At 62.7% G+C, this 110916-nt stretch carries 111 protein-coding genes, 1 tRNA gene and 3 pseudogenes (1 of these 115 running past the window's edge); 48 read left to right on the top strand and 67 right to left on the bottom strand.

Features of this window, described 5'->3' with window-relative positions; translation table 11 throughout:
• Nucleotides 1-240: 240 nt before the first annotated feature.
• Nucleotides 241-600 carry a hypothetical protein gene (locus tag NKI67_RS08500; protein ID WP_031212708.1) on the top strand — a complete coding sequence of 120 codons (360 nt, stop codon included), beginning with the start codon at nt 241-243 and terminating at the stop codon, nt 598-600.
• On the opposite strand, the gene NKI67_RS08495 is transcribed toward NKI67_RS08500, so the two are convergent.
• Nucleotides 584-1804: a GGDEF domain-containing protein gene (locus NKI67_RS08495; RefSeq protein WP_023679771.1), complete on the bottom strand. Its 1221-nt coding sequence runs from the start codon at nt 1802-1804 to the stop codon at nt 584-586. The genes NKI67_RS08500 and NKI67_RS08495 overlap by 17 nt on opposite strands.
• Nucleotides 1805-1881: 77 nt before the next feature.
• The gene (locus NKI67_RS08490) at nt 1882-3078 is read right to left on the bottom strand and encodes a GGDEF domain-containing protein (protein ID WP_023679772.1); all 1197 of its coding nucleotides are present in this window, start codon (nt 3076-3078) and stop codon (nt 1882-1884) included.
• 161 nt (nt 3079-3239) lie between these two features.
• Here NKI67_RS08490 and NKI67_RS08485 point away from each other — a divergent pair, with 161 nt between their 5' ends.
• Nucleotides 3240-3551, top strand: a complete 312-nt coding sequence (locus tag NKI67_RS08485; protein WP_023679773.1) for a hypothetical protein — start codon at nt 3240-3242, stop codon at nt 3549-3551.
• Between the two features lie 58 nt (nt 3552-3609).
• Here NKI67_RS08485 and leuC read toward each other — a convergent pair whose 3' ends face one another.
• The 6 genes from leuC to rplS form a co-directional block, all read right to left on the bottom strand.
• On the bottom strand, nt 3610-5019 hold the full coding sequence (gene leuC / locus NKI67_RS08480; protein ID WP_023679774.1) for a 3-isopropylmalate dehydratase large subunit: 1410 nt from the start codon (nt 5017-5019) through the stop codon (nt 3610-3612).
• 73 nt (nt 5020-5092) lie between these two features.
• Nucleotides 5093-5245: a hypothetical protein gene (locus tag NKI67_RS08475; protein ID WP_198023639.1), complete on the bottom strand. Its 153-nt coding sequence runs from the start codon at nt 5243-5245 to the stop codon at nt 5093-5095.
• A gap of 23 nt (nt 5246-5268) precedes the next feature.
• Nucleotides 5269-5904 (bottom strand): class I SAM-dependent DNA methyltransferase, encoded by a 636-nt coding sequence (locus NKI67_RS08470; RefSeq protein WP_023679776.1) that lies wholly within the window; start codon nt 5902-5904, stop codon nt 5269-5271.
• A 52-nt stretch (nt 5905-5956) separates the two neighbouring features.
• Nucleotides 5957-6772, bottom strand: coding sequence for an amino acid ABC transporter permease (locus tag NKI67_RS08465; protein ID WP_023679777.1), 816 nt, complete (start codon nt 6770-6772; stop codon nt 5957-5959).
• A 266-nt stretch (nt 6773-7038) separates the two neighbouring features.
• Nucleotides 7039-7836: a transporter substrate-binding domain-containing protein gene (locus NKI67_RS08460; protein ID WP_031212709.1), complete on the bottom strand. Its 798-nt coding sequence runs from the start codon at nt 7834-7836 to the stop codon at nt 7039-7041.
• 256 nt (nt 7837-8092) lie between these two features.
• Nucleotides 8093-8632, bottom strand: a complete 540-nt coding sequence (gene rplS, locus NKI67_RS08455) for a 50S ribosomal protein L19 (protein ID WP_023679779.1) — start codon at nt 8630-8632, stop codon at nt 8093-8095.
• Between the two features lie 368 nt (nt 8633-9000).
• On the opposite strand from rplS, the gene NKI67_RS08450 reads away from it, so the two are divergent.
• On the top strand, nt 9001-9753 hold the full coding sequence (locus NKI67_RS08450; RefSeq protein WP_023679781.1) for a sulfite exporter TauE/SafE family protein: 753 nt from the start codon (nt 9001-9003) through the stop codon (nt 9751-9753).
• Here NKI67_RS08450 and trmD read toward each other — a convergent pair.
• Together trmD and rimM are read right to left on the bottom strand one after the other, a co-directional pair.
• Entirely contained in the window at nt 9735-10433 is a 699-nt protein-coding gene (gene trmD, locus NKI67_RS08445) for a tRNA (guanosine(37)-N1)-methyltransferase TrmD (protein WP_031212711.1), read from the bottom strand. The genes NKI67_RS08450 and trmD overlap by 19 nt on opposite strands.
• Nucleotides 10430-11029, bottom strand: coding sequence for a ribosome maturation factor RimM (gene rimM, locus NKI67_RS08440; RefSeq protein WP_023679783.1), 600 nt, complete (start codon nt 11027-11029; stop codon nt 10430-10432). The genes trmD and rimM overlap by 4 nt, the downstream gene beginning before the upstream one ends.
• A 115-nt stretch (nt 11030-11144) precedes the next feature.
• Here rimM and NKI67_RS08435 point away from each other — a divergent pair, with 115 nt between their 5' ends.
• Together NKI67_RS08435 and NKI67_RS08430 are read left to right on the top strand one after the other, a co-directional pair.
• The gene (locus NKI67_RS08435) at nt 11145-12083 is read left to right on the top strand and encodes a tyrosine recombinase XerC (RefSeq protein WP_023679784.1); all 939 of its coding nucleotides are present in this window, start codon (nt 11145-11147) and stop codon (nt 12081-12083) included.
• Between the two features lie 85 nt (nt 12084-12168).
• Nucleotides 12169-13236, top strand: coding sequence for a TraB/GumN family protein (locus tag NKI67_RS08430; RefSeq protein ID WP_023679785.1), 1068 nt, complete (start codon nt 12169-12171; stop codon nt 13234-13236).
• A gap of 374 nt (nt 13237-13610) precedes the next feature.
• Here NKI67_RS08430 and NKI67_RS08425 read toward each other — a convergent pair whose 3' ends face one another.
• The 11 genes from NKI67_RS08425 to mdh form a co-directional block, all read right to left on the bottom strand.
• On the bottom strand, nt 13611-13853 hold the full coding sequence (locus NKI67_RS08425) for a hypothetical protein (RefSeq protein ID WP_352644962.1): 243 nt from the start codon (nt 13851-13853) through the stop codon (nt 13611-13613).
• A 325-nt stretch (nt 13854-14178) separates the two neighbouring features.
• Nucleotides 14179-15585, bottom strand: coding sequence for a dihydrolipoyl dehydrogenase (lpdA, locus tag NKI67_RS08420; RefSeq protein WP_023679787.1), 1407 nt, complete (start codon nt 15583-15585; stop codon nt 14179-14181).
• An 18-nt stretch (nt 15586-15603) separates the two neighbouring features.
• Nucleotides 15604-16359, bottom strand: a complete 756-nt coding sequence (locus tag NKI67_RS08415; protein WP_023679788.1) for an SDR family oxidoreductase — start codon at nt 16357-16359, stop codon at nt 15604-15606.
• Nucleotides 16356-16883: a hypothetical protein gene (locus NKI67_RS08410; RefSeq protein WP_245274823.1), complete on the bottom strand. Its 528-nt coding sequence runs from the start codon at nt 16881-16883 to the stop codon at nt 16356-16358. The genes NKI67_RS08415 and NKI67_RS08410 overlap by 4 nt, the downstream gene beginning before the upstream one ends.
• Before the next feature lie 23 nt (nt 16884-16906).
• Nucleotides 16907-18205, bottom strand: a complete 1299-nt coding sequence (odhB, locus tag NKI67_RS08405) for a 2-oxoglutarate dehydrogenase complex dihydrolipoyllysine-residue succinyltransferase (protein WP_352593782.1) — start codon at nt 18203-18205, stop codon at nt 16907-16909.
• 29 nt (nt 18206-18234) lie between these two features.
• Nucleotides 18235-21222 carry a 2-oxoglutarate dehydrogenase E1 component gene (locus tag NKI67_RS08400; RefSeq protein WP_023679791.1) on the bottom strand — a complete coding sequence of 996 codons (2988 nt, stop codon included), beginning with the start codon at nt 21220-21222 and terminating at the stop codon, nt 18235-18237.
• Nucleotides 21223-21340: 118 nt separating this feature from the next.
• A complete protein-coding gene (gene sucD, locus NKI67_RS08395) occupies nt 21341-22252 on the bottom strand; it encodes a succinate--CoA ligase subunit alpha (protein WP_023679792.1) in 912 nt (303 codons plus the stop codon).
• A 49-nt stretch (nt 22253-22301) separates the two neighbouring features.
• Nucleotides 22302-22673 carry a cupin domain-containing protein gene (locus NKI67_RS08390; RefSeq protein ID WP_023679793.1) on the bottom strand — a complete coding sequence of 124 codons (372 nt, stop codon included), beginning with the start codon at nt 22671-22673 and terminating at the stop codon, nt 22302-22304.
• A 32-nt stretch (nt 22674-22705) separates the two neighbouring features.
• Entirely contained in the window at nt 22706-23197 is a 492-nt protein-coding gene (locus NKI67_RS08385; protein ID WP_023679794.1) for a hypothetical protein, read from the bottom strand.
• Nucleotides 23197-24393 carry an ADP-forming succinate--CoA ligase subunit beta gene (sucC, locus tag NKI67_RS08380; RefSeq protein ID WP_023679795.1) on the bottom strand — a complete coding sequence of 399 codons (1197 nt, stop codon included), beginning with the start codon at nt 24391-24393 and terminating at the stop codon, nt 23197-23199. Before sucC ends, NKI67_RS08385 begins: the two co-directional genes overlap by 1 nt.
• Before the next feature lie 41 nt (nt 24394-24434).
• Nucleotides 24435-25403 carry a malate dehydrogenase gene (gene mdh, locus NKI67_RS08375; protein WP_023679796.1) on the bottom strand — a complete coding sequence of 323 codons (969 nt, stop codon included), beginning with the start codon at nt 25401-25403 and terminating at the stop codon, nt 24435-24437.
• A gap of 232 nt (nt 25404-25635) precedes the next feature.
• On the opposite strand from mdh, the gene NKI67_RS08370 reads away from it, so the two are divergent.
• On the top strand, nt 25636-26064 hold the full coding sequence (locus NKI67_RS08370) for a GNAT family N-acetyltransferase (protein WP_023679798.1): 429 nt from the start codon (nt 25636-25638) through the stop codon (nt 26062-26064).
• A 34-nt stretch (nt 26065-26098) separates the two neighbouring features.
• Here NKI67_RS08370 and zapE read toward each other — a convergent pair whose 3' ends face one another.
• Nucleotides 26099-27301: a cell division protein ZapE gene (gene zapE, locus NKI67_RS08365; RefSeq protein WP_023679799.1), complete on the bottom strand. Its 1203-nt coding sequence runs from the start codon at nt 27299-27301 to the stop codon at nt 26099-26101.
• An 84-nt stretch (nt 27302-27385) separates the two neighbouring features.
• A complete protein-coding gene (locus tag NKI67_RS08360) occupies nt 27386-27925 on the bottom strand; it encodes a protease inhibitor Inh/omp19 family protein (RefSeq protein ID WP_023679800.1) in 540 nt (179 codons plus the stop codon).
• 305 nt (nt 27926-28230) lie between these two features.
• Between NKI67_RS08360 and NKI67_RS08355 the strand changes: the two genes are divergently transcribed.
• The 8 genes from NKI67_RS08355 (at nt 28231) to NKI67_RS08320 (ending at nt 35345) form a co-directional block, all read left to right on the top strand.
• Nucleotides 28231-29241, top strand: coding sequence for an MBL fold metallo-hydrolase (locus NKI67_RS08355; RefSeq protein ID WP_031212715.1), 1011 nt, complete (start codon nt 28231-28233; stop codon nt 29239-29241).
• Nucleotides 29242-29311: 70 nt separating this feature from the next.
• Nucleotides 29312-29473, top strand: a complete 162-nt coding sequence (locus NKI67_RS08350) for a DUF1328 family protein (protein WP_031195454.1) — start codon at nt 29312-29314, stop codon at nt 29471-29473.
• Nucleotides 29474-29547: 74 nt separating this feature from the next.
• Nucleotides 29548-30432, top strand: coding sequence for a diaminopimelate epimerase (dapF, locus tag NKI67_RS08345; protein ID WP_023679803.1), 885 nt, complete (start codon nt 29548-29550; stop codon nt 30430-30432).
• A complete protein-coding gene (gene mtaB / locus NKI67_RS08340) occupies nt 30432-31733 on the top strand; it encodes a tRNA (N(6)-L-threonylcarbamoyladenosine(37)-C(2))-methylthiotransferase MtaB (RefSeq protein WP_031212717.1) in 1302 nt (433 codons plus the stop codon). The genes dapF and mtaB overlap by 1 nt, the downstream gene beginning before the upstream one ends.
• Before the next feature lie 11 nt (nt 31734-31744).
• Complete coding sequence (gene ftsY, locus NKI67_RS08335; protein WP_023679805.1) at nt 31745-33334, top strand: signal recognition particle-docking protein FtsY; 1590 nt, start codon at nt 31745-31747, stop codon at nt 33332-33334.
• Nucleotides 33335-33394: 60 nt separating this feature from the next.
• Nucleotides 33395-34060 carry a septation protein A gene (locus NKI67_RS08330; RefSeq protein WP_023679806.1) on the top strand — a complete coding sequence of 222 codons (666 nt, stop codon included), beginning with the start codon at nt 33395-33397 and terminating at the stop codon, nt 34058-34060.
• 90 nt (nt 34061-34150) lie between these two features.
• Nucleotides 34151-34771 (top strand): pyridoxamine 5'-phosphate oxidase family protein, encoded by a 621-nt coding sequence (locus tag NKI67_RS08325; protein WP_023679807.1) that lies wholly within the window; start codon nt 34151-34153, stop codon nt 34769-34771.
• 40 nt (nt 34772-34811) lie between these two features.
• Complete coding sequence (locus tag NKI67_RS08320; protein WP_031212720.1) at nt 34812-35345, top strand: NADPH-dependent FMN reductase; 534 nt, start codon at nt 34812-34814, stop codon at nt 35343-35345.
• Between the two features lie 106 nt (nt 35346-35451).
• On the opposite strand, the gene NKI67_RS08315 is transcribed toward NKI67_RS08320, so the two are convergent.
• Both NKI67_RS08315 and NKI67_RS08310 read right to left on the bottom strand, forming a co-directional pair.
• The gene (locus NKI67_RS08315) at nt 35452-35661 is read right to left on the bottom strand and encodes a tautomerase family protein (RefSeq protein ID WP_023679809.1); all 210 of its coding nucleotides are present in this window, start codon (nt 35659-35661) and stop codon (nt 35452-35454) included.
• Between the two features lie 32 nt (nt 35662-35693).
• Nucleotides 35694-36611, bottom strand: coding sequence for an SMP-30/gluconolactonase/LRE family protein (locus NKI67_RS08310; RefSeq protein WP_023679810.1), 918 nt, complete (start codon nt 36609-36611; stop codon nt 35694-35696).
• A gap of 264 nt (nt 36612-36875) precedes the next feature.
• Between NKI67_RS08310 and NKI67_RS08305 the strand changes: the two genes are divergently transcribed.
• Nucleotides 36876-37043: a hypothetical protein gene (locus NKI67_RS08305; RefSeq protein WP_023679811.1), complete on the top strand. Its 168-nt coding sequence runs from the start codon at nt 36876-36878 to the stop codon at nt 37041-37043.
• A gap of 104 nt (nt 37044-37147) precedes the next feature.
• On the opposite strand, the gene NKI67_RS08300 is transcribed toward NKI67_RS08305, so the two are convergent.
• The 4 genes from NKI67_RS08300 to ccmA form a co-directional block, all read right to left on the bottom strand.
• On the bottom strand, nt 37148-37723 hold the full coding sequence (locus NKI67_RS08300) for a DsbE family thiol:disulfide interchange protein (RefSeq protein ID WP_023679812.1): 576 nt from the start codon (nt 37721-37723) through the stop codon (nt 37148-37150).
• Complete coding sequence (gene ccmD, locus NKI67_RS08295) at nt 37720-37887, bottom strand: heme exporter protein CcmD (RefSeq protein WP_023679813.1); 168 nt, start codon at nt 37885-37887, stop codon at nt 37720-37722. The genes NKI67_RS08300 and ccmD overlap by 4 nt, the downstream gene beginning before the upstream one ends.
• A gap of 126 nt (nt 37888-38013) precedes the next feature.
• Nucleotides 38014-38679 carry a heme exporter protein CcmB gene (ccmB, locus tag NKI67_RS08290; RefSeq protein WP_023679814.1) on the bottom strand — a complete coding sequence of 222 codons (666 nt, stop codon included), beginning with the start codon at nt 38677-38679 and terminating at the stop codon, nt 38014-38016.
• Nucleotides 38680-38788: 109 nt separating this feature from the next.
• Complete coding sequence (gene ccmA / locus NKI67_RS08285; RefSeq protein WP_023679815.1) at nt 38789-39388, bottom strand: heme ABC exporter ATP-binding protein CcmA; 600 nt, start codon at nt 39386-39388, stop codon at nt 38789-38791.
• A 282-nt stretch (nt 39389-39670) separates the two neighbouring features.
• Between ccmA and acnA the strand changes: the two genes are divergently transcribed.
• Nucleotides 39671-42361, top strand: a complete 2691-nt coding sequence (gene acnA / locus NKI67_RS08280) for an aconitate hydratase AcnA (protein ID WP_023679816.1) — start codon at nt 39671-39673, stop codon at nt 42359-42361.
• A 61-nt stretch (nt 42362-42422) separates the two neighbouring features.
• On the opposite strand, the gene NKI67_RS08275 is transcribed toward acnA, so the two are convergent.
• The gene (locus tag NKI67_RS08275; RefSeq protein ID WP_023679817.1) at nt 42423-43103 is read right to left on the bottom strand and encodes a ceramidase domain-containing protein; all 681 of its coding nucleotides are present in this window, start codon (nt 43101-43103) and stop codon (nt 42423-42425) included.
• Between the two features lie 175 nt (nt 43104-43278).
• On the opposite strand from NKI67_RS08275, the gene NKI67_RS08270 reads away from it, so the two are divergent.
• Nucleotides 43279-44028, top strand: a complete 750-nt coding sequence (locus NKI67_RS08270) for a DUF1223 domain-containing protein (protein WP_031212721.1) — start codon at nt 43279-43281, stop codon at nt 44026-44028.
• Between the two features lie 613 nt (nt 44029-44641).
• Nucleotides 44642-45028 (top strand): DUF2794 domain-containing protein, encoded by a 387-nt coding sequence (locus tag NKI67_RS08265; protein ID WP_031212724.1) that lies wholly within the window; start codon nt 44642-44644, stop codon nt 45026-45028.
• Between the two features lie 12 nt (nt 45029-45040).
• Here the strand turns inward: NKI67_RS08265 and NKI67_RS08260 are convergent.
• The 4 genes and pseudogenes from NKI67_RS08260 to NKI67_RS08245 all read right to left on the bottom strand — a co-directional run.
• Nucleotides 45041-45601, bottom strand: a pseudogene (locus NKI67_RS08260) (GNAT family N-acetyltransferase); the annotation flags it as partial.
• Between the two features lie 110 nt (nt 45602-45711).
• A complete protein-coding gene (locus NKI67_RS08255) occupies nt 45712-46491 on the bottom strand; it encodes a Bax inhibitor-1/YccA family protein (protein WP_023679821.1) in 780 nt (259 codons plus the stop codon).
• 218 nt (nt 46492-46709) lie between these two features.
• Nucleotides 46710-49259 (bottom strand): ABC transporter permease, encoded by a 2550-nt coding sequence (locus NKI67_RS08250; protein WP_023679822.1) that lies wholly within the window; start codon nt 49257-49259, stop codon nt 46710-46712.
• Nucleotides 49259-49969 carry an ABC transporter ATP-binding protein gene (locus NKI67_RS08245; RefSeq protein WP_031212726.1) on the bottom strand — a complete coding sequence of 237 codons (711 nt, stop codon included), beginning with the start codon at nt 49967-49969 and terminating at the stop codon, nt 49259-49261. The genes NKI67_RS08250 and NKI67_RS08245 overlap by 1 nt, the downstream gene beginning before the upstream one ends.
• A gap of 107 nt (nt 49970-50076) precedes the next feature.
• Here NKI67_RS08245 and NKI67_RS08240 point away from each other — a divergent pair, with 107 nt between their 5' ends.
• From NKI67_RS08240 to NKI67_RS08225, 4 genes are all read left to right on the top strand, one after another.
• On the top strand, nt 50077-50721 hold the full coding sequence (locus NKI67_RS08240) for an arylesterase (protein ID WP_023679824.1): 645 nt from the start codon (nt 50077-50079) through the stop codon (nt 50719-50721).
• Between the two features lie 137 nt (nt 50722-50858).
• Nucleotides 50859-51455 carry an RNA 2',3'-cyclic phosphodiesterase gene (gene thpR / locus NKI67_RS08235; RefSeq protein ID WP_023679825.1) on the top strand — a complete coding sequence of 199 codons (597 nt, stop codon included), beginning with the start codon at nt 50859-50861 and terminating at the stop codon, nt 51453-51455.
• 6 nt (nt 51456-51461) lie between these two features.
• Nucleotides 51462-51758, top strand: a complete 297-nt coding sequence (locus NKI67_RS08230) for a 4a-hydroxytetrahydrobiopterin dehydratase (protein ID WP_023679826.1) — start codon at nt 51462-51464, stop codon at nt 51756-51758.
• 92 nt (nt 51759-51850) lie between these two features.
• The gene (locus NKI67_RS08225; protein ID WP_031212728.1) at nt 51851-52213 is read left to right on the top strand and encodes a YkvA family protein; all 363 of its coding nucleotides are present in this window, start codon (nt 51851-51853) and stop codon (nt 52211-52213) included.
• Between the two features lie 45 nt (nt 52214-52258).
• On the opposite strand, the gene NKI67_RS08220 is transcribed toward NKI67_RS08225, so the two are convergent.
• The gene (locus NKI67_RS08220; RefSeq protein ID WP_352570032.1) at nt 52259-52867 is read right to left on the bottom strand and encodes a methyltransferase family protein; all 609 of its coding nucleotides are present in this window, start codon (nt 52865-52867) and stop codon (nt 52259-52261) included.
• 360 nt (nt 52868-53227) lie between these two features.
• On the opposite strand from NKI67_RS08220, the gene NKI67_RS08215 reads away from it, so the two are divergent.
• The 3 genes from NKI67_RS08215 to NKI67_RS08205 all read left to right on the top strand — a co-directional run bounded on the left by NKI67_RS08215 (nt 53228) and on the right by NKI67_RS08205 (nt 55709).
• Nucleotides 53228-53734, top strand: a complete 507-nt coding sequence (locus NKI67_RS08215; RefSeq protein ID WP_023721899.1) for an invasion associated locus B family protein — start codon at nt 53228-53230, stop codon at nt 53732-53734.
• 266 nt (nt 53735-54000) lie between these two features.
• Nucleotides 54001-55233, top strand: coding sequence for a dual-specificity RNA methyltransferase RlmN (gene rlmN / locus NKI67_RS08210; RefSeq protein WP_023679831.1), 1233 nt, complete (start codon nt 54001-54003; stop codon nt 55231-55233).
• Entirely contained in the window at nt 55230-55709 is a 480-nt protein-coding gene (locus tag NKI67_RS08205) for a hypothetical protein (RefSeq protein ID WP_023679832.1), read from the top strand. Before rlmN ends, NKI67_RS08205 begins: the two co-directional genes overlap by 4 nt.
• On the opposite strand, the gene NKI67_RS08200 is transcribed toward NKI67_RS08205, so the two are convergent.
• A complete protein-coding gene (locus tag NKI67_RS08200; RefSeq protein WP_023679833.1) occupies nt 55681-56322 on the bottom strand; it encodes a LysE family translocator in 642 nt (213 codons plus the stop codon). The two genes, NKI67_RS08205 and NKI67_RS08200, sit on opposite strands and share 29 nt — an antisense overlap.
• Nucleotides 56323-56490: 168 nt before the next feature.
• Between NKI67_RS08200 and NKI67_RS08195 the strand changes: the two genes are divergently transcribed.
• On the top strand, nt 56491-57714 hold the full coding sequence (locus NKI67_RS08195) for an argininosuccinate synthase (RefSeq protein ID WP_023679834.1): 1224 nt from the start codon (nt 56491-56493) through the stop codon (nt 57712-57714).
• 85 nt (nt 57715-57799) lie between these two features.
• On the opposite strand, the pseudogene NKI67_RS08190 reads toward NKI67_RS08195, so the two are convergent.
• The 3 genes and pseudogenes from NKI67_RS08190 to NKI67_RS08180 all read right to left on the bottom strand — a co-directional run.
• A pseudogene (locus tag NKI67_RS08190) lies at nt 57800-58063 on the bottom strand (IS5 family transposase); the annotation flags it as partial.
• 76 nt (nt 58064-58139) lie between these two features.
• The gene (locus NKI67_RS08185) at nt 58140-58562 is read right to left on the bottom strand and encodes a DUF4279 domain-containing protein (protein ID WP_023680725.1); all 423 of its coding nucleotides are present in this window, start codon (nt 58560-58562) and stop codon (nt 58140-58142) included.
• Between the two features lie 113 nt (nt 58563-58675).
• Complete coding sequence (locus NKI67_RS08180; protein ID WP_023680726.1) at nt 58676-59476, bottom strand: lytic murein transglycosylase; 801 nt, start codon at nt 59474-59476, stop codon at nt 58676-58678.
• Nucleotides 59477-59661: 185 nt separating this feature from the next.
• Between NKI67_RS08180 and NKI67_RS08175 the strand changes: the two genes are divergently transcribed.
• The 7 genes from NKI67_RS08175 (at nt 59662) to rpsP (ending at nt 66587) form a co-directional block, all read left to right on the top strand.
• Nucleotides 59662-60909: a flavin monoamine oxidase family protein gene (locus NKI67_RS08175; protein WP_023680727.1), complete on the top strand. Its 1248-nt coding sequence runs from the start codon at nt 59662-59664 to the stop codon at nt 60907-60909.
• 90 nt (nt 60910-60999) lie between these two features.
• Nucleotides 61000-62094: a zinc-binding metallopeptidase family protein gene (locus tag NKI67_RS08170; protein ID WP_023680728.1), complete on the top strand. Its 1095-nt coding sequence runs from the start codon at nt 61000-61002 to the stop codon at nt 62092-62094.
• A gap of 63 nt (nt 62095-62157) precedes the next feature.
• Nucleotides 62158-62760: a DUF1236 domain-containing protein gene (locus NKI67_RS08165; protein WP_023680729.1), complete on the top strand. Its 603-nt coding sequence runs from the start codon at nt 62158-62160 to the stop codon at nt 62758-62760.
• 151 nt (nt 62761-62911) lie between these two features.
• Nucleotides 62912-63880 (top strand): CPBP family intramembrane glutamic endopeptidase, encoded by a 969-nt coding sequence (locus tag NKI67_RS08160; RefSeq protein ID WP_023680730.1) that lies wholly within the window; start codon nt 62912-62914, stop codon nt 63878-63880.
• 309 nt (nt 63881-64189) lie between these two features.
• A complete protein-coding gene (gene ffh / locus NKI67_RS08155; RefSeq protein ID WP_023680731.1) occupies nt 64190-65806 on the top strand; it encodes a signal recognition particle protein in 1617 nt (538 codons plus the stop codon).
• A gap of 7 nt (nt 65807-65813) precedes the next feature.
• The gene (locus NKI67_RS08150; RefSeq protein ID WP_023680732.1) at nt 65814-66140 is read left to right on the top strand and encodes a chorismate mutase; all 327 of its coding nucleotides are present in this window, start codon (nt 65814-65816) and stop codon (nt 66138-66140) included.
• Nucleotides 66141-66191: 51 nt separating this feature from the next.
• Entirely contained in the window at nt 66192-66587 is a 396-nt protein-coding gene (gene rpsP, locus NKI67_RS08145) for a 30S ribosomal protein S16 (protein WP_023680733.1), read from the top strand.
• A gap of 72 nt (nt 66588-66659) precedes the next feature.
• On the opposite strand, the gene NKI67_RS08140 is transcribed toward rpsP, so the two are convergent.
• Together NKI67_RS08140 and NKI67_RS08135 are read right to left on the bottom strand one after the other, a co-directional pair.
• The gene (locus NKI67_RS08140; protein ID WP_023680734.1) at nt 66660-66923 is read right to left on the bottom strand and encodes a YMGG-like glycine zipper-containing protein; all 264 of its coding nucleotides are present in this window, start codon (nt 66921-66923) and stop codon (nt 66660-66662) included.
• Nucleotides 66924-67113: 190 nt separating this feature from the next.
• The gene (locus tag NKI67_RS08135) at nt 67114-67524 is read right to left on the bottom strand and encodes a DoxX family protein (RefSeq protein ID WP_023680735.1); all 411 of its coding nucleotides are present in this window, start codon (nt 67522-67524) and stop codon (nt 67114-67116) included.
• 261 nt (nt 67525-67785) lie between these two features.
• Here NKI67_RS08135 and NKI67_RS08130 point away from each other — a divergent pair, with 261 nt between their 5' ends.
• Entirely contained in the window at nt 67786-68193 is a 408-nt protein-coding gene (locus tag NKI67_RS08130; RefSeq protein ID WP_023680736.1) for an ACT domain-containing protein, read from the top strand.
• Nucleotides 68194-68590: 397 nt separating this feature from the next.
• Here NKI67_RS08130 and NKI67_RS08125 read toward each other — a convergent pair whose 3' ends face one another.
• On the bottom strand, nt 68591-69625 hold the full coding sequence (locus NKI67_RS08125) for an aspartate-semialdehyde dehydrogenase (RefSeq protein WP_023680535.1): 1035 nt from the start codon (nt 69623-69625) through the stop codon (nt 68591-68593).
• Nucleotides 69626-69731: 106 nt separating this feature from the next.
• Nucleotides 69732-69881: a hypothetical protein gene (locus tag NKI67_RS08120; protein ID WP_023680534.1), complete on the bottom strand. Its 150-nt coding sequence runs from the start codon at nt 69879-69881 to the stop codon at nt 69732-69734.
• A gap of 201 nt (nt 69882-70082) precedes the next feature.
• Between NKI67_RS08120 and NKI67_RS08115 the strand changes: the two genes are divergently transcribed.
• Nucleotides 70083-71915 carry a DEAD/DEAH box helicase gene (locus NKI67_RS08115; RefSeq protein ID WP_023680533.1) on the top strand — a complete coding sequence of 611 codons (1833 nt, stop codon included), beginning with the start codon at nt 70083-70085 and terminating at the stop codon, nt 71913-71915.
• An 88-nt stretch (nt 71916-72003) separates the two neighbouring features.
• Nucleotides 72004-72714, top strand: coding sequence for a DUF805 domain-containing protein (locus NKI67_RS08110; protein ID WP_023680532.1), 711 nt, complete (start codon nt 72004-72006; stop codon nt 72712-72714).
• 24 nt (nt 72715-72738) lie between these two features.
• On the opposite strand, the gene NKI67_RS08105 is transcribed toward NKI67_RS08110, so the two are convergent.
• The 6 genes from NKI67_RS08105 to leuD form a co-directional block, all read right to left on the bottom strand.
• Nucleotides 72739-73056 carry a hypothetical protein gene (locus NKI67_RS08105; protein ID WP_023680531.1) on the bottom strand — a complete coding sequence of 106 codons (318 nt, stop codon included), beginning with the start codon at nt 73054-73056 and terminating at the stop codon, nt 72739-72741.
• A gap of 47 nt (nt 73057-73103) precedes the next feature.
• Complete coding sequence (gene leuB / locus NKI67_RS08100; protein ID WP_023680530.1) at nt 73104-74207, bottom strand: 3-isopropylmalate dehydrogenase; 1104 nt, start codon at nt 74205-74207, stop codon at nt 73104-73106.
• Nucleotides 74208-74345: 138 nt separating this feature from the next.
• A complete protein-coding gene (locus NKI67_RS08095) occupies nt 74346-74696 on the bottom strand; it encodes a VOC family protein (RefSeq protein ID WP_031213189.1) in 351 nt (116 codons plus the stop codon).
• 51 nt (nt 74697-74747) lie between these two features.
• A complete protein-coding gene (locus NKI67_RS08090; protein WP_023680528.1) occupies nt 74748-75131 on the bottom strand; it encodes a RidA family protein in 384 nt (127 codons plus the stop codon).
• A 112-nt stretch (nt 75132-75243) separates the two neighbouring features.
• Nucleotides 75244-76173 carry an Ivy family c-type lysozyme inhibitor gene (locus NKI67_RS08085; RefSeq protein ID WP_023680527.1) on the bottom strand — a complete coding sequence of 310 codons (930 nt, stop codon included), beginning with the start codon at nt 76171-76173 and terminating at the stop codon, nt 75244-75246.
• Between the two features lie 61 nt (nt 76174-76234).
• Nucleotides 76235-76840, bottom strand: a complete 606-nt coding sequence (leuD, locus tag NKI67_RS08080; protein ID WP_023680526.1) for a 3-isopropylmalate dehydratase small subunit — start codon at nt 76838-76840, stop codon at nt 76235-76237.
• A 167-nt stretch (nt 76841-77007) separates the two neighbouring features.
• On the opposite strand from leuD, the gene NKI67_RS08075 reads away from it, so the two are divergent.
• The 4 genes from NKI67_RS08075 (at nt 77008) to NKI67_RS08060 (ending at nt 78810) form a co-directional block, all read left to right on the top strand.
• A complete protein-coding gene (locus NKI67_RS08075) occupies nt 77008-77433 on the top strand; it encodes a GNAT family N-acetyltransferase (RefSeq protein ID WP_023680525.1) in 426 nt (141 codons plus the stop codon).
• Between the two features lie 92 nt (nt 77434-77525).
• Nucleotides 77526-77837, top strand: a complete 312-nt coding sequence (locus tag NKI67_RS08070) for an ArsR/SmtB family transcription factor (RefSeq protein WP_031213186.1) — start codon at nt 77526-77528, stop codon at nt 77835-77837.
• Nucleotides 77837-78283 carry an SRPBCC family protein gene (locus NKI67_RS08065; RefSeq protein WP_023680523.1) on the top strand — a complete coding sequence of 149 codons (447 nt, stop codon included), beginning with the start codon at nt 77837-77839 and terminating at the stop codon, nt 78281-78283. Before NKI67_RS08070 ends, NKI67_RS08065 begins: the two co-directional genes overlap by 1 nt.
• Before the next feature lie 38 nt (nt 78284-78321).
• Nucleotides 78322-78810: an SRPBCC family protein gene (locus NKI67_RS08060; protein ID WP_023680522.1), complete on the top strand. Its 489-nt coding sequence runs from the start codon at nt 78322-78324 to the stop codon at nt 78808-78810.
• A 29-nt stretch (nt 78811-78839) separates the two neighbouring features.
• On the opposite strand, the gene NKI67_RS08055 is transcribed toward NKI67_RS08060, so the two are convergent.
• The 4 genes from NKI67_RS08055 to NKI67_RS08040 are packed head-to-tail and all read right to left on the bottom strand — an operon-like array spanning nt 78840 to nt 83858.
• Nucleotides 78840-80006, bottom strand: coding sequence for an NAD(P)/FAD-dependent oxidoreductase (locus NKI67_RS08055; protein ID WP_023680521.1), 1167 nt, complete (start codon nt 80004-80006; stop codon nt 78840-78842).
• Between the two features lie 30 nt (nt 80007-80036).
• A complete protein-coding gene (locus tag NKI67_RS08050) occupies nt 80037-81623 on the bottom strand; it encodes an ATP-binding protein (RefSeq protein WP_023680520.1) in 1587 nt (528 codons plus the stop codon).
• On the bottom strand, nt 81611-82303 hold the full coding sequence (locus NKI67_RS08045; protein WP_023680519.1) for a response regulator transcription factor: 693 nt from the start codon (nt 82301-82303) through the stop codon (nt 81611-81613). Before NKI67_RS08045 ends, NKI67_RS08050 begins: the two co-directional genes overlap by 13 nt.
• Before the next feature lie 4 nt (nt 82304-82307).
• Nucleotides 82308-83858 carry a DUF4153 domain-containing protein gene (locus NKI67_RS08040; protein ID WP_352644950.1) on the bottom strand — a complete coding sequence of 517 codons (1551 nt, stop codon included), beginning with the start codon at nt 83856-83858 and terminating at the stop codon, nt 82308-82310.
• A gap of 278 nt (nt 83859-84136) precedes the next feature.
• On the opposite strand from NKI67_RS08040, the gene NKI67_RS08035 reads away from it, so the two are divergent.
• Nucleotides 84137-85018, top strand: a complete 882-nt coding sequence (locus tag NKI67_RS08035) for an HpcH/HpaI aldolase/citrate lyase family protein (protein ID WP_023680517.1) — start codon at nt 84137-84139, stop codon at nt 85016-85018.
• A gap of 28 nt (nt 85019-85046) precedes the next feature.
• The gene (locus NKI67_RS08030; protein ID WP_023680516.1) at nt 85047-85253 is read left to right on the top strand and encodes a DUF1737 domain-containing protein; all 207 of its coding nucleotides are present in this window, start codon (nt 85047-85049) and stop codon (nt 85251-85253) included.
• A 187-nt stretch (nt 85254-85440) separates the two neighbouring features.
• Here NKI67_RS08030 and NKI67_RS08025 read toward each other — a convergent pair whose 3' ends face one another.
• Nucleotides 85441-85863, bottom strand: coding sequence for a metallopeptidase family protein (locus NKI67_RS08025; protein ID WP_023680515.1), 423 nt, complete (start codon nt 85861-85863; stop codon nt 85441-85443).
• Nucleotides 85864-86050: 187 nt separating this feature from the next.
• Between NKI67_RS08025 and NKI67_RS08020 the strand changes: the two genes are divergently transcribed.
• Nucleotides 86051-86884, top strand: coding sequence for a hypothetical protein (locus NKI67_RS08020; RefSeq protein ID WP_156937496.1), 834 nt, complete (start codon nt 86051-86053; stop codon nt 86882-86884).
• A gap of 46 nt (nt 86885-86930) precedes the next feature.
• Here NKI67_RS08020 and NKI67_RS08015 read toward each other — a convergent pair whose 3' ends face one another.
• A complete protein-coding gene (locus NKI67_RS08015) occupies nt 86931-87443 on the bottom strand; it encodes a hypothetical protein (RefSeq protein ID WP_156937495.1) in 513 nt (170 codons plus the stop codon).
• Between the two features lie 257 nt (nt 87444-87700).
• On the opposite strand from NKI67_RS08015, the gene NKI67_RS08010 reads away from it, so the two are divergent.
• The 3 genes from NKI67_RS08010 to NKI67_RS08000 are packed head-to-tail and all read left to right on the top strand — an operon-like array spanning nt 87701 to nt 93499.
• On the top strand, nt 87701-88774 hold the full coding sequence (locus tag NKI67_RS08010; protein ID WP_352644947.1) for an ImuA family protein: 1074 nt from the start codon (nt 87701-87703) through the stop codon (nt 88772-88774).
• Nucleotides 88716-90194 (top strand): Y-family DNA polymerase, encoded by a 1479-nt coding sequence (locus NKI67_RS08005; RefSeq protein WP_352644945.1) that lies wholly within the window; start codon nt 88716-88718, stop codon nt 90192-90194. The genes NKI67_RS08010 and NKI67_RS08005 overlap by 59 nt, the downstream gene beginning before the upstream one ends.
• Nucleotides 90191-93499 carry an error-prone DNA polymerase gene (locus tag NKI67_RS08000; protein ID WP_023675987.1) on the top strand — a complete coding sequence of 1103 codons (3309 nt, stop codon included), beginning with the start codon at nt 90191-90193 and terminating at the stop codon, nt 93497-93499. Before NKI67_RS08005 ends, NKI67_RS08000 begins: the two co-directional genes overlap by 4 nt.
• A 42-nt stretch (nt 93500-93541) precedes the next feature.
• Here the strand turns inward: NKI67_RS08000 and NKI67_RS07995 are convergent, their stop codons facing one another.
• The 4 genes from NKI67_RS07995 to NKI67_RS07980 form a co-directional block, all read right to left on the bottom strand.
• Entirely contained in the window at nt 93542-93781 is a 240-nt protein-coding gene (locus tag NKI67_RS07995; protein ID WP_023675986.1) for a Trm112 family protein, read from the bottom strand.
• 204 nt (nt 93782-93985) lie between these two features.
• Entirely contained in the window at nt 93986-94657 is a 672-nt protein-coding gene (locus tag NKI67_RS07990) for an LON peptidase substrate-binding domain-containing protein (RefSeq protein ID WP_023675985.1), read from the bottom strand.
• 163 nt (nt 94658-94820) lie between these two features.
• Nucleotides 94821-95813, bottom strand: coding sequence for a thioredoxin (gene trxA / locus NKI67_RS07985; RefSeq protein ID WP_023675984.1), 993 nt, complete (start codon nt 95811-95813; stop codon nt 94821-94823).
• A gap of 85 nt (nt 95814-95898) precedes the next feature.
• A complete protein-coding gene (locus tag NKI67_RS07980) occupies nt 95899-96396 on the bottom strand; it encodes a prolyl-tRNA synthetase associated domain-containing protein (protein ID WP_023675983.1) in 498 nt (165 codons plus the stop codon).
• A 230-nt stretch (nt 96397-96626) separates the two neighbouring features.
• On the opposite strand from NKI67_RS07980, the gene NKI67_RS07975 reads away from it, so the two are divergent.
• Nucleotides 96627-96701: transfer RNA gene (locus NKI67_RS07975), tRNA-Gly, on the top strand.
• Between the two features lie 132 nt (nt 96702-96833).
• Here NKI67_RS07975 and NKI67_RS07970 read toward each other — a convergent pair.
• The 6 genes and pseudogenes from NKI67_RS07970 to NKI67_RS07945 all read right to left on the bottom strand — a co-directional run.
• Nucleotides 96834-99059: a mechanosensitive ion channel family protein gene (locus tag NKI67_RS07970; protein WP_023675982.1), complete on the bottom strand. Its 2226-nt coding sequence runs from the start codon at nt 99057-99059 to the stop codon at nt 96834-96836.
• 440 nt (nt 99060-99499) lie between these two features.
• Entirely contained in the window at nt 99500-100570 is a 1071-nt protein-coding gene (locus NKI67_RS07965) for an adenylate/guanylate cyclase domain-containing protein (RefSeq protein WP_352644942.1), read from the bottom strand.
• A 3-nt stretch (nt 100571-100573) separates the two neighbouring features.
• Complete coding sequence (locus NKI67_RS07960; protein WP_245274668.1) at nt 100574-101065, bottom strand: Rab family GTPase; 492 nt, start codon at nt 101063-101065, stop codon at nt 100574-100576.
• 15 nt (nt 101066-101080) lie between these two features.
• A complete protein-coding gene (locus NKI67_RS07955; RefSeq protein ID WP_352644940.1) occupies nt 101081-103651 on the bottom strand; it encodes an OmpA family protein in 2571 nt (856 codons plus the stop codon).
• Nucleotides 103652-103745: 94 nt separating this feature from the next.
• Entirely contained in the window at nt 103746-104411 is a 666-nt protein-coding gene (locus NKI67_RS07950) for a DUF3450 domain-containing protein (RefSeq protein ID WP_031211579.1), read from the bottom strand.
• Nucleotides 104412-105023: 612 nt separating this feature from the next.
• Nucleotides 105024-105169 (bottom strand): annotated as a pseudogene (locus NKI67_RS07945) (IS110 family transposase); the annotation flags it as partial.
• A 110-nt stretch (nt 105170-105279) separates the two neighbouring features.
• On the opposite strand from NKI67_RS07945, the gene NKI67_RS07940 reads away from it, so the two are divergent.
• The gene (locus NKI67_RS07940) at nt 105280-108303 is read left to right on the top strand and encodes a trifunctional glycosyltransferase/class I SAM-dependent methyltransferase/polysaccharide deacetylase (protein WP_245274666.1); all 3024 of its coding nucleotides are present in this window, start codon (nt 105280-105282) and stop codon (nt 108301-108303) included.
• Nucleotides 108304-108384: 81 nt separating this feature from the next.
• Here NKI67_RS07940 and NKI67_RS07935 read toward each other — a convergent pair whose 3' ends face one another.
• Nucleotides 108385-109065: a redoxin domain-containing protein gene (locus NKI67_RS07935; RefSeq protein WP_023675975.1), complete on the bottom strand. Its 681-nt coding sequence runs from the start codon at nt 109063-109065 to the stop codon at nt 108385-108387.
• 19 nt (nt 109066-109084) lie between these two features.
• Nucleotides 109085-110916, bottom strand: the 3' portion of a protein-coding gene (locus tag NKI67_RS07930; RefSeq protein WP_023675974.1) for an adenylate/guanylate cyclase domain-containing protein. It continues 1468 nt past the right edge of the window; the window shows 1832 of its 3300 coding nt (coding positions 1469-3300); its start codon lies beyond the right edge, outside the window; its stop codon occupies nt 109085-109087.

The raw sequence follows: 110916 nt of genomic DNA, 5'->3' as shown, positions 1-110916 counted from the left end.
CCGCGTATCGAGCCCGCCGCGATGCTCCGGCAAGCCACCGGATTTCATGCTTTTCGAGTCGCGCCCGATGCTGGGGATGGTGGGAACAAGGCATGGCCGAATGATGGCCGGTGGGCGATCGAGTATTAACCATATTTTCCGAGACCTCGCCCCTGCTGCGGTTGCCCTCTTAACAAAGGTTAATAAAAGGTTAATTTCTGATTCGAGGAGGCTTGCCTCTCAGCAATGGAGCAGCACGCCATGCATTCGAATTCAGCAGGATCGCGCCTTCCCTGGTTCCTAGTGGCGGCGCTCGCCGTCGGCGTCGTCGCACCGGCATTCGCCGGGACGCGCCATCATGACCGCGTCTATGCCGATTCCTTCGGCAATCTCGTCATCGACAGCGCCGCCGGCTACAAGCGTATCCTCGTTGGCGAGGGCAAGCTGGCCAAGGAATTGTCCGACTACACCAGCGCCGGCCAGCCCGACGTGATCTACGAAAACGAATCGGACGATGTCCGCGGCGGCGACTGCTATAGGCCGCCGGTTTTCGTCAAGGGCCGCAGCTATATGTACGGCCTCTCCGACGGCGAAATGCCGGAGCTCAGCCCCTGCCGCTGACGGCCACGCCGCCCTTGGTTGACGGCGCCGGCAGGGCAACAGCCGGCCCCGCCGAGACACGCACGCAATCGCGACCGCTGCCCTTCGCCTGATAGAGCGCTTTGTCGGCGCGCCGCAGCAGGTCGGAAAAGCTTTCGCCCGGACCAAGCTCGGCAATGCCGAAGCTGGCGCTGCAGCGGTGATCCGCGGGCAGGCAGTCGATCGGCGTGGCACCGAAGGCGCTACGCGTGCCCTCGGCAAAGAGCCGGGCGGCGGCTAGATTGGTCCCCGGCAGGAAAATAGCGAATTCCTCGCCGCCGATGCGGCCGGCGACATGATGGTCGGCCGCGGCATCGCGGAGAAACCCGGCAAAGGTCTCGATGACCCGATCGCCCGACGCGTGGCCGTAAGTATCGTTGATGCGCTTGAAATGGTCGAGATCGGCAATGACCAGTGCCGCTGGAACGGCGCGCCGCATGGCGTCACGCAGCGCGATCTCGGCATGGCGCTCGAAGCCGCCACGGTTGAGCAGCCGCGAAAGCGTGTCGGTTTCCGATTTCGACGTCGCCTCGGCGAGCACGTCGCGGACCAGGATAGCCAATGTCACCAGCGCAAGCGCCAGGCCGAACACGGTGCCGACCGACTGCGACACCAACGCATAGCTGGTCTGCGCATAAGATTGCGGATTGGCGCCCCAGCCACCAAGCGCATGGGCGATGAAGGGTTTGCTGGCGAACTGCAAGGTGCTGGCCGCTAGGACAGCCATCAGCATATAGTCGAGCCGCTCGCGTCTTTGCCTGGACGACAAGACGATCGCCAGCCCGGTGAACTGCATAGCCGCATAGGGAAGCTGGTAGGCCGCCATTCGCACAAAGGATTGGCGTGGCAGGTCCTGCACGAAGTGGACCGCGAGGGTGGCGAAGACCAGGAAGAACAGCATCGGCGGCCAAGGCGGCGAAACGCGGTATTTATGGGCAAGCCCGCCATTGAAGGCGACGGTAGCGCCAAGGAAGGCGGCAAAGGCGGCGACAACCACGGGGCGCGCATTGTCGAAGGCAGGAATGCTGAACTCGATCGCAAAATAAGCCGTGCCGAGCACATAGCCGAACGCCAGCCAGCGTGCCGACACCCGGCCGGCGTCATAGACCGCGATCGTCATGAAGGCCGCCGCCAGCAGCCCGGCAACGAACAGGTTGATCAGCAGGATGAAATTAGCGCTGCCCATGGCGTTTTGGCACTTCCCCCCGAACAGCAAATCACCAACGCGCGAAAAAGACGTTAATTCGAAGCCGCCGCTGACGCTCAGCCAGCACTGGTCCGATTGGGAAGGACGACCGTTTCAGGCCGCGGATAGGACAGGCATACGCTGTCGCGGCCACTCCTTTTGGCTTTGTAGAGCGCTTCGTCGGCGCGGCGCATCAGCGGGTCCAGCCCTTCGTCGCTGGTGCGGGCGGCCACCCCGAAGCTCGCGGTCACTCTCGTGTCGGGCGGAAGTCCGTCGATTCTGCCCGCCGAATAGACCGTGCGAATGGCTTCGGCAAACAGTCTTGCCGCGCCAAGGTCGCTGAGCGGCAACAGCACGGCGAACTCTTCGCCGCCGATACGGCCGGCAACGCCGCGCGTACCTGCAGCCGACAGAAGCTTGGCAGCGAAGTCGGCGATGACGCGATCGCCGGCCGCGTGGCCATGCTGATCGTTGAGCGCCTTGAAATGATCGAGATCGGCAAGCACCAGCGCAACCGGCAATTGCGCCGTGGCACAGTGCTGCAGGACAAGCATGGCGCGCTCCTCGAAGCCGCGGCGGTTGAGCAGGCCCGACAGCGGGTCTGTCAGGGTTTCGGTCTTCAGGGCCTTCATCACATCGAGCGCGGCGGCGCCGAACAGGCAAAGCGCAATAAGCAGCGACAGCAATGCATGCGATAGCAGAGCCGTCGTCCAGTAGGACGAGGAGTAAAGCCCTTCATAGCTGGTGAACGGCCCATGCGCGATGACGACGGCAAGCGTCCGCGCCAGGAAGTTCAGGCCGGAAAGCAGCGACAGCACGAACAGGATCATTTCTGTCGGGCCGTTGTTGCGCACCACGCGCAACTCGGCGGCGACAACCAGGCTGATGCCGCCGAAGCTGAAATTGATGGCAAGGATGCGCCAGGTGAGATCCGGCCGGGCAAAAAGAAACCACGAAAACGCGGCCAGGCCGCCGCAGGCCAGAATGCCGACCGCCGGGTAAGGCACGCGCCGCCCATAGCGCGCAATGACCGCGCCGGCGAGACAGCAGGTGGCGAAGGTGAAGCACAGGATCGAGATGAGCTTGGTCGGTGCCATGCCGACCGGCAGCGTGAAATACTGGAGCAGGAAGCCTGCGGCCGAGGCCGAGTAGCCCGCCGCCAGCACGCCCAGATAGGGACGGTGGCGCTGATAGAACCACAGCACGAGAAATGCCGCGCCGAGTGTGAGGGCGATGCCTGGATTGAGCAGCGCTATGAGCAGGCCGGTGTCCAAGCGCTGTAATTTCCCCTCGCTTCCCCTTGGAGGACCTTAGAGCGGAAGCCCAAACAAGCGGTTAAGCGAAAGCGAATATACGACAGGTGCGTCGACAAAGCCGCTGGGCGGAACCGCGAACGGCGAGCGGCGTTTCACGACGGCAACCAGGAGACGCTCCGATGGCCGACACGATCATGCTGACCGATCACGATGCAATTCGCTCATGGGCCGCGGCACGCGCCGGCTTTCCGGCGATCGTCGACGTGTCGCCCGAAGCCGGAACGCAGCCCATGCTGAGGCTGGTCTTCGGCCAGCATGCCTACCAGGACCAGGATGAGGCCGAACGCCCGGTCAATGCCGGCGGCTACGAACTGGTCGAATGGGACGAATGGTTCAAACTCTTCGACGAGCGCCAACTGGCGCTGGTCGTCGCAAAGGACCAACCCGGCCGCCGTGAGGGATTCCACGAATTCGTCAGGCGGCCCGACTGAAGAATGCCCGAACCGCATTGCGGCTCGGGCTCCTCATATCCGACTGCGCGCGCCTGCCCTATTTCCACTCGCGGATGTCGACGAAATGGCCGGCGATCGCCGCCGCCGCGGCCATTGCCGGCGACACCAGATGCGTCCGGCCCTTGAAGCCTTGGCGCCCCTCGAAATTGCGATTCGAGGTCGAGGCGCAGCGCTCATGCGGCTTCAGCCGGTCGTCGTTCATGGCAAGGCACATCGAGCAGCCCGGCTCACGCCAGTCAAAGCCGGCGGCGACAAAGATCTTGTCGAGGCCTTCGGCCTCTGCCTGTTCCTTGACCAGGCCGGAGCCCGGCACGATCATCGCACTGACCCGCGGATTGACCTTCTTGCCCTCGATCACCTTGGCTGCGGCGCGCAGATCCTCGATGCGGCCATTGGTGCAGGAGCCGATGAAGACGCGATCGAGTTCGATATCGGTGATCTTGGTGCCCGGCTTCAGGCCCATATAGTCGAGTGCGCGCTGCTTGGAGGTGCGCTTGTTCTCATCAGTGATGTCGTCCGGGTTCGGCACGATGCCTTGCACCGAGACCACGTCCTCGGGCGAGGAGCCCCAGGAGACGATCGGCGGCAGCTTTGCCGCGTCGAGCACGACCACCTTGTCGAAATGCGCGCCTTCGTCGGACTGCAGCGTCTTCCAGTAGGCGAGCGCGGCGTCCCAGGCTTCGCCCTTGGGGGCGCGCGGCTTGTCCTTGACATAGGCGAAGGTGGTCTCGTCGGGCGCGATCAGGCCGGCGCGGGCGCCGGCTTCGATCGACATGTTGCAGATCGTCATGCGGCCTTCCATCGACAGCGCACGGATTGCCTCGCCGGCATATTCGATGACATAGCCGGTGCCGCCGGCCGTGCCGATCTCGCCGATAATGGCGAGGATGATGTCCTTGGCGGTGACGCCTTCCGGCAGTGCGCCGTCGACGCGCACCAGCATGTTCTTGGCCTTGCGCTGGATCAGCGTCTGCGTCGCCAGCACATGCTCGACTTCAGAGGTGCCGATGCCATGCGCCAGCGCCCCGAACGCGCCATGCGTCGAGGTGTGGCTGTCGCCGCAGACGATGGTCATGCCGGGCAGCGTAAAGCCTTGCTCCGGCCCGATGATGTGGACGATGCCCTGGCGGATATCCTTCTCGGAATAATATTCGACGCCGAAATCCTTGGCGTTTTTGGCCAGCGCTTCGACCTGGATGCGGCTTTCCTCGTTCTTGATGCCGAACTTTCGCTCCGGCGAAGTCGACACATTGTGGTCGACCACGGCCAGCGTCTTTTCCGGATGCCGAACCTTGCGGCCGGTTATGCGCAGGCCTTCGAAAGCCTGCGGGCTGGTGACTTCGTGGACCAGATGGCGGTCGATATAGAGCAGGCAGGTGCCGTCGTCCTGGCGGTCGACAACATGGTCGTCGAAAATCTTGTCGTAGAGGGTGCGCGGTGCGCTCATTTGCGTAAATCCGTCGATTTAAAAAGGGAAAACGACGCCGGTCGGACCGGCGAAACAGCCTGGCGAGTCTGCCCTAGCTAAGTCGGCTGGTCAGCGCCCCGCAGACGCGCGCGGAAAATCGCGACGGCAGGCGTTTCCTGTCCTGCAGCACGAAACCTTTATAGGCCGGATCGCCAAAAAGCTCTTCCATGGCGCTGCTCATATCAATGTTTTGGCTTTTCAGCAATCGCGTCTGCCTTCGCAGGCGCTTCACAGCACCTCGAACACGAAGGTCTTCACCAGCGCGTCGGGCTCGGCGATTGCGTAGCAGCGGAACCACGGGCTCTCCTCGACCGGCTGCCATTTTTTCGCCTGCTCCAGTTCGCCAAACACGGCTTGAAACCCGCCGCTTTCAAACACCTGGTCGCGAACCGTGAAGATGGCGTGGCCGCCCGTCCTGGTGATGCGTACCAGTTCATGCAGGCCCGACGCCGGTGCGTGGCTGATGGTGAACACGCCGGTCGAGAAAAAGGCGCGGAAATACCCGTCCGCCCAAGGCAATGGCCCGCCGAGCATCGCCTGTTTCAGCTCGCTGTAGGCCTGCCGGCTGCCGGCGATTTTCAGCATGTCCTGCGACAGGTCGAGCCCGGCAATATCGTGGTAGCCGAGTGCCTTCAGGGACGGCCCCGACAGGCCGGTGCCGCAACCGGCGTCGAGCAGCGGCCCTTCGCCCGCCGGCACATGGCGCGCCACCCAGGCGGTGATCAGGAACGGCAGGAGATAGCCGAGCGCCGCGGTTTCGCCGTCATAGGTCGCGGCCCATTGCGCATAGGCCTTGGCGAGCGTCTCAGGCGTGTCGGCCGTATAGACCGCTTCCAGCGCCGCATTGGCCTTGTCGATGATCATGGGTCCTCCCCGGTCGCGTCCGCTCGATGGTAGCGCCGTTTTCGCCTGCCTTCTATTCCCCATGCTGGTGGCGGAGCCGCTTCTCCAGCGCCCGCAAGGCCAACGACAGGCCGACGGTCAGGATGAGATAGATATAGGCGACGATCGAATAGGTTTCGAAGAAGCGGAACGAGCCGGCGGCGTAGATCTTGCCCATCTGGGTGATGTCGGCGACGCCGAGCACCGAGACCAGCGAGGAATCCTTGACCATGGCGACGAAATCATTGCCGAGCGGCGGCAGGATGGTGCGGATCGCCTGCGGAAAGATGACCAGCCGGAAGCGCTGGGTGCGCGTCAGCCCGAGCGCCTTGGCCGCCTCGATCTGCCCCTTCTCGACCGCCTGGATACCGGCGCGGAACACCTCCGAGATGAAGGCGGAATAGCCGATGGTCAGCGCCATGACGGCGCGCCAAAGCAACGACACGTCGCGTACCAGCAGCTCACCGAAGAGGCCGGCGCTTTGCAGCGGCGCCGTCAGCGCGTTCCATGCCGCGACGAAGGCCGGCGCCCCGGCAAAGGCGATCCAGAACAACAGCACCAGCATCGGCACGCCGCGGATGATCTCGACGTAGAAGCGGCCGATCTGGCTGAGCCAGCGTGAGCCCGACAGGCCCATCAGCGCGACGCCGAGGCCGATCGCGCAAGCCAGCGCGAAGGCGACCACCGTGACGAAGATGGTGACGCCGATGCCCTTGGCGACGGTTGCGAAGACCTGGGCATAGAGGTCGCTGGCAGCGATGAAGATGGCGGCGGCCAAGGCGATCGCCACGGCCACGGCAAGCCACCACGGGAAGTCGGATTTGGCTGAGGCGAGAGGCGCCGACGGCATCAAGCGGTACCGATAACAGAGTCACGAAGGCAGCGTTCTGTCACACCCCCCTCTGGCCTGCCGGCCATCTCCCCCTCAAGGGGGGAGATCGGCAGCTTTGACCTCGCGGCCCGTTCTGCAACACTGAAAATTGGCGAAAGCCGATGCGAAATCCGATCTCCCCCCTTGAGGGGGAGATGTCCGGCAGGACAGAGGGGGGTGTACAAGCGCAGAGTCAGCACGATTTCCCGCGCACAATCGTCATGAAATGCGCGCAACAAGCGGGCCTACTGCCCCATCTTGTAGTCGAGGAACCACTTCTTGTTGAGCGCGTCGAGCGTACCGTCGGCCTTGAGCGCGGCGATTGCCGCGTTGACCGGCTTCACCAGGTCGGAGCCCTTGGGGAAGATGAAACCGAAATCCTCGGTGCCGAGTGGGCCGCCGATCAGCTTAAGCCCGCCATTGGACGCATCGACATAGCCCTTGCCGGCAGTGCCGTCGGTGAGCACGACGTCGACGTCGCCGGCCTTCAGTGCCTGCACCGTCGCGCCGAACGTCTCGAACAGCTTGATGCGCGGGTTCTGCTCGTTGCCGTCGAGCACGCTGTAGACGGCGGTGTAGAAGGGCGTGGTGCCGGCCTGCGCGCCGATCAGCCCGTCCTTGAAGGCGGCGAACGTCTTTGCATCGGTGAAGCGCTTCTCGTCGCCGCGCACCAGCATGAACTGTTCCGAGCGCATATACGGATCGGAGAAATCGACCTTCTGCTTGCGGTCGTCCTTGATGGTGATGCCGGTCATGCCGATGTTGTACTGGTTGTCGGAAACCGCCTGGATCATCGCGTCCCAAGAGGTATTCTGGTACTCGACCTTGAAATTCAGCCGTTTGGCGATCTCGTTCATCGCGTCATATTCCCAACCGATCTGCTTGCCGGTCTTGGCATCGATGAACTGCAGCGGCGGATAGGCGTTTTCGGTCACCACCACCACCTTCTTGCCGCCGAGGTCGGGCAGCGCCTGCGCCAGAGCCGCGACCGGCACGAGAAGGCAAGCCAGCAGGCCGGCCAGCAGCAGTTTCGAATTGATCATGACTATGCTCCCCAGGAACTGAACCGCCTCGATCGACCGAGGCATGCAGGAAATCCGGCGCCGACTTTAGCTTTCCGCAGGCGCCTTGCAAGCCGCTCTGATGCGCCGCTCGGCACGAAAATGAATTCCAATGCTTTCAACGGCGGCAATTACAGAACGATCCGTATCGATTGCGGACCGGCAAAATCGAATCCACCTCGTGAAATAAAAAGGCGGCCGAAGCCGCCTTTCCAAAACCATGAGTTTTGAAGACGCCTTATTCGGCGGCAGTTGCTTCCGCGGCCTTGGCGGCCTCGTCGGCGGCCTTCTTCTCGGCGGCGTCCTGCGCGGCCTTCTCGGCGGCCAGCGCCTGGGCGGCGGCCACTTTCTCGGCCTCGATGCGCGCCTTCTCGGCGTTCAGCGCATCGCGCTCTTCGTCGTTGAGCTTGCGGGCGCGCACACCGGTGTTTTCCGAAATGCGGGCCGACTTGCCGCGACGGTCACGCAAATAGTACAGCTTGGCGCGACGCACCTTGCCGCGGCGCACGATCTCGACGCCCTCGACCATCGGCGAATAGACCGGGAACACACGCTCCACGCCTTCGCCGTAGGAGATCTTGCGGACGGTGAAGTTTTCCTGGAAGCCGGCGCCGGCGCGGGCGATGACGACGCCCTCATAGGCCTGAACGCGGGTGCGGGTGCCTTCGGTCACGCGGACCTGGACGCGCACGGTGTCGCCGGGCTGGAATTCGGGGAGCTTGCGCTTGGCTTCGATCTTGGCGGCCTGCTCGGCCTCGAGCTGACGGAGGATGTCCATCTCAAAAATCCACTTCTTGTTCTTCCGACAGTCAGAGCGCCCGACACTCGCCTTGCAGTCGCATCGACCGCTCGGCTATGCCCTTCGTTCGAGAACGTCTGTTCGAGAACATCGGGCAGGGGCGACTACACCGTCATTGTTGACGGGCCAGAAGATCGCTCTTGGCATATTTTCTTCCGGTTCGGCGCGCACATACAGCTATTTCGGCGCCTTGTCACGCCTTCGCCGTTTCTTTTTTGGCGCTGCTTCTTTTTGGCTGGCGCCCGCTGTGGCAATCCCGTGATCGCTTCTGGTCCAGGGGGTTGCGCCCGCGCGTCAAGCTTCCTAAGCCGGAAGATAAGCATTTTCCTCCAGCGACGACACCCCTCATGCCAATCTTGGACGCGGTCCTGCTCTTTCTCGCCGGCTTTTTATCAGGCGCGGTCAATGCCGTTGCCGGCGGCGGCACGTTCATAACCTTTGGCGCCATGACCCTGGCCGGCCTGCCGCCGATCGTCGCCAATGCGACATCGTCGGTGACGCAATTTCCTGGCTACATCACCTCGACGCTCGCCTATTGGCACGACATCAAGCATTTCTGGCGTGGCGCACTGCTGCTCAGCCTCATTTCGGCTCTCGGTGCGCTGTCTGGCGCGCTCATCCTTTTAGGGCTCGACAACCCGTCGTTCCGCGCCTTGGTGCCGTGGCTGCTGCTGGCGGCAACAGCATTGTTTGCTGCCGGGCCGTGGCTGAAGCCGGCGCCCAAGCCGGAGCATGAGGCCGCGGTAGGTTCGCTGGTCGGGTCGCTGGCGCAGTTCGCCACCGCCGTCTATGGCGGCTTCTTCGGCGCAGGCATGGGCGTCATGATGCTGGCGACGCTCGGTCTCACCCAGTCCGGCGACTATCACCGGCTGAACGCACTGAAGAACATGCTGGCCGTGGTCATCGCTGCGGTTGCCATCCTCGTCTTCGTCTCGGGCGGCGTCATTGCCTGGCTGCAGGCGATCATCATGATCCCGGGTGGCGCGCTGGGCGGCTATGCCGGCGTCTGGATCGCCAGGCGCGTGCCGCAGAACGCGGTGCGCGGCTTCGTCATCGCCGTCGGCCTGTTCCTGGCTTTCTACTATTTCGATAAGGGCTGAGCGGCTGAAAGATCCGGCCGTCGCTCCTTCGTCAGCCTCTCCGCTTCGGCCCGCCGCCACGCCGCGATCTTCCTGTGATTGCCCGAAATCAGCACTTCGGGGATCGGCCGGCCCTCGAATTCCTGCGGCCGTGTGTAATGCGGATGTTCGAGCAGGCCGTTTTCAAAGCTCTCTTCCTCGCCCGATACCGCATTGCCCATGACGCCGGGCAGCAGGCGCACCACGGCGTCGAGCAGCACGAGTGCCGCCGGCTCGCCGCCGGACAGGATGAAGTCGCCGATCGAAACTTCTTCGAGGCCGCGCGCCTCGATGACCCGCTGGTCGACGCCTTCGAAGCGGCCGCAGACTATCACCGCACCCGGCCCAGCGGCGAGTTCGCGGACGCGTGCCTGGTTCAGCGGCTTGCCGCGCGGGCTCATCAGCAGGCGCGGACGTGGATCGGCTGCCGGCGCGGCGTGGTCAATGGCGCTGGCCAGCACGTCTGCCCGCATCACCATGCCGGCGCCGCCGCCGGCCGGCGTGTCATCGACGGTACGGTGACGATCGCTGGCAAAGTCGCGGATCTGGATCGTTTCGAGCGACCAAATGCCGGTCTCGAGCGCGCGACCGGCCAGCGACAGGCCAAGCGCGCCGGGAAACATCTCGGGATAGAGCGTCAGCACCGAAGCCGAAAAACTCACCGGTTGCCTCCGGCGTCCCTCGGCCCGCGCGGCCTGCCCTTGGGGTCGAAACCGTCGTCAGCGGGAGGCTCGCCGTCCTCATCCTCGACCAAACCTGCGGCGGCTGGATCAACGCGGACAAAGCCGCCGGCGATCGACACTTCCGGAACGGCGGCCTGCGTGAACGGGATGAGCACGCCTTTGCGCCCCGCCAGCGTCACGTCGAGAATGTCGCCGCCGCCGAAATTGTGCACGGCGACGATCTTGCCGACGACCGCACCGGTGTCGTCCTTGACCTCCAGTCCGACGAGGTCGGCATGGTAGAATTCATCCTCTTCGCCCTCATCGGGCAACACCGAACGATCTACGAACAATTCGGTGCCGGCCAGCGCCTCGGCGGCATTGCGGTCGTTGACGCCTTTGAACCGCACCACCACCACGGTGTTGGCGGGCCTGATGTCGACGATCTGGAAGGCGCGGCCATCCCTGGCGTAGAGCGGACCGTAATCGGCCAGCGCCAGCGGGTCGCCGGTAAAGCTCTTGACGCGCAATTCGCCCTTGATGCCATGCGCGGCACCGATCACGGCCATCTGGACGGGGTTTTGCGGCTTGCTCATCTGCGGAAAATCCTTTGCCTTGCTCTAACCCCAGCCCGTCGTCATTTCAATGACGCCGCTCTTCACCGCTTCCTAACCCGCGTGCCGGAAGATGGCGGGGAACGGGAAGAGTGCAATGCAGGAATTCCTCATACCGGCAAAACCCGACCTGCAGGCGGCGCGCGAGGCCTGGCTGAAGATGCTGGCGCGCGAACGCCGGCTATCGCCCGAAACCGTCGAGGCCTATGAGCGCGACACGCGCCAGTTCCTGCATTTCCTGACCGGCCATTGCGGCGGCTCGCCCGGCATTTCCGACATCGCCGATCTGCGCCCCGCCGATTTGCGCGGCTTTCTCGCTGCCCGCCGTGCCGAGGGCGTCGGCGCCCGCACGCTCGGGCGCGGGCTGGCCGGCATCCGCTCGCTGCTGCGTTTCCTGGAACGGCGCGGCCTCGCCAATGCGGCAGGTGCGACAGCCTTGCGCGCGCCGCGGCAGCCGAAATCGCTGCCCAAGCCGCTGACCGCAAGCGATGCAAAACACGTCGTCTCGGTGGAAGGCCAACTGGCGGAGGAGCCGTGGATTGCCGCGCGCAACGCCGCCGTGCTGACCCTGCTCTATGGGTCCGGCTTGCGGATCTCCGAGGCACTCGGCCTGTCGGGCGCCGATCTTTCCTCACCTGGTGATACCGTGCTGCGCGTCACCGGCAAGGGTGGCAAGACCCGGCTGGTGCCGGTGCTGCCGGTGGCGCTGCGGGCGATTGCCGAATACCGCCACTTGTGTCCCTGGCATCTCGATCCCAAGGGCTTGCTGTTTCGCGGTGCCCGCGGCGGCCCGCTCAACCCGGCAATCGTCCAGCGCGACATGGCCAAGCTGCGCTCGGCGCTCAACCTGCCCGACACGGCGACGCCGCATGCGCTGCGCCATTCCTTCGCCACGCATCTGCTAGGGCGGGGCGGCGACCTGCGCACAATCCAGGAGTTGCTCGGCCACGCCAGCCTGTCGACAACCCAGATATACACCGGCGTCGACACCGCCAGGCTGCTCGAGATTTACGAAGCAGCTCATCCTCGTGCGTGATCGATGCATGTGTCGGTGGCCATCTCGCAACAATTTTGATGCGCCGATTAACCGTTTTGCCGCTTTTTGCGCTTAGAACCGCGGCATGAAACGCCTCATCGCCATCGCCGACCGCGCGACCCATATGTCGCTGAAGCTGCTCGTCGCGCTCAACGCCCTGTTTTTCCTCTCTTTCCTCATCGTCGCGCTGCTCGCCGCGGGCAAGGCACGCGCCGAGACTTCGGCCTGCGCCGGTAGCGATATGCTGAGCGCGCTGCAAAAGGACGACCCGGCTGCCTACCGCAAGATCGAGGCAGACGCGGCAGCGACGCCGAACGGCAAGGGCCTGCTGTGGAAGCTCGAAAAATCAGGCGAAAAACCGTCCTTCCTGTTCGGCACCATGCACGTTACCGACCCGCGCGTCACCACGCTCCCACCCGCCGCGCAGAAGGCATTCGATGCGGCTGGCACCGTCATCATCGAGACCACCGAAGTGCTCGACAAGCAGAAGATGATGGCCGCACTGCTGAAAGAGCCGGATCTGATGATGTTCACCGACAAGACGACGCTTTCGTCGCTGCTGTCGCCGGAGGATGCGGCGGTGGTCAACAAGGCGCTCGATGCGCGTGGCATCCCGCCAGCGACCGTCGCCAAGATGAAACCCTGGTTGCTGTCGGCGATGGTGGCGCTACCTGCATGCGAAGTCGCCCGCCAGGCTGGCGGTGCGCCGGTGCTCGACGTCAAGCTTGCCAAGGACGCCGAGGCTTCGGGCAAATCGGTCGAGGGCCTGGAGACAATCGCCGACCAGCTGCGCGCCATGGCTTCGCTGCCGATCGCCTTTCACCTGAAGGGGCTGGTCGATACGCTGAAGCTTGGCGACAAGGTGAACGATGTCAACGAAACCATGATCGTGCTTTACCGGCGTGGCGACACTGGCATGTATGTACCGCTGTTTCGGGCCGTCATCCCCGAACAGGTCGACGACCAATCGGGTTACGCCGAATTCGAGCAGACCATGATCACCAGCCGCAACAAGGTGATGGTCGATCGTGCAGCGCCGATCCTCGCCCACGGCAATGTCTTCATGGCGGTCGGCGCCATGCACCTTCCCGGAGCGCAAGGCTTGGTCGAGGGTTTCCGCAAGACCGGCTATACGGTGACCGCCGTCAACTGAACGACACGGCGGAGTTGCACACCGAATCATTGCCGAGGCGGGACCAGCCCTTACTCGTGGCGCGACGGCGGACCAGCCGCGCTTCGTGCCAAGAAACTGAAAAAGGTTCGGTTTGGCTCGATCGAAACCCATTTTGCGGTGGAAATGCATGCCTGCAAGCGATTCCGGATCAGAATTGCCCTGTTTTCGGCGTTTTCAACGCCTAATGTGAAACCGATTCAACGATTGTACGTTGATGGCTATTACTTGATGTTTTTCATCCACGGAGGACACTTTTATGGCGAACACACCCAATCCGAACGACCCATTCACCTCACCGGGTACCGCACGGCCACGCGGCGGCGGCAGCGGCTGGCTGATTGCACTGGTCGTCGTTATCCTGGCAATTGTCGCCTATTATGTTTTTGGAAGACGTAGCGAGGCACCTGCGCCTGCCGAACCGCCCGCAGCCAGCACACCGGCTCCGGCCCCAGCACCTGCCGAGCCGATGAAGCCAGCCGAACCGGCTCCTGCGCCAGCTCCGGCAACGCCCGCTCCGGCTCCCGCTCCGGCAGAGCCAGCACCCGCTCCGGCCCCTGCGCCAGCCCCGGCACCAGCACCAGCACCAGCACCAGCACCAGCGCCGGCGCCGGCTCAGTGATCAGACTGCTGATTTAATATATGAACGGCCCGCTGAAAGGCGCGCCGTTTCGTTTTTGGGAGCAGCAGTCGATGCTCTGAGCTGCGATTAGCCATGGGCTAACTTCATCTTCGTCATCCAGCGCGGAGCAGGAGCGAAGCGACATCGCGGAGACCCTGGAATCCATCTGCGGTTCAGAATGGAAGCCGTCTGTGGTGATCCTTCGCGCCCCTCTCTGTCCTGCCGGACATCTCCCCCACTTGGGGGAGATTGGCTACCAGCCCGCTTTCGCCAATCGCCACCGTCGCCTGCGATTCAACCGCTCAGATATGGATCGGCTTGAAGAACGTCGCCAGTGCCGCCTCCTTCACCGCTTCCGACATTGTCGGATGGGCGTGGCAGGTGCGGGCAAGGTCTTCCGACGAGCCGCCGAACTCCATCAGCACCGCCGCCTCGTGGATCATCTCGCCGGCGCCGAAGCCGACGATGTGGACGCCGAGCACACGGTCGCTGGCCTTGTCGGCCAGGATTTTCACAAAGCCGTCGGTGTGCAGCATGGCGCGCGCGCGGCCATTGGCGCTGAACGGGAATTTTCCGGCCTTGTAGTCGACGCCGGCCTTTTTCAATTCTTCTTCGGTCTTGCCGATCGAGGCGATTTCCGGCGTGGTGTAGACGACGCTCGGAATCACGTCATAGTTCACATGACCGGCCTGCCCGGCGATGGTTTCGGCCACCGCCACGCCCTCGTCCTCAGCCTTGTGTGCAAGCATCGGCCCGGCGATGACATCGCCGATGGCATAGATGCCAGGCACGTTGGTCCTGAGATGGCCGTCGGTCTTGACCCGGCCGCGCTCATCGACGTCGACGCCGGTCTCCTTCAGCCCGAGAGCGTCCGAATAGGCCCGTCGTCCCGTCGAAATCAGCACCGCGTCCGCCTCGATCGTCTCGGCCGCACCGCCTTTGACCGGCTCGAAGGTGACCGTCGCCCCCTTCTTGGCCTTGGCGACGCCGGTCACCTTGGCGCCCAGCCTGAATTCAAAGCCCTGCTTCGACAGCAGGCGCTGGAATTGCTTGGAGACCTCGCCATCCATGCCGCCCAGGATGGTGTCAAGGAACTCAACCACGGTGACTTTGGCGCCGAGCCGCGCCCATACCGAGCCGAGTTCCAGACCGATGACACCGCCGCCGACCACCACCAGATGGCCCGGCACCTTGTCCAGCGACAGCGCGCCGGTCGACGATATGATCACCTTCTCGTCGAAATCGACCTTGACGCCGGGAATGCCGGCAACGTCGGAGCCGGTGGCGATGACGATGTTCTTGGTCTCGATCTCCTCGACCTTGCCGTCATCGGAGGTCACCGACACCTTGCCGGCCGCAACCACCTTGCCGGTGCCACGAAAACTGTCGATCTTGTTCTTCTTGAACAGGAAGGCGACGCCATTGACATTGGCCGTCACCGTCGCATCCTTGTGTGCCATCATCTTCCCAAGATTGAGCTTGGGCGCGCCGATCTCGACGCCGAGCGCGTCGAAGGAATGGCCGGCCTCGGCAAACATCTCGGACGCATGCAGCAGCGCCTTTGACGGGATGCAGCCGATGTTGAGGCAGGTACCGCCGAAGGTCGGGTTCTTTTCGACTACCGCCGTCTTCAGACCGAGCTGCGCCGCCTTGATGGCGCAGACGTAGCCGCCTGGTCCCGATCCGATGATAACGACGTCATAGGCCATGATACTGTCCCTTTTGCTTTAGCGGCCGCCGCCGATTTCCAGATTGGCGCCTGTTGTGTAGGACGCCTCGTCCGACAGCAGCCAGAGAATTGCGGCTGCGACTTCCTCGGCGGTGCCGACGCGCTGCATGGGCACCACCTTGCGCATTCTCTCGACGCGATCCGGCTGCCCGCCGGAGGCATGAATTTCGGTGTCGATGATGCCCGGGCTGACCGCGTTGACACGAATGCCTTCGCCGGCCACTTCGCGGGCAAGCCCGATGGTGAAGGAATCGACCGCGCCCTTCGAGGCGGCATAGTCGACATATTGACCCGGCCCGCCAAGCCTTGCCGCGATCGAAGAAACATTGGCGATGGCGCCGCCCTTGCCGCCATGCCTGGTCGACATCCGCTTCACCGCCTCGCGGGCGCAAAGCATCGGCGCGATCACATTGATGCGCATCATGCGCTCCAGCCTTGCAGCGCTAAGCTCGTCGACGCGCGCGCTCTGGTCGACCACGCCGGCATTGTTGACGAGCGCGTCGAGTCGACCGAAACGGCCATCGACAGCCTCGAACATGGCCAATACGTCCGTCTCGCTGCCGACATCGGCCTTGACTGTGAAGGCTTCTCCGCCAGCAGCCTCGATGTCGGCGACCACCGTTTCGGCGGCTTTTGCATTCGACGCGTAATTGACCGCAATGCGATAGCCGGCCTTGGCGGCAAGCCTGCATGTAGCGGCGCCAATGCCGCGGCTGCCGCCGGTCACCAGCAGGATCTTTCCGCTCGCGCTCATTCCTGACATCCCTTCAGGGCAAAGACGTCCCAGGGCACCTGGGAAAAGCCGTTGGCGCCATAGGCGGCCGACATCTGCAACGACGCTCCCAAGTCAGGCAAGATCAGCTTCTTCGGCGCATCCTTTCCTTCGCCCGGCAGCAACGCGATATTGCCCTGGTCGTCGGCAGTGTAGATGACGCCCTCCCACACGGTGCAGGCGGCGAGCTCGTCGCCGGTGACGTCGCCGGCCGGGCATTTGTACATCAGCGAGCCATGCGGCCGCGCCGCGCCCTCGGTCCACATGACGATGCCGTCGAGCACGACGCCCTTGTCGAGCACCATCTTGAAGCTGTTGGTGACGGCGGCCGACTCGCCGGTCGGCCTGAAATCGATCTCGGCGGCGTTTTCAGGATCGCCATAGACGGCGAGCTCGAGCGGGCAGGCGGCGAGGGCCGCGGAGACCGTCTGCACGCCGAGTGCGCAGATTGTGACAAACAAACCGGACCGGAAACGAGACGAACTCATCCGGCGGCGCAGATCCATGCTCCGGCTCACGTCGGCCGCCCCTAGAGGTCGAGCACCAGCCGCTCAGGATCCTCCAGGCTTTCCTTGACCCGCACCAGAAACGTCACCGCTTCCTTGCCGTCGACGATGCGGTGGTCGTAGGACAGCGCCAGATACATCATCGGCCGGATGACGATCTGGCCGCCGACCACCACCGGCCGCTCCTGGATCTTGTGCATACCCAGAATGCCGGACTGCGGCGCATTGAGGATCGGCGTCGACATCAGCGACCCGTAAACGCCACCGTTGGAAATCGTAAAGGTGCCGCCTTGCATATCCGCAACCGACAGCTTGCCGTCGCGCGCCGCAAGCCCCAGCCTGCCGATGTCCTTCTCGATTTCGGCGATCGACATCTGGTCGGCATTGCGCACAACCGGCACGACAAGGCCTTTCTCTGTACCGACGGCAACGCCGATATGAGCGTAGTTCTTGAAGATGATATCGGTGCCGTCGATCTCGGCATTGACCGACGGGATCTCCTTCAGCGCATGGGTGACCGCCTTGGTGAAGAAGCCCATGAAGCCGAGCTTCACGCCGTGCTTCTTCTCGAACACGTCCTTGTATTTGCTCCTCAGCGCCATCACCGCGCTCATGTCGACCTCGTTGAAGGTGGTCAGCATGGCGGCGGTCGATTGCGCTTCCTTGAGGCGGCGCGCGATGGTCTGGCGCAGCTTGGTCATGCGCACGCGCTCCTCGCGCGACGCATCGTCGGCCGGGGACGGCGCGCGCGCGGCAACGGGTGCCGGTACAGGCGCTGCCTTCGGCATTTCGGCCGGCTGCGACGGCGCGCCCCTGGCGATAAGGTCGAGCACGTCGCCTTTCAGCACCTGGCCGCGCTTGCCCGAGCCCGACACCTGGTCGACTGCGAGATTGTGCTCGGCCAGCAGCTTTGCCGCCGACGGCGCCGGCGGCATGGTGCGCGTCTCGATCGCGCCGGCGTCGCCGGCGATCTTGGCCGTCTCGGCAGCGGCCTGCCTGACGCTCGAGGCCGCAGTCGGAGCCGAGGCCTGCGACACCGCCTCCTGCTTCGTTGCCGGAGCGGCGGCATTGGCTGCCGCGCCGGCGCCTGCCGAAATCGTGCCGAGCAGTGCGCCGACGCCGACCGTCTCGCCTTCCTTGACGGCGATCTCGGCGAGCGTGCCCGCGGCGGCGGCCGGCACTTCCACCGTCACCTTGTCGGTTTCGAGCTCGACCAGCGGCTCATCGGCGGCGATCGCGTCGCCGACCTTCTTGAACCATTTGCCGATGGTCGCCTCGGTGACGGATTCACCAAGTGTCGGGACGCGGATTTCGGTTGCCATTGTGCCTGTCCGTTTCTTTCGGTTCTGTTCTATTCACCAAGCGCGTCGTCGAGCAAGGCGGCAAGCTGGGCGAGATGCTTCGACATCAATCCGGTCGCCGGCGAGGCGGCCGCCGGCCGGCCGGTATAGCGCACCCGCTGATGCTTGGCGTCGATATGCGCCAGCACCCATTCGAGATACGGATCGATGAACGACCAGGCGCCCATGTTCTTGGGCTCCTCCTGGCACCACACCATCTCGGCATTGCGGAAGCGCGACAGTTCGGTGATCAGCGCCTTGGCCGGGAACGGATAGAGCTGCTCGACGCGCAGCAAATAGATGTCGTTGATGCCGCGCTTCTCGCGCTCCTCGTAGAGGTCGTAATAGACCTTGCCCGAACAGAGCACGACACGGCGGATCTTCGAATCCTTGGTGAGCTTGATGGCCTGGCCCGACAGCAGCTGGGCATCGTCCCACAGCAGCCGGTGAAAGGCGCTTTCGCCCGACATCTCCGGCAGCGTCGATACCGCCCGCTTATGGCGCAGCAGCGACTTCGGCGTCATCAGGATCAGCGGCTTGCGGAAGTCCCGCTTCAACTGCCGGCGCAGTATGTGGAAATAGTTGGCTGGCGTCGTGACGTTGGCGACCTGCATATTGTCTTCGGCGCAAAGCTGAAGGAAGCGCTCGAGCCGGGCCGACGAATGCTCCGGCCCCTGGCCTTCATAGCCGTGCGGCAGCAGGCAGACGAGGCCCGACATTCTGAGCCATTTGCGCTCGCCCGACGAGATGAACTGGTCGAAGACCACCTGGGCGCCGTTGGCGAAGTCGCCGAACTGCGCTTCCCACAGCGTCAGCGCCTTCGGCTCGGCCAGCGAGTAGCCATATTCGAAGCCGAGCACGGCCTCTTCCGACAGCATCGAGTTGATGACCTCGAAGCCGGCCTGCGCCGCCGACAGATTGTTAAGCGGTATGTAGCGTGTCTCGTCGCGCTGGTCGTAGAGCACGGAATGGCGTTGCGAGAACGTGCCGCGCTCCGAATCCTGGCCGGACAGCCGGATCGGATTGCCGTCGAGCAGGATGGCGCCGAAGGCCAGCGCCTCGGCCGTAGACCAGTCGATGCCTTCGCCCGACTCGATCGCCTGGCGGCGGTTGTCGAGGAAGCGGATGATCGTCCTGTGCGCCTCGAAATCCTTCGGCACCTCGGTTAGCTTCTTGCCGATCTCCTTCAGCGTCTTGACCGGCACCGCGGTCTTGCCGCGCCGCTGTTCGTCCTGGTTGTCGGCCGAGCGCAGGCCGGACCAGGCGCCGTCCAGCCAATCCGCCTTGTTCGGCTTGTAGTGCTGGCCGACCTCGAATTCCTGCTCGAGATGCGCCCGCCAATCGGCCTTCACCTTTTCGAGCTCGGCCTGGGTGATGTGGCCTTCCGCGATCAGCCGGTCGGCATAGATCTGCATGGTCGTCTTCTGGTTGCGGATCTTGCGATACATGATCGGCTGGGTGAAGGCCGGCTCGTCGCCCTCATTATGGCCGAAGCGGCGATAGCAGAACATGTCCACCACCACCGGCTTGTGGAACTTCATGCGGAATTCGATCGCCACCTTGGTGGCATGGACCACCGCTTCCGGATCGTCGCCGTTGACGTGGAAGATCGGCGCCTCGATCATCTTGGCCACATCCGACGGATAAGGCGACGAGCGCGAGAAGCGCGGGTTGGTGGTGAAGCCGATCTGGTTGTTGATGATGAAATGCAGCGTGCCGGCGACGCGGTGACCGCGCAGGCCCGACAGGCCGAGGATTTCGGCAATCACGCCCTGGCCGGCAAAAGCGGCATCGCCATGCAACAGCAGCGGCAGCACCTTGGCGCGCTCTTCCAGCGGCACGATCTCCTCGCGGCTGCGGCCGAACAGATAGTCCTGCTTGGCGCGCGCCTTGCCCATCACCACCGGGTCGACGATTTCCAGATGCGAAGGATTGGCGGTCAGCGACAGATGCACCTTGTTGCCGTCGAACTCGCGATCCGACGAGGCACCGAGATGGTACTTCACGTCGCCCGAGCCCTCGACCTCGTCGGGCGCGGCCGAGCCGCCCTTGAACTCGTGGAAAATGGCGCGGTGCGGCTTGGCCATCACCTGCGACAGCACGTTCAGCCGGCCGCGATGCGCCATGCCGAGCACGATCTCCTTCATGCCGAGCTGGCCGCCGCGCTTGATGATCTGCTCCAGCGCCGGGATCAGCGACTCGCCGCCATCGAGGCCGAAGCGCTTGGTGCCCTTGTACTTGACGTCGATGAATTGCTCGAAGCCTTCCGCCTCGACCAGCTTCTGCAGGATCGCCTTCTTGCCGGCGGCGGTGAAGGAGATCTCCTTGTCGGTGCCCTCGATGCGCGCCTGGATCCAGGCCTTCTCCTCGGGATCGGAAATATGCATGAATTCGACACCGAGCGTCGAGCAATAGGTCCGGGTCAGGATGTCGAGCATCTGCCGGATGGTGCCGAATTCCAGCCCGAGCACATTGTCGAGGAAGATCGGCCGGTCGTAGTCGGCTTCGGTGAAGCCGTAATTCTCCGGCGACAGCTCGTTATAATCCTCGAGCGGCTTGGCAATGCCAAGCGGATCGAGATTGGCGTGCAGGTGGCCGCGCATGCGGAAGGCGCGGATCATCATGATGGCGCGGACGGAATCGCGCGTCGCCTGATGCACGTCGGCGTCGGAAAGGGCTGCGCCGTTGCCGGCTGCCCTGTCCTTGACCTTCTTTTCGATGTGCTTTTCGATGAGGCCCCAATTGCCGTCCAGCGCCGAGACAAGCTCGCCATTAGCCTGCATCGGCCAGGAGGGCTTGGCCCATGACGCGCCCTTGGCATTCCTGCGTACGTCGCCGGCGTCGTCCTTCAGCGCCGCGAAGAAGTCCTGCCATTCGGGATCGACCGACGCGGGATCGTCCTCATAGGCGGCATAGAGCGCGTCGATGTAATCTGCATTGCCGCCATAGAGGAAAGAGGTAAGCGAAAACTGGTCGTTGGCCTGATCTTGTCTTGCCATGTCACTGTCGAAGCCTTTGCTTCGTCTCCTTTGTTGGAGGGGAGTAAGGGAATAGGGGAGTAAGGGAGTAGGGCAAATGCCCTCGTCTTGTTCCTTACTCCCCTATTCCCGTACTCCCTTACTCCCCTATTCCCTTGATCGCCTCGACCAGCGTCGTACCCAGCCGGGCCGGCGATGGCGAAACCTTGATGCCGGCCGATTCCATCGCCGCGATCTTGTCTTCCGCGCCGCCCTTGCCGCCGGAGATGACCGCGCCCGCATGGCCCATGGTGCGGCCCGCCGGCGCGGTGCGCCCGGCGATGAAGCCGGCCATCGGCTTGCTGCGGCCGCGCTTTGCCTCGTCCTTGAGGAACTGCGCGGCGTCTTCCTCGGCCGAACCGCCGATTTCACCGATCATGATGATCGACTTGGTCTCGTCGTCGGCGAGGAACATCTCCAGCACGTCGATGAACTCGGTGCCTTTGACCGGATCGCCGCCGATGCCGACGGCGGTGGTCTGGCCGAGGCCGACATTGGTGGTCTGGAACACCGCCTCATAGGTAAGCGTTCCCGAGCGGGAAACAACGCCGACCGAGCCCTTGCGGAAGATGTTGCCGGGCATGATGCCTATCTTGCATTCGTCGGGGGTCAGCACGCCGGGGCAGTTCGGCCCGATCAGCCGCGACGTCGAACGGTCGAGCCTCGCCTTGACCTTGATCATGTCCATCACCGGTATGCCCTCGGTGATGCAGACGATCAGCGGGATCTCGGCCTCGATCGCTTCCAGGATCGCTTCGGCAGCACCCGCCGGCGGCACGTAGACGACCGAAGCGTTGGCGCCGGTCCTGGCCTTGCCTTCGGCTACGGTGGCGAAGATCGGCAGTGCCTCGCCCTTGGCGCCGGTCCAGGTTTCGCCGCCCTTCTTGGGGTGGATGCCGCCGACCATTTTCGTGCCGTGATAGGCCAGCGCCTGTTCAGTGTGGAACGTGCCGGTCTTGCCGGTCAGGCCCTGCACCAGCACCTTGGTGTTCTTATCGACGAGAATGGACATGGTGGTCCTTTTCAAAAACCGTTGATCGGGGAAGGCCGCGCGCTCATGGTCACAACCGCTTCAGCTCGGCGACGGTAAGGTCGCTTTTGGCATTGCCGGTGTTGAGCGTCGTTGCCGGCTCGAACATCAGCACCACCGGCTCCTCGCTTAGCGAGCGCGGCCGGTGCTCGACGGCGCGCGGCACGACAATGAACTCGCCGCTGGAAAGCTCCACCGTGCCGTCGCGGAAATCGATGGCGATGCGCCCGCGCAGCACCAGGAACGCCTCGTCCTCATTGTCATGCGCGTGCCAGTCGAAGACGTCGCCGAACTTGGCGATCTTGACTTGGCTGTCGTTCACGTCGCCGGCGATATGCGGATCGAAGACCTTCTTGATCTTCTGATCCGCCGCCTCGACGAGGTTTATCTTGTGCGGAGGCATCACCTATCGACCTTGACCCTGAAGTTCTGTTTTCAAGCTGGGCATTTTTGGTTTCCGTGAACGACAGCACCGATCCATCGGCCCCCGGCGCGCCGGATCGTCACGATCTGCACCGATAAATTGCCGTTAGATGTTCTCAATTCACCAAGGGACTTGGGGTCATCATCGGCTTGGAAACTGTTGCCATATTTGGTCAGAAGCCTTTTCAGGATCATGTTGGCGGCCAGCTTCGGATCGTTGGTGCCGAAGGAGACCAGGCAGTCGCAGCGACCGTTCGAACTCTTGATTGAGGCAACGATTTCCGTAGCCTTGTAGACTTGCAGCCCGTCGGATCCGGCCTTGAACCCGCTTTGCCGGGCAACCGCGTTGAACCGGCCGAAGCTGGGCGCCGTTGCCGGACATAAGTTCATGAAGAGATTGACCCTCTTGCCGATCCAGGCGGGCGACTTCGAACTATCCGCGGCCGCAGCAGCGCTGGCCCAAAAAGCCATGCCGCAGAGCGCTATGGCCAGCAACCGATGCATCAGTCGCCCTTCACCGCCGCGACAATCTTCTTGGCTGCGTCATCGAGGTCATCGGCCGACACCACGTTCAGCCCGCTGTCGTTGATGATCTTCTTGCCGAGCTCGGCATTGGTGCCTTCCAGCCGCACCACCAGCGGCACTTGCAGGCCGACCTCCTTGACTGCTGCGATGACGCCCTCGGCGATGATGTCGCACTTCATGATACCGCCGAAGATGTTGATCAGGATGCCTTTGACCGCCGGATCCTTGGTGATGATCTTGAACGCCGCCGTCACCTTTTCTTTCGACGCACCGCCGCCGACGTCGAGGAAATTGGCGGGCTCGGCGCCATAGAGCTTGATGATGTCCATCGTTGCCATGGCAAGGCCGGCGCCGTTGACCATGCAGCCGATATTGCCGTCGAGCGCGACATAGGCGAGGTCGTATTTCGACGCCTCGATCTCTTTCTCGTCCTCTTCGGTGGTGTCGCGCAATTCGAGCACGTCCGGGTGACGGAACAGCGCATTGTTGTCGAACGACACTTTTGCGTCGAGCACGCGCAGCCGGCCGTTCTTCATGACGATCAAAGGGTTGACCTCGAGCAGGCTCATGTCCTTCTCGACAAACGCCTTGTAGAGGATCGGAAACAGCGTCGCGCCATCCTTGGCGGCGTCGCCGTCGAGTCTCAGTGCGGCGTTGAGCTTCTTCACATCGTCGGCCGTCACGCCCTTTTCCGGGTCGATGGCGACGGTAATGATCTTTTCCGGCGTGTCGTGGGCGACCGCCTCGATGTCCATGCCGCCCTCGGTCGAGACGACGAAGGCGACGCGCCCGACCGAGCGGTCGACCAGGATCGACAGATAGAGCTCGCGCTCGATGTCGGCGCCGTCCTCGATATAGAGCCGGTTGACCTGCTTGCCGGCCGGGCCGGTCTGCTTGGTGACCAGCGTATGGCCGAGCATCTCCTTGGCGTTGGCGACGACCTCGGCCACCGACTTCGCCAGCCTGACACCGCCCTTGGCATCGGGCCCGAGCTCCTTGAACTTGCCCTTGCCGCGGCCGCCGGCATGGATCTGGCTCTTGACCACATAGAGTGGGCCGGGCAGCGCCTTGGCGGCAGCTTCCGCCTCGCTCGCCTTGAACACCGGCACGCCCTCGGCCACGGGTGCGCCAAAGCCTTTCAGCAGCGCCTTGCCCTGATACTCATGGATGTTCATGCGCTATGTCTCCAGCTTGCTTGGCGGGCTTGGTTACCGGCTTACTTGGCCGCGAGATGCGGAGCGATCTTGACGCAGGCGTCGCACAGGCCCTGCACCGCCGCGACCGAATTGTCGAACATCTTCTGCTCGTTCTTCGCGAGCTCGATCTCGATGATCCGCTCGACGCCGCCGGCGCCGATCACCACGGGAACGCCGACATAGGTGTTCTTGACGCCATATTGGCCGGAGAGATAGGCAGCACAGGGCAGCACCCGCTTCTTGTCCTTGAGATAGGCTTCGGCCATGGCAATGGCCGAAGCTGCCGGCGCATAAAAGGCAGAGCCGGTCTTGAGCAGGCCGACGATCTCGGCGCCGCCGTCGCGGGTGCGCTGCACGATCTGGTCGAGCCGCTCCCTCGAGGTCCAGCCCATCTTGATGAGGTCGGGCAGCGGGATGCCGGCAACCGTCGAATAGCGGATCATCGGCACCATGGAATCGCCGTGGCCGCCGAGCACGAAGGCAGTGACGTCCTCGACCGAGACCTTGAATTCCTCGGCCAGGAAATAACGGAAGCGCGAACTGTCGAGCACGCCGGCCATGCCGACGACATGGCTCTTGGGCAGGCCGGAAAACTTCTGCAGCGCCCAGACCATGGCGTCGAGCGGATTGGTGATGCAGATGACGAAGGCTTTCGGCGCGTATTTCTTGAGGCCGGCGCCGACCTGCTCCATCACCTTCAGATTGATGCCTAGAAGATCGTCGCGGCTCATGCCGGGCTTGCGCGGCACGCCGGCGGTGACGATGCAGACATCGGCGCCCTCGATGCCGGCATAGTCGTTGACGCCGGTCAGCCTGGAGTCGAACCCATCGACTGGCGACGACTGCGCGATGTCCAGCCCCTTGCCTTGCGGGATGCCTTCGGCGATATCGAACAGCACGACGTCGCCGAGATCCTTGAGGCCGACCATGTGGGCGAGGGTGCCGCCGATCATGCCCGAGCCGATGAGCGCTATCTTGTTGCGTGCCATGTCAGGATATTTTCCCTTTGACTATGACGGCGCCCAAATCCTTGACGATTTGATGACGGCGTCGGAGGAAGAGGCCGGAATGCTGCGGAACCGCGAAATTCGCCGCACGCAATAGCCCCGGCCGCACAAAAATTCAAACGATTATTTTGGAGTGAGTAATTTCAATCGGTTAGAAACAATGGGAATTACGTAAACGTCAAAATTCTGAAGCCGGCTAGAGGAATTCTACACAATGGCACTGGAAATCAGAAGGCTGTTTCCTGACGATGACGCCCTTGTGATGCGGGTTGCCGATGAAGTCTTCGACGAGCCGGTCAGGCCGGATCGGCTCTCCGCCTATCTCGCGGAGCCCTGTCATTTCATGGTCGTGGCCCTCGCCGACGGCATCGTCGTTGGCCAATGCGCAGCCGTCATCCACCGCCACCCGGACAAGGTGAGCGAACTCTACATAGACGAGGTCGGCGTGGCGCCGGCCTTTCAACGCCAGGGCATTGCGACGAGGATGCTCGGCGCCATGTTCGCACTCGGTCGCGAGCATGGCTGTGAGGAGGCGTGGGTCGGCACCGAGCCGGACAATGTTGCTGCTCGCGCACTTTACGAGTCGCGAAAAGAGCCGCATGGGCCGGCGGAGGGGTTCGTCATGTATGTTTATCGGTTATAGGCGCCGGCGGAAGCGGCCCCTTCTGTACTATCCCTCACGCCTGAGCCTGCCGTGCCTCGGTCGATGATCCCTGCGCCCTCTGCCTCTCCGCCCAGTCCTCCAGCCAGTCGTGGCTCTGCATCTCGATCAGCCGCGATGCGGTGCGCTCGAACTCGAAGACTTCGTTGCCGCGCTTGGCCGTATAGAGCTGCGCCGGCGGTGCCGCGGCGCTCATCACCAGCCGTACATGATGATCGTAGAGCGTATCGACCAGCAGGATGAAGCGCTTGGCTTCGTTGCGCTTGCCTTCGCCGAGCACCGGCACATGGTCGATGAAGATGGTCGAGAAACGGCTGGCAATGGCAAGATAGTCGCGGGCGCCGAGCGGCCTCTCGCAGAGATCGGCGAAGGAAAACCGCGCCGCCTCGCCGGCAGCACGCGGCACTACGACGTGCCGGCCCTTCACCGTCAGCATCGTCTCGGCCGTCGGCCTGCCATGCGTCATCACCGCCCACGCGTCGTCGAGCGCATGGTCGGCGACGGCATCGGCCGGGGTGACGTAGACCGGCATGTGGCTGAGCTTGTCGAGGCGGTAATCCTTGTCGGCGTCAAGCGCCAGCACCTGCGCGTGGCGCTCCAGGATAGCGACAAACGGCAAAAACAACTGACGGTTCAGCCCGTCGCGGTAGAGATCCTGCGGCGCGACATTGGAAGTGGCAACCAGCACCACGCCATTGGCAAACAACGCCGAGAACAACCTTGACAGGATCATCGCATCGGCGATGTCGGTGACGGAGAACTCGTCGAAGCATAGCACCCAGGCTTCCTCGGCCAGCGCGCGCGCCACCGGCGGGATCGGGTCGTCCTCCTTGGCCGTGCCGTTCTTGCGAGCCTGCCGGTGCTTCTGGATGCGGTCCTGCACGTCGGCCATGAAGTCGTTGAAATGCACCCGGCGCTTGCGCCGCACCGGCAGCAGCTCGAAAAACATGTCCATCAGCATGGTCTTGCCGCGGCCGACGCCGCCATGGATGTAAAGGCCCTTGACCGCCTCGTGCACCTCGCGCTTGCGGGCGAACAACCACCCCAGCGCGCTTGATTTCTGCGCCAGCCGCTTTGCCGATATCTCTTCGATCAGCCGGTCGAGCGCAGCGGCGATCCGCTCCTGCGCCGGATCGCGCCCGATAGCGCCCGTCTCGACCAGATGGTCATAGCGCTGCTTGACGGTCGCATGGGTCTGGAGGCCGTCACGCAGATGCATTGGTCACGTCGTTCCGGAGCAATTCCAAGAAAAGTGTGTAGCGGTTTTCTGTCCGGAATTGCGTAACAATGGGGGGCCGTTCTCTTACCTTGTAAGCGAGATCGGCAGGCCGTTGGAAGTCTGGCCGTCGAATTTCTCGCCGCCCGAAGAATAGAGCCGTGCCAGCGTGCCGCCATTCTCGTCAAAGAGCGTCAGCTGTTTGCCGGCGACGTTCCACGATTTGATGCCATCGAGCGGCGCCGGGCAATGCAGCGGTCCGGCGCGGTAGCCCGAACCGAATTTGGTCTGCGGCGTCGCCACCTGACAGCTCTGGCCGGACACGCTTGCCTTCCAAACACCGGCGACGCTGGAGGCGGTCAGATCGGCCGCACCGGCCGGCGCCGTCCCGTCGGGCGGCAGCGAGGCGACCTGCGTGTTCTGCGGCGCGGTCGGAAATTTCGACGGGTCGGCCGGGCCGGGTGTCGCCGGTGGCGGCAGCTGGTTTGCAGTCACCTTGCCGGCGGGTGCTGCTTCCAGCGGCGCCGGCTGCTGCTCGTCCATCGATGAGAACCGTGAGGTTGAACAGCCGCTCGCAACGAGCACGGCCAACGATACGGCCAGCAGGCCGGTTTTCGAAAATTTCATTCTTCAACCTCCGTCGGATCGGGCTGGGGATGCCGTCCGCGCAATGTCCCCCTCACCAAGATGGAGAAGGTGGCGAAATTTCAACCCGATATGGTTAAAATACGGTTTGCGCCGCTAATGTTGCAAATTTGTCGCAAAATGCACATTGCCTGAAATTGCGTTACGCCTTGGCCGTTTGGCCGACACCTCCGGTTGATTCGATACGGCGCGCTGGCGCCAAACCCTTGGCGTTCACCTCAAATGCTTGTGCGGGCCGGCGCCGGCATTATCTCTTGGCGATCAGCAAACTGCAGGGAGCCGATTTCTTGGCCGCGAGAAAGAGAGCCGCCAACCGCTATTACAGCGGGCCGCCCAGCGATCATTTCGACGGCACCTTGTTCTTCAATCCCGACGGACGGCCGCCAGGTCGCTTTGCCGATCTGTTGAAATGGCAATTGAGCCGCGAGCGCTCGAAATGGCCGGCGGCGGATCCGAGCCCGTTTCCACCGGCAAGACCGGTCGAGCGCATCGATGGTTCTGCGCTGCGCCTCACCATGGTCGGTCATTCCTCACTGCTCGTCCAGACAGCCGGCCTGAACATCCTGACCGACCCGGTCTGGTCGCGGCGCGTCTCGCCGCTCTCCTTCGCGGGGCCGAAACGCGTCAATCCGCCGGGGATCGCCTTTTCCCATTTGCCGTCGATCGACCTCGTGCTGGTCAGCCACAACCACTACGACCATCTCGACCTCGCCACGCTGAAGCGCCTGAAGTCAGGACACGACCCGCTGCTGCTGACGCCGCTCGGCAACGACACGATCATCGGCGCTGCCGTGCCCCGTATGCGGCTTTCCGCGCATGACTGGGGCGACCGGGTCGATATCGGCGATGGCGTCGCCGTCCATGTCGAACCGGTGCACCACTGGTCGGCCCGCGGTACTCGCGACCGGCGCATGGCGCTGTGGGCGGGTTTCGTTGTCGAGACACCCGGTGCAAAGATCTATTTCGCCGGCGATACCGGCTTCCACGGTGGCATCAATTACCGGCTGATGGCGCAAAAGCACGGCGGGTTCCGCCTCGCCATCCTGCCGATCGGCGCCTACGAGCCGCGCTGGTTCATGGCGCCACATCACCAGGATCCGGAGGAGGCGGTGCAAGGCATGCTTTTGTGCAACGCCGCCTATGCCGCCGGCTGTCACTGGGGCACGTTCCGGCTCACCAACGAGCCGATCGACGAGCCGCCCAGAAAGCTCGGCGAAGCGCTCGATGCTGCCGGCCTGCCGCGGCAATGTTTTCGCGCCTTGCGGCCGGGCGAAGTCTGGGACGTGCCGGCGGTCTAGCGCGGCGGAACCTGAGGCATCATATAGACGTTTGTAGGTGTTCAAACCTGTCGGCTGCGAGGTGTCTCTCATGATCAGGTGGATCATCATTCTTTTGATTATCGCGGCCGCGGCGAGCCTGCTCGGCATGCCGGCTCTGGCCGGAGCCGCCGCCACCGGCGCCCGCATCCTCATCGGCATCGTGCTGATCATCTTCCTGCTGATCGTGCTTGGCGTCTTCGCGGTGACCTGAAAATCACGCCGCGCTGGTAATTTCTGCCGCTATCCGCCATATAGGCGCCAAACCGGCAAGAGACGTTTCGATCGATGGCAAGCGCGGCCCCTTTCGCCAAGATGAACGGCATCGGCAACGAAATCATCGTTGCCGATATGCGCGGCCGTGCCGATCGCGTGACGTCTGCGGCAGCCGTCGCGCTCAATGCCGACGCGTCGACCAGGTTCGACCAGATCATGGCGATCCACGACGCCAGGACGCCGGGCACCGCCTTTTTCATCGATATCTTGAATTCCGACGGAACCAGCGCGCAAGCTTGCGGCAACGGCATGCGCTGCGTCGTCCAGGCGCTCGCCGCCGAGACCGGCCAGAAGACATTTGCCTTTGAAACAGTCGCCGGCATCCTAAACGCCGAGGAACATGCCGACGGAATGATCTCGGTCGACATGGGCAGGCCGCGCTTTGGCTGGCAGGACATCCCGCTGGCCGAGGAATTCCGCGACACCCGCATGATCGAGCTGCAGATCGGCCCGATCGATGCCCCGGTGCTGCATTCGCCGTCGGTCGTCTCGATGGGCAATCCGCACGCTATCTTCTGGGTCGACCGCGACGTCTGGTCCTACGAGCTCGAGCGCTTCGGCCCGCTGCTCGAAAACCACCCGATCTTCCCCGAGCGCGCCAACATCACCATCGCGCAGGTGACTTCGCCGGAGACCATGATCATCCGCACCTGGGAGCGCGGCGCCGGCCTGACCAGGGCCTGCGGCTCGGCCGCTTGCGCCGCTGTGGTCGCCGCGTCCCGCACCCGGCGTACCGGCCGCGGCGTTACGCTGATGACGCCCGGCGGCGGCTCGCTGCATGTTTTGTGGCGCGACGACGACCACGTCATCCTGACCGGTGCCGCCGAATGGGAATTTTCCGGCAGCTTCGATCCGTCGACCGGGGCGTGGGCGCGCGACACCGAAAGCGCCGCCTGATGGCTCCTCTTGGCAACAAGGGTATCGAGGTCGTCACCTTCGGCTGCCGGCTGAACACCTATGAATCCGAGGTGATGCGGCGTGAAGCCGAAAGTGCGGGCCTCGGCGGGCTCGAAGGCGGTGCCATCATCTTCAACACCTGCGCCGTCACCGGCGAGGCTGTACGCCAGGCCAAGCAGTCGATCAGAAAAGCCCGCCGTGAGAACCCGGCTGCCCGCATCATCGTTACCGGCTGCGCCGCGCAGACCGGCCCGCAGGATTTCGTCGCCATGGACGAGGTCGATCTCGTCCTCGGCAATGAGGAAAAGCTGAAGGCGCATTCCTATCGCGCGCTGCCGGATTTCGGCGTCAACGACACTGAGAAGGCGCGCGTCAACGATATCTTTTCGGTGCGCGAGACGGCCGCCCACATGGTCGACGCCATCGAGGGCCGGGCGCGCGCTTTTGTCCAGGTGCAGAACGGCTGCGACCACCGCTGTACCTTCTGCATCATTCCCTACGGTCGCGGCAATTCGCGCTCGGTGCCGATGGGCGCCGTGGTCGAGCAGATCAAGCGACTCGTCGGCAATGGTTATGCCGAGATCGTGCTGACGGGCGTCGACATGACCAGTTTTGGCGCCGATCTGCCGGGCGCGCCGAAGCTCGGCAAATTGGTCAAGACGATACTGAAGCAGGTGCCCGACGTGAAACGCCTGCGGCTTTCCTCCATCGACTCGATCGAGGCCGACGACGATCTGCTGGACGCCATCGCCACCGAGCCGAGGCTGATGCCGCATCTGCATCTGTCGCTGCAATCGGGTGACGACATGATCCTGAAGCGGATGAAGCGCCGGCACAGCCGCGACCAGTCGATCCGCTTTTGCGAGGATGTGCGCAAACTGCGCCCCGGCATTGTTTTCGGCGCCGACATCATCGCCGGCTTCCCGACCGAGACGGACGCCATGTTCGAAAACTCGCTGGAGATCGTCGAGGAATGCGGCCTGACGCATCTCCACGTCTTTCCGTTTTCGCCGCGCCAGGGCACGCCCGCCGCGCGCATGCCGCAGCTCCGCCGCGACGTCGTCAAGCAACGCGCGGCACGCCTGCGCGCCGCCGGCGAGGCCGCCTATCGCCGCCATCTTGCCTCGCTCGCTGGAACGCATCAGTCGATCCTGGTCGAGCGTGACGGCCTTGGCCGCACCGAAGGGTTTACGCTGGCCGCGGTCTCTGCCGGCGCTCCGGGCGACATCGTCGAGGCTGATATCGCGGGCCATGACGGTATCCGACTGATCGCAGCGCCGCTTGCCGCCCGCGCCGCCTGAGAGCGCAAGACATGGCTGGTTTTTTCAAGAAGATATTTTCGTTCGGCAAGAAGGAAGTCGTCGAGGAGCGGCCCGACGAGACCGCACCGCTGCCGCCGATCAAATGGGACGAACTGGAGGCGCTGAAACCGGCCGCCGAGCAGGCCGTCCCGGAGTTTTTGAAACGCGACGAGTCGCGACCCGAAGTCGAAGCCGTACCTCCACCGCCAGTCGAACCAGAGTTGCCTCCGGCACCCCAACCGGCGCCGGAATCGCAGAAGCCTGAGCCGCCGCCGACCATTCCACCCGAGCCGGAAACGCCTGCTGAGGAACCGGAGGAGATCCGGGCCGAGCCGCAGCAGCCAGAAATCGTCCCCTCCCAGCCAGAACCTGCACCCGTCGAAGTGCCGGTAGTGCCCACCGAGGCTCCCTCAGCAGCGCCAGCGCGCGAAGTCCCTCCCGCCGAAATACCGCCCCCGATCCGCCAGCCAGCGCCGGCCGAGACGAAACCGATCTTGACCGAGATCGCGCCCGAACCGGAGGTCGTGCCGGCGCCCCACCCTCCCATCGAGGGGGAGGTAAAGCCCGAGCCAGAAGCCGTTCCGCAACCATCGCCGGAGCCAAAGCCCGCCCCCGGCAAAGTCACCGTAACCAAGAAGGTCGAGCAGAAAGCCGAGCCGCAGAAGGCGCCCGAACCGGCGCCGAGGCGTTCCTGGTTCCAGCGCATGCGAGACGGGCTTGCCCGCTCTTCCCGGGAGTTGTCGGGCAACATCGCCGGCGTCTTCACCAAGCGGAAGCTTGACGAGGACACGCTGCAGGACCTGGAGGATGTGCTGATCCGCGCCGATCTCGGCATGGAGACGGCTTTGCGCGTTACCGACGCGCTCTCCGCCAGCCGCTACGGCAAGGACGTCTCCGACACCGAAGTCCGGGCCATCATGGCGGCCGAGGTTGAGAAGGTGCTGACCCACGTCGCCATGCCGTTGGAGCTCGACCTCAGCCACAAGCCGCATGTCATCCTGGTGGTCGGCGTCAACGGCACGGGGAAGACCACGACCATCGGCAAGCTGGCGGCGAAGCTCACCGATGGCGGTCTCTCGGTGATGCTCGCCGCCGGCGACACCTTTCGCGCAGCCGCGATCGAGCAGCTGAAGATCTGGGGCGAGCGTACCAACTCGCCGGTCATTGCCTCGAAGCTCGGCGCCGATGCCGCCGGCCTCGCCTACGATGCATTCGAGCGCGCGAAGGAGGCCGGCTCCGACGTGCTGATCATCGACACCGCCGGGCGGCTGCAGAACAAGACCGAACTAATGGCGGAACTGGAAAAGATCGTCCGGGTGCTGGGCAAGCTCGATCCGGAAGCGCCGCACACGGTGCTGCAGACGGTCGATGCCACCACCGGCCAGAACGCGCTCAACCAGGTCGAGATCTTCCGCAATGTCGCCGGCGTCAACGGCCTGGTGATGACCAAGCTGGACGGCACGGCGCGCGGCGGTATTCTGGTGGCGATCGCGGCAAAGCACAAATTGCCGGTCTATTTCATCGGCGTCGGCGAACAGGTCGACGACCTCGAACCCTTTTCCGCAAGCGAATTCGCCAGGGCGATCGCTGGCGTGGCTTGACGAGCATGATCCCGAAAAGTTGCAGACTTTTTGGATTGAATCATGCGTAAGAAGGATCTTATGAGCCCACCCATCCTCGAACGCGACCTGTCCGATCCACGCCGCAAGGCGTTGAACCCCGGCCTGAAATTCCTGCTCGAGCTCGGGCCTGGCCTGGTGTTCTTTTTCACCACCATCCGCGGCGCGTGGCTTGTCGGGAAATTTCCGATCCTCGGCCATATCGGCGAGCCTATCCTGATTGCCACAGCGTTCTTTATGGTGGCGACGGCGCTGTCGCTCAGCGTTTCGTGGATCTTGACGCGCAGCTGGCCGATCATGCCGCTGGTCTCGGCCATCGTGGTGTTTGTGTTTGGCGCACTGGCGCTGTGGCTGCAGGACAAGACCTTCGCTTTCATGAAGCCGACAATCATCAACAGCCTGTTCGGCATCACGTTGCTTGGCGGGTTGGCGTTTGGCAGATCGCTGTTGGGCTATGTCTTTGATTCCGCCTTCAATCTCGACGCTGAAGGCTGGCGCAAACTCACTTTCCGATGGGGGCTCTTCTTCCTTTTTCTGGCTGCGCTGAACGAGGTCGTGTGGCGCAACTTTTCTGAGGAAGCCTGGCTTTATTTCAAGGTCTGGGGCACGATTCCCATTACCCTTGTCTTCACGTTAAGCCAAATGCCGTTGATCCTGCGCCATTCGCTCGAGGACAAGACCGGCAAGGAAGAGAAGGCCGGCAAATAGAGCAATTCCAGGAAAGTGTGTAGCGGTTTTCCCGGGAAAAGCGCGTAGCGCTTTCCCTAGGGAATTGCGTCAGAATAAGAGGAGAGGGGCATGGAATTCATCACCACACGCGACGAGTTGAGGACGATCTACAAGACGCCTCGGCCGACTGACGGCTCGATCCGCAAGGAACTGAAGGCATTGGACGGCCACTGCCGTTCCTTCATCGGCAAGAGCCCTTTCGTGCTGATCGGCTCGTCCGACGGCGCCGGCAATGCCGATGTGACGCCCAAGGGCGACAGGCCGGGCTTCGTAACAGTGCTCGACGAGAAGACCATCGTCATCCCCGACCGTCCCGGCAACAACCGGCTCGACACGCTGGAGAACATCCTTCTCAATCCCTCGATCGGGCTGCTCTTCCTCATTCCCGGCATGAACGAAACGCTGCGTGTCAATGGCGATGCCCGCATCACCGTCGATGCGGCATTGCGTGAGCGGCTGGCGGTCGACGGCAAGGCACCGCAAAGCGTCGTCGTGGTGACGGTCAAGGCCGCCTACATGCATTGCGCCAAGGCCTTCATGCGCTCCGAATTGTGGAAGCCGGAGAGCTGGTACGACCGCGCGACGCTGCCGACGCTCGGCCAGATCCTGCGCGACCAGTTGGCGCTCGCCGATTCGGCCGAGGCGACCGACCGCTGGCTGGACGAGGAATACAGGGAGACCATGTGGTAGCGTGATCGGCAACGAATCGCCCAAGCCGGTCTCCATTCCTTTGCTCAACATCCTCGCCATCTCCGGCAGCCTGCGCGCCGCCTCGACCAATTCGGCCCTGCTCGCGGCACTCGCGCAAAACGCGCCGCCGGACTGTCACGTCTCCGTCTACGATGGGCTTGGCCGGCTGCCGATTTTCAACCCCGACGAGGAAGGCGAGCGGACGCCGCTGCAAGCAGCAGTGCTGATCGATGCGGTCACCGCCGCTGACGGCGTCATCGTCTCCTGCCCGGAATATGCCCACGGTGTGCCAGGCGGCCTAAAGAACGCGCTTGACTGGCTGGTGTCGCGCGATGCCGCCGTCGGCAAGCCGGCCACGCTGGTCCACGCCTCGCCGCGCTCGCTGTTTGCCCGCGCCGCACTGGCCGAGGTCATGCGGACAATGTCTTTCGCGCTCCATGAGGAAGCAGCGCTCGAAATCGCGCTGCTCGGCAAGAGGCCGCCGGAGGTGGAGGATATCTTATCGCAGCCGGAAAACCGGCTGACGATGCGCCGCGCCGTTTCGGCCTTCGCGGGCTTCATCCGCTCGCGGTGAACGCCGGACCGTGCTTTCGTCATCCCAGGGTCTCCGCGACGGAGCTTCGCTCCTGCTCCGCCCTGGGATGACGACGCTAGGAGCTGCGGCCAATCTGTGCCGAGAACTATCCCTTGCCCCTCCGCGTCTCGACGTCGGTCTCGCCGACGAACCAGTCGCGTGCAGCGACCTCCTCGAAAACCACCCAGACATCATTGTTGGTCAGGCCGGTGACGCTGGTGATGGCCGCTGTCACCTGGGCGGCGATCGCGGCCTTTTTGCCGGCCGGGTCATCGGCAATCACCTCCTTGACCAGGCGGATATTCACGAATGGCATGGTTCCCTCCCTTGCATATGCTTGGCGGCCGCTCAGTAGGTTTTGGCGCCGTTGACCATGAGCCGGACCATGTAGAGCGAGGTCGTGCCGGCGATGTAGAGGCAGTTCAGCTTGTTGCCGCCGAACACGCAATTAGCAACGACTTCCGGTACCTTGACCTTGCCGATCAGCGTCCCGTCCGGATCGTAGCAATGGATCCCGTCGGCGGCACTGGTCCAGATGCGGCCGTCCGCATCCAGCCTGAAACCGTCGAACAGGCCGGCGGTGCAGTCGGCAAAGACCTTTTCGCCTGAGACCGTCTTGCCGCCCTGGTCGACATTGAACACCCGGATGTGCGCCGGGTTTTGTGCACCATGCGTGCGGCCAGTGTCGGCGACATAGAGCTTGCTCTCGTCAAGGGAGAAGGCGAGCCCGTTGGGCCTGACCATGTCGGTGATCACCGCCTCGGTCTCGCCGGTGCCGGGATCGACCCGGTAGACATGGCAGGCGCCGATCTCGCTTTCGGCCTTGTCGCCCTCGTAATCGGTATCGATGCCGTAGCTCGGGTCGGTGAACCAGATCGAGCCGTCGGACTTGACCACGGCGTCATTGGGCGAGTTCAGCCGCTTGCCGCGCCATTTGTCGGCGATGGTGACTACCGACCCGTCATGCTCGGTGCGGCTGACGCGGCGGCCGGAATGCTCGCAAGTAACCAGCCGGCCTTGCCGGTCGACCGTGTTGCCGTTGGAATTGCCGGACGGCTGACGGAACCCGCTGACGCTGCCGTCGGTCTCGTCGTAACGCAGCATGCGATTGTTCGGGATGTCGGACCAGACCACATAGCGCCCGGCCGCGAACCAGGCCGGTCCTTCCGCCCATCGGCAGCCGGTAAACAGCCTGTCGACCTGTGCATTGCCGTTGAACAGCCGCGAAAAGCGCGGATCGAGAACTTCGTAGAATTCGCTGGCCATGGTTCCTCCCGGTAGCAGTCGCTTGGCAAGGCGCGATCAAGCCAGCCCACGATCGATATGGCAAGATCGATGATGCGTCAGAAGCATTATGGAAGCGAATGCTGGCCCGGACGGCAGGTCACATCCCGTTAACCGGCTATGCGCCCAGCGCAATGGTGCATTGCAACATCTTATTTTTGCAATGCACCATAACTATGTCATGCTCCGTATCGATCAAGGGAGGAACAACTGGCCGCGAAACGCGGCGCAAAAAGGAAACTCGCTATGATCATCGACAGCCTTATGAGCCGCGCTCGCGCCAGCATCGCCAAGCGCCGGCATTACAACCGCCTCGTCGCCGAAATCGACAGCTTCAGCAGCCGTGACCTCGCCGACATGCGCGCCGACCGCAGCGAAATGCTCTACCAGATCCACAAGCAGATCTACGGCTGAGTCTTCGGTCGACCTATCACGTGGTCGACCTATCACGTTCGTCATCCTTGGGCGTAGCGACGCAAAGCGGAGCAAAGACCCTAGCATGACGAAACGGCGGGCCATCAGCCCGGCATGGCCAGCGCCTTCTCGATTTCGGGTAACAGCAGCGTCCGCGCCGAGTCCGGCGTCAGCGGCCCTACATGCTTATAGGCGATCTTGCCATCCTTGCCGATGACGAAGGTCTCCGGCACGCCGTAGACACCCCAGTCGATCGCCGTGCGTCCGGCCTGGTCGACGCCGATCGCCTGGAATGGGTTGCCGAGATCGCCAAGGAACCGACGGGCGTTTTCCGGCTGGTCCTTGTAGTTCAGCGCCGCCATGACGAAGCGTCTGTCCTGCGACAGCGCCAGCAGCACCGGATGCTCTTCGCGGCACGGCGCGCACCAGGACGCGAAGACGTTGACCAGCGTCACCTTGCCGGCGAACTGTTTTGAATCGAGGCCCGGCAAATTGGTGCCTTCGAGCGCCGGCAGGTTGGTCTGCGGCGCCGGCAGGCCGATCAGCGCTGACGGCACTTCCGACACGTCGCGCCCGGACAAAAGCTGCGCCAGGAACAATCCCGCCAGCCCGAGAAAGACCAGCAGCGGCAGCAGCACGATCAGGCGGCGGCGCGCCGGTGTTTGGGCTTCCGTGCTCATGATTTTACTGCCTTATCGGAGCGCCGGCGCACGCCGGATGCCTCCAGCTCGGCAAGCTCTCGCTTGCGGCCGCGCTGGTCGAGCAGAATCCAGCCGATCAGCCCGCCCAGCGCCACGGCCGTGATCGCATAGGCGGCGGTGACATAAAGCGCATGTACGCTCATGCTTTTCGCTCCGCGGCGCTTTCCAACCGGTCCGTCTCACGCCGTTCCAACATGTCTTCTCTTAACGCTGCGCCATCGGCTCCGCAATTGTTCGCCGCGCCGCAGGCATAAGCTGAAGCCAACACATCAATCCGTTCCGTGCCGCAGCGCCAGCGCCGCCGCCACAGGGCCGAGCACGGCAAGAAACAAGGTCAGCGCGGCAAGAATGAGGAAGGGCTGCAGGAATGGATCGGGGTCCGCCACCGCGCCATAGCTTGCCGATACGCCGAAGATCAGCACGGGAATGGTCAGCGGCAGCACGAGCACCGAGATGAGCAGCCCGCCACGCGGCAACGCCACTGCCACCGCTGCACCGGCAGCACCGATGAAGGTGATCGCCGGCGTGCCTACCAGAAGCGTCAACGCCGTGGCGCCGATGCCGGCCGGCTCCATGTTCATGAACAGGCCGAGCAAGGGAGCGGCGATGACCAGCGGCAGCACGCTTCCCGCCCAATGCGCCAGGCATTTCGTCAGCACGGTCAAGGCCAGCATGTGCCGGTCGTTGCCAAGCACCAGAAGATCGAGCGAGCCGTCCTCGCGGTCGGCCTGGAACAGCCGGTCGAGGCCGAGCAGGCAGGCCAGCAAGGCGGCGATCCACAGGATCGCCGGGCCGATGCGGGCCAGCAGCTTCAGCTCGGGACCGACGCCGAAGGGGATGGTCGCGATAACGGCGAGAAAGAAAATCACGCCGGTAAGCGCCCCGCCGCCGGCGCGGATACTCAGGCGGATGTCGCGGAGGAAGAGGGCTAGCATGATGTGAGATGCTTTCGCCTGGGCACCCCCCTCTGTCCTGCCGGACATCTCCCCCTCAAGGGGGGAGATTGGCTGTCAGGACAGAGGGGGGCGTGAAGGAATGTCAACATCAGCCGGTCATCCTCAATTCCTTTCCCTCGATCCCCAGCGGCAAATGCGTCGCCGCAACCACGATTCCCCCACTCTCGAGGTGCTTCCCCATCGATTCGCCGAATCTCTCCTCCGAAGCCTTGTCCAGTCCTGCCGTCGGCTCATCGAGCAGCCACAATGGCCGGTGGCTTACCAGCAGTTTTGCAATCGCCGCGCGGCGGCGTTGCCCGGTCGAGAGATAGCCGAACGGCAGATGGCCGATGCCGCCCAGCCCGACGGTTTCCAGCGCCTCTTCAACACCCGCGGAACCGGCGCCCGAAAAATCGCGCCAGAAGCACAGGTTTTCCGTAACGCTCAGCGCCGTCTTCATCGCGTTGAGGTGGCCGAGATAGTGACACGCCGAGGCGGCCGACGGAAAGTCTTCGCCACCATCTTCGAACCGCACACGGCCTGCCGCCACTGGCAACAGCCCGGCGACGATCCTGAGCAGCGTCGATTTGCCGGCGCCGTTCGGCCCGGTGACGACCAGCGCCTGGCCATCCCCCAGCGCGAATTCGATGCCGGAAAATACCGTCTCGCCGCCGCGTTCGCCGCCCAGATTTTCGGCGATCAGCCGCATCCGTCCCCCTTCGCCGAAAGTTCAGGTGCGGCTTCGGTGCGCCGCAGCAAAAATGGCGAATCCGTGTCTAGAACTATTCCAGAAAATTCTCTATATCCGCATCATCCGTGCCAGCGGTCGGCACGGGAACCGAATTTGCGCCGAACCAGCGCGCGTGCCGCCTTGAACGGCCCGGACGCTTGGGAACGGATAGCGGAAATGGCCGTACCCGCACCTTTGCGCGTGATTTGCATGCCCACTGGCGTCCGTTCCCTTCCGGCAACCGACAGTTAGGGATCGCACGTGTCCAAATCACTCGACAGCTTCAATTGCCGCCGCACGCTGACCGCCGGCGGCGCCGAGTACATCTACTATGACCTTGTCGAGGCCGAAAAGAACGGCCTCACCGGCATCGCCCAATTGCCCTATTCGATGAAGGTGCTGCTGGAGAATCTGCTGCGCAACGAGGACGGCCGTTCCGTCACCAAGGAGAGCATCCAGGCGGTCGCCGGCTGGCTGACTGACCGGGGCACCGCCGGCGTCGAGATCGCCTATCGCCCGGCTCGCGTGCTGATGCAGGATTTCACCGGCGTTCCAGCCGTGGTCGACCTTGCCGCCATGCGCGACGCCATGGCCTCGCTCGGCGGCGACCCGCAAAAGATCAATCCGCTGGTGCCGGTCGATCTAGTCATCGACCACTCGGTCATCGTCGACGAATTCGGCACGCCACTGGCTTTCGCCCGCAATGTCGAGCTTGAATATGAGCGCAACGAGGAACGCTACAAATTCCTGAAATGGGGCCAGCAGGCGTTCCGCAATTTCCGCGTCGTGCCGCCCGGCACCGGCATCTGCCATCAGGTCAATCTTGAGTATCTCGGCCAGGTCGTGTGGACCAACAGCGAAGATGGCGAGACCACCGCTTATCCCGACACCTGCGTCGGCACCGATTCGCACACCACGATGATCAACGGCCTTGGCGTGCTCGGCTGGGGCGTCGGCGGTATCGAGGCGGAGGCCGCGATGCTCGGCCAGCCGGTCTCCATGCTGCTGCCGGAAGTCATCGGCTTTCACCTCACCGGCAGGTTGAGGGAAGGCGTGACCGCCACCGACCTGGTGCTCACCGTCACGCAGATGCTGCGCAAGAAGGGCGTCGTCGGCAAGTTCGTCGAATTCTTCGGGCCGGGCCTGTCCAACATGACGCTGGCCGATCGCGCCACCATCGGCAACATGGCGCCAGAATATGGCGCCACCTGCGGCTTCTTCCCGGTCGACAGCGAAACCATCCGCTATCTCACAATGTCCGGTCGCGACGAAAGCCGCATCGCCCTGGTCGAGGCTTATTCGAAGGCGCAAGGCTTGTGGCGCGATGCCGGCTCTGCCGATCCGGTCTTCACCGACCTGCTGGAGCTCGATCTCGGCAGTGTCGTCCCGTCGATGGCCGGCCCGAAGCGGCCTGAAGGCCGGGTCGCACTTGAAGACATTCCGGCCGGCTTCGCCAAGGCCATGGAGACCGAATACAGGAAGGCCGCCGAAATCGACAAGCGCTATGCCGTCGAGAGCACGGACTACGATCTTGGCCATGGCGATGTGGTCATCGCCGCCATCACCTCCTGCACCAACACCTCGAACCCGAGCGTGCTGATCGGCGCCGGGCTGTTGGCGCGCAACGCCAACCGGCTCGGCCTCAAGCAGAAGCCGTGGGTCAAGACCTCATTGGCGCCGGGCAGCCAGGTCGTCGCCGAATATCTCGAGAAATCCGGCCTGCAGAAGGAGCTCGACCAGATCGGCTTCAACCTGGTCGGCTTCGGCTGCACCACCTGCATCGGCAATTCCGGCCCGTTGCCGGCGCCGATCTCCAAGACCATCAACGATAAGGGCTTGATTGCTGCGGCAGTCTTGTCCGGCAACCGCAATTTCGAAGGCCGCGTCTCGCCCGACGTGCAGGCGAACTATCTCGCCTCGCCGCCGCTGGTCGTCGCCCACGCGCTGGCCGGGACCGTGACCAAAGATCTGACCACCGAGCCGCTCGGCGACGATCGCAACGGCAGTCCGGTCTATCTCAAAGACATCTGGCCAAGTTCGGTCGAGATCCAGGAATTCATCGAGAAGAACGTCACGCGCGAATTGTTCGCCCGCAAGTATGCCGACGTCTTCAAGGGCGACGAGTACTGGCAGAATGTCAAGGCGCCGGAAGGCCAGACCTATGCCTGGGACGACAATTCGACCTATGTGCAGAACCCACCCTATTTCGCCGGCATGAAGTCAGGCTTCGGCAAGATCGGCGATATCAAGGGCGCGCGTGTGCTCGGCCTGTTCGGCGACAAGATCACCACCGACCACATTTCGCCGGCCGGTTCGATCAAGGCGGCCTCGCCGGCCGGCAAGTATCTCACCGACCACGGCGTCGGCGTCGCCGATTTCAACCAGTACGGCACACGCCGCGGCAATCATGAGGTAATGATGCGCGGCACCTTCGCCAATATCCGCATCCGCAACCATATGCTGGGCGAGAACGGCCGCGAGGGCGGCTACACCATCCATTACCCCTCGAAAGAAGAGGAATCGATCTACGACGCCGCGATGCGCTACAAGAAGGAAGGCGTGCCGCTGGTCATTTTCGCCGGCGTCGAATATGGCAACGGCTCGTCGCGTGACTGGGCGGCCAAGGGCACCAATTTGCTGGGCGTCCGCGCGGTCATCGCCCAGTCCTTCGAGCGCATCCACCGCTCCAATTTGGTCGGCATGGGCGTGATCCCCTTCGTCTTCGAGGAAGGCACCTCATGGGCCTCGCTCAACCTCAAGGGCGACGAACTGGTCGAGATCGACGGACTGAGCAACATCAAGCCGCGGCAGAAGATGATCGCCAGGATCACCTACGGCGACGGCAGCGTCAAAGAGGTTCCGATCATCTGCCGCATCGATACGCTGGACGAGCTCGACTACTTCAAGAATGGCGGCATCCTGCAATACGTGCTGCGCGATCTGGCCGCTTAAGGGAGTAGGGCAATAAGGGAGTAGAGCAGTAGGGTGAAGCAAGGAGAAGCGACTTATTCCCCTACTGCCCTATTCCCCCAATTCCCGGCTTTCCAAACCGCGCTGTCGCCGCCAGCAGCACGCCGAGCATCAGCCCGTTGAATATGTGCCACAGGAAATGCGTGCCGAGCGGAAAGCCGCCGCAGACCAGCGGATCGATCATCCTGCAGATGACCGACACGACGAAGATCGCCGAACCCGCCAGATTGTACCAGCCGGCGCGATTGCCGCTGGCCGCCACCCAGGCGCCGAAGAAGGCGAGCGCCAGAAACGGCGGCAGATAGCCGGTCGTCCCGTTCGACGCCTGGCGCAGCCAGTCCGGCACGGCAAAGGTCACCAGCCCGGCAACGGCGTAAAAGGCAACGAAAATGGCGATCGCCTTGCCCCATTTCATGCCGAGAAAACGTCGCAGGTTGAACAGCGTGTAGGCCAGCGTGAACCCTGCAATGGGCAGCACGTCGGCCAGGATCATTGCCCTTGTGGCAAAGGTGTGGAACAGCGACGAGCCGACGCCGATCGCCACCACCCACCAGGCCAGCACTTCGGCGAAGGTGCCGGTGCCGCGCTTGCGCACCTGCCAGACACCCCATAGCCCGGCGGCAAAAAAAGCCAGATTGCTCAGCGCATTGAGCGGTTCGGCCCAGAATTCCGGCCCCGTCCGTTCGCAATAGAGGTCGACCGGCGCCAGGAGAGATTGCCACATGCTGATTGCCGCCCGAATCGCTTCCATCGTGAAGTGCAAGTCCACCTATTGCGCCCTTGCCAGCGGTTGCAACGGCAAAATTTCACCGCAACGTGACTTCCCGTTGACTGCCGCTTCTGCCACATATTTCGACAACCAGAACAAAGCCGGCGTCACCGGCGGGATCGGAACGGCCATGCCATCTCGAAGACCATTGCGGCTTGCGGCCCTTGCGCTGGCCCTCTCGGCGTTTGCCGGCACGGCCCTTGCCGAGCCAGCTGACAAGCCATTAGGCGTCGTCGAGCTCTTCACCAGCCAGGGATGCAACTCCTGTCCGCCGGCCGACGAACTCTTCGCCGAGCTTGCCGCCAAGGAGGACATCGTCGCGCTCGCCTATCATGTCGATTATTGGGATTACCTCGGCTGGCAGGACACGCTGAGCCGCAAGGAAAATACCGAGCGGCAATACGAGTATATGCGCGCCTTCGGCAGTCGTTCCGTCTACACCCCGCAAGCCGTCATAAACGGCCGCAGCCATGTCAACGGCGCCAGCCGCGAGGAAGTCGACGGCGCGCTGGCCCGCATGGAGAGGGTCGGCGAAGGCATGCGCGTCGGCATCAAGGTCAGCCGGACCAGCGATCGCGTCATGATCGATGCCGGCGACGCCGTGACCGGCCCCACCGACGCGCATGTCGTCATCGTCTATTTCAACCCGCCACAGACGATAAAGATCGGCAAGGGCGAAAACAGCGGCCGCAGCATGACCTACTGGAACGCCGTCTCCACCATCCAGACCGCCGGCATGTGGCACGGCAAGGCGCAGCGCTACGAACTGCCGATGAGCGAGATCGCCAAGAAGGGCGGCTGCGCCGTGCTGCTGCAGTCGGTCGGCAAGGACGGCATGCCCGGGCCGATCCTGGGCGCAGCCTTTATCCGCAAGCCTTAAGCGGGGACCTCTCCTTCTCCCCTTGTGGGAGAAGGTGGATCGGCGCGCAGCGCCGAGACGGTTGAGGGGTGCTGGAAGAATTGAGGCGGCGGCGATTTCAAGGAAATTGCCAAGCTGGAACACCCCTCATCCGTCGCCTTCGGCGACACCTTCTCCCACAAGGGGAGAAGGGAGAACCGCGCTCAACCTTCTGATGGCAGCCAATCCGGACGGATCGCACCGCCACGGCTCCGGCCAATAAAAAACCGGCGTCAGCTTGCTTCTGACGCCGGTCATTTAGGTTTTGGGATCGTCGCACCCGATCTTTCCAAGGAAAAACCGAGGTTGGTTCGATCCGACGCAGACCCGTGGGCGGGGGGCTTGGGGTTTACGAGCCGGTGCCGGACCGAACCGTCTCAGGCAACACCGGTAAATTCGTCGGACATTGGGGCATGAGCACGGATAAAAAAAGGCAGGATTGTGGCGAAGCATCACCAATTCCAACAGGCGTTTCGCAAACGTGACTGGACGCTGGAGAAACCGCGCGGTGCTGGCCTTGCCCGGCCGGGCCTTGCAATTCGGCAACGAAAGCGCCAACTTTGGTCGGCGTACGATTCATTGCGAGGATCCAGGCATGACTGATCGCAGCAGCGGGACGGAGGATGGGGACGCATCCGCAATATTGATCCCGCTGCATGAGGCAAGACGCGAACGCCTCGACCAGCCGGTGCGGTTCGACCGGCGCGAACTGGACCAGATCCTCAGGCTCTACGGCCGTATGGTTGCCGCCAACGAGTGGCGCGACTATGCCATCGACCATCTCGCCGACCGCGCCGTTTTTTCCGTCTTCCGCCGCACCAGCGAAGTGCCGCTTTTCCAGATCGTCAAGGATCCGAAGCTGGCGCGACGGCAAGGCGCGTTCGCCGTCATCGCCGCCGGCGGGCGCATCCTCAAGCGCGGCCAGGAACTCGGCCGGGTGCTTGGCGTGTTCGACCGAACACTGAAGCTGGTCGAGGCGTAACCCTTTATTTTGCTGGCGGAACTTCCGCTCGGGCAGCGATTGCGGATCAGGCGGGATGGACGCCCCGCCATTGATCGGCAGCTGCATGAACACCGTGTCCAGCCAGCGTCCGTGCTTGTAGCCTGAGCCTTCCAGGCGGCCGGAATGACGAAAGCCGAGCTTCTCGTGCAGCCGTACCGAGGCGCTGTCGGGCCGGCCGTCGCCGATCACCGCGATGATCTGGCGAAAACCCGCCGCCTTGGCCGCCTCGATCAGCCCTTGCATCAGGAGCAGCCCGACGCCTTGCCCTTTGGCCTCGGGCGCGACATAGACGGAATCCTCAACGACGAAGCGGTACGCCGGGCGCGGCCGGAACGCCCCGGCATAGGCATAGCCGAGCACGCCGCCGGCCTTTTCCGCAATGAGATAGGGAAAGCCGCCCGCCATCAGGCTGTCGAAGCGCGCGCCCATCTCGGTACGGCTTGGCGGTTCGAGTTCATAGCTCGCCGTGCCATTCGTCACCGCGTCGGCATAGATTTCCGTGATCCGGTCGAGATCGGCCGACGTCGCGGCCCGCAAGGTGATGCTGCTCATAATTTAGGCACGTCGTTCATCTGCCCTATATCACAGCAAAAGCCGGCACAAAAGAAAAGAGCAGCCATTGGGCCGCCCTTTCCAAACTCGCTGGTCCAGGAAAACCGTATTTAGCGACGGTCGCCCATGAACTGCAGCAGGAACATAAACAGGTTGATGAAGTCGAGATAGAGCCTCAATGCGCCCATAATCGCCTTGCGGCCGGCGACATCAGTCTCGTCGCCCTCGAAGTACATCTCCTTGATGTTCTGCGTGTCGTAGGCGGTGAGGCCCGCGAAGATCAGCACGCCGATCGCCGAAACGGCGAAGGAAAGCGCCGACGACTGCAGGAAGATGTTGATCACCATCGCGATGATCAGGCCGACCAGGCCCATGACCAGGAACGACCCGAACGCCGAGAGATCGCGCTTGGTCGTGTAGCCGTAGAGCGACAGCCCGCCAAAGGCGGCGGCGGTGGCGAAGAAGGTCTGCGAGATACTGGCGGTGGTGTAGACCAGGAAGATCGACGACAGCGACAGGCCGACGAGGCCGGCGTAGACCCAGAACGTCGTCTGCGCGCCCGAAACGCTCATCGACTGGACTCGGAACGACAGGAACATCACCGCTGCCAGAGGGGCAAAGATCACCAGCCATTTCAGCGGCGAACCAAAGATCGCGTAGCCGAACGAGGTCAGCATCTCGCCGCTTGGCAACGTCGCGACGGCCGAGGCGGGATCGCTGGTGGTGGCCAGCATGATTGTGCCGACCGCGGCAAGGCCGGTGATGAGGAGGCCAAGCCCCATCAGATTGTAGACCTTAATCATGTAGGCCCGCAGGCCCTGGTCGATGGCAGCATCGACGCCGGCGCCGGGCACGGCGCGCGTCTGATAATTGCGAACGGGATCAGCCATGGAAATCCTCATATTGCTTCTGCCCCGTCCGGTGTCAGGTCCTTTGAACCCAGGCGCCGCTGGCGGGGCTCCAGCATGCCTGCGCCGAAATATGATGGTTCTTGGCGTAAAGGACAAGACCGTAACCAAGCGTAATGCTCCGTGAACTGCCAGAGATACGGTTTTATTGGCCTTCCCGCCCGGGACATTACCGAGATTTAATCAAAAACGGCTCTGGCTCAAAGATTCCGCAGCACCGGCGCCGCCTTGTGGCCCAACACCCGCCACGTGCCGGCAAGGCCGATGCCGACCGTGACCACCAGCGAAAAGCCGATGGTCGCCACCGCCACCTCGGGCATGAAGTGCGATGGCAGCGTCATGATGCGCGCGACGACGAACCATGCCGCCACACCGCCCGCCGCCAGCGCGAAGATCGCGGTAGCAAGGCCGATCAGCATGTATTCCAGCGAAAACGCGGCGATCAGCGTTTTCCTGGTCGCACCCAGGGTCTTCAGCACCACCGCGTCGTGAATGCGAGCCCGGTTGCCGGCGGCGAGCGCCCCGGCCAGCACCAGCACCGAGGCGATCAACGCCACGCCCGCTGCTGCCCTGATTGCTGTGCCGAGCTGCGCCACCAGCCGGTTGACGATTTCGAGCGCGTCCTTGACCCTGACCGTCGTCACCGCGGGAAAGGCACGCGTGACGGCGTTGAGAAGATGCGCATCGTCGGCTGCCGACGCATTCGTCTCGGTCAGCGTCGCCAACCAGCCATGCGGCGCACCGGCGAATGTGTTGGGCGAGAACACCATGACGAAATTGATGCCCATGGTTTCCCATTCGACCTGGCGGAAATTGGCGATCTTGGCCGTGATGTTGCGGCCGAGCACGTTGACGGTGATGGTGTCGCCCAGCTTCAGCCCGATCTCTTTGCCTTCCTCGGCGGAAAACGAGACCAGCGGCTCGCCGGCATAGTTCTCCGGCCACCAGCTGCCCTCGGTCAGCGTCGCATTCTCCGGCAGCTTTGCGTCATAGGTCAGGCCGCGATCGCCGCGCAGTACCCAGGCGCCTTCGGCCGGAACCTTGACCTTGTCGACATCGACGCCGTTGAGCGCCATCACCCGGCCGCGCAGCATCGGCACCTTGATCAGCTTGCCTTGCGGTGCCTCTTTGCCGACCAGCGCGGAGAAGGCATCGACGTCACCGCTCTGGATATCGACGTAGAAGAAGTTCGGTGCCCTTTCCGGCAGGCTGCCCGAAATCTGCCGCCTGAGATTGCCGTCGATCAGCGCCAGCGTCACCAGCAGCGTCAGCCCGAGTCCCAACGACAGCACCACGGACGGCGTCAAGGCGCCAGGCCGATGGATGTTGCCGATGGCGAGCCTGAGCGCGGTCGAGCGCACGCGCGGGCTTTTCTTCGCCGCCCACTGCACCAGCGAGCCGACCACACGCAGCACCAGGAACGAAAAGATCGTGGCGCCGACGAAGATCGAGGCAATACGGCGGTCGCCGGAAAACAGGATCGCCAGTACCGCGAGCAGCAGCGCGATGCCCAATGCCGCGGCGATATAGAGCGGGCGGGGAAAACCGCGGCCCTCGAAACCCATTTCGCGAAACAGCGCCGTTGCCGGCACGTCGCGGGCGCGGCCGAGCGGCAGCAAGGCGAAAGCCAGCGTCACCAGCAGCCCGAACAGCGCTGCCATGCCGAGGGCGCCGGGATAGAACCCACCTTCCGCCGGCACTGGAATGACCGATTGGAGTGCCGCGCTGGCCGCGAACGGCATCAGCGCGCCAAGCACAAGGCCTAGCGTGATGCCGAGTGCTGCGATCATCAGGATCTGCACCAGATAGACGGCAAAGACGAACCCGCCCGAAGCCCCCAGGCTCTTGAAGGTGGCGATGACGCCGCGCTTGCCGTCGAGATAGGCACGCACGGCATTGGCCACGCCGACGCCGCCGACCACCAGCGCCGTCAACCCGACCAGCGTCAGGAATTGCGAAAACCGCTCGATATTCGAGGACAGCGCCGGCGCTGCGTTGCTGCGCGTGCGGATCGACCAGCCGGCCTGCGGGAACTGGTTTGCCGCCTGCTCCTGGATCGCCTTGATCTGTGCCTCAGTGGTGCCGCCGGGCAGGCGGACCTTATAGGCGTTCTCGACCAGGCTGCCCGGCTGGATCAGGCCGGAAGCGGCAAGCCCGTCGGTCGACACCATCAGCCGCGGCGCAAAACCGAAGCCATCCGACACTGCATCCGGCTCGTTGACCAGCCTGGCGCGCAGCTCGAACGTCGCGCTGCCGAGCTTTAGCCGGTCACCGATGCCAAGGTTCAGCCGCTCGAACAAGAGGTCCGGGGCGGCGGCGCCGAAGACGCCGGATTTTTCGCCGAACAGATCCTCTCGCGACAGCACCGGCTCGGTCTCCAGCGCACCATAGAGCGGATAGGCGCCGTCGACCGCCTTGGCCTCGACCAGCGCCTGGTCGGAGCCGTCCTCGAGCCTCGCCATCGAGCGCATATTGGCGCTGTGCGAAACCGTGCCAAGCCGGTCGAGGAAGCTGCGTTCGGCTCTGGTCGGATCGCGTTGGTTGAGCTGGAAGCGGAGATCACCGCCGAGCAGCGTCTGGCCCTGGTCGGCAACACCGGCGGAAATAGCCTGCGCCACCGAATTGACGCCGCCGATCGCAGCGACGCCGAGCGCGATGCAGGCAAGGAAGATCAGGAAGCCGGACAGCCCGCCACGCATTTCTCGCAGCGAAAACCGAAAGGCGAGCCTCAGCGTTTGCGCCAGCGGCATCAGGCGGTCACCTTGCCAGCCCTGGTGGCCGGCTTAGGCGCGTCTTCGATCAGCCCCGACCGCATCGACACCTGGCGCGAGCAGCGCGCCGCGAGTAGCGGGTCATGCGTGACCAGCACCAGCGTCATGCCGCGTTCGGCCGCCTTGGCAAACAGCAGGTCGGCGACGTGCCGCCCCGTTGCCTGGTCGAGATTGCCGGTCGGCTCGTCGGCGATCAGGATGCGCGGCGACGGCGCCAGTGCCCGGGCGATCGCCACGCGCTGTTGCTCGCCGCCAGACAATTCGCCGGGGTAATGGGTGACGCGATCGCTGAGACCGACCGCCGCCAGCTCGCGTGCCGCTACGCCGAACGGATCGACATGGCCGGCAAGCTCCAGCGGGACGGCAACGTTTTCCAGCGCCGTCATATTGGGGATGAGATGGAAAGACTGGAACACGATGCCGATGTTTCGTCCCCGAAACGATGCGATCTGATCTTCGCTTTTGCCGTTGAGCAGCTCGCCGGCAATTCGGACCGTGCCCGAATCGACCCTTTCAAGCCCGGCCAAAACCATCAGCAATGTCGACTTTCCCGAACCTGAAGGTCCAACGATGCCGGTCGCTTCGCCGCCCGCCACATCGAGGCTGACGCCCTTCAGCACATGGACCGAGGATGCACCTTCGCCGAGCGTCAGCGATACGTCTTTCAGCGAAATGACGGCTTCTTCCAAAATCAAATCGTCCTATATGGGGGATGAAGGCTAGTGCATCCGATGCTCGACAAAGACGAAAACCTGCCTTCGCCAACAGATGTTCCTGGTCATATGGGGCCTGCCGCATGGCTTTCAAACACACCTTTGCCGCAGCCTTCGCCCTTTTCCTCGCCATTTGCGGCGCCATTTCGTCGGCGCGCGCCGAACCGTTCACCATTGTCGGTTTCGGCGACAGCTTGATGGCGGGTTATGGCCTCGGGCCAGGTCAGGGCTTCACCGAGAAGCTGCAGGCGGCGCTGCGCGCCAAGGGCTACGATGTCACGGTCGCCAACGCCGGCGTCTCCGGCGATACGACGAGCGGCGGCCTGTCGCGGCTCGACTGGTCGGTGCCGGACGGCACGCAGCTGGTCATCCTGGAGCTCGGCGCCAATGACATGCTGCGCGGCGTTTCGCCCGCCATAGCGGAAAGGAACCTGGACGCCATGCTGGCAAAACTGAAGCAGCGCAAGATCGCCGTTTTGCTTGCCGGAATGCGCGCGGCGCCCAATCTCGGCGCCGACTACCAGAACGCCTTCGACGCGACCTTTCCGAGACTGGCTGAAAAATATGGCGTGCCGCTCTATCCTTTCTTTCTCGAGGGCATCGCCGGTCAATCCGTCCTGCAACTCGAGGACGGCCTTCATCCAAACGCCCGAGGCGTCGACCGCATCGTCGAGGGTATCCTGCCCAGTGTGGAGAAGACCATTGAAGCGGTCCGGGGCAATTCCTGAAGGCGAGGGTTCGCCGTCGCAACACCTTCCGCAGGGGAAGCTTTTAGGCAGGCCTGCGACCAACAAACCCCTTGCCCCGTTTGAATATCGATGATTCGCTAGGGGCAAGAGTTCGATTCGAGGACAGGAGGCTTGCCATGCCGCGTCTTTTTACCGCCCTCGAGATACCGCGTGATGCCGCTCTTTCGCTGTCCCTGCTCAGGGGCGGCCTGCCCGGAGCCCGCTGGATCGACGTCGAAAACTATCATCTGACGCTGCGCTTCATCGGCGATGTCGAGGGCCATGTCGCCGACGACATCGCCAATGCGCTCGACCGTGTTCACCGCCCGTCCTTCCCGCTGACGCTGTCCGGCGTCGGCGCCTTCGGCCAGAAGAAGCCGCATGCGGTGTGGGCCGGGGTCGCCGCTTCGCCCGATCTTTCCGCATTGCAGGCCGAGATCGATCGCATCTGCCAGCGGCTCGGCATCCCGGCCGACCCGCGCAAGTTCACGCCGCATGTGACGCTGGCCCGCCTGCGCAATTCGAGCCCGCTCGACGTCGCCCAGTATCTGTCGGCGCGCGGCAATTTTTCGACGCTGCCGTTCCGGATCGGCCGCTTCGTGCTGATGTCGTCACGCGATTCGGTCGGCGGCGGGCCTTATGTCGTCGAGGAAGCCTGGCCGCTTTCAGGTGCTGACAACCGCGTCGCCAGCCGTTTGGTCGGCGCCGCCGACGCTTCGCGGATCATGCGGTAGACGGACATGGCCAGGGAGAAACTAGCAAAAGAGGCGATCCGCGCCGAACTTGCCGGCCTCGACGGCTGGTCGCTGGCCAAGGATGGTGGCTCGATCACCCGCAGCTTCACCTTCAAGAATTTCTCCGAAGCCTTTGCCTTCATGACCCGCGTTGCCCTGGCCGCGGAGAAGATGGACCACCATCCCGACTGGTCGAACGTCTATAAGACGGTAAACGTGACCCTCAACACGCACGACGCCGGCGGCCTGACCGCGCTGGATTTCGATCTGGCCAGGAAAATGAACCGCTATTTCGGCGGCTGAGCCTATCTGCACCTTGCAGCGAGGTTCGGCTTTCACCACATTTTGCCTCGCGGTCACGCGTGAAGTCACGCGACGGCCGCAAGGAGAGGTTGATGGCGCAAAAATCCGGTTTTGATTTCTTTGGCCTCGGCAGCAAGCCGGGCAACGAGAGCGAAGTGCGCGAAAAGTTCTGGCGTACGGCGAAGAAGGCCGCCCGGCAGATCCCGTTCATGGAAGAGGTGGTCGCCGCCTATTACTGTGCCATGGACAAGAAGACGCCGCTGCGCGCCAAGGGCACCTTGCTGGCTGCGCTCGGCTATTTCGTGCTGCCGACAGACGTCATCCCCGATTTCATCCTTGGGCTAGGCTTCACCGACGACATCGCCGTGCTGACCGCCGCGATTACCGCCGTCAGCGCCCACATCACGCCGGCGCACCGGCTCGCCGCCAGGCAGGCCATCGCCGACAAGAGCTGAGCCGGTACGGCGCAAAAAATCGCGTGAGAACCGACTTTCCGGCCGTCAAACCCACCGCCGCACCCGCGCCTTGTAGGCGCGATAGGCATCTCCGAACTTCCGCTCGAGATAGCGCTCTTCCGGCGCGATTACGCCGGTATTGATCACCCACAGCAGCGGGACGACGAGCGCAATAGCCCAAAGACTTCCGGCCGCGACGCCGAGGCCCAAATAGATGAGGGTCGTTCCCAGATAGAACGGATTCCTGGTGCGCCGATAGATACCGTCGACGACCAGCGCCGTCGTCGGCAAGGTCGGTGGTATGTTGGTTCCAGCGGCCTGAAAGCGGCCCGCTGCCATAAAGATGAACACGAAGCCGCACACCGCGAGCACGGCGCCGGTCAGATAGCGGGCGAGCGCCTGCCCGGCCATGACCGGGAGCGGCACGAGCACCTCGAGCACGGTTGCCGCCACCAGGAAGCCGAGGAAGATCAAAGGTGGCAGCGCAATGACCCCGGCCACGTCGGGCGCGCCCGATCCGCCCGCCGTCTCCCCGGCATCCGACCGGCGCACCGCGCCACCGGCCGCCCGCCGCATGGCGACACGAATGCCGAACACAATCGCCAGGACGGCTGTGCCGCCCGCCAGGATCAGGACTGTCTCGGAAACGGCCATGGCCAAATCTCCCGTAGCCGCCAAGAAGGGCGCCCTGGCCGAACGTCGTGGAGGCGAACGTAGACATGGTACCATCTGGAGGGAAATTCGTCACGTACATCAGAAAAGCCAGGATGGCTGCAAGGACCTAGCTGCTTGAAAAGTCAAACTCTTGCCGTTTTCGTGGCCTCCAAGTCGCGGCAGGGACAGTGCGCCAGCCGCTTTTTCGAGCGGCAGCGCGAAGACGGCGGCGGTTTCCTGGCGTGAACATCCTTTTCTCAGGGAAATTCACCGTTTGGTAACCCAGATTAAATCAAAATGAAGCGACGGGCAGGACGCCGAGCCGGCCTGCCGCCGCACCAGTGGAATACGGGAAAAGCGATGCGCGGATTGATTGCTATAGTTTCCAGCCTGGCCCTGGTGGCCTTGACGGCGCCCGCGCTGGCGCAGTCGGCAACCAAGATCGGCCAGCATAATGCCTGGGGCACCTACAGTTATCAGGCGTCGGGCGGCGGCAAGGTCTGCTATGTCCTGACGGTGCCAACCGACAAGCAGCCGCCGACGCTCGATCACGGCGACATGTTCTTCTTCGTCAGCCAGCGGCCGGGGCAGCAAGTGTCCTACGAGCCGCAATTCATCGCCGGCTATACCTTCCAGGAGGGTTCCAAGGCCACCGTCACCATCGACAAGAAGTCTTTTTCGATGTTCACGCGCGGCAAGTCGGCCTGGGTCGAGAACGCCGCCGAGGAGCCGGTGCTGATCGCCGCGATGAAGACCGGCACCGACATGAAGGTGTCGGCCAAGTCCGGCCGCGGCAACACCACCACCTACGTCTTCTCGCTGAAGGGCATCTCGGCGGCGCTGGCCTCGATCGCCAAGTGCAAGTAGGCGGTTAGGCGCAGTCTTCCCTTCTCCCCTTGTGGGAGAAGGTGGATCGGCGCGCAGCGCCGAGACGGAAGAGGGGTGTTGGACGGAACGCCGTCGGCGCCAAGCTGGAACACCCCTCATCCGACCGAGCTTCGCTCGGCCACCTTCTCCCACAAAGGGAGAAGGAAGAACCCGGCATGACTCCGCCATCAAGCTGTGCTATGCGCCGCGCTTCATTTCGGGCACGATGCTGTATTCGGCCGCAAATCGCTTATATTGGCGCAACAATGACCCTTTCATTCGATCTTACCGCCGAAGGCGCGCGTGACGCGTTGCGCACCCGCACGACGCCTGAAAAACCGTCGCTGATCGGCTTGACGCGCGCCGAACTTGGGGCCGCCCTTGTCGCCGCCGGCATCGTGCCGGAGCGCCAGGCGAAAATGCGCGCCCAACAGCTCTGGCATTGGATCTATGTGCGTGGCGTTTCCGACTTTGCCGGCATGTTCAACATCTCCAAGGATCTGCGCGCGGCGCTCGACAGGCATTTCACCGTCGCCAGGCCCGAAATCGTCGAGGAGCAGATCTCCACCGACGGCACGCGCAAATGGCTGTTTCGCTTTCCGCCGCGCGGCGCCGGCCGGCCGGTCGAGATCGAGACCGTCTACATTCCCGAAGAAGGCCGCGGCACGCTGTGCATCTCTTCGCAGGTCGGCTGCACCCTGACCTGCTCCTTCTGCCACACCGGCACGCAGAAACTGGTGCGCAACCTGACGGCCGAGGAAATCCTCGCCCAACTTTTGACCGCCCGCGACCGGCTCGGCGATTTCCCCGACCGCGATACGCCGGACGGCGCCATCGTGCCGGCCGAAGGCCGCAAAGTATCCAACATCGTCATGATGGGCATGGGCGAGCCGCTCTACAATTTCGAGGCGGTGAAGAAGGCGCTGCTTATCGCATCCGACGGCGACGGGCTTTCCCTGTCGAAGAGGCGCATCACGCTCTCGACCTCCGGCGTCGTGCCCGAAATCTTCCGCACCGGCGAGGAGATCGGCGTGATGCTGGCGATTTCGCTGCACGCCACCAATGACGATTTGCGCGATCTCTTGGTGCCCATCAACAAGAAGTATCCGCTGAAGGATCTGATCGCTGCCTGCCGCGCCTATCCAGGCCTGTCGAACGCCAAGCGGATCACCTTCGAATATGTGATGCTGAAGGACGTCAACGATTCCATCGACGACGCCAAGGCGCTGATCAAGCTGCTCAAGGGCATTCCGGCCAAGATCAATCTGATCCCGTTCAATCCGTGGCCGGGCACCAACTACCAGTGCTCGGACTGGGAAACGATCGAGAAATTCGCCGATTACATCAACAATGCCGGCTATGCCTCGCCGATCCGCACGCCGCGCGGCCGCGATATCCTCGCCGCCTGCGGCCAGCTCAAGTCGGACTCCGAGCGCATGCGCAAGGTCGACCGGCTGGCGCTGGAAGCGATGATGATCGCGGGGCATGGCGAGGCGTGAATCGCGTCGGCGCCTATCTGATCCGCTTCGCCGTCATCCTTGTCGGCTACGGCGTTGCTTCGCTGGCGGCCAGCGCCTTCCTTAACATCATGTTCCTGGCGTCTCTTGGGCTGATAACGGACGAGACGCAACCGGCGGCGCAGGCGTCGCTGTGGTTTTCAATCCCCTTCGTCGCGCTGTTCGTCGCCTATTTCGCCTTCATGCCGGCCGCCATCGCCATCCTCGTCTCCGAGATCCTTGGCCGGCGTGACTGGCTGTTCTATGCGCTGGCGGGTGCTGTGGTCTCGGCGGTCTTCCTTGGCTTCGTCCACCAGACGGCCGATGCCAATTTCGAGGTTACCAATACCAGCGTCATGCTGGCGGTGATCGGCTGCGGCATGGTCGGCGGTATTTTCTACTGGCTGAGCGCCGGGCGCTCGGCCGGAAGCTGGCGTCAGATCGGACGCCCTATTTCGCCTGGGCCGTCAGGATCTTGAGCGCGAAGGCCGAAAAAACTCCGGCAAACAGATAGTCGACGACGCGGGTGACGCGCGGGCTGGATTTCATCGCGGCCGAGAATTTTTCCGCCGCCAGCACCATCGGCGCCGTCACTGGGATCGCCAGCACGACGAACATCGCGCCGAGGAAGAACAGCTTTCCCGGCGCGTCGGGATCATGCGCGGAGACGAATTGCGGCAGGAAGGTCATGAAGAACAGGATGATCTTCGGGTTGAGCAGATTGACCCCGAGCCCCGCCGCCCAGCTACGGAACAGCGAGATCTGCGGCCCGCTCTTCTTCTCCGGTGAAAACGCCGACCCTTTTGTGATCGCCTGCCATGCCAGGAAGACCAGGTAGCCGGCGCCAAAAATCTTCAGCACGAAGAACGCCATCGGCGAGGCGACGATCAGCGCCGAGACGCCGACCACCACCAGCGTGGTGTGAATCAGCGTGCCGCACAAGGCGCCGGCCATCGAGGCAAAGCCGGTGGCACGGCCCTGACTCAGCGTGCGCGAGACGAACAGCGTCATGTCAGGCCCGGGCGTGATCGCCAGGATGAAGGTGGCGATGGAGAACTGGATAAGCGTCGTACTGTCGGGGATGAAGGACATGGCTCGTCTCGTAGGGGCAAAAGACGGCGCAGCCATAGCGCAAGAGCCGTGTCCTCGCCAGCCTCTTGGAGATGAAGCATCTGGTCCAGGCATCGTTCGTCCCTTGCGCTGGCCTAAAACGCCGTGATAGCTCGCCCGCGAAGAACCCCTGTCGCGGAACTGCCCACCATGTCGAAAGCAAAAGCCGTCAAGAAAGTCGTGCTCGCCTATTCCGGCGGCCTTGATACCTCGATCATCCTGAAATGGCTGCAGACCGAGCTCGGCGCCGAGGTCGTCACCTTCACCGCCGATCTCGGCCAGGGTGGCGAACTGGAGCCGGCCAGGCGCAAGGCCGAGATGATGGGCATCAAGGACATCCGCATCGTCGATGTCCGCGAGGAGTTCGTATCCGATTTCGTCTTCCCGATGTTCCGCGCCAACGCCGTCTATGAAGGCACCTATCTGCTCGGCACCTCGATCGCCCGGCCGCTGATTTCGAAACATCTCGTCGAGATCGCAAAAGAGACCGGCGCCGATGCCATCGCCCATGGCGCCACCGGCAAAGGCAACGACCAGGTGCGTTTCGAGCTGTCGGCCTATGCGCTCAACCCCGACATCAAGGTCATCGCGCCGTGGCGCGATTGGTCGTTCAAGTCGCGCACCGATCTCATCAACTTCGCCGAGCAGCACCAGATCCCGGTGCCGAAGGACAAGAAGGGCGATGCGCCGTTTTCCGTCGACGCCAACCTTCTGCACTCCTCCTCCGAGGGCAAGGTGCTGGAGGACCCGTGGACGGAACCGCCGGAATTCGTCCACCAGCGCACCATCTCGCCGATGGACGCGCCCGATGAGGTCACCGAGATCGAGATCGAATTCCTCAAGGGCGATCCGATCGCGCTCGACGGCAAGAAACTCTCGCCGGCAACGATGCTGGCAGCGCTCAACGATCTCGGTCGCGACAACGGCATCGGCAGGCTAGATCTGGTCGAGAACCGTTTCGTCGGCATGAAATCGCGCGGCGTCTACGAGACCCCCGGCGGCACCATCCTGATCGCCGCCCATCGGGCGATCGAATCGATCACGCTCGACCGCGGAGCCGCCCATCTCAAGGACGAGTTCATGCCGCGCTACGCCGAGCTCATCTACAACGGCTTCTGGTTCGCGCCCGAGCGGCTGATGCTGCAGGCAATGATCGACAAGAGCCAGGAAGACGTCGAAGGCACCGTGCGGCTGAAGCTCTACAAGGGCAACGTGATTGTCACCGGCCGCAAGTCGAGGAAAACGCTCTATTCCGATGCGCTGGTCACCTTCGAGGACGACCGCGGCGCCTACGATCAGAAGGATGCCGAAGGCTTCATCCGCCTCAACGCGCTCAGGCTGAGGACACTGGCGGCGCGTAACCGCCAGCGCTGACATCCGAACAGCGGGCTGGGCGCTCTACCGATCTCGTGAAAGCTGAAAACGATCCGAGAAAACTAGGACGTAGACTCATTACCTGCACCGTGCCGTCATGGGCCTCGGTAATGGCGTCCATCAGCCGATCCCAGACACCTGCTTTCCGCCATCGAACGAAGCGGTTGTAGCAAGTGGTGCGAGGGCCGTAGCGCTCGGGCAGATCGCGCCATGGCGCACCCGATCGCAGCACCCAGAAGATGCCGTTCAGCACGCGACGGTCATCGACACGCGGCACGCCTCGCGGCTTGTTGGGCAAAAGCGGCTCGATGACGCGCCATTCGAAGTCGGTCAGATCGTATCGGCTCATGCCCTTATGAATCAGACTCCGCTCAAATTTGGAACCAGCCAGTCGGCAAACGACCCAATGCGGACAGGACGCCTGCTCACACCTCATTTCCATGTTGGTGAGCTTCGTCCTCAACAAAAAGGTCGAGGCTCCAGCCAACACCGCAATCCGCGAGCACCCTCATCGCAGACGGCTCAAGCCAAATGCCGCACTGTCCGTGGTAGGGCTGATAGAACCCGCCGTAGATAGTTATCTGCTTTGGCCGCACTTCCTGCCGCAGCCGTGCGAAGGCCTCCTCCCGACCTCGCATCTGCTCGATCAGGTAGTTGACCGCATTCTCGTGCTCGGCCCCACTCCGGAGCCTTTGCCGCGGACCATCGAGGCTCCATCCATTCTTCTTGCGCGGGGAACCGTTACGCATCGGGTCGCCCTTGCGGACTATGCGTGTCGGTTCGAGGCTTAGGATCGCAGTCACCCCCTCGGGGTCCGCATCGAAATCAACGATCGAGAGCGAGATCATCGCCTGTCCTAGCTAGGTTCCAAAGGGCAAGGCAAGCCCTGCGCTGTTGCGAAACTCTTCATGCTCGCCTCGCGCTTCCAACCGAGCCCAGTCATTTTTGCGTTTATATCCTATCAGTCGGCATCGATCGCCGTGGCCATGCGGGCGATGGCCTGTTGATAGACGCTCGCGGAATTCCAGCCAGCGATTGCGCCCATATTCGCCTGCGCGCTCGCGCCGGCCCGCCAACCATGACTCTTGAGGAAGTTGGCGGTGGAAGCCAACGCAGTGCTCTTGTCGCGCAGATTTTTGTTTCCGACACCATACGTCAAAACATTTCCGGGCAGGAACTGCGTGTGGCCGATCTCGCCATGCGCGGCACCGACCGACGAGGCGCTCAACGCTCCGCGATCAACCAGCTTCAGGGCCGCAATGGCATGCGGGTAGAAGAACTCCGGACGGCGACAGTCATAGGCCAGCGTTAAAATGGCGGAGACCGTATTCTGGCTGCCCATGGCGGAACCGAAGCCGGTCTCCATGCCCCAGATGGCGAGCAACACGCCCGGCGACACGCCGTAATTCCGTTCGATCTTGTCGAACAGCGCAGCATTGGCCTTCTTCAGCGCACGGCCCCTGGCAATGATCGCGGACGCGCCACGGCGCTTCATGAAAGCTTCCACCGAGCCGCTGAAAGCCTTATGGATGGCGCGGTCGACGGAGATCGTCTTTGTCGCATAGGTTGCGCGAGCCAGAGCGGCCAGACCCTTCGAGCCGACACCGTCGGCCTTCGCCTCCGCGGCGAACTCCGGTTTCCATGCCTCGAAGCCGGCGCCGTTCTTGCCACAGCTGGCCGCCGCCTGCGCGCCCGTCGCCAGCGCAAGCACCGCCACCACCGTGGCCACTACAAACATCTTCCCCTTGGCAAGAAATGCCATGCTGCTCTCCTGGTTGCCTGAATCACGTTCCCAATTGCGAACTTGCCTGCGAAACACCTGCTTGTCACTGCCCCGGCGCCACGCCGATGCACTCAATACAGCAGGAACCTCAAATCCACCACACTGGCGGACGCCCGGGAATTTGCCTACGATCAAGTAATTATTGTGGCGGGGACAGAATAAGCATGGAAGACGTTGATGTCGTGATCATCGGCGCCGGTTCAGCCGGGCTTTCGGCTTCCAAGACCCTGCGCGCTGCCGGTTTTTCCTTCAAATTGTTGGAAGCGGTGAACCGCATTGGCGGCCGCGCCTGGACCAGCGACCAGCATTTCGGCGTGCCGTTCGACATCGGCTGCGCCTGGCTGCATGCCGCGGACCGCAATCCCTACTTTCCCGAGGCGAAGGCCGCTGCCTGGACGCTTCATCACCACGACATGAATGTCGATCATCTCTATTACCGTGAGCGAAAGGCAAGCGAAGCCGAGGAGGCGGCGATGAAGGTGGCCGACGCAAGGCTGTTCGAACTGGTGGCGGCACATCAGGTGAGGGAAGGCGACGACGACCGCCTTTCGGCATTGCTCGCCAAGGGACACGCGCCGCGCGCCGCCGCAACCTTCGCCGGGCCGATGGATTTCGGCGCCGACGAGGACGAGATATCGATCCGCGACTTTCAGGCCGCCGCCGATCTCGATCCGAACTATTTCACCAGGGAAGGCTTCGGTACGCTGGTTGCCCGCTTCGGTGCCGATGTGCCAGTGGAACTGTCGACCCCGGTGCGCAAGATCGTCTGGGATGGGCCGGGCGTAGCCTGCGTCACCGATCGCGGTACCATCTGCGCCAAGGCGGTCATCGTCACTGCCTCCCCGGCAGTGCTCGCCTTCGAGGAGATTGCGTTCTCGCCTGCACTCCCCGATGCGCATTTCGCCGCCTTCTTCGACCTGCCGATGGGCATGCTGACCAAGCTGCCGGTCGAAATATCCGGTACAAGACTCGGCCTGGAGCCGTTCGACGATTTGCTGATCGAGCGGTTGGCCCGGCACGACATCTACTTCCTCTGCTTTCCCTTCGACCTCGATTTGATGGTCGGTTTCGTCGGCGGCGATTTCGCTTGGGAGATGTCGGCGGCGGGCGAGGCGGCTGGCATCGACTTCGTCGTCGACCGGCTCTGCGGCATCTTTGGCGGCGACATACGAAAGCATGTCGGACGCGCAATGATGACCAATTGGGGCGCTGAGCGGTTCGTGCGCGGCGCCTATGCGGCGGCGCGGCCCGGCCGCTCGCAAGCGCGCGCCACGCTGATGCAGCCCGTGGCGGAAAAGATCTTCTTCGCCGGCGAGCATTTGGCCGGTCCGCTGATGCAGACCTGCGGCGGCGCTAGATTGTCGGGCGAGGCAGTGGCCAAGGAGGTCGTCGCCCAGCTTGCGGCAAAATAGCATCGGCCGGCAGGAACGTGGGCAGCTGACATGCGTTTGGCGTTCTCCTGCTCGTATCGTCCTCCGCATTTCGAATGATTTGAGACGCCAATGAAGCTTTTCGACTGCCCGCATTGCGGCCACCGTCTCTATTTCGAGAACGCGCAATGCCTGAACTGCGCCAGCCTCGTGCTCTACGATCCCGAGCATGCGCGCTTCGCGCTGTCCGGCGCCGACGTCTTCCATTGCACCAATGCCGACGAATGCGCCTGCAACTGGATGGCGGAGCCCGGCCACGCCTTCTGCCGCGCCTGTGCGCTGAACCAGCTGATCCCGGATCTGTCGGTCGACGGCAACCGCCGCCGCTGGATCCGTGTCGAGGCGGCAAAGAAGCGTGCCGTCTATTCGCTGCTCGCCTTCGGCCTGCCGGTCGCACCCAAGCAGGAAGTTGGCGACGAGATCGGTCTCGCTTTCGATTTTCTTGCCGATCCGATCGGCGGCGGTCCGGGCGGCGAACGTATCCTGACCGGTCATGACAACGGCCGGATCACGCTCAACGTCGCCGAGGCGGATTCGGCAGAGCGCGAACGGCGGCGCGTCGAGATGGGCGAGAACTACCGCACACTGCTCGGCCATTTCCGCCATGAGCTCGGCCATTATTACTGGGACCGCCTGATCCGCGACGATTCGCAAAAGCTTGCCGGTTTTCGCGCTTTGTTCGGCGACGAGCGCGCCGGCTACGAACAGGCGCTGAAGACCTATTATGCCGATGGCGCGCCGCCCGACTGGCAGCAGCGCCATATCTCGGCCTATGCGACGTCGCACCCATGGGAGGACTGGGCCGAGACATGGGCGCATCACATGCACATCACCGACACGCTGGAGATGGTGCATGCCCTGAATTTCCCGCTCGGCCGGCTGGAAACCGTTGAAGCCAACGAGCTGCCGCGCGCCGACACCGGCGGCAAGCTGCAGCCGGCACCATCGGAACCCGCCTCCAGGCCAGAGCCTTTCGAAAGGATCCTCGACCGCTGGCTGGTGCTGTCGGAGGCGTCCAACTCGATCAACCGCTGCATGGGCCTGCCCGATCTCTATCCCTTCGTCATCTCGGACGTGGCGGCGCAAAAACTTGCTTTTGTTCACGAGCTTTTGACCGACCTGCCGAAAACGACTGGAACAAATCGTGAGCCGGCCGAAGCCTTTTAGCCGGAACGCATGCGGCTTTGCTTCGTTTTCCGTGCCAAGGGACTGTGAAACGGAGAGAAGACCATGAAACGCATATTGTTTCCGGCGGTGGCCGGAGCGCTCATAGCGATGTCGGGCTCTGCATTGGCCGACACCGCCGTCTCGGCCATCACTGATCTCAATGTACGCGCCGGCCCCGGCCCGCAATATCCGGTGATCGGCGTGCTCGCGGCCGGCCAGTCGGCGACGCTCGACGGCTGCATCGCCAACAGCAAATGGTGCACTATCGCCGAGGCTAACGGCCAGGGCTGGGTCTATTCCGACTATGTGACGGCCGATTTCGGCGGCAGCCGTGTGGTCCTGACACAGCGTCCGGCCAGCGCCGACATTGCCGTCGTGACGCCGCCCGCCGATAGCGTCGAGTATTCCGACAGCTATACCGGAGCAATCGTCGCCGGCGAGGCGATCGAGCCTATCCGGAGACCGCCGGCCGAGATCCGTACCTATGTCCGTACGCATCGGCTCGATCCGGTCTATCTCGAGGGCGAGGTGGTCACGGGCGCGACGTTGCCCGACACCGTCGAGCTACGCGAGATTCCGGACTATGACTACCGCTACGTCTACGTGAACGGTCAGCCGGCGCTGATCGATCCGGACACAAGGCGCATCATGTACGTCGTGCGCTGACGTTACCAACAGGGCGGTCGCCCTGCAGTAGCGGCGGCCGCTCACAAACCCCGATATTGCCACAAGCCGGTATTGCCGCTGCAATACCGGTTTCCACATTGGGGCCGATGTTCTAGACCTTGCGAGCCGAAGCACCAGCCAGCGAGCCCGCGTGACGATCGACCCAACCGCCTTCCAACAGTACCGGCACACCGCCAACAACAAGACCACTTTGCCGCGGCTACTGCTTGGAGCGGTGGTCGTCATCCTGTTCTGGCTCGGAACCACTGCCGCCGTGCTGTTCGGCGGCACCTATGCCTTTGCCGTTTGGCAGGCATCGTCTGGCACCGCCCCGCCAGGTGGAGGAGCGGTGCAGGATTTCATGGCCTCTCCTGCGGGCATCCTCGCGGCGCTGGCTTCATTTGCCGGAATCTGGCTCGGCCTTTGGGCTGCCATGCGCTGGATCCATCGCGAGAAGCTGACAGCCCTGATTGGCGTCAGCCGGCGCATTTCTTGGTCGGGGTTCCTGAAAGGACTGACCGCGGTGCTGATCACCTCGCTGCTTTCCGAGATGCTGCTTTATGGTTTGCAGCCCGACATCGCGCGCGGCGCGATCGGCCTGTCCGCCTGGCTTTCGTTCCTGATCCCGATCGCCGCCCTGACCTTTCTGCAGACCTCGTCGGAGGAGATGCTGTTTCGCGGTTATCTGCTCAGGGGCCTGGCGAGCCGGTTCCAGAACCCTTTCATCTGGGCGCTGCTGCCGGGATTGCTGTTCACCTCCCTGCACTGGAGCCCAGGTTCGAGCGCTGCCATCAATGCCTGCGTGCTGGCCTCGATCGCCGCCTTTGCGCTGCTGCTGACGCTTCTGGTCTATGCAACCGGCAATCTCGGTGCCGGCTTTGGTGCCCATCTCGGCAACAATCTGACCGGCTTCCTGCTGATTTCGCACCAGCAAAGCTATAATTCCTTCGCCCTGTTCAACGCCAAGCCGCTCGAAGCCGCCGGCTGGACGACTTCAGACGCCGTCCTCATCGCTTCGATCGGCATCGTCAGCAGCCTGTTGACCGTTCTGCTGCTTTTACATCCGCGCTCACCGCTGAAGGTCGAGCCGGATATGGCGCGCGCCGGCAGCGTGCGCTGATGTGCATTGCCTGGTCGTCCTGAGCTATTTGACGCAAAGCTTGACCAAAGCTTGACTCTGCGGCCGATTTCCTGTCTACACGCCGCGAATTCCGCGACGAGTATTCCTCCGAGCAAACCGACCGGGACGCCGAAACCTCTTTGAGGTGAAGTGCTGTAAATCGATCCCGGAGGCCAACACCCGGCAGCGCTGTGCGCCCCCGGGTGCTTTTTGGCTTTGGGCTTTGCCCGGACCGGCTTTTGCTTGGACAGTTGGCGCGAACGCATTACCTCTCGGGCATCATCCGGGTGCCAGGGAAAAGGAAAAAGAATGTTTGAATCGCTACAGGAACGTCTTGGTTCGATCCTGAACGGCCTCACCGGCCGCGGCGCCTTGTCGGAGGCTGATGTCTCGGCGGCGCTGCGCGAGGTGCGCCGTGCGTTGCTTGAGTCCGACGTGGCGCTGGAAGTGGTGCGTTCCTTCACCGACAAGGTGCGCGAGAAGGCCGTCGGCGCCGCCGTGGTCAAGTCGATCAAGCCCGGCCAGATGGTCGTCAAGATCGTCCATGACGAGCTGGTCGAGATGCTCGGCGCCGAGGGCGTCGCCATCGACCTCAATGCACCGGCTCCGGTCGTCATCATGATGGTCGGCTTGCAGGGTTCCGGCAAGACGACGACCTCGGCCAAGATCGCCAGGCGCCTCGCCGACCGTCAAAACAAGAAAGTCTTGATGGCCTCGCTCGACACGCGGCGTCCCGCCGCGCAAGAGCAGCTCCGCCAGCTCGGCGAGCAGGTCAAGGTCGCCACATTGCCGATCGTCGCCGGCCAGACGCCGGTCGATATCGCCCGCCGCGCCGTGCAGGCGGCCAAGCTCGGCGGCCATGACGTCGTCATCCTCGATACCGCCGGCCGCACCCATATCGACGAGCCGTTGATGGTCGAGATGGCCGACATCAAGAAGATGTCGTCGCCGCACGAGATCCTGCTGGTCGCCGATTCGCTGACCGGCCAGGACGCCGTCAATCTGGCAAAAAGCTTCGACGAGCGCGTCGGCATCACCGGCCTCGTGCTGACCCGCATGGACGGCGACGGCCGCGGTGGTGCGGCGCTCTCGATGCGCGCCGTCACCGGTAAGCCGATCAAGCTGATCGGCACCGGCGAAAAAATGGACGCGCTGGAGGAATTCCACCCCAAGCGCATCGCCGACCGCATCCTCGGCATGGGCGACATCGTCAGCCTCGTCGAAAAGGCGGCCGAGAACATCGACGCCGAACAGGCCGCGGCGATGGCCAGGAAGATGCAGTCGGGCAAGTTCGACCTGAACGACCTCGCCGGCCAGCTTCAGCAAATGTCGAAAATGGGTGGCATGGGTGGCATCATGGGCATGATGCCCGGCATGGGCAAGATGAAGGACCAGATGGCCGCCGCCGGGCTCGACGACAAGATGTTCGGTCGCCAGCTCGCCATCATCTCGTCGATGACCAAGGCCGAGCGCGCCAACCCCGATATTCTGAAGCACTCGCGCAAGAAGCGCATCGCCGCCGGCTCGGGTACCGACGCGGCCGAAATCAACAAACTGTTGAAGATGCATCGCGGCATGGCCGACATGATGAAGGCGATGGGGGGCAAGGGCAAAGGCGGCGGCCTGATGCGCGGCATGATGGGCGGCCTCGCTTCCAAGATGGGTCTCGGCGGCATGATGCCTGGCGGCGCAGGCGGCATGATGGGCGGCGGCATGCCGGACCTCTCCAAGATGGACCCCAAGCAGCTCGAAGCCTTGCAGAAGCAGGCCCAGGCGGCCGGGCTCGGCGGCATGAAGGGCCTGCCCGGTGGTCTTCCCGGTGGCGGTGGCCTGCCTGGGCTGCCCGGCGGCATGAAACTTCCCGGCCTGCCGGGCGGTGGCGGGCTGCCAATGCTTGGCAAGAATGGCCTCGGCAAGAAGAAGTGAGGGCGCCATGAACGAAGAAAAGGACATGGCCGACGCGCGCGCGGCGCTGGTCAATTATCGCGCCTCGATCGACAACATCGACGCGGCGCTGATCCACATGCTGGCCGAGCGCTTCCGCTGCACCAAGGCGGTCGGCGTTCTGAAGGCGGAGCATGGCCTGCCGCCTGCCGATCCGGCACGCGAGCAGGAGCAGATCGCCCGTCTTCGCCAATTGGCGAAGGACGCCCATCTCGACCCGGATTTCGCGGAGAAATTCCTGAACTTCGTCGTCCGCGAAGTGATCCGCCATCACGAGCAGATCGCCGCATCCAACGGCGTAGCGAAAACCGGCTGAGGACCAGCCACCAACCGATCAACCAAATCAGAGCTTTTTAGGAGAAAAGAAATGCCACTGAAAATCCGACTGGCCCGTGCGGGCTCGAAGAAGCGTCCCTATTACCACGTCGTCGTCGCCGACGCCCGTTCGCCGCGCGACGGCCGTTTCATCGAGTCGCTCGGCTCGTGGAACCCGCTGCTGCCCAAGGACGGCGAACGCGTCAAGGTCGACGCCGAGCGTGTCAAGCATTGGCTGTCGCACGGCGCCCAGCCGACCGACCGCGTGCTGCGCTTCCTCGACGAGGCCGGCCTCGCCAAGCGCGAAGCGCGCGCCAACCCGAAAAAGGCCGAGCCCGGCAAGAAGGCGCAGGAGCGCGCAGCGCTGCTGAAGAAGGCGCAGGAAGATGCGGCAGCCGCTGTTGCCGCCGCTGCAGCAGCGCCGGCCGAGGGCGCGACCGCCGAATAAATCATCTCCACAACCACGAAACGGCGGGCCCTGCCCGCCGTTTTGCTATTGCATCCATATGATGCGGCCCGATCAATAGCCTTCCGGGCAACTCGCAACGTAGACACGACCGTTACGATCGCGATAACGGCATTGGCCGCTTTCGCTGGCACGGCCGATCAGTGCACCGGCCAAAGCGCCGGCCGCACCGCCGATCACCGCGCCCTTGGTCGGGTTGCCGGCCACAGCAGCGCCGACCGCCGCACCGCCCAGGCCACCAACTGCCGCGCCTTGCTCAGTACGGGAGCAGGCACCGAGCGGGACCAGCAAGGCCATCAAGATCATCACCTTTTTCATTGTCGTTCCTCTCCAACAGGGTGCCGTCCTCGCCGCTGCACCCCCTAACTCGCAACCAGGCGATTTGATCCAAAGAAGAAGATCGGCTGCCGCCCGGCGGCGCTCAATTTGATCCAAAGAGTAGAAAGGCGGCGCAGACCGCGCCCGCTCTGGCAGCGTGGCCAGCATCGAACGGCTTTCGATGTCGCCGCTATTGGCTGAACGGGAACAATGCGCGCACCCTTGGATCGCGCAGATACAGGCCACCCCAGAGGACGGCGCCGAGATAGACGCCGAACAGTATGTGCGAGAACAAAGGGCTGCCGATACGCACATGCGTGGCGACGGCGCCGCCGAGATAGGCGGTGAGCAGGATGGCGCCGAGCACCGAGGTGCGTGGCAGCGCGTAAAGCGCTGTCGAGACCAATCCAATGGTGCCGAGCATGCGCGAGACATTGGCATCGGCCGGCCAGCCGAGCTGCACCATGGTCTGGGTGACGATTTCGAGCGGCGGTAGCTTGATGACGCCGTCGAAGATCATGAACAGCACGATGACGGCGCTGAGCACGCGGCCGGCCCACAGGGCACGCGGTGAGACGGGTGCTGCCTGAGACATGGTCATTGATGTTCCCTCCGGTCGTTGTGAGCACTGGCTCCTCCGCCAGCTCGAACCAAGGACGCGGCCCATGACGGCGATCCGACATGCCTCCAGTTCTTTTTCAGGTCCGGGGGGACGGCGACCTTGGATGTGCAAGTTCAGTCAGCAACGAACCTGGACAAGTCCACCTTGCAGGGTGAGGTGGAGGGCGTTATTGAAAACCGTAGAGGTGTCTTCCGAGCGCTCGACGGCAACCACCGCCTGATCGCACAACGAAAGCAACCGATGGCCGGAGAGACCGACCTGAAACAGTTGCTGGCGGCAATGACGCCGGAATTGCTTGCCGGCGTTCATGTCTTCACCACGTTGCCACCCGATGCGCCCGTTCCCGACAGGCTCCAGCCGGTGATGCTATTTCGCGAGCGCGAGGGCACGACGCTGATCGTGCTTGAAGAGCATGCCAAGGCCGCTGGACTGAAAACCGTGTTCCGCTGCCGGATGCTGACGCTGAACATCCATTCGTCGCTGGAAGCGGTCGGCTTCCTCGCCGCCATCACCGCGCGGCTGGCCACCGCCGGCATCGGCGTCAATCCGGTCTCGGCCTTCTACCACGATCATCTGTTCGTGCCCGCCGACCGGGCGGAGGAGGCGCTGGAGTTGCTGTTGGACCTAGCGGAGGAGAACCGGCTGTGACACCGGCGCCTTGCTGCCTATTTGAGACGCCTGCGCTGCCCCTCATACGCCTGCCGGAACCTCCTCCCCGCGAACGGCGAGAAGGGCGTGAACGGCCGAAGGCCGAGCCCGCGACTGCGGGCCGCCGGCCTTCCGGCGCCCCCGCGGAGGCCAGCCGCGTAGCGGCGATACGGCCGTGAGCGAAACAACCGCCAAAGGCCGAGCCCGCGACTGCGGGCCGCCGGTCGTCCGGTGCCCCCGCGGAGGGCCAGCCGCGACAGCAGCGATACGGCCGTGAGCGGAAAAGCAAGCTGAGCAAAAACCGCGGCCGAAGGCCGAGCCTGCGACCGCAGGCCGCCGGTCGTCCGGCGCCCCCGCGGAGGCCAGCCGCGCTAGCGGCGATACGGCCGTGAGCGAACTATGCCGCCTTCTTCTTCGGCTGGATCAGCCCGCGCTCGACCAGCAGCTCGGCGATCTGCACCGCATTGAGTGCCGCGCCCTTGCGCAGATTGTCGGAGACGATCCACATCGACAGGCCGTTGTCGATGGTCGAATCCTCGCGGATGCGCGAGATGAAGGTGGCGTCCTCGCCGGCCGATTCCAGCGGCGTGATGTAGCCGCCGTCCTCGCGCTTGTCGATGACCTGGCAGCCCGGCGCCTCGCGCAGGATCTCGCGCGCCTCATCGGCGGTGATCGGCTTCTCGAACTCGATGTTGACCGCTTCCGAATGGCCGATGAACACCGGCACGCGCACGCAGGTCGCCGTCAGCTTGATCTTCGGATCGAGCATCTTCTTGGTCTCGGCCACCATCTTCCACTCTTCCTTGGTGAAGCCGTCGTCGAGGAAGACGTCGATATGCGGGATGACGTTGAAGGCGATACGCTTGGTGAACTTCTTGACGTCGACCTGGTCGGCGACAAACACCGCGCGCGTCTGCGTGAACAATTCGTCCATGCCTTCCTTGCCGGCGCCGGAGACCGACTGGTAGGTGGCGACGACGACGCGCTTGATGGTGGCCGCGTCATGCAGCGGCTTCAGCGCCACGACCAGCTGCGCCGTCGAGCAGTTCGGGTTGGCAATGATGTTCTTGCGCGTGAACAGCGAGATCGCATCCGGGTTCACTTCCGGAACGATCAGCGGCACGTCCTGGTCGTAGCGGAAGGCCGACGAATTATCGATGACGACGCAGCCCTGCTTGCCGATCTTCGGCGACCATTCCTTGGAGACGTTGCCGCCGGCCGACATAATGCAGATGTCGGTATCTGAAAAATCATATTGGTCGAGCGCTCTGACCTTCAGCGTGCGGTCGCCGAACGACACTTCCGTGCCCTGGCTGCGCCGCGAGGCCAGCGCCACCACCTCGCTCACCGGAAAGCCGCGCTCTTCGAGTATGTTGAGCATTTCCCGGCCCACATTGCCCGTGGCGCCGACGATCGCAACCTTGAAACTCATCGAAATCTCCTGTCCCTCTCCGCTCGTTTTCTGGAGAAAACCCGCCGGCCGATGCGGGTTTCAACCCCCGGGCCGGACCCGGGAGAGGGTGGTTAGGCCAAGGGAATCAGACCGTTTTGGTGGTCGTTTTGCCGGTTTTTTTGAGCAAGAACGTGATTTTGCTGGAACGAGGAGACGCAGCGACGCGCCCGGCCCAATGGTTCGCATTGGGGCCGGGGATGTCGAAGGCAGAAGGCGCCATCAAAAGGCCGCGCATCGAAAACTATCCCGTTCGGTGCCGGCTTTTACGCGGTTTACGTCTAGAGTCAATCGCAACCAGGCCGACCCGCCCGCCCTGTACAATGACGGCGGCACCAAGTACGAACGAGCATCGTCTGGCTCGTGGCGCCCGTCTGTGGCGCTTGCCGACATTTGACCCGTCGCCGGGTATTCAGAATCCGAATTTCGAAAGAGCAAGATGTCCAATTTCGAAGCTATTGTTCCCGCGCTGGCAAAGGCGCTGGAAAAACGCGGCTATGTCGAGCTGACGCCGGTGCAGAACGCCGTTCTCGAGCTTGGCCAGGCCGATGCGCTGGTTTCGGCCCAGACCGGCTCCGGCAAGACCGTCGCCTTTGGTCTGGCTTTGGCGCCGACCCTTCTCGATGGCGCGGAGCACTTTTCCCACGCGGCGGCACCCCTGGCGCTGGCCGTGGCGCCGACGCGGGAGTTGGCCCTGCAGGTAACGCGCGAGCTGGAATGGCTCTACGAACTGACCGGCGCCACGGTGGCGTCCTGCGTCGGCGGCATGGACATGCGCACCGAACGGCGCGCGCTGGAGCGCGGCGCCCATATCGTCGTGGGCACGCCCGGCCGCCTGCGCGATCACATCACCCGCAATTCGCTCGACATGTCGGCGCTCAAGGCAGTGGTGCTCGACGAGGCCGACGAGATGCTCGATCTCGGCTTTCGCGAGGATCTGGAATTCATCCTCGATGCCGCACCCGCCGATCGCCGCACGCTGATGTTTTCCGCGACCGTGCCGCGCTCCATCGCCACGCTGGCCAAGGGCTACCAGCGCGATGCTGTGCGCATCTCGGCCTCCGGTGAGGAAAAGCAGCATCTCGACATCGAATACCGGGCGCTGAGCGTCGCCCAGGCGGACCGCGAAAACGCCATCATCAACGTGCTGCGCTATTACGAGGCCAAGAACGCGCTGGTGTTCTGCAACACGCGCGCCGCCGTCAACCATTTGACGGCGCGCTTCAACAATCGCAACTTTTCCGTCGTGGCGCTGTCCGGCGAGCTTAGCCAGAACGAGCGCAGCCACGCGCTACAGGCGATGCGCGACGGCCGCGCCAAGGTCTGCATCGCCACCGACGTCGCGGCACGCGGCATCGACCTGCCCAATCTCGAGCTGGTGATCCATGCCGACCTGCCGACCAACCCGGAAACGCTCCTGCACCGAAGCGGACGCACGGGCCGTGCGGGACGCAAGGGCGTCAGCGCGCTGATCGTGCCCAATAGTGCCCGCAGGCGCACCGAGCGGCTGCTGCAAAGTGCCGGCCTTGCGGCAACCTGGGCGAGCCCGCCGTCGGCCGACGACGTGATACGGCGCGACGACGAGCGCATTCTCGCTGATCCGGTCTTCAGCGAGCCTATGAAGGATGAGGAGCGCGGCTTCGTCGAGGCGCTTCTCGATCAGCACGGGCCCGAACAGGTAGCCGCCGCCTTCGTGCGGATGTGCCGCTCCAGCCACTCGGCGCCGGAGGATCTTCTCGACGTGGCACCGTTCACGCCGTCGGGCGAAAAATTTGCGCGCCGGGACGAGGCACCGAGCCGCCGCGACGATTTCGGCGACAGCGTCTGGTTCTCGCTGTCGGTCGGACGCCGGCAGAATGCCGAGCCACGCTGGCTGATCCCGATGCTGTGCCGGACAGGCGGCATTTCCAAGCGCGAGATCGGCGCCATCAAGATGCAGCAGGAGGAAACCTTCGTGCAGATCGCGGCGGACTGGGCCGAGCGTTTCCTCGCTGCGATCGGCCCCGACCGCAAGCTGCAGGGCAACATTGCGGTCAAGCGGCTGGACGGCACGCCGGATTTGTCGCGGGCCGGCTATCAGGAACCACGACCCGACAAGAAGCCGCACCGCGGCAAGCGCACCTTCGATCAGAACACGCCCAAATTCGAGAAGCGCGCACCGGACGACCAGCGCCCGGCATTCGAGGCGAAGCCCTGGGGCGGGAAACCGGCCAAGGCGAAGTTCGAAGGCGGACCTGCGAAACACAAGAAATCGAAGAAACGGCCAGGGTAAATAGCCAGCACTCTCCATTTCCGCACGCCCCTTGCGGTCTGCCGGAACTTTGCACAGTCTGGGGCGGGGAAATGGGGGTGGGCAGGACATGCGCGGCGTAGTTCTTCATTACGACGAAGACCAGGGTTTCGGCTTCATCACCGGAGCCGACGGCAACCGCTACACTTTGGCGCGCGAAGATTTGCGCCGCGAAGCATCGGTTGCCGGAGGTACGACCGTCGAATTCCAGCCGGCTGGCGGACGGGCACGCGATGTTTTTTCGATCCGCGCCCAACCTGCCAGTGCGCCCGCCGACGCCTCCACTGCAACCGCCGCCCCAACTCAGGCCGGCAATGCGCCCGCGGCACGTCAGCCGCAACATTTCGGCCGTTCCGCTGAACAAAGCCCGGCCGAATCGGCCGGCCTGTGGAGCTACTTCTGGCGGGGTCTGACCGAGAATTACTTCAACTTCGCCGGCCGTGCCCGCCGCAAGGAATATTGGGGCTACTGCCTGTTCTGGACGGTCGCGCTGATCGTGGTCATAGGCATCGGCCTCTTCATCGACCACGCCATGGGCAATCTCGATGAATTGCCGGCAGTGACGGTCGGCCTTTGCGGCCTCTTCCTGCTGGCGACCGCCCTGCCGTGGTTCGGTCTCAACGTGCGTCGCCTGCACGATATCGGCCTGACAGGGTGGCTCTTCCTGCTGATCCTGGTCCCGACCTTCGGCAGCCTGATCATCCTGGTCTTCGCGCTGATCCCGACCCAGCCCCGCGAGAACCAGTGGGGTCCGGTGCCGGAGGGAATCAAGACCGCATAATCCCACCTGAGTTGGTTCTGCTAGCTAAAGCTGATTGTGTTCGCTCAAGGCGATGCGTTCGATGATCTTGAAGTCCTTCGCGGAATGACCACGAAGGGTCTTCTTGTGGGTCTGGATCGTTTCCGTCCCGACAACCTCGAATGTAGACCCTTCATAGGCGATTTCGCAGTCGACCACCCTATCCGGCCAAAGCCAGATCAAGAGACACAACTCGTATTGATCGGGAATGATTTTTATCAGGTAGAAATCGCTCTTTTTCGACCTGATATCGTTCGCAGATGAACTGCAGCAATGGCGCGAGGCGTTGATCGCCGCGAAACTCAGCCTGGCGTTCGTACTCATCGAGAAGATCCCTTTCAATGGCGCGCTGCACCTCACCCATACACCTGTCACCCCAAAAATTTGGCGATGATCGCATCGCCCATCTCAGCGGTGCCGACCTCGGTCATCCCCGGCGAATGAATATCCCTGGTGCGCAAGCCCTGATCGAGCACGGCGGCGATCGCGCCTTCCAGCCGGTCGGCCTCATCAACCATGCCGAAGGAATAGCGCATGCACATGGCGAAGGAGGCGATCATGGCGATCGGATTGGCGATACCCTTGCCGGCGATGTCGGGCGCCGAGCCGTGCACCGGCTCGTAGAGCGCCTTGCGCTTTTTTGTCTTCGCATCCGGCGCGCCGAGCGAGGCCGACGGCAGCATGCCGATCGAGCCGGTCAGCATGGCGGCGATGTCGGACAGCATGTCGCCGAACAGATTGTCGGTGACGATGACGTCGAACTGCTTCGGCCAGCGCACCAGCTGCATGCCGCCAGCATCGGCCAACATGTGATCAAGCTTGACGTCGGCATACCTGGCCTTGTGCGTCTGGGTGACGACCTCGTTCCACAGCACGCCCGACTTCATCACATTGCGCTTTTCCATCGAGGTGACGTGGTTCTTGCGCGTGCGCGCCAATTCGAAGGCAACGCCCGAAATGCGCTCGATCTCGAACGTATCGTATATTTGGGTGTCGATGCCGCGCTTCTGGCCGTTGCCGAGGTCGATGATCTGCTTAGGCTCGCCGAAATAGACGCCGCCGGTGAGCTCGCGCACGATCAGGATATCGAGCCCCTCGACCACCTCCTGCTTCAGCGAGGAGGACGCCGCCAGCGCCGGATAGCAGATTGCCGGTCTGAGATTGGCAAACAGCTCCATGTCCTTGCGCAGCCGCAGCAGACCCGCCTCCGGGCGCACCTCGTAAGGCACCGCATCCCATTTCGGTCCGCCGACAGCGCCGAACAGCACCGCGTCCGACGCCATTGCCTTGGCCATGTCGGCATCGGAAATCGCCGCGCCATGCGCGTCATAAGCGCAGCCGCCGACAAGGCCCTCATCGGTGACGAAATCGCTGCCGAGCTTGTCGTTCATGGCGGAAATCAGCTTCTTCACCTCGGCCATCGCCTCGGGGCCGATGCCGTCGCCGGCAAGCAGGAGAAGATTTTTCGAAGCCATGAGAACCGTTCCAATCGTTTAGCGCATGAACGCGGCCTTGCTAAACGCCAAGCAGCCGGCGCGCAAGCCCGCGGTTCAGAGCATCGGACCCAAAGGTGGAAACCGGTTTGGGAGAATCCGATGCTCAAGACAAAACGCCTACAGATGCGAAAGGATATTGACCAGCCTGCCGAACGGGTCGCGTACGAAGAAGCGCCGCACGCCCCAGGGTTCGTCCGCCGGACCGTATTCGATGGCAAAGCCGGCCGTCCTCATGCTTTCAAGCGCGGCATCGACGTCGTCGACTTCGATAGAGATGTCCGGCACCGGCGTTCCTGATCCCCCTTCGGCCATGAAACTGACCTGCACGGACATCGTCTCTTGCGAGCCATAGGTAGAGATCCAGCCCATATCCATCTTGAGATCGAGGCCGAGCACATCCTGATAGAAGGGTTTTGCCGCCGCGATATCCTGCGTGTCTATGTTTGCAACGATGCGCCTGACCTTCACCATGGGCCGATCCTCGTGCTAACCGTGTCGTTTTCGCAACCGTGACAGGCATCAGGCTGTGCGCCGCAGCGCCGTCACCTCGATCTCGATCTTCATCTCCGGCTTGTTGAGCTGGCACACGATCATCGTTGCCGCCGGCCTGATCTCGCCAAAGGCCTCGCCGAGGATCGGGAACACCACATCCACGAAAGCCGCATCGGTGATATAGTAATGTGCCCGCACCACATCGGCCACGTCGAAACCGCCGTCCCCGAGCGCCTTGGCGATCGTCGCCAAGCAATTGCGCGTTTGTGCCTCTACGGTCTCCGGCATCGACATGGTCGCATAATCGTAGCCGGTCGTTCCGGACACGAAACACCAGTCGCCCTGCACCACGGCGCGCGAATAGCCGGCGGTGTTCTCGAAGGGCGAACCGGTGGAGATCAGTTTTCGCATAGGTCCTCCTTTTTTGCAGCGTAGGCGGTTTGGCGAAAGCGGCGGTGACGGCCGATCTCCCCCCAAGTGGGGAGATGTCCGGGGCGCGCGAAAGATCGCGGCAGAACGATTTCTAATTCGCCGACCCCAGCGCCTTGTCCAGCGCTTCCTTGACGTCGGCCGGCCATGTACTCACCGCCGGCCACGCGTCCGGCTCGGGCTTGTCGCCGCGGCGGGCGAAATAGAGCTTCTGGTTGACCGGGTCGACCGCCATGAAGCCGTCATTGCCGCCGCAATCATGCGGCACGCAGCCGCTGGCAAAAAAGGCGCCCGACGCGGTTTTTTCCGTGCCGCCGCCGACCAGCAGGCTGGTCGCCATGTCGGGCATGTCCCTGCCAAGCAGTGTCTCGGCTAGTTTGTAGACCGCTTCATTGTGGAAGGCGTCGATGATGTTGTCGTATTTCGACGGATCGACGTCCTTCCAGTCGGTGCCCGGCTCCGGCATGTAGGTCAGATTGCCGGAAATCGTCAGTCCGGCCGTCGGCGACCATTGCAGCGCCGGCTTGGAATCGCCCGGCAAAAGATAGGGTACGAAATAGACGGCGCTGTCGGAGATCGCGGCCGGCGGCGCGCCGCATTCATCCTGCTCGACCGTGACCGTCTGGATCGTGCCGCCTTCCGGCTTCCAAACGATCACCTTGGCTGGGCCGCATTGATTGCCGCCGTCGCCGACATCGACCAGCGCCACCTTGACGCCGCCGACCTCGACGATCTTGTCGAAGAAGACGTCGTAATTGCGCGCCAGTTCCTTGCCGTCGAAGGCGAGTACCCGTTCCCCGTACTCTTCCTCCTGAGTGATGGTCAGCTGGCCGCCCTCGAACGGGATCGGCGCCTGTTTGTCATTGTCGGCTAGGGCCGCATTGCTCAACGCGCCCTGGTCGGCGGCCCCGCCGGACGAATCGTCAGCCGGCACGAGCACCATGTCGGTCTGTGCATGCGCCCCTGCCACCGGCATCAGAATCCACGCCAGCGCGCAGGCCCCGGCAAGAAGCGAACGTGTCATGACTGTCCCCTCCGTTCAGCCGCCACGAACCCGGCCTGTCGCGGCCAGGTCATCCTACCGCTCAGGCCCAGGGCCGCAGCTCGGCGTTCTTCTTCTCGAACGAAGCGATGGCGCCGGCCTTCTCCATGGTCAGGCCGATATCGTCGAGGCCGTTCAAGAGGCAGTGGCGCTTGAATTCGTCGAGGTCGAACTTGACCACGCCGCCGTCCGGCCCGCGGATTTCCTTGGCTTCGAGATCGACCGACAGCGTCGCGTTGGAACCGCGCGAGGCATCGTCCATCAGCTTCTCCAGGTTTTCCGGGCTGACGGTGATCGGCAAGATGCCGTTCTTGAAGCAGTTATTGTAGAAAATGTCAGCGAACGAGGTCGAGATGACGCAGCGGATGCCGAAATCGAGCAGCGCCCACGGCGCATGTTCCCGGCTCGAGCCGCAGCCGAAATTGTCGCCGGCGACCAGGATCTGCGCCTTGCGGTAGGCCGGCTTGTTGAGCACGAAGTCCGGGTTTTCCGAGCCGTCGTCCTTGTAACGCATTTCGGCGAACAGGCCGGTGCCGAGCCCCGTGCGCTTGATCGTCTTGAGATAATCCTTGGGGATGATCATGTCGGTGTCGACATTGACGATCGGCATCGGCGCGGCGACACCGGTGAGCTTGGTGAATTTTTCCATGGTTCTTGCCCGTCTTCTTCTCGTTGCGGGGAATTGCTGGCGCTCGGTTTACACAATGCCGCGGGCAAATAAAAGACGGCTGTTTTTGGACTTCCGTCGTCGATCGAAACACAAAATCGGTACAAAACAGCTTCAAAACCACCAGCCCATGGTGCACTTTTGTCGACATGACAACGCGATCCACGATCCTTTACGCCAGCGAACCGGGCCTCGGCATCACCGAGTTCCGCCGCGTTCTGGTGGAATCCGGCCTCGGCGAGACACGGCCCGTCGATGATCATGCCCGTTTGAAGGCGATGCTCACGAGTGCCGCCCTGGTGCTCACCGCGCGCATCGATGCACCGGGCAAGCCGCTGGTTGGTGTCGCTCGCGGCGTCACCGACTTTTCCTGGGTCTGCTATATCTCCGAGCTCGCTGTTTCTGCATCGGCGCAAGGGCTGGGTATCGGCAAGGGCCTGATGGATGAGGCACGCCGGCAACTCGGACCTTCCGTTGCCATCAGCCTGATCTCCATGCCCGACGCCGTCGGCTTCTATGAGCGTATCGGCATGGAGCGCATGCCCAACGCATTCTGGTTCGGCCGCAAGCGCTGAAATCCACTCCCAGCGACCTCAACCCGCGCATTCTTGGCTAGGGTTCTGCCTCTTGACATGCAACCAAATGGTTGCATATTAGAGTCATGAGCATGGATGCCGTCTTTCGCGCCTTGGCCGACCCGACACGCCGGCGATTGCTGGACAGCCTTCATGCCAGGAACGGGCAGACGCTGAACGCGCTGTGCGGTGAGATGGACATGACGCGCCAGGCGGTGACCAAGCATCTGGCGATCCTGGAAGAAGCAAACCTCGTCACCACCATCCGCAAGGGACGCGAGAAGCAACATTATCTGAATCCGGTTCCCATCAACGAGATCGCCGAACGCTGGATCGGCAAATTCGAGCGGGGACGACTGGGCGCCCTCAGCGATTTGAAGAAACGCCTCGAAAGGGAAGACTGATGAGCAACATTTTCGTTTATGTCACCTACATCCGCACCTCGCCCGAAAAACTCTGGCAAGCACTGACCGAGCCGGAGTTCCAGCGGCAATATTTCCTCGGCGCCCAGATGCTAAGCGACTGGAAACAAGGTTCGGCGTGGAAGATGGTTTACACCGACGGCCGCGTCACCGACAGCGGCGAGGTCCTCGAGATCGATCCACCCAAGCGCATCGTGCTCAAATGGCGCAACGAGTTGATGCCCGAGGTCAAGGCGGACGGCTACACACGCTGCACCTTCGCCATCGAGCAGGAGGGCGAGATGATGAAGCTCGCCATCACACACGAAGCCGATGGACCGCACAAGCTGCTTGGCCATGTGGCGAACGGCTGGCCGCTCATCCTGTCCAGCCTGAAGAGCTTGCTCGAAACCGGCAAAGGCCTGTCGCGCCCGGCATCGAAGGCTTGAGGTCGTTTCGATAGCGAAACGTTTCTGGAGGACAGGTAATGCACGGTTCCGCGGTGCACAGCATGACCAATGGCGAGACCGTCATGGCGAGCGCCGATGTTTGCGCGCCGCCCGAGCGGATATTTGACGCGCTCGTTACACGCGAGGTCGAGCGCTGGTGGGGGTCCGCCAGGACCTACCGGATGACCGGATGGGCGGCCGACCTCCGCGTCGGCGGCCGCTGGAGCGTCACCGTCGAGACGGCGGCCGGCAGACACCTGCCCGCCAGTGGCGAATTCCTGGAGATCGAAGAGCCGCGCCGGATCGTGCAGACGCGCAGATACGACTGGGATCATCCGACGCTTGGCCGCCGCGAAACCAAAGTCGCCTGGCTGCTGGAGCCGATCGCCGGCGGCACGCGCGTCACCATCTGCCATGGCGGCTTTGCCGGCCTCGCTGACGCTGCAACAGAGCACGCGGAAGGCTGGGGTAGGGTGCTGGGCTGGCTTCAGGCGTATCTTGGTGCAGGCGGCTTGGTGGCGGCCTAACCCAACGGTAGCATCCCTTCGCGCAAGCGTTAAATTACATTCAATTCCCGGAACGGCCGCCCGTCGGCGATCCGGCTGTACCCGAACGCCGAGCAATCCACCGTGCGATAGCCGCCATGCACGATCAGTTCGGCCAGCGCCTTGCCGACCGCCGGAGCCTGCTGCAAGCCGTGGCCGGAAAACCCGTTGGCGAAGAGGAAATTGCCGACCTCGGGATGCGGGCCGATCACCGCGTTCTGGTCGAGCGTGTTGTAGTCGTAATGGCCGACCCAGGCGCGCGTCGGCTTGATCGCCTCGAAGGCTGGAATGCGGCCCGCCAGCACCGGCCAGATCACCTCTTCGAACAGCGGCCAGTCGGCGTCGAAGTCGGCGGGGTCGGCCGGTCCTTCGCCCTCTTCCGGCTCGGCGCCGCCGGTGATGTAGACCGAGCCCTCCGGCCGGACATAGATGCCGCTCGGGTCGACCAGCAGCGGCATGTCCTCATATTTTTCGCGCGCCTCGAAAACGAAGACATTGCGCTTGCGCGGCTCCACCGGCAGCGCCAGCCCGGCCATTGCCGCCACCTTGCCGGCATTCGGCCCGGCGGCGTTAACGACGGTGCCGGCCTCGAGCCGCTCGCCATTGTCGAGGGTCACACCGGCGACGCGCTTCCCCTGCCGCTCGATACCGGTCACCGACGCCGTGATGAAATCGATGTTCTTGCTTCGCAGTGCCTTGCGGAACAGCATCAGCATCGCATGCGCGTCGAACCAGCCTTCGCCGCTGCGGCCATAGGCGCCGGCGGAAATGCCCTCGACCGACAGCCACGGAAAGCGGCGGACGAGCGCCTCCGCATCCTCGAGCAGGATGTCGGCGCCCTCGGCCATCTGCGCTTCGTGGTTGGCCCGCAGGATAGGCAGCCCGTTTTCGCCGGCAAGGATGAGATAACCGCCTTCGCGAAAGCCGATATCGGCGTCCGCGCCAAACTCTTCCTTGAGCCGCCGGAACAGTTTCAGCGTGAATTGCGACAGACGGATGTTTTCCGGGATCGAAAACTGCTGGCGGATGGAGGCGCAGGACAGCGTCGTCGCGGCATGAGAAAATTGCGGGTCGCGCTCGACAAGCGCGATCGAGCCCGAAAACCCTTCCTCGCGCAGATAATAGGCGACCGAGGAGCCGACGATGGCTCCGCCGATGATGACGATGTCGTAATGCACCTTTTCGCCCTTCCGATCTGAACCGCCGAGTCACGCCGCCGGCAGGATGATCTCGAAGCGCGTGCCGCTCGCCGAGTCAACCTGCCGGATCGTGCCATCATGCGCTTTCAGGAGGGCCAGCACGATGCCGAGGCCCATGCCGGTGCCGCCGGAATCGCGGCGCGTGGTGAAGAACGGCTCGAAGATGCGGCCTCGGTTGCTGGGCGAAATGCCGGCGCCGTCGTCAGCGACCACGATGGTGGCCTTGCCGTCCGCTTTTGCGGCTGTGACCGATACCAGCGTCGCGCCGTGCCGCGCCGAATTGTCGATGAGATTGGCCAGCACGATCGCAGCGTTTTCGGCCGATATGCGCAGACCGATCTCGGTGCCCGCATCGACGCGCACCGCCAGCCTGTCGTCGGCCGGCAGCAGCGCCAGTGCCGCACCGAGCGACGTGTTTTCGCCGCTCGGCTCGAGATTTTCGGCGCGCGCCAGGTCGAGCAGGCGGCGCACCAGAAGGTTGAGCCGGCCGGCATCGGTGACGATATTGTCCGAAAACCGCCGCCGCTCGGCCTCGTCCATCGCGCTGCCCGAATCGCGCAGCAGTTCGGCGGCCCCCTGGATCGCCGTCAGCGGCGATTTGAGCTCGTGCGAGACGTGGGTGGCAAAGGTCTGGATGCCGTCGGAGCGTGCGTGCAGCTTTTCGGCCATGTCGAGGAAAGCAGCAGAGAGTTCACCCATTTCGCGCGTGCCGTGGTGATCGAGCGGCCTGATCGCCGCGCGGTCGCCGGCGGCGATGCGTTTCGTGCGTTCCATCAGCGCATAGATCGGACGGCTGACGGCGCGCAGGAAGACCAGCCCGATCAGCAGCGCGCCGCCGAGGATGGCGATTGCCGCCAGCGCCACCTTGCCGCGCTCGCCATAGAGATGCTTGACGATGTTGTTCGGCGTCCGCGACAGATAGACGACGCCGGCGACCTTGCCGGAGACCGCAACCGGCATGGCGACGAAGACGCGAACCTTGGTGCCGCGGCTGACCGAATAGAGCGGCGGCGACGGCTGGTCGGGAACCCGCAGCCTGAGCGCGCTGGCGTAGCGGCCGGCAAGCGCTGCGCGAACCTCTTCGACAGCCGCGAGCGACAGGCCGGCCTCCTCACGGCCGGCGATGACCACGCCCCTGGGATCGAGCAGCCGGAAGCCGGCGAGCGTGGTCTTCTGCGTCTCGGCAAGAATGCCCCTCAGGCGTGCGCCGATTGCAGCGAAGGCGGGATCGGCGCTGGCCGCGGTGGCCGCGGGCCGGGTCGGCAGGATCCTGTCGGACGCAAGATCGAGGCGCGGTTCGATCGGCTGGTAGGGAGAAGCCCGATCGCTGGTGTTGGGTGAAGGCACGGGTGCGCCGAGCTTTTCCGGGGCAAGGCCGGCCTCACGGACCTCTTGCGCATAGATCGCGCCAAGGGCGGCACCTTGTGCGATCAGCTCGGCCTCGGTCTGCCTGATCAGCTGGTTCTCGTAGAGCCGGAAGAAGAACAGGCCGGCCAGCGGCAGCGCCATCACCATGATCAGGATGGCAATGACGACCGTGGCAAGCCGTGGCCGCCATTTGCTGCCAATCCATTTTTGGGCGCTCAACTCCCGCATCGGCCGAGCCGGAAGCCGACGCCATGCACGGTCTCGATCGCATCAACGCAGCCGACGGCCGCCAGCTTGGCGCGGATGTTGCGGATATGACTATCGACGGTGCGGTCTGCGACATGGATATTGGCCGCATAGGCGTTGGCCATCACCATGTCGCGGCCAAGCACATGCGCCGGCCGCGCCAAAAAGCCTTTCAGGATCGCGAATTCGATCGACGTCAGCGCCAGCGGCTTGCCGTCGAAGCTGGCTGTATGGCTTGCCGGAACCAGCAACAGTCTGCCATGCGAGAATTGCCGGTCGTCGGCTGGTTCCGGCGTGGGCCGAGCGCGGCGCAGAATGACGTTGACGCGGGCGACCAGCTCGCGCGGGCTGAACGGCTTGATGACATAATCATCGCCGCCCATCTCCAGCCCGAGGACGCGGTCGATCTCTTCATCCCGCGCGGACAGGAACAGCACCGGCAGGTCGGATGTGTGGCGCAGCCGCCGGCACACTTCCAGCCCGTCCATTTCCGGCATGCCGATGTCGAGCACGACGAGATCGGGCGCATGGCGCTCTATCGCCTGCAAGGCAGCCGCGCCGTCCGGCACCGCCAGCGTTTTCATGCCGGCCTTTTCCAGCGCGAAGCAGATGATTTCGCGAATGTGCGGGTCGTCGTCGGCGACCAGTATGTGGTGCGGCATCAAATCAGCGGCCCGGCATGAAGGGTTCGGACATCGGAGGAACCACGAACGGGCCACGCCTGTCGAGGGCGCGGTTGAGCCGCCAGTCACGAAAGCTCCAGCCCCGCCAGTTTTCCTGACCGGCGCGGAAGCGTGCTTCGTCCTGTGCATACCAGCCGGCGAGTTCGCGGATGGAGGCATCCTCCGCGGAAACCGTCCTGCTCTGGTGCCGGACGAAGCGATCGAGCGCCGTCAAGGCGCCGGGCCCGAGCGAGCGCAGGTACCAGACGTCGAGATGGGTGCCTTGGCCGGTCATTTCGAAGCAATGGTCGACATTGTAGTTGGCGATCAGCGCGGCAAAGTTGATGAACGAGCAGGCATAGAGCGTCGCCGATAGCGTCAGAAGATTGGCGGAAAGCAGCCATTCGTTGGACTTTTCGCGCGCGATGCGGGCTGTGATCAGGACAAGGCCCGCCGCCACCAGCCCCATCCAGACGAAGGCGGCGACACGCCAATAGGTCAGCGCATAGATACCGATATAGAGATCGAGCCGCAGGATCGACGAGATCACCAGGAGGATGTTCTGCGCCACCCAGGCATAAACCAGCCGGCGGATGAGCGGATCACCGGAGGTCGCACTTCCCGGCCGCAGCGCCGCCAGCACGAAGCCGGCGGCCAGCAGCGCCGTGACGATCAGCGGATAAGCGCCGCGATGCGCGTAGGTGGCATAGGTCAGCCCGTCGGGAAGCGCGATGCCGCCCCACAGATAGGTGGCGTCGAGTGCGCTCTGCACCGCGAACAGGATGTTGAAGACGACGAGCGCGCGGAGGATAGCGGCCTTGCCGAAGACGATGTCCTCGATGGTGGGACTTATGGCTGGCCTCGTAGGTGTGCTGGCAGGCGTTCCCAACCGGGGAATATGCCGGAGAAACCGCGGCAGGCGCGGCCGCAGAAAGGCCCATAGGCCGACGAGCACGGACAGCCAGAAGGCAAGACGCGGCAACTGCGTGAGGTTGAGCAGGGCGAAGAGATCAATCAGTGAAAACCAGTATTCGATGACCGGATTGGCGGCGCCGAACAGCGCGAGAAACACTGCGCCGAGGCCCAGCGGCATGACCCAGACGGCGATCGCCGCAAGGCGCACGCGCCGCCGGCCAAGCCGCCGCGCCGCCATGCGCCAGCGGAAGAAATCCAGGACGAGCCGAAATGGCGTTGCAAGCAGGAACAGCGAGAGTTGGCCGGCAATACGGGCAAGGCCGCGCCGCAACCGTCCGGCCAGTGAAAGCGCGAAGATGGCCGTCGCCGCCAGCGCGATCGAGACGGACAGTGCGCTGACATTTTCCACAAGCGGCAGCAGCGCCATAAACAGCGCAACCGGCTTGAACCAGAACCTGCCATCGTTGAAGGCGCCGAGAGGATGGAGAGCCATGCTCGCCGCTGCAATCGCAACGCCGAACAGGAAAAGCGTGATGCCCGCCGGTTGGCCATAGAAGAAAAAATCGGCCAGCGCGACGAGCAGGACGGCAACGCCGAAGCGGTTGCAATAGCTCGGCGCCGCCGAGAGGAATACTGTCATGATCGGGCTTTCTCGGCGGCTTTGATGCGGCCGGTGGGCGGGGATTTCCGGACGAAAGGGAGGAGGTTTACCGAAGTCCGGGGCGGATCGACGAGCCACCAGCTTTCGCGGCGAAGCCGGTATGGCAGGGACCAACGGGAGTTCGTTCGCTCTTGCATGCCGCCCTTGTCGCATCCGGTCGGGTGGCAAGCGGGGCGGAGACGAGGAGATTTTCCGAAATTGCGTGCAGTTTTTATGCACGGCTTGCCTCGGCCGGCTGCAGACGGCATAGATCGGAGATGACCACCGAAAGCTACCGCCCGCGCCGCTCGGTGCTTTACGTCCCGGCTTCGAACGACAAGGCGCTGGCCAAGATCCAATCGCTGGCCTGCGATACCGTCGTCATCGATCTCGAGGACGCCGTCGCCCCGGCCGACAAGCCTTCCGCGCGCGAAAAGCTGGCGGCGATTTTCGCCGGCCATTCCAACCGGCGCTGCGAGATGGTGGTGCGCATCAATGCGCTGTCGAGCGAATGGGGCGCCGACGATCTGCCGGCCGCGGCAAAATGCACGCCCGACGCCATCCTGCTGCCCAAGGTCGACACGCCGCGCGACATCCTCGAGGCCGGCGACGTGCTCGACGACAATTTTATCGCGGACGAGGTCAAGCTGTGGGCGATGATCGAGACGCCCAAGGCGCTGCTCAATATCGGGCCGATCGCCGAGCTCGGCCGCGACCCAGCCTCTCGCCTGGTTTGTTTCGTTGCCGGAACGAACGACCTGATCAAGGACACCGGCATTCTCGCCACGCCCGATCGGCGCTATCTCGTGCCATGGCTGATGCAAATGGTGCTCGCGGCGCGTGCCGGCGGCCTCGACCTGCTCGATGGCGTCTTCAATGATTTTCGCGATATGGACGGGTTTGCGCGCGAGTGCACGGAAGCGGCCGCCATGGGTTTTGACGGCAAGTCGCTGATCCACCCAGCTCAGATCGAAGCCGCGAACCGCGCCTTTGCACCGTCGCCCGAAGCAATAGCCGAGGCGCGCGCGGTCAAGGATGCCTTCGCGCTCGCCGAAAATACCGGTAGGGCGGTAGTTGCGCTGAACGGCAAGATGGTCGAGCGGCTGCATCTGGCGCAGGCCGAAAAACTGCTGGCGAAGGCCACCGCTGTTCGCGCATGACTAACGTAACTGACGACAGGATTGAAGAATGAAACTCTACCGCTTTCTGTCCGGCCCGGACGATGCCAGCTTCTGCCACAAGGTGACGGCGGCGTTGAACAAGGGCTGGCACCTGTTCGGCTCGCCGACCTATGCCTATGACCAGGAAGCCAAGACCATGCGCTGCGGCCAGGCCGTGGTGAAGGACATCGAGGGCCAGGAATACGGGCCCGACACCAAGCTCAGCGACTGGTAGGCTTTGCAAAAGCGCCGAGGGTGTGTTGAGATTCAGGTCAGGCCGCGCCGGAGTCGAAAACGGGCGCGAAGCGACCAGACTGGGTGGTTTCCGAGAACCGGAGCGGAGCGTACTTTTGGGGACGTGAGCACCGGAAGCGCGGGAAGCCGCCGTTCGCAGGCCGGCATCACCTGAATATCAGCACATCCTACTCCGCTGCCTCTTCGATCTTCTCCATATCGTCGTCCGACAGGCCGAAATGGTGGCCGATCTCGTGGATCAGCACATGGGTGACGATGTCGCCCAGCGTTTCCTCGTTCTCGGCCCAGTAGTCGAGGATGGCGCGACGATAGAGCGTGATGCGGTTCGGCCCCTCGCCGGTCTGCGGATTCCAGCGCTCGGCGATGCCGCGCCCCTCGAACAGCCCCAATAGGTCGAAGGGCGTTTCCAGCGAAAGGTCGTCCATGATCTCGTCGGTCGGGAATTCGGCGATCTGAATGACGATCTCGCCGGTCAACTTGCGAAAGTCCTCCGGCAGATGGGCATAGGCCTCCAGCGCCAGGAGCTCGATTTCCTCCATCGTTGGCGAAAGCTGGTCGTGCCAGATGCGTGTTTGGTAGATGCGAGCCATGCTTTGTCCTTTGATCCCGGCATATAGGCTTTCAGGCCGGACTCGGCAAATGGAGGGGGTGTCACCTGTGCCTCAAGATCACAAGGAGGAATAATTCTCATTAAGGGATGGTATCGTGCTGATTTAGATTCCGAGTCGCGCAATCAAGGTAGTGGCAAGCCGCTACCGCCGGTGGAGCCTCTTCAACATGCTGGAACTAAATACCGCAAAGTTCTTCGACACCATCCAAGAGGTGCAGCGCGTCAGAACGTTTATTGAAACCGTCTTTGACGATGCGGGCAAAACCACCGAGGTTACGACAGCGAGAGACAACCTGCGGTCCAGTTTCGAAGAATTGACCGCAGCGACGACATTCATAGGTGCAGAAGTCGCAGCTATGGCGGCATCTAGGATGGCCGCTAGGCTCGCTGATGCTAATGAAAAGATAATGATGGACGAAATCGGGAGATGCATTTCAGACGTGCAGAGCCGCCTGCGAGATGAGTGTCAGCTCCTTTCGTTTATGATTCTAAATCGCAACCAAAAAACCTTGTTCCAGCCCGCGAATAAGTTAGTGGATGATTGGGATATAAATAGAATTTTCCATGACGCAGCGCGTGAGTTAGAGGAAGCTTGCAAATGTTTGGCTCTGCAAAGGCCTACTGCAGCCGTTTTCCACGCAATGAGGATGCTTGAAGTCGGCATAAGGAAGCTTGCAGATTTGCTTGATTTGCCCGATCAGACCAAACCTGGTGAGCGCAATTGGGGCACGATGCTAAAGACAATCAAAAGTCAAATTGAAGAAAAGTACCCTGCAAGAATGCCTAATTCCGAAGGAGCATCATTTGAAAGAATGTTTGCGTCCCTGGACGCTGTCAAGAATCCATGGCGAAATGGCACAATGCATGTCGAGTCATTTTATACCGACTCTGAAGCGCTACATATCGTGAGGTGTGTCGCATACTTCATGCAAACATTGGGGGTTCATTGTGCGCCCAATGAAGTAAGCATGCCGGAGCCAGACGGAGGTTTGGCTGAATAGGATAAATCTGCTCTGCTTCGTGGTTTCGCACCTCGTTTTGAACCGGCTATTTTGCCGGTGCGTTTGCCCAGCGCATCGCCCACAATAATAAGAAGCAGGCTAACCACGCGAGCGACGCCACTGCTAGCAGCCAAGCCACGTCCCTAGCCATGCGGCCGTATCGCTGCGAATACATGCCATCGATGGTTTGCTTGAAGTACCCGCTGGCTACCGAAAAGTCTGCGTCACTCAGGCCCGCCGCATTGCAAAAATAGACCTCGCGATACGTCAAACCCAAAGGCCTCCCTGGAAACTTTGCAAGTGCTTCTAGGCCGCATCGCTCGTCGTATCTCTTCAGTTCATAATTCGTGCCTGATCCGATGACGGGCAAAAACTCCATTACCATGATCGCTTTTCCAGTAGGCGATTGAATGTCGATCCCAGCGTCGGCACCTTGCGTATATCCGTACCAATTCTTTGGCGGGAAGTAGTCAATTGAAAAATACCAGAACCCAAGTGCGGCGGCATTGAACGCGATAAATAACAATAAGAACCAACGGCTCGATCGCGTCTTCCACATGTTCACCCCCATTGCACGTCGCACAATTGCCCGTCTTCAAGCGCGGCACAAGCGGGGGACCCCGCGTTCGCCTTATGGATTGGGAAGAGACACGTGACCGCATTCTTTGTGCGATACCGGCGTTGAGCAAGCGCACGATATCAAGGTGTGTGCTCAGGGCAGGAATAAATTCCCCATGACTCTGCTTGACTCTTCGGGCGTCCTCTGGAATCTATATGGAACATAACAGGAACAATTGTGAGTGGAAGCTGACCGTCATGGCGACAAGCGCCGTGGCGCGGGAGACTGTTTTTGCCCTGCGCCGCCAGATCGCGAAGATCGAAGGGACCTTGCCCGAGCGCCTGGAGGCGCCGGCCAGTTCGTCGTTTGACGCGGATGTCCCTCGTCAGAGTCTGACACCCTCTCGGCATCCGACACCCGCTCGGAATCTGACCATTGTCCGGCGCGGCCTCGCCGTGGCGCCGCCCGATGCGTTTTTGCGCACCGGCGCCGAGCGCCTCGATGCTGCGCTGAGCGGCGGCCTGCCGAAGGCGGCGGTGAGCGAGTTTCATGGCGCCGCGACCCGCGATGCCGGGGCCGTTGCCGGTTTTGCCTTGTCGCTCGTCAGCCTGATCCTCAGCCAGGGACCGCGATTGCCGGTGCTGTGGATCGGCACATCCGAGGTTTTCCGCGAGGCCGGCTTTCCCTATGCCAGGGGGCTTCACGCCTTCTTCGGCATCGAGCCGAAGCAATTGCTGTTTTCCGAGGCGCCAAGGCTGCTCGATGCGCTGTGGATCGCCGAGGAGGCTGCCCGGATGACGGCGCTGGCCGCCGTCATCCTCGAAATCCGCGGCAGCCCGCAGCGGCTTGACCTCACCGCGACGCGGCGGCTGCACGCCCGCGCGCAGAGTGCGGGCCGGCCGCTGTTCCTGCTGCGCCAGGCCGGCGAGCCCGAACCGACGGCAGCGCCCGTCCGCCTCATCCTGTCGGCGGCACCGGCGGCAACGCGTAAGACGCTTGCCGGGCCGCTCGCCGGCTCGATCGGCCGGCCCGCCTTCACCGTCGCCATCGGCAAGAGCCGCACGGCCTTGCCCGGAAAATTCACACTGGAGTGGAACCCCGATGAACGCATATTCGAAGAAAGACGGGGCGAGCAAGGAAGGTCTCAGGAATGGCCCCCAGAACGGCCAAAGAATCCTATCCCTGTGGTTTCCGCATCTCGCCGCCGAGAGGATCCTGCGGCAGCGTCTGGGGCGGTCCTGGCGTTCCCGGCCGTCGGATCACCTGCCGCTGGTGATCAGCCATCGCCAAGGGAACACCCAGCGCATCGCCGCCCTCGACGAACGGGCTGAGGCGCTTAATCTGAAGCGCGGCATGGGCATAGCCGACGCACGCGCCATGCATCCCTCGATCGACATCGTGGAGGCCGATCCGGAGGCCGACCGGCGCCTGCTCGAAGGCCTCGCCGACTGGTGCGACCGCTATACCCCGCTGGTGGCGCTTGACGGGACCGACGGCCTCTATCTCGACGTCACCGGCTGCACCCATCTTTTCGGCGGCGAACGCTCGATGCTGGACGATATCCTGTCGCGTTTTTTCCATCAGGGCTTCGATGTCCGCGCCGGGCTTGCCGCCACGCCTGGTGCTGCCTGGGCGGCGGCGCGGTTTGCCGGTGACCGCATCGTGCCCGATGGCGAGGAGGAAGCGCTTCTCGTGCCCTTGCCGCTGGCGGCGCTGCGCATCGACCCGGAGGTACGCGCCAGCCTCGAAAGCGTCGGCCTGCGCACGGCGGGCGCCGTCATGGCGGCACCGCGCGCGCCGCTGGCCCGCCGCTTCGGCGCATCGCTGCTCTTGCGCCTCGACCAGGCGCTTGGCCGCCTCGAGGAGGCCGTGTCGCCGCGCCTGCCGGTGGCACCGCTTTCGGTCGAGCGTCACCTTGCCGAGCCGATCATGCTGACCGAAGACATCGAGCGGCTGACCGGCATGCTGGCGACCACCTTGAAGAGCGACCTCGAGCGTCGCGGCGAGGGCGCAAGGCGGCTGGCGCTGCTGCTTTTCCGCGTCGATGGCGGCGTCAGCCGCATCGCCGTCGGCACCTCGCGGCCCTTGCGTGAGCCGCTGCTGATCCAGAAATTGTTCCACGAACGGCTTGCCGCGCTCGAACAGGATATCGACGCCGGCTATGGCTTCGATCTCGTGCGCCTCTCGGTGCTGACCGCCGCCGCCTTCGATATGCAGCAGGCCGACCTTGCCGGCGAAACGAGCGACGACGGCGCCGATATCGCGCTTTTTGCCGACCGCATTCGCGCCCGGCTCGGCGAAGGCGCGGTCTTGAAGCCGGTCGCCGTCGAGAGCCATCTGCCGGAGCGCGCCGTCGCCACCCTCCCCTTCACGGAGGCGCCGCAGAGAAGCTCGCCGCCGAAGCAGCCGGACAAGGTGAAGGATGCTCCCACGACCGTCTTCCAGCCGGAACGGCCGATCCGGCTTTTCCGTTCGCCCGAGCCGATCGAGGTGCCGGCCACCGAAATGCCGGAAGGCCCGCCTTTGAACTTCCGCTGGCGGCGCGCGCTCTACCGGGGCGCGCGCGCCGAAGGGCCGGAGCGCATCGCGCCGGAATGGTGGCGAGGGGCGCCGGGACGAGAAGATGAGCCAACCCGGGATTATTTCCGCATCGAGGATGCCGACGGCCGCCGTTACTGGCTCTACCGCCAGGGTCTTTACGGCGCCTCGCTGCCTTCGCCGCGCTGGTTCATGCATGGGATCTTCGCATGAATGCGCTGACGGCCATTCCCTATGCCGAATTCGGCATCCAGTCGAACTTCTCGTTTCTGCGCGGTGCCTCGAAACCGGAGGAGCTGGTGGTCGCGGCAAAATTCCTGGGGTTTTCGGCGATCGGTCTCGCCGACCGCAACACGGTGGCGGGCGTGGTGCGCGCCTGGCAGCAGGCCAAGGTGGAGGGTGCTTCCTATCATCCCGGCTGCCGCCTGGTTTTTTGCGACGGCACGCCGGACATCCTCGCCTACCCGCAGGATCGCAAGGGCTGGGGGCATCTCTGCCGCATGCTGACGCAGGCCAATCTGCGTGACGAGAACGAAAAAGGGGCGACGCTCCTCAAACAGAGCGATCTTCTCGAATGGGGCGATCTCCTGTCGCTCGCCATACTGCCGGATGTGTCGGCGGACGCGGAAACCAGCCTCGCACTCCTTAGCCGGCTCACGGATCGTTTCGGTGAAAACCTGCGGCTTGCGGTTTCGCCGGATTACCGCGGCAACGACCGCTTCCGTATCGAGCAGGCGGCGGCGATGGCGGAGCTGGCCGGCATCCCGTTGATGGCGACCAACGATGTTCTCTACCATACGTCGGAACGGCGCCCGCTGCAGGACGTGCTGACGGCGATCCGCCTCAATGTGCCCGTCGCCGAGGTGGGGCTGGAGCTGGCGGCCAATGCCGAGCGTCACTTAAAGCCGCCGCTGGAGATGGCACGGCTTTTCCGCAGGCATCCGCAAGCGCTGGCGGAAACGCTGCGTTTTGCCGGCGAGCTGACCTTCTCGCTCAGTGACCTGCAATACAACTATCCCGACGAGCCGACGGAATCGGGTCTTGGGCCGCAGGCCGAACTGGAAAGGCTGGCCAAGGAGGGAGCCGCCATCCGCTACCCCTCGGGCGTGCCCGCTTTTGTGACGCAGCGCATCGAGGAGGAGCTCGCTCTGATCGAGCGCCTGAACTACGCGCGCTATTTCCTGACTGTCCACGACATCGTCAAATTCGCCCGCAGCCAGAACATTCTCTGCCAGGGGCGCGGCTCTGCCGCCAACTCGATCATCTGCTTCTGCATTGGCATCACCGAAGTCGGCCCGGACAAGATCGAAACGCTTTTCGAACGCTTCATTTCCGAGGAAAGAAACGAGCCGCCCGACATCGACGTCGATTTCGAGCATGAAAAGCGCGAGGAGGTCATCCAGTACATCTATTCCAAATACAGCACCAAGCGCACCGCGCTGGCCGCCGCCGTCGTCAGCTACCGGGGCCGCTCGGCGATGCGCGAAGTGGCCAAGGCGATGGGCCTGTCGGACGACGTCCGGGGCGCGCTGTCCAGTTCGATCTGGGGCTGGTCGACCTCGGAGCTCGGCGAAAAGGAGACAAAGGCCGGCGGCCTCGATCAGACCGATCCATCGACAAGGCATGTGATCGAATGCGCCAACGAGATCATGGGCTTTCCTCGTCATTTGTCGCAGCATGTCGGCGGTTTCGTCATCACCCGGGACCGGCTCGACGAGATCGTGCCCATCGTCAAGACGGCGATGGACGAGCGCAAGATGGTCGAGTGGGACAAGGACGATCTCGACGCGGTGAAAATCCTTAAAGTGGACGTGCTGGCGCTCGGCATGCTGACCTGTCTGCAGCGCGCTTTCACCCTGCTCCAGGATCATTATCCGCAGGCGCGGGACGAGTACGGCCTGCCCTATGTGCTGGCCACTCTGCCTGCCGAGGACAAGCATGTCTACGACATGATCTGCCGTGCCGACACGATCGGCGTCTTCCAGATCGAATCGCGCGCGCAGATGTCGATGCTGCCGCGGCTGCGGCCGAAAAGCTTTTACGACCTCGTCATCGAGGTGGCGATCGTGCGGCCCGGCCCGATCCAAGGCGACATGGTCCACCCTTATCTGCGCCGCCGGCAAGGCAAGGAAAAACCCGAATATCCCAAGCCGGAACTGGAAAAAATACTCGGCAGGACGCTGGGCGTGCCGCTGTTCCAGGAGCAGGCGATGAAGATCGCCATCGTTGCTGGCGGCTTCAGGCCGGGCGAGGCCGATGAACTGCGCCGCGCCATGGCGACATTCAAGCGCACCGGCACGATCGGCAATTACCGCAAGAGAATGGTCGACGGCATGGTCGCCAAGGGCTACGAAAAAGACTTCGCCGAGCGCTGCTTCAAGCAGATCGAGGGTTTTGGCGAATACGGCTTTCCCGAGAGCCACGCCGCCTCCTTCGCCCTGCTGGTCTATGCCTCCTGCTGGTTCAAGACCTTCTATCCCGACGTGTTCTGCGCCGCGATCCTGAATTCCCAGCCGATGGGGTTTTACCAGCCGGCCCAGCTTGTCCGCGACGCGCATGACCACGGCGTCGAGATCCGCGAGGTCGACGTCAATTTTTCCGGCTGGGATTGCGCCTTGGAGAAATCGCCTTTCGATCCGGATCGTATCCTTGACCGCCATGCCCAGATGCGCGGCGTCATCCGGACCAGCCATGCCGTCCGGCTCGGCTTTCGCCAGGTCAAGGGCCTGTCGAAGGAGCGCATGGAAGCGTTTGTGTCGAGGCGCGGCGCCGGCTATGCATCCGTACGCGACGTCTGGCTGCGCTCGGGCCTCAACGTCGACGAGATCGAAAAACTGGCGCAGGCCGACGCTTTCCGGTCGCTTGGATTGAACCGTCGCGACGCTCTATGGGCGGTCCGCGCGCTCGACGGCAAGAGTGCCGCCGAAAAGCTGCCGCTGTTCGACCAGCCGGCGATCCGCTTGCGCGATCTGGAGCCTGCAACCAGGCTCCCGACAATGCCGCTCGGCGAGCACGTCGTCCACGACTACCGCTCGCTTGGCCTGTCGCTGAAGGCGCACCCGGTCGCCTTCCTGCGTCAAAGGCTGGATCGTTCCGGCGTCACGCCCAATGTGCGGCTCGGCCAGGTGCGGGACGGCCGGCGCGTTTCGGTCGCCGGCCTCGTGCTGGTGCGGCAGCGGCCGGGCAATGGCAAGGCGATTTTCCTGACGCTGGAAGACGAGAATGCGGTCGCCAACATTATTTTCTGGGAAAGGACTTTTGACCGCTTCCGCCCCATCGTCATGGGCGCGCGTCTCATCCGCGTCACCGGCAAGTTGCAATCGGAATCGGACGTCATCCATATCGTCGCCGAGAAGGTCGAGGATCTGACGCCGTGGCTGTCGGTGCTGCTTGAGCAGGCAAGGCCTGCGGACAGACTGTCGAGCAGTGCAGACGAGGCTCAGCCTGGCAGCATCGCGCAAACGGAACTACTGGGAAAGGCAGAGAAGGTCATGCCCAAAGGGCGCAATTTTCAATAGAGGCGCGAAAGATCGCGACGGAGCGGCTCTGAACCGCAGCACTCAGGGCGTTCCACCCAGGCGCGGCGGCGGTGGCATGGCATCATCTATGGTGATGACACGCGCTTCCGATGGCAGCATGATCGGAATGCCGTCCCGCACCGGATAGGCAAGCTTTGCCACCCGCGAGATAAGCTCGCCGCGCTCCGGATCCCAGGCAAGCGGCCCCTTGGTCAGCGGGCAGGCCAAGAGTTCCAGCAGCTTGGGGTCGACAGTCCTGTTCCCGTCACGTCCATCCGCCATTTGGTTTGTCCTTCCACAGGGCAATCGGGTTAAGGTTTCGAGCGCGAACTTCCTTCTCCCCTTGTGGGAGAAGGTGGCCGAGCGAAGTTCGGTCGGATGAGGGGTGTTCCAGCTTGGCACCGACGGCACTCCGTCCAGTACCCCTCAACCGTCTCGGCGCTGCGCGCCGATCCACCTTCTCCCACAAGGGGAGAAGGCAAGAACCTACTGCAAACTCGAACCGAAATCCTCATTGTCGCGCGCCAGCGCCATTTCGGTGATGGCGATCAGGGTCTCGGCGCGTGTCTTCAGATCGGCCGCTTCGAGCAGCGCCTGTTTCTCGGCCGGCCCGTAGGGCGCCATCATCGACAGTGCGTTGACCAGCATGGCGTTTTCGGCGCGGCTGACGCTTTCCCAGTCGGCCTCCAGATCGTTAGCCTGCAGATAGGCGCGAAACGCTTTGAGCAGCGCCGGCCGGTCGATCTCGGCGTCTGCCTGCTCCTCGTCGAGATCGGCGAGAAAGGGTGCCAACCGGCACTGCCGGAAGGGTGTTTTGACCGTGAGCTCCTGTACAATACGGAACCGGCACACGCCCTGCAGCGAAATCAGGTAACGGCCGTCGCCGCTCTCGGACAGCGCAATGATGCGCCCGGCGCAGCCGACATTGCAGAGCTCCGGCTCGCCGTCGGGACGCAGCGCACCGTCAAGGCTGGGCTGGATCATGCCGATCAGCCGCGGCCCGGCGATCGCCTCGTCGACCATCTGCAGATAGCGCGGCTCGAAGATGTTGAGCGGCATGCGGCCTCCCGGCAGCAGCAATGCGCCCTCAAGCGGAAAGATCGGCATGGTCGACGGTAAGTCCGCAGCGAGCCGGTAATGCGCGTTTCCCGCCTGCACCTCAATCCTCCGATCGCTTTGTCAGGAAGCGCACCAAATCCGTCTCCTCCCGGCCGGCACAAGGCGCAACACCGGAAACCTGAAATCGAACGCCATCCGAAAACCTAATCTGGCGCAGCCGCGGCCCACCGCAAGCCCGCGCGACAAAACAGTCTGCGCCGGCTCAGGAAAACAGCAGCGACGACAGTTTGCGCCGTGCCGACAGCGTTGCTTCGTCGGTCATGCCCCATGCCTCGAAGAGCTGCAGCAACTGGGTTCTGGCGCCGTCGTCGTTCCACGAGCGGTCGGCCTTGATGATCGCCAGCAGATTGTCGGCCGCCGCCATGCGATCACCCTTGGCGTTCTGGATCATGGCAAGCTCGAACCGTGCCTGGTGATCCCCGGGATTTTCGGCCAGCCGCCGTTCCAGTTCCGCCGGATTGCCGAGCACTGCTGCTTGCGCGGCGAGCGCCATCTTGGCCCGCAGCGCGGCGAGCTGGGGCGCATCCTTCTTTGCTTCCGGCGCCCGCGCCAGCACCGCCTCGGCACCTTCGGCATCGCCGGCCTCGAACAGCAGGTCGCCCAAGCCAGCGATCGCCTCGATCGTCTCCGGCGCCTGTTCCAGGATGGCATCGTAAATGTCGGCCGCCGTCTGCACGTCCCCGGTGTCGCGCGCTTCGGCGGCCGCGGCCAGCGCCTCGGCAACTTGCGGCGCACCGCCGTTCTTGCCGCCGACCTTCTGGATGAATTGCGTGATCTGGCTCTCGGGAATGGCGCCCATGAAGCCGTCGACCGGCTGGCCGTCCTTGAAGGCAATGACCGCCGGTATCGACTGGATGCCAAGCTGGCCGGCGATCGATGGATGGTCGTCGATATTCATCTTGACCAGCTTGACCTTGCCACCGGCGGCTTTCACCGCCTTCTCCAGCAGCGGCGTCAATTGCTTGCAAGGGCCGCACCACGGCGCCCAGAAATCGACCAGCACCGGCTGGTGACGCGATTCCTGGATCACGTCGGCGGCAAATCCAGCGGTCGTTGTGTCCTTGATTACGTCGGCCGGCGCCTCCGCAAGCGCGACCTTCTCACGCGCGGCATCGGTGCCGCCATATTGCACGGTGGTGGCATACCGGCCGCCATTGCTGCCAAATGGGCCGCCAAAGGGGTTGCTATCACTCATCTCGTCGCCTTTCGGTCGCGCCGCCGGCCAAGGGACGGGCGCAACATCCTTCTTTAGAACCCGGTTTCAGTCACCCATGTGGCGATCATGCCGAGACTTTCAAGATAACAGCATCATGTCCGGTTGCCTCGACGAATTTGACCAGGTCCGCGGCAGCGATGGAAGTCGTCGCTTCGTTGGTCAGCGGGTGGGCATTGACCACCGCATGGCTCATCAGCACCTCGTCCAACACGACCTTGATCCTTCGCTCGGTGTCGTTGATCAGCCCGAACACCGTGACCGCGCCCGGGACGACGCCGAGAAGCTCCATCAGCATCTCCGGCCGGCCGAAGGACACGCGCCCGGCAGCGCCGATCAGATGGTGTATATGCTTGAGATCGACCACCGCCTCCTCGCCGACGCTGACCAGGAAGAAATTGTCCTTCTTGTCCTTGAGGAACAGGTTCTTGGTATGGCCGCCGGCAATCTCGCCGCGCAGCGCCTGCGAATCGGCGACCGTGAACAGCGGCGGATGCCGCCGCGTCGATACTTCGATCCCGAGTCCGGCGAGAAAGGCGAAAAGTTCGGCTTCGGTCTTCGGCATCGGTCTTTCTTCTGATGGCCCGCTTTCAACTGCTTGTTCGACTAACGCCGTTTACGGCCAATGATGCTGCCAAGACAAGCCCGTCGCGCAACGCGGGGGCGATTGCCTTGCGACGTCTCGCAGGAGGCTTGTTCGCATTGCCGACGAAGCAAAAAGCCTGCGAATTCCCTGTTGCAATCGCCGCGCTCTTCAGCCATATAGGCGCGGCTTGCGGCCCAAAAGCCGCGCGAGCGGGTGTAGCTCAGGGGTAGAGCACAACCTTGCCAAGGTTGGGGTCGAGCGTTCGAATCGCTTCACCCGCTCCAGTTTCCTTGAGGGGAACCAAGCGATTAAGAGGCGCCTTTCGGGGCGCCTTTTGCTTACGTGGCGAAAAGAGTGTCCCTGCCATGGGCGATGCGCGGAAAGCCGCACTGTGACCAGCAGGTGTCGCAGCTTTTCTATTCCGTTGTGCTAGCTTTTTTTCTGCGCCGAATAGTGTGCGACTGCGCGACGGCCATTTTCAACTCGGGCGTGATCTCCAACGGTGCATTCTCTGCCCCATGTTGGTTCTGTAGCCCCTGGACCTGGACGGTCGGAAATGGGAGTTCGATTCCCTGCTCCTTGAAGACCTGGCGGAGGCGTACATAGAATTTGCGTTTCATACCGAAGGCGCCTCCCGGCTTGGTTGTGGCCTTGACCCTCAATACGATGCCGTATTCGCCGAACTCCTGTACGCCCTGCATCTTGATCGGGTCGAGCACCCAGTGTTTGAACTCGGGATCTTCCGCCAGTTCGAGGCCGATCCGCTTGATCAGCTTGCGAGCGAAGTCGATATCAGTGTCATAACCAACGGTGATGTTGAATTTGTCGATAACCCAGTCACGGCTCTGGTTCTGGACTGCCCCGAGTTCACCGAAAGGTATCGTGAACAGCGGACCACGATGGTGGCGCAGCTTCACCGAGCGCAGCGAAAAGCTTTCCACAGTACCCTTGTAATTGCCCGATGAAATGTATTCGCCAACACGGAACGCATCATCGAGCAGAAAAAACACGCCTGAAATGACGTCCTTGACAATGGTTTGTGCCCCAAAGCCCACGGCGACGCCGACGACGCCAGCGCCGGCGATCAATGGGCCGATCTGGATACCCAGCGAGGCGAGCATCATAAGCACCGCCATCACGATGATCGATGCGAGCAGAATATTCTGGAGGATCGGCAAGAGCGTGTGCAGCCGCGCCTGCTGCGGATCGAGGATCGGGACGTCCTCGTCGCTGATCACAGGGTGCGGTGTTTCGATGCCCAGCTTTCGTTCGATCAAAGCTTTGATGATCGACCAGCCGAAGTCGGCGGCGAGGGCAATGACCACGACATTGATCAAGCCGCGCAATATGAACGTCGTCGTCGTATCGCTGTCCCGCATGGATTGCATGTCCAGACCCCAGACACGTGCGAGAAGGTAAGCCGCCGCCAGGATGAAAATCATTCGGATTCCGCGATCGATGACAGCGATCGTCACCGCCGGGATCGTGGGCCGGCCGACATCTTCCGAACCTGGCCGCAGAACGAAATTAACCCCGCGCTGCGTCACCACGATTGCCAAAGGCAGGAAGAATGCGGCGAAGGTGAACCAGAAGTATGTATAAAGGCCGGCGATACGCTGCAGGAACAGGACGACGAAATAAGCAGTCAATAGCCATGTCGCTTCCGTGTGACCGATGTGGCGCGCACCGTCTCGCTGCGTTCTTGGCCGACGCCAAATGGCGAGCAGCAGGAGCAACAGCAGCACGAAATCGGCGCCCAGTGACAGGACCATCATTCCGTCCTGATCGATGCCGAGACCTGGCAAGAGGATAAACGCGGCGCCGAAGAAGGCGAAGACGCCGACGATCCGGGGTAGCCAATAGGACCAATGGTCAGCCGCTTCGTTGGTGATCGGCAAAGCACGAACCTCGACGGCGTTCTCGACGTTCATGAAGGAAGGGACGAGCATCGCCATGACGTACATGCGCACACCCCATGTAACGACTGCCGCCATCAGAAATGTCAGTACAATCTCGCGGATAAGCATCGGCCAGTCGAACAACATGAACGCGCCGGCGCTGCCCAGTGCGAAAGAGACTATCAGCATGCTGGAATAAAGCAGGCGGCCACCAATCTTCTTGGCTCGCCCAACGGGCGTATCCTTCGGTTGCGCGATAATCCAAAGACGAAATGGACGGGTGAGCTTGAACGTTGCCCAAGTGAGTGCCAGGCCGGCAGCGATGAACATTGCAATCAGCACAAATACGCCGGCAGGCCCCTTGCTGGACATATCCTCCATCGTCTCTGCCCGAACGCGCGCGAACTGGCCTGGCAGCAAGGGCAAAGTTCGCACGATTCTTTCGATATGATGCCTGATTCCATCGAGCGTCGAGGATGCCATCGTATTCATCTGGCCTGGTGCGGCCACGGCGCCGGACGATGCGTCGGTCGGCGAAGCCCCTCTCTCGGCGGGCGCTCCCGTTGACCCGGCGTCCTGATTTCGCTGTTCGGCCACCCAGGCCTTCACTGACGGATCGTCGAGAAGCTCGAACAACTGTTTGACCCTTTCAGGCGGGACGGTCGCCGGCGCCTGCGCCTGCGCCTGACCAGCCAACAAAAGGGCGATCCCAAAGACGAGCGGCCTGGCAATCAGGGCAAACATCGCAGTCAGGTCTCCGAGACGCCGTGCCGGGCGCGCCAGGTTCCTGGCTCCCAATCGTCGAGTCATGAGTGGCATCGTGCTGTTAACCTTCCGGTCAGATCGGCGAGCAACGACATCTATGTCCGTTGTTGCCCTACCTTGAAGAAACCGATGTTGCGGTGCAAGACGTCATCGTTCCGAGCCAGACCGTTGCGCCGGGTACTTGGCGGTGTTTATTTAGCCGCGGGGGCAGGGCATTCCGACCTCGGCCCAGGCCTCCGGCCAGTTCTATGAACTGGGCATCGACGTTAAATCTCAGGAACTGATTTCCTGAGTTGACCAGGACAGACCTTTGGCGGTCGCTCGGTGGTCAACTGCTTCGCGCACCGCTGCGGACATTCGAAACCATGATGTTGCTTGAGATGCAATGCGCTTCCGGGTCGGCACTGCCATGCGGCAAATCAGGCCGGGAGCCGCCACATTCGCACACGACCTGTACCACGCAATTCCGTTTCCTCGAGCGGGTCGCAAGCAAAATTTGGTCCAAGCAGTTGATGAGTTGCATCCGAAATACGGATTTCATCGGGCTCCGCGGACGTTTGGATACGTGCGGCGAGATTAACGGTGTCGCCCCATAGGTCATAGGCAAACCGCCTTTTGCCTATGACGCCCGCCACGATTGGTCCTGAGTGAATTCCAATTCTGAGTCTTATCGGTTCTCCTGCGAAGCGTTCGAGCTTAACCGCCTTCCGCAGTTCAAGCGCATAGTGCGCAAGGGCTTCCGCATGATCGGATCGCGCGGCGGGCAGGCCAGCGACCACCATCACACAATCGCCGATTGTCTTGATCTTTTCGCAGCCGTATCGCTCCGAGAGCAGATCCGCCGCTTTGAAGAAGTAATTTAAAATAGCGAGCGTCGTCACGGCTCCGACGTTCCGCGCTCTTTCCGTAAAACCGACGATGTCGGCAAAAAGCACACTCACCTCTGCGTAGTTGTCTGCAATTTCTTCGTGCGCTTTTAGCCGCTCCGCGATAGACGCCGGAAGAATGTTGAGGAGCAGGGCTTCGGCGCGCTGGTATTCACGCGACAATCCCTCTTGGCTCGCCCTCAACGCCTCGTTCATCGATTGTAATTTCTCGTTGAGTTGACGCTCCCTCTCTTGCAGGAGCGTCATTTCATAAGCCTTCTGTTGAAGCCGCTGCCTATTGTCGCGTTCGGCATTGGCGTCAAGAAAGAGCAGCCACACGCAGGCATTGTCAGCAAAAAGATGGAGGTCCGCGACACGCCCGCTGGGAAGTTCGACCATGGCCATATCATATGGAAGCTCCGGGCAGGGCAACAAACCTTCCATGAATTCAAGCTGCTCGGCAACAGACTTACCTATGCGAACTGACGAGAGTCCGTAATGTTTAACGTTACCGCCCTTCGCAGCTATGCAAAGCTGGGCGTCGATTTTCAGATATGCGACCGAGCGCTCGTTGTAGAAGAAATCGTAAATCCAGCTTTTAACTTCTCTTGGCAAGACGTGCATGGTTTATTTGCTGACCATCGAAGCAAGTTGACGAAACGCATCATCAACATGCTCACCCGAAAGCGCACTTGTTAGATAGACTTGCCATCCAAGTTGCCTCAGTTCGTCAATTTCACTATCCGATATTGCCCACCGATCGGCCAGATCGGATTTGTTGAACAGCAATACAAACGGCATAGCGCCGAATTCAGCCTCGGCCCGCTCGCGCAACGTGAGCGCCACGGCAAGAGTAGCAGCGCGTGTTCCATCGACGACAAGCACGAGCCCACTCGCACCTCGCACATAGCTGACGCGGAATGAGCCGATATCGTCTTCGCCGGCCAAATCCCACAAAATCAGATCCACGGTTTTGTCCGGGAATGCGACGCTCTTCTTGTCGATTTTCACTCCCACCGTGGTCAAGTAGGTTTCTGAAAAGATGCTTTGCACAAACCTGCGAACCAGACTGGTCTTTCCGACAGCGAACCCGCCCAACATGCAGATCTTCTTTTGCAATATCCTGGGCTCCGCCTAGTGGAAGTTTACCGTAACCGAAACTCTGCGGTTGGCGGAGTTCCCGGTTCGGCTATTTTCAATCTCCGCTGGCTCAAAGGTGCCCGCGCCGCGAACCAAGAGCAACTCCGGATCGACGCCGCGCTTCTTGAGAAGCGCACGAACTGTTTCCGCGCGCGCGGCGCTGATCGACAACTTGGCCGTTTCACGGCCCGTCTCGTCCGAATGGCCGGTCAACATGAACTGTGCTGTTACGCCTGCCTTGCGGGCGGCCTTGGCCAATTCCTTCAACTGATTCGCCAATTTGTCGAGAACCGGCAGTTGCTCTGGTCCCGGTACAGCCTTGCCAGAATCGAACAAAATGTCGACCGCTTGAATAGCCTCCCTCAAATGAGTGAGTTGCGGAGGGGTCAACTCACGCAGCTCGGAGATTTCTAGAGAGAGTCCGTCCGCGGACAGCTGTTGGGCGGCGACCCGCGCCCGATCTATCCAGGCGGCAGGAGCTTCACCCTGGGCAACGATGCGATCCTTGATGATCGAAAGCCGTACTGAATCCGGCGGAGTCAGCGACGCCATCAGCCGCTTCACCACGAACTTCGGATCAAGGCTTTGATAGAATTGCCACTGTGAATGAACGCGAGCAGGATCGACCCCTGTTCCGGACAGCAGAGCCTTCGGGTCGGCGGCCTGCGGGTCTCTCAGGCCGGAAATATAGAAATGTCCGCCCCTCGCCGTTTGTTGGGCGACGATGATTCCCGCTTGGGCCTCCAGTCGCGACACATAAGTCTGCCAGTGCTCCGCCGCGCGTGCTTCGGGGCTCACATCACGAACCCTGGAGATGTCGAATTCCGGTCCGCCTGCCGAAAGCTGTCGGGCCGCTGCGCGTGCGAGATCTATCCAGGTGTCGGGAGCCTCACCCTCGGCAACGATGCGATCATTGACGATCGAAAGCCGAACCGATTTCGGCGGGGTCAGCGACACCACCAGCCGCTTCAGGACGAACTTCGGATCAAGGCTCTGATAGAATTGCCACTGTGAATGAACGCGAGCAGGATCGACCCCTGTTCCGGACAGCAGAGCCTTCGGGTCGGCGGCCTCCGGGTCTCTCAGGCCGGAAATATAGAAATGTCCGCCCCTCGCCGTTTGTTGGGCGACGATGATTCCCGGTTGGGCCTCCAGTCGCGACACATAGGCCTGCCAGCGCTCCGCCGCGCGTGCTTCGGGGCTCACATCACGAACCCTGGAGATATCGAATTCCGGTCCGCCTGCCGAAAGTTGTTGGGCCGCTGCGCGCGCCCGATCTATCCAGGTGTCGGGAGCCTCACCCTCGGCAACGATGCGATCATTGACGATCGAAAGTCGTACTGAATCCGGCGGAACCAGCGACGCCGTTAGCCGCTTCAACACGAACTCCGGATCAAGACTCTGATAGAATTGCCACTGCGAATGAACGCGGGCGGGATCGACCTGCGTTCCGGCCAACAGAGCCTGCGGGTCGGCGGCAAGCGGGTCTCTCAGGCCGGCAATATAGAATTGGCCATCGCGCACCTTTTGTTCGGCAACGATGATGCCCGGCTGGGTCCCCAGTCGCGACACATAGGCCTGCCAGCGCTGCCCGGATTGCCAAGAAAGAAAGAACCAACCGCCTGCCGGAATCAAAACCAGCAGGACTGCAGCGACTACCAGCCACGGAAATCCCTGGTTTGATTCCTCCTGCTTCAGTTCAACGCAGGTCTGCAACTGCGTCTCTACGCCGGCCAACTGCGAACTGTCGCCGTCAAACTGCTCTAGAGCCTGTGAGCATTCATCATGGATGCGAAGCAATACATCGCGAATTATTTCATGTAATTCCTCCGGCGGATTTCCCCGGATCACCGCAACCAAGGTCGCAAACGGTCCAACTTCCGACCAGAGACGAAGCTCTCCGAAACGAATAGTGTCCAGGCCACTCTGTCCTTTCTCGTTAAATGAGTCTTTTACAAAATCTTGAATTGCACTAAGCATAGAAGAAATGAGTTGAGGGTCTTCGCTAGTTGCATTATCGGCAGTTACATGCGCTATCAAAAGCCCGGAATTGCGGTTGATGAGAAACACATGTTCCACACGATAGACAAGAGAATGCTTAAGAACAACTTCTGAGAAGCTTGCTCCTGTCCTCCAAGCTTCAAGTCTCCACTTGAGCCCATGCCAGGTAAATATATGTCTTAAAGTTTCATTCAGCGATTGAAAGGTCTGGTCGATCTTTTCGCCGATCGACTTGCGAATAGCCGGCAGAAACACCGGGTACAATATATCCGTCAGCGTACGCGGGCTCTTCTGGATGGACCGTTGCACGGCCCTCTCGACAGCTGGCGCAAGGGCCTCTCCGAGTTGCGCATGAGGCGCACGTGCGGCTGCACGGGGGAGAACGCTCCCCACTGCAGCCGCAAGCTGCTCGGGTTCGTCGAGCAGGTGCGTAACTCGTGAAAGCTCCGAAATTTCGCGGCCGACCAGCAACTGGCGCAGCGTTGCCATGCGAGGGTCGGCGGTTGGGATTCCGTCGAGACGCGCACGATAGTCCGGATCAACGTTCCGGGCAATTTCGATCAAAAGGCGAGCCAGAGCCTCGCGATCAATCTCTGTATCGTTCGAAGCTGCTCTTTGAGGGAGGCTGATTGGGTCGACAGTCGACGTCAAGTTCCGATCAACTCACTTTCCAGGTACGCTCCGAGTTGTTCTTGCTGCCGACGGGATCCTGATTTAGACATTTTGCAACCTCGACAAACAGGCCAGCCAAAAGATTTCGGTCGGTCTTAACATTGCCAAGATCGGAAAACATTTTCTCCATCAGCATCTGAATGCTTTCATTCTTTTGCTTGATTTCCTCACGCAGCAAATGATCGTTTCGATTTATCCGGTCCGCAACTTCCCGCTCAAGCTCGCTCAACTGATCCGACAACGCGCGCACCTGCTTTTCGAGCGCCTGATTTTGCTCGCGAAGATTCCGATCAATCTCCTTATCGGCGTCGGCTCGCGCGTCTTTTTCGTTCCGCAATTGCGCCGCAAGCGAGTCGACCTGCTTCTTTGCATTTGACTCGTACATTTCAAGATTGCGCTTGGCCTCGGATTCGACATCCTTGAAGCGCTGCAAGACCCGTTCTTCAAGCTTGGAAAAGCGGCGGTCATAGTCCTGCATCTGGTTGCCGAACAGCAGATCACGTATCTTGTCGACACCTACAGCGTCGCCGGGGGCCCCGCTCTCGCGAGCCTGGCCCGCCATGAAGGTCAGCCCGCTTCCGTCTGCATTACTTATCAGATTTGCGTCCGCTTTATTTGCTGAAGAAGCGGTATTCGAAGATTCCTTGGCCATCTTTATGCCCCCTTCTTTGAACAATTGCCACAGTGCACCACTCAGAAACCAGCAAGCATGCCAGCAAAATACCCGGCTCGCAAGCCAGAATCTTCTTGGCTTAAGCCAATTCGTGCCTCCCTTTTACATCTCTTGGACTAGCAGCAAATGCACGAGTTCCGATTGATGTCGCTCTCGCATCTCTTTGTGATAGCAGCCGTAACCGGCTAATCTAATCGATCATTGGACGCAATCTACTATCGAAATGAGTAATACAATGTCAGGCTATAGCTACTGGAGCGCAATTAAGTAGCGCAGACTCATTAGAAGTGTCTAAAGTAGCTGGTCTGGCGGTCCACGTACCGTCTCGCACCCGACTGTATACTGCGACGATCAGCTTCCGATGCGGGCCCAACGGTAGAAGGAAGGTCTTCTTTCGCACGGAGAATGGCTGTTCGAGAATGCACCTCGGAATCGAGGCGTTTCGGTCGATAGGAGGGGAGCGACAGTCCCAATAACTGCAGTCATTCACACCAAAGCTTCAGTGGGCGGCATTTGTTGCGCCCCCAATTGCAAAAGACGTCAGGTTGCCATAGCTATTGCACTCATACGGTGCCCGGGACCGCCGCCTGTGGTCATGGCGCCGACTCCGGGGATCGACATGAGTATGCGGCATGCTTGGCTTTGACGTGCATCTGCGACAGCTGGCGCCCAAGCTCGGCGGCACGGATGCGAATGCTGTGCCAGGCTTCCAACTTCGGTAGCACGACAGGAGCAAGCTCGCTCTGCAGCCAAATGGCGGCGTCGCGGCGGCTCGGAAGAGTTCGCAGGAGACTGTTTGGACGCAGCGTCCCTGAGGACCGTTTCCTTTGGCAGGAAATCGCCGGATATGTTTCGGGACTCTTGTTCTACCTTCGAACCAACGCGCGGGTTACACGGCGTGGCGCATAATCCCTTGGTTTCAATCGTGGTTCCTGCGCACAACGCGGAGGTAACGCTGGCGCGCGCACTCGATTGCCTTCTCGATCAGGAAATAGTGGATTGGGAGGCGATCATCGTCGACGACGCCTCCACGGACCGCACCCCCGCGATCATCGCCGGTTATGTGGAGCACGATGCCCGGTTTCGGACGTTGAGCTCTTGCGCGTATAGCGCCGCCGGCGCGCGCAATATCGGGATGTCGACAGCGCGCGGCCACTGGCTCATGTTTCTGGATGCGGACGATTGGGTGGATGCCAGCTTCCTTGCGAAAATGCTGGCCGCACTTGAAGCCGCGCCCGATGCGGTCGCCGCCTATTGCGGTTCCCGGCGCGTGATGCCCGATGGCGAACTCACCCAGTCGAGCATCGCGACGGAGGTTGCGATCCAGCCCTTCGAAACATTCGCGCGCCGGTGCGCGATCCGCACTCACGCGCTGCTCGTCGACCGGAAGACAATTGCCGAGTTGGGCGGCTTCGATGTGTCGCTGCGCACCTGCGAGGACTGGGATCTGTGGCAGCGCCTCGCACGTCTAGGCAAACATTGGGTGATGGTCGACGAGCCGCTCGCTTTTTATCGGGTCAGCCCCAACTCGCTCAGCCGCAATTCGACGCAGATGCTGGCAGATGCGGAAATCGTGATCGCCCGCGGCTTTTCCGCCGATCCCAGGGTCAAACACCCGGCATCGGCTCACGCCAATGGAGCGACCGACGCGAATGGCCACACCGCTTCAGAAGCACTCGCGTGGTTCGCGTTGTGGAACGCCGCATCGGATTGCGGCTGCGGCTCGCGCTCGATCAACCCGCAGTCCCTGCGCACGCTCCCGGCAGGACGTAAGTGGGCGCGTGAGATCGCCAAGGTGGCCGTCGATGGCCTTATGGTAGGAAGCCTGTCGGTGCCAGCGCAATTGGCTGCCAGGTGGGACAGGTTCGGCGGCTCCCTCACCGAGTTGATCATCGAACTCGGCAAGGTCTGGAATAATCCCGACGCGGCTCGCCGCGTGCAGTATCACTTTGAGCAAATGCTGCTCGATGTCGACGATCTTGCCGCGCCGCGCAGGCTGGCGCGGACACTTGGAATTCGTGTCGACGCGCGAAATCCGGCCTCGATCGAAGTGCCGGAAGGAATCGATCAAATCTATGCCCATCTGATGATGGATGGCCAGATCGAGGCTCTCGTGCAGTTCGGCGTACTCGGGAGAGTGACAAGGCGTCATTGGATTGAATTGATCCTGAATTTCGTGCCCCCTGAGCGGCCTATGCACAGTGCCGCGCGACTTGCGAGGCGATCGCCTGTAGATGCACCGCAAAAGGGCGCCGGTGCCGACAAGTCAAACATGTTTGCAGCCGAGGCATTGTTGTCCATGGCGGGACGCCGGTCTGATCGGGACAGCCATTTCGGCAAACTCGCGGGATTGGCCGCGGACGCGCAGGCGCTGGTTCGGTCGAGCGCCGAAACTAAAGAGCCTTTTACAGCGCCGCGCCGTGCACGGGCCGCGGATGGGCGCGACAATGATCGCACATCTTTCTGGAATCGCCATTTCGCGACCGAGGATCCCTGGAACTACGGTTCGCCCTATGAGCAGGAAAAATATGAGCGGCAGCTCGAAATTCTGCCTGCCGGTCCCATCGGACGGGCGCTTGAGCTGGCCTGCGCGGAGGGCCACTTCACGCGGCAGCTGGCGCCGCGCGTGGGCCATTTGACCGCAACTGACATCTCCGCCGTAGCCGTCGGACGGGCGCGCGCGCGATGCAGCGATCAGCCGAATGTTGAGTTCGGCTTACTGGATTTCTCTGCGGACACGCTGCCGGGCGAAATGGATCTGATCGTGTGTTCGGAAGTGCTCTACTACCTGGATGATCTCGCCGATGTGCGGCGCATCGCCAAAAAACTCATTGAGGCGTTGGCGCCTGGCGGCAGTTTCATCAGCGCACACGCATTCGTGCTACGAGACAATGTTGGAAGGACGGGCTTCGACTGGAACACATTCGGTGCACAAGCGATCTCAGAAACGCTGGCAGCGACCGACGGCCTCGTCCTCGAGCAATCGATCCAGACCGAGCTCTACCGCATAGACCGCTTCCGCCGCCTGTCACCAGGCGACGTGGCGACGGAACCAATGGTAGATCATGTGCCAATCCGCGCACCCGTTGAAATCGGGGTCGCGCGAAATATCGTCTGGGGCGGGGCGCGGGCCTTGCGCCGCGACGTGGCACATAGCGAGCGGCGGCAGCGTATCCCCGTCCTCATGTATCACAGCGTCGCCGATGAAGGTCCGGCCGCGCTCGCCCGTTTTCGGCTCGCGCCCGCCGCATTCGCCAGCCAAATGGCATGGCTGCGCGCCAATGGCTTTCACGCGATTAGGTCCGAGCAGCTGGAATGGTTCATCGTCAACCGTCAGCCTTTCGTTGGCCGCCCAGTGCTCATCACGTTCGATGACGGCTTCCAGAACTTTGCCGACCATGCCTGGCCGGCCTTGCGCACGAACGACCTGACCGCGGAAGTGTTCCTGGTGACGGACTTGGTGGGTGAAAGTGCACAATGGGACGCCTACAGCGGCCCGCCGACGCAGCTTATGGACGCCGGGACGGTGCGACGCCTCGCCGGCGAAGGTGCGTTCTTCGGAAGCCATCTGGCGACGCATCGCGCGATCGATGGTCTGTCGAGCTCTGACTTGGCCGCCGAGCTCCTGCGCTCTCGTATGTTCATCGAACGATGGACCGGTCGGCCAACCACGGCGTTCGCGGCACCCTTCTCTGTCACCGACCGACGGCTTGGCAGGCTGGCCAAGGAGTGCGGCTATCGAATCGGCTTCGGCGGCAGACACGGGCCGGCGGACCTCGATTGCGATCCCATCGACCTTCCGCGCATCGAGATTCGCGGAGATCACTCGCTCGATGATTTTGTTGGCAAAGTCGAGGCCGTGCTCGCATGAACGGTGAACTTGTCAGTAGATTTGTAACAAATTGGTTCCGCTTTTTATTCGGTGTCCCGCCCGCTTACCTCGTTCGCAAGTCTATTGGGCGACTTGGGATACGGCTGACATCAGCTCCTGCGGGCTTGGCGCCCCAAACATGTATCGCCCACCCTCTGGAACCTCCGTGAAGCTCCAGCGGACGATCCCCTGCCGGTCCAGCAGGAACTGACCGACCAATTGTCCGTGTCCCGTTGCTAGCATCTGCTCGTCGGCTTCGGTCAGCTCGTAGTGGTCCCTCTTGTTGAGGATTTCGCTGGCCGCAAGAGGATCCATAGGACCGGGCAACTCGCCTGGTATGTCGACCCGCATATCCTTTGCCGCTGCCATCGAGACCTTGTACGGCCAGTTCGTCTCGTTTTGGGTGAATTCGAGATTGGGCAGTCCAAAAGCACGATGTGAAGCGCGTTCAGGATCGGAGGCCGCAAGCAGATTCGGCATCGGATGGTAGCGGAAATAGAGACGCGCCCGTTCGATCGGCGTGTTGACCACCGTCAGGCTCTCCACCCCCTTTTCGCGCAGCTCCGGATCAAGCCGCGCCTGGGCGGCGATATGGCGCCGGCAAAACGCGCAATGCAGACCTCGAAACAGGCCGACCAGCACCGGTTTTTGGCCGCGAAAATCGTCAAGCGCGATCTTGCCTTCCTGGGTAATGGCGTCGAGTACCACGTTTGGCGCACGGTCGCCCGGTTGAAGCGGCACCAAGTCACTACGCGCGGACATTTCCAACCTCCAACCCCGGCTAGTCGAGAAAAGGCAGCACCACAAGCGCTTCCGGGTCGAGCCCGTGCTGGGCGCATATACCCTGCGCCAGGGAAAAGTAGCGTTCGGCCTCGGCCAGATTGTCGAGGTCGAGATTAAGCGTTGCGAGACCATCATAACACGGAAACAGCAGTTGGGGTTCGCCCGTTTCGCGAGCTACGTCCAGTGCTTCGTGGAACAACCCAACCGCCAGGTCCGGACGGCCGTTGCACTGGTGGATCTGCCCAAGCACGATCAACGGCACCGGCAGGTGCTCGCGCTGGTCGAGCGCCCGGTCGATCTCGATGGCCTTCTCGGCAGCAGGCACGCCCTCCGTTGGACAGCGATCCGTGAAAGTACAACAAGCGACCGCCAGATTGGCGAGGAGGCGCGCCTGGAAACCCAAATCACCAATACGGCGCGCCACTTCAAGACCGCGCCGACAGACCTCCATCGCCTTTGCGGGATCGATGGTCGTGTAAAGCACGCCGAGATTGGTGTAGCCGCGGCAGGCCGCGCCCAGCAGACCGGCGGCTTCGGCCAATTCAATGCTACGCTCAACCTGACGCACGGCCTCACGGTTTCGCCCAAGGCGAGCCAGCGCGACAGCCTTGGTATTGAGTGCCTCGGCGGTCACAAGAGTGGCATCACACCTTACCTCGGAGACATGCTCCGTTGTCAGTGTGCCTACGCAATCCAGCGCCGCGTCTGCCCATTTTGCCGCGAGAGCGTGATCTCCGCTACGGAACGCCTGTCGGCCACGTTCTTGCCACAGATGCGCCTGCTCGATCGGGGCATCCGCTCCATCGAGGAGCGCTGCCGCCTCAGCATAGCGGGGTTCTGCCTTGTCCCGCTTGCCGACATCCCAGAGTAGCCGACCGATCTTACGCAAAACTCGCGCCGAGGCGACGCGATTGGCCGACTCGCGGTATGCCTGCAACACCGTCTCGTAGTGGTGGTGCGCGATCTCGCGGCGGCCTGCCGGGCCGCTCAAATCGGCAATGCGCTCTGCAATTGCCAGTTTGAGCGGTGTTTGCCCGATCGCGCCCAACGCAGCCAGTGCTCGCTCGTAGAAACGAAGGGCGTCGTCGTTGGCATATATCATGCGAGCGCGATCGCCTGCCGCCTGCAGGTAATGCGCGCCCTTCTCCCGCTCGGCGCTCTGTGCAAAATGATGACCGAGCACGGTCAAATCCTCGAGCCGTTCCGGCTCGTCGCCGCACAGTTGCTCCAAGGCAGCACCGATCCGCCCGTGGATTTCGGTCCGGCGTTGCAGGAGCAGATTCTGGTAGATCACGTCCTGCAGCAATGTTTGCGTAAAGCGGTAGATTTGAGACGAGACCGAGCCTGATCCGGCAACTTCCTCGATGATTTCCGCATCGCAAAGCAGTTCGCAGCCGGCTTCGAGCCGGCCGGGGTCGGCTGTCACGGTTTTCAGAAGTGTGGCATCGAAGCGCGGGCCGATTACCGCGGCCTCCTGGGCCAACCGGCGCACCTCTTGGGGCAGCCGGTCGACGCGGGCAAGCAACATTGCCTGGATAGTGGCGGGGATGCCGGTTGCGACTTCGCCTGCCACAGTCCGCCATCGCTGGCCCTCTCGCATCAGTACACCGCGATCGATAAGGCCGCGAACGATTTCCTCCACAAAAAGGGGGTTGCCGCCCGCGCGCTCGAGGATCTGGTCGAGAAGCCCTCCCGCGGAGCTTACCCAGCTCTCGCCGAAAAGCGCTGCCAGCAGGCTGCGTCCGTCATCATTGTTGAGTGGCGGAAGCCTGAGCGCTGTGTGACTGACCCGACTTGAGTCGAGCTGGTCGTTGTCCGGCGCCGGACGAT

The sequence above is a fragment of the Mesorhizobium sp. M0408 genome (genome assembly GCF_040321495.1).
In the GTDB taxonomy this organism is placed as follows: Bacteria; Pseudomonadota; Alphaproteobacteria; order Rhizobiales; family Rhizobiaceae; genus Mesorhizobium.
Note: the sequence above shows the minus strand (reverse complement) of the source record. Positions and strands in the feature narration are given on the sequence as shown.

Coding starts and splice junctions, on each gene's coding strand:
- NKI67_RS08500 (WP_031212708.1), top strand. CDS start 241: ATGCATTCGAATTCAGCAGGATCGCGCCTTCCCTGGTTCCTAGTGGCG.
- NKI67_RS08495 (WP_023679771.1), bottom strand. CDS start 1,804: ATGGGCAGCGCTAATTTCATCCTGCTGATCAACCTGTTCGTTGCCGGG.
- NKI67_RS08485 (WP_023679773.1), top strand. CDS start 3,240: ATGGCCGACACGATCATGCTGACCGATCACGATGCAATTCGCTCATGG.
- leuC (WP_023679774.1), bottom strand. CDS start 5,019: ATGAGCGCACCGCGCACCCTCTACGACAAGATTTTCGACGACCATGTT.
- NKI67_RS08470 (WP_023679776.1), bottom strand. CDS start 5,904: ATGATCATCGACAAGGCCAATGCGGCGCTGGAAGCGGTCTATACGGCC.
- NKI67_RS08465 (WP_023679777.1), bottom strand. CDS start 6,772: ATGCCGTCGGCGCCTCTCGCCTCAGCCAAATCCGACTTCCCGTGGTGG.
- NKI67_RS08460 (WP_031212709.1), bottom strand. CDS start 7,836: ATGATCAATTCGAAACTGCTGCTGGCCGGCCTGCTGGCTTGCCTTCTC.
- rplS (WP_023679779.1), bottom strand. CDS start 8,632: ATGGACATCCTCCGTCAGCTCGAGGCCGAGCAGGCCGCCAAGATCGAA.
- NKI67_RS08450 (WP_023679781.1), top strand. CDS start 9,001: ATGCCAATCTTGGACGCGGTCCTGCTCTTTCTCGCCGGCTTTTTATCA.
- rimM (WP_023679783.1), bottom strand. CDS start 11,029: ATGAGCAAGCCGCAAAACCCCGTCCAGATGGCCGTGATCGGTGCCGCG.
- NKI67_RS08435 (WP_023679784.1), top strand. CDS start 11,145: ATGCAGGAATTCCTCATACCGGCAAAACCCGACCTGCAGGCGGCGCGC.
- NKI67_RS08430 (WP_023679785.1), top strand. CDS start 12,169: ATGAAACGCCTCATCGCCATCGCCGACCGCGCGACCCATATGTCGCTG.
- lpdA (WP_023679787.1), bottom strand. CDS start 15,585: ATGGCCTATGACGTCGTTATCATCGGATCGGGACCAGGCGGCTACGTC.
- NKI67_RS08415 (WP_023679788.1), bottom strand. CDS start 16,359: ATGAGCGCGAGCGGAAAGATCCTGCTGGTGACCGGCGGCAGCCGCGGC.
- NKI67_RS08410 (WP_245274823.1), bottom strand. CDS start 16,883: ATGGATCTGCGCCGCCGGATGAGTTCGTCTCGTTTCCGGTCCGGTTTG.
- odhB (WP_352593782.1), bottom strand. CDS start 18,205: ATGGCAACCGAAATCCGCGTCCCGACACTTGGTGAATCCGTCACCGAG.
- NKI67_RS08400 (WP_023679791.1), bottom strand. CDS start 21,222: ATGGCAAGACAAGATCAGGCCAACGACCAGTTTTCGCTTACCTCTTTC.
- sucD (WP_023679792.1), bottom strand. CDS start 22,252: ATGTCCATTCTCGTCGATAAGAACACCAAGGTGCTGGTGCAGGGCCTG.
- NKI67_RS08390 (WP_023679793.1), bottom strand. CDS start 22,673: ATGCCTCCGCACAAGATAAACCTCGTCGAGGCGGCGGATCAGAAGATC.
- NKI67_RS08385 (WP_023679794.1), bottom strand. CDS start 23,197: ATGCATCGGTTGCTGGCCATAGCGCTCTGCGGCATGGCTTTTTGGGCC.
- sucC (WP_023679795.1), bottom strand. CDS start 24,393: ATGAACATCCATGAGTATCAGGGCAAGGCGCTGCTGAAAGGCTTTGGC.
- mdh (WP_023679796.1), bottom strand. CDS start 25,403: ATGGCACGCAACAAGATAGCGCTCATCGGCTCGGGCATGATCGGCGGC.
- NKI67_RS08370 (WP_023679798.1), top strand. CDS start 25,636: ATGGCACTGGAAATCAGAAGGCTGTTTCCTGACGATGACGCCCTTGTG.
- zapE (WP_023679799.1), bottom strand. CDS start 27,301: ATGCATCTGCGTGACGGCCTCCAGACCCATGCGACCGTCAAGCAGCGC.
- NKI67_RS08360 (WP_023679800.1), bottom strand. CDS start 27,925: ATGAAATTTTCGAAAACCGGCCTGCTGGCCGTATCGTTGGCCGTGCTC.
- NKI67_RS08350 (WP_031195454.1), top strand. CDS start 29,312: ATGATCAGGTGGATCATCATTCTTTTGATTATCGCGGCCGCGGCGAGC.
- dapF (WP_023679803.1), top strand. CDS start 29,548: ATGGCAAGCGCGGCCCCTTTCGCCAAGATGAACGGCATCGGCAACGAA.
- mtaB (WP_031212717.1), top strand. CDS start 30,432: ATGGCTCCTCTTGGCAACAAGGGTATCGAGGTCGTCACCTTCGGCTGC.
- ftsY (WP_023679805.1), top strand. CDS start 31,745: ATGGCTGGTTTTTTCAAGAAGATATTTTCGTTCGGCAAGAAGGAAGTC.
- NKI67_RS08330 (WP_023679806.1), top strand. CDS start 33,395: ATGAGCCCACCCATCCTCGAACGCGACCTGTCCGATCCACGCCGCAAG.
- NKI67_RS08325 (WP_023679807.1), top strand. CDS start 34,151: ATGGAATTCATCACCACACGCGACGAGTTGAGGACGATCTACAAGACG.
- NKI67_RS08315 (WP_023679809.1), bottom strand. CDS start 35,661: ATGCCATTCGTGAATATCCGCCTGGTCAAGGAGGTGATTGCCGATGAC.
- NKI67_RS08310 (WP_023679810.1), bottom strand. CDS start 36,611: ATGGCCAGCGAATTCTACGAAGTTCTCGATCCGCGCTTTTCGCGGCTG.
- NKI67_RS08305 (WP_023679811.1), top strand. CDS start 36,876: ATGATCATCGACAGCCTTATGAGCCGCGCTCGCGCCAGCATCGCCAAG.
- NKI67_RS08300 (WP_023679812.1), bottom strand. CDS start 37,723: ATGAGCACGGAAGCCCAAACACCGGCGCGCCGCCGCCTGATCGTGCTG.
- ccmD (WP_023679813.1), bottom strand. CDS start 37,887: ATGAGCGTACATGCGCTTTATGTCACCGCCGCCTATGCGATCACGGCC.
- ccmB (WP_023679814.1), bottom strand. CDS start 38,679: ATGCTAGCCCTCTTCCTCCGCGACATCCGCCTGAGTATCCGCGCCGGC.
- ccmA (WP_023679815.1), bottom strand. CDS start 39,388: ATGCGGCTGATCGCCGAAAATCTGGGCGGCGAACGCGGCGGCGAGACG.
- NKI67_RS08275 (WP_023679817.1), bottom strand. CDS start 43,103: ATGTGGCAATCTCTCCTGGCGCCGGTCGACCTCTATTGCGAACGGACG.
- NKI67_RS08270 (WP_031212721.1), top strand. CDS start 43,279: ATGCCATCTCGAAGACCATTGCGGCTTGCGGCCCTTGCGCTGGCCCTC.
- NKI67_RS08265 (WP_031212724.1), top strand. CDS start 44,642: ATGACTGATCGCAGCAGCGGGACGGAGGATGGGGACGCATCCGCAATA.
- NKI67_RS08255 (WP_023679821.1), bottom strand. CDS start 46,491: ATGGCTGATCCCGTTCGCAATTATCAGACGCGCGCCGTGCCCGGCGCC.
- NKI67_RS08250 (WP_023679822.1), bottom strand. CDS start 49,259: ATGCCGCTGGCGCAAACGCTGAGGCTCGCCTTTCGGTTTTCGCTGCGA.
- NKI67_RS08240 (WP_023679824.1), top strand. CDS start 50,077: ATGGCTTTCAAACACACCTTTGCCGCAGCCTTCGCCCTTTTCCTCGCC.
- thpR (WP_023679825.1), top strand. CDS start 50,859: ATGCCGCGTCTTTTTACCGCCCTCGAGATACCGCGTGATGCCGCTCTT.
- NKI67_RS08230 (WP_023679826.1), top strand. CDS start 51,462: ATGGCCAGGGAGAAACTAGCAAAAGAGGCGATCCGCGCCGAACTTGCC.
- NKI67_RS08225 (WP_031212728.1), top strand. CDS start 51,851: ATGGCGCAAAAATCCGGTTTTGATTTCTTTGGCCTCGGCAGCAAGCCG.
- NKI67_RS08220 (WP_352570032.1), bottom strand. CDS start 52,867: ATGGCCGTTTCCGAGACAGTCCTGATCCTGGCGGGCGGCACAGCCGTC.
- NKI67_RS08215 (WP_023721899.1), top strand. CDS start 53,228: ATGCGCGGATTGATTGCTATAGTTTCCAGCCTGGCCCTGGTGGCCTTG.
- rlmN (WP_023679831.1), top strand. CDS start 54,001: ATGACCCTTTCATTCGATCTTACCGCCGAAGGCGCGCGTGACGCGTTG.
- NKI67_RS08200 (WP_023679833.1), bottom strand. CDS start 56,322: ATGTCCTTCATCCCCGACAGTACGACGCTTATCCAGTTCTCCATCGCC.
- NKI67_RS08195 (WP_023679834.1), top strand. CDS start 56,491: ATGTCGAAAGCAAAAGCCGTCAAGAAAGTCGTGCTCGCCTATTCCGGC.
- NKI67_RS08185 (WP_023680725.1), bottom strand. CDS start 58,562: ATGATCTCGCTCTCGATCGTTGATTTCGATGCGGACCCCGAGGGGGTG.
- NKI67_RS08180 (WP_023680726.1), bottom strand. CDS start 59,476: ATGGCATTTCTTGCCAAGGGGAAGATGTTTGTAGTGGCCACGGTGGTG.
- NKI67_RS08175 (WP_023680727.1), top strand. CDS start 59,662: ATGGAAGACGTTGATGTCGTGATCATCGGCGCCGGTTCAGCCGGGCTT.
- NKI67_RS08170 (WP_023680728.1), top strand. CDS start 61,000: ATGAAGCTTTTCGACTGCCCGCATTGCGGCCACCGTCTCTATTTCGAG.
- NKI67_RS08165 (WP_023680729.1), top strand. CDS start 62,158: ATGAAACGCATATTGTTTCCGGCGGTGGCCGGAGCGCTCATAGCGATG.
- ffh (WP_023680731.1), top strand. CDS start 64,190: ATGTTTGAATCGCTACAGGAACGTCTTGGTTCGATCCTGAACGGCCTC.
- NKI67_RS08150 (WP_023680732.1), top strand. CDS start 65,814: ATGAACGAAGAAAAGGACATGGCCGACGCGCGCGCGGCGCTGGTCAAT.
- rpsP (WP_023680733.1), top strand. CDS start 66,192: ATGCCACTGAAAATCCGACTGGCCCGTGCGGGCTCGAAGAAGCGTCCC.
- NKI67_RS08140 (WP_023680734.1), bottom strand. CDS start 66,923: ATGAAAAAGGTGATGATCTTGATGGCCTTGCTGGTCCCGCTCGGTGCC.
- NKI67_RS08135 (WP_023680735.1), bottom strand. CDS start 67,524: ATGACCATGTCTCAGGCAGCACCCGTCTCACCGCGTGCCCTGTGGGCC.
- NKI67_RS08130 (WP_023680736.1), top strand. CDS start 67,786: ATGGCCGGAGAGACCGACCTGAAACAGTTGCTGGCGGCAATGACGCCG.
- NKI67_RS08125 (WP_023680535.1), bottom strand. CDS start 69,625: ATGAGTTTCAAGGTTGCGATCGTCGGCGCCACGGGCAATGTGGGCCGG.
- NKI67_RS08120 (WP_023680534.1), bottom strand. CDS start 69,881: ATGCGCGGCCTTTTGATGGCGCCTTCTGCCTTCGACATCCCCGGCCCC.
- NKI67_RS08115 (WP_023680533.1), top strand. CDS start 70,083: ATGTCCAATTTCGAAGCTATTGTTCCCGCGCTGGCAAAGGCGCTGGAA.
- NKI67_RS08110 (WP_023680532.1), top strand. CDS start 72,004: ATGCGCGGCGTAGTTCTTCATTACGACGAAGACCAGGGTTTCGGCTTC.
- NKI67_RS08105 (WP_023680531.1), bottom strand. CDS start 73,056: ATGAGTACGAACGCCAGGCTGAGTTTCGCGGCGATCAACGCCTCGCGC.
- leuB (WP_023680530.1), bottom strand. CDS start 74,207: ATGGCTTCGAAAAATCTTCTCCTGCTTGCCGGCGACGGCATCGGCCCC.
- NKI67_RS08090 (WP_023680528.1), bottom strand. CDS start 75,131: ATGCGAAAACTGATCTCCACCGGTTCGCCCTTCGAGAACACCGCCGGC.
- NKI67_RS08085 (WP_023680527.1), bottom strand. CDS start 76,173: ATGACACGTTCGCTTCTTGCCGGGGCCTGCGCGCTGGCGTGGATTCTG.
- leuD (WP_023680526.1), bottom strand. CDS start 76,840: ATGGAAAAATTCACCAAGCTCACCGGTGTCGCCGCGCCGATGCCGATC.
- NKI67_RS08075 (WP_023680525.1), top strand. CDS start 77,008: ATGACAACGCGATCCACGATCCTTTACGCCAGCGAACCGGGCCTCGGC.
- NKI67_RS08070 (WP_031213186.1), top strand. CDS start 77,526: ATGGATGCCGTCTTTCGCGCCTTGGCCGACCCGACACGCCGGCGATTG.
- NKI67_RS08065 (WP_023680523.1), top strand. CDS start 77,837: ATGAGCAACATTTTCGTTTATGTCACCTACATCCGCACCTCGCCCGAA.
- NKI67_RS08060 (WP_023680522.1), top strand. CDS start 78,322: ATGCACGGTTCCGCGGTGCACAGCATGACCAATGGCGAGACCGTCATG.
- NKI67_RS08050 (WP_023680520.1), bottom strand. CDS start 81,623: ATGCGGGAGTTGAGCGCCCAAAAATGGATTGGCAGCAAATGGCGGCCA.
- NKI67_RS08045 (WP_023680519.1), bottom strand. CDS start 82,303: ATGCCGCACCACATACTGGTCGCCGACGACGACCCGCACATTCGCGAA.
- NKI67_RS08040 (WP_352644950.1), bottom strand. CDS start 83,858: ATGACAGTATTCCTCTCGGCGGCGCCGAGCTATTGCAACCGCTTCGGC.
- NKI67_RS08035 (WP_023680517.1), top strand. CDS start 84,137: ATGACCACCGAAAGCTACCGCCCGCGCCGCTCGGTGCTTTACGTCCCG.
- NKI67_RS08030 (WP_023680516.1), top strand. CDS start 85,047: ATGAAACTCTACCGCTTTCTGTCCGGCCCGGACGATGCCAGCTTCTGC.
- NKI67_RS08025 (WP_023680515.1), bottom strand. CDS start 85,863: ATGGCTCGCATCTACCAAACACGCATCTGGCACGACCAGCTTTCGCCA.
- NKI67_RS08020 (WP_156937496.1), top strand. CDS start 86,051: ATGCTGGAACTAAATACCGCAAAGTTCTTCGACACCATCCAAGAGGTG.
- NKI67_RS08015 (WP_156937495.1), bottom strand. CDS start 87,443: ATGTGGAAGACGCGATCGAGCCGTTGGTTCTTATTGTTATTTATCGCG.
- NKI67_RS08010 (WP_352644947.1), top strand. CDS start 87,701: ATGGCGACAAGCGCCGTGGCGCGGGAGACTGTTTTTGCCCTGCGCCGC.
- NKI67_RS08000 (WP_023675987.1), top strand. CDS start 90,191: ATGAATGCGCTGACGGCCATTCCCTATGCCGAATTCGGCATCCAGTCG.
- NKI67_RS07995 (WP_023675986.1), bottom strand. CDS start 93,781: ATGGCGGATGGACGTGACGGGAACAGGACTGTCGACCCCAAGCTGCTG.
- trxA (WP_023675984.1), bottom strand. CDS start 95,813: ATGAGTGATAGCAACCCCTTTGGCGGCCCATTTGGCAGCAATGGCGGC.
- NKI67_RS07980 (WP_023675983.1), bottom strand. CDS start 96,396: ATGCCGAAGACCGAAGCCGAACTTTTCGCCTTTCTCGCCGGACTCGGG.
- NKI67_RS07970 (WP_023675982.1), bottom strand. CDS start 99,059: ATGTTTGCCCTGATTGCCAGGCCGCTCGTCTTTGGGATCGCCCTTTTG.
- NKI67_RS07965 (WP_352644942.1), bottom strand. CDS start 100,570: ATGCACGTCTTGCCAAGAGAAGTTAAAAGCTGGATTTACGATTTCTTC.
- NKI67_RS07950 (WP_031211579.1), bottom strand. CDS start 104,411: ATGGCCAAGGAATCTTCGAATACCGCTTCTTCAGCAAATAAAGCGGAC.
- NKI67_RS07940 (WP_245274666.1), top strand. CDS start 105,280: ATGTTTCGGGACTCTTGTTCTACCTTCGAACCAACGCGCGGGTTACAC.
- NKI67_RS07935 (WP_023675975.1), bottom strand. CDS start 109,065: ATGTCCGCGCGTAGTGACTTGGTGCCGCTTCAACCGGGCGACCGTGCG.